The sequence below is a fragment of the Paenibacillus sp. TC-CSREp1 genome, assembly GCF_050171015.1.
In the GTDB taxonomy this organism is placed as follows: Bacteria; Bacillota; Bacilli; order Paenibacillales; family Paenibacillaceae; genus Paenibacillus; species Paenibacillus silvae.
In genome coordinates, this window is record NZ_JBNOKM010000011.1 from 1 (window position 1) to 115,343 (window position 115,343).

At 47.8% G+C, this 115,343-nt stretch carries 101 protein-coding genes (1 of these 101 running past the window's edge); 63 read left to right on the top strand and 38 right to left on the bottom strand.

Features of this window, described 5'->3' with window-relative positions:
- Positions 1-598 precede the first annotated feature (598 nt).
- Positions 599-2,935 carry a 5'-nucleotidase C-terminal domain-containing protein gene (locus tag ACQSGY_RS17620; RefSeq protein ID WP_427179482.1) on the bottom strand — a complete coding sequence of 779 codons (2,337 nt, stop codon included), beginning with the start codon at positions 2,933-2,935 and terminating at the stop codon, positions 599-601.
- Positions 2,936-3,376: 441 nt separating this feature from the next.
- On the opposite strand from ACQSGY_RS17620, the gene ACQSGY_RS17625 reads away from it, so the two are divergent.
- A complete protein-coding gene (locus ACQSGY_RS17625; RefSeq protein WP_427179484.1) occupies positions 3,377-4,339 on the top strand; it encodes an endo-1,4-beta-xylanase in 963 nt (320 codons plus the stop codon).
- A 311-nt stretch (positions 4,340-4,650) separates the two neighbouring features.
- On the opposite strand, the gene ACQSGY_RS17630 is transcribed toward ACQSGY_RS17625, so the two are convergent.
- Entirely contained in the window at positions 4,651-5,991 is a 1,341-nt protein-coding gene (locus ACQSGY_RS17630) for a glycoside hydrolase family 30 protein (RefSeq protein WP_427179486.1), read from the bottom strand.
- Between the two features lie 339 nt (positions 5,992-6,330).
- A complete protein-coding gene (locus ACQSGY_RS17635; RefSeq protein WP_427179487.1) occupies positions 6,331-7,860 on the bottom strand; it encodes a leucine-rich repeat domain-containing protein in 1,530 nt (509 codons plus the stop codon).
- Between the two features lie 769 nt (positions 7,861-8,629).
- On the opposite strand from ACQSGY_RS17635, the gene ACQSGY_RS17640 reads away from it, so the two are divergent.
- From ACQSGY_RS17640 to ACQSGY_RS17670, 7 genes are all read left to right on the top strand, one after another.
- The gene (locus ACQSGY_RS17640) at positions 8,630-9,520 is read left to right on the top strand and encodes a diacylglycerol/lipid kinase family protein (RefSeq protein ID WP_427179488.1); all 891 of its coding nucleotides are present in this window, start codon (positions 8,630-8,632) and stop codon (positions 9,518-9,520) included.
- A gap of 172 nt (positions 9,521-9,692) precedes the next feature.
- Positions 9,693-10,610: an aldo/keto reductase gene (locus ACQSGY_RS17645; protein ID WP_216515305.1), complete on the top strand. Its 918-nt coding sequence runs from the start codon at positions 9,693-9,695 to the stop codon at positions 10,608-10,610.
- 242 nt (positions 10,611-10,852) lie between these two features.
- Entirely contained in the window at positions 10,853-12,235 is a 1,383-nt protein-coding gene (locus ACQSGY_RS17650; protein WP_427179490.1) for a helix-turn-helix domain-containing protein, read from the top strand.
- 265 nt (positions 12,236-12,500) lie between these two features.
- Complete coding sequence (locus tag ACQSGY_RS17655; protein WP_111272079.1) at positions 12,501-12,671, top strand: aspartyl-phosphate phosphatase Spo0E family protein; 171 nt, start codon at positions 12,501-12,503, stop codon at positions 12,669-12,671.
- Between the two features lie 184 nt (positions 12,672-12,855).
- Complete coding sequence (locus tag ACQSGY_RS17660) at positions 12,856-13,236, top strand: GntR family transcriptional regulator (protein WP_427179492.1); 381 nt, start codon at positions 12,856-12,858, stop codon at positions 13,234-13,236.
- Positions 13,233-14,114 (top strand): ATP-binding cassette domain-containing protein, encoded by an 882-nt coding sequence (locus ACQSGY_RS17665; protein WP_427179494.1) that lies wholly within the window; start codon positions 13,233-13,235, stop codon positions 14,112-14,114. The genes ACQSGY_RS17660 and ACQSGY_RS17665 overlap by 4 nt, the downstream gene beginning before the upstream one ends.
- The gene (locus ACQSGY_RS17670) at positions 14,111-14,809 is read left to right on the top strand and encodes a hypothetical protein (RefSeq protein WP_427179495.1); all 699 of its coding nucleotides are present in this window, start codon (positions 14,111-14,113) and stop codon (positions 14,807-14,809) included. Before ACQSGY_RS17665 ends, ACQSGY_RS17670 begins: the two co-directional genes overlap by 4 nt.
- 176 nt (positions 14,810-14,985) lie before the next feature.
- Here ACQSGY_RS17670 and ACQSGY_RS17675 read toward each other — a convergent pair whose 3' ends face one another.
- From ACQSGY_RS17675 to ACQSGY_RS17685, 3 genes are all read right to left on the bottom strand, one after another.
- Positions 14,986-15,504: a hypothetical protein gene (locus tag ACQSGY_RS17675; RefSeq protein ID WP_427179496.1), complete on the bottom strand. Its 519-nt coding sequence runs from the start codon at positions 15,502-15,504 to the stop codon at positions 14,986-14,988.
- 108 nt (positions 15,505-15,612) lie between these two features.
- Positions 15,613-16,398, bottom strand: coding sequence for an isocitrate lyase/PEP mutase family protein (locus ACQSGY_RS17680; RefSeq protein ID WP_427179498.1), 786 nt, complete (start codon positions 16,396-16,398; stop codon positions 15,613-15,615).
- A 46-nt stretch (positions 16,399-16,444) separates the two neighbouring features.
- Positions 16,445-17,494 carry a bifunctional transcriptional activator/DNA repair enzyme AdaA gene (locus ACQSGY_RS17685; RefSeq protein ID WP_427179796.1) on the bottom strand — a complete coding sequence of 350 codons (1,050 nt, stop codon included), beginning with the start codon at positions 17,492-17,494 and terminating at the stop codon, positions 16,445-16,447.
- Positions 17,495-17,807: 313 nt separating this feature from the next.
- On the opposite strand from ACQSGY_RS17685, the gene ACQSGY_RS17690 reads away from it, so the two are divergent.
- Both ACQSGY_RS17690 and ACQSGY_RS17695 read left to right on the top strand, forming a co-directional pair.
- Positions 17,808-18,182: a LysM peptidoglycan-binding domain-containing protein gene (locus tag ACQSGY_RS17690; protein WP_216515299.1), complete on the top strand. Its 375-nt coding sequence runs from the start codon at positions 17,808-17,810 to the stop codon at positions 18,180-18,182.
- A 210-nt stretch (positions 18,183-18,392) separates the two neighbouring features.
- On the top strand, positions 18,393-18,968 hold the full coding sequence (locus ACQSGY_RS17695) for a hypothetical protein (protein ID WP_427179500.1): 576 nt from the start codon (positions 18,393-18,395) through the stop codon (positions 18,966-18,968).
- Positions 18,969-19,052: 84 nt separating this feature from the next.
- Here the strand turns inward: ACQSGY_RS17695 and ACQSGY_RS17700 are convergent, their stop codons facing one another.
- Positions 19,053-19,970: a phosphatidate cytidylyltransferase gene (locus ACQSGY_RS17700; protein ID WP_427179502.1), complete on the bottom strand. Its 918-nt coding sequence runs from the start codon at positions 19,968-19,970 to the stop codon at positions 19,053-19,055.
- 98 nt (positions 19,971-20,068) lie between these two features.
- Between ACQSGY_RS17700 and ACQSGY_RS17705 the strand changes: the two genes are divergently transcribed.
- Positions 20,069-20,617 carry a hypothetical protein gene (locus ACQSGY_RS17705; protein WP_427179504.1) on the top strand — a complete coding sequence of 183 codons (549 nt, stop codon included), beginning with the start codon at positions 20,069-20,071 and terminating at the stop codon, positions 20,615-20,617.
- Between the two features lie 202 nt (positions 20,618-20,819).
- Positions 20,820-24,875 carry an S-layer homology domain-containing protein gene (locus ACQSGY_RS17710; RefSeq protein WP_427179505.1) on the top strand — a complete coding sequence of 1,352 codons (4,056 nt, stop codon included), beginning with the start codon at positions 20,820-20,822 and terminating at the stop codon, positions 24,873-24,875.
- Positions 24,876-25,140: 265 nt separating this feature from the next.
- Here ACQSGY_RS17710 and ACQSGY_RS17715 read toward each other — a convergent pair whose 3' ends face one another.
- Entirely contained in the window at positions 25,141-25,482 is a 342-nt protein-coding gene (locus ACQSGY_RS17715) for a winged helix-turn-helix transcriptional regulator (RefSeq protein WP_427179507.1), read from the bottom strand.
- A gap of 207 nt (positions 25,483-25,689) precedes the next feature.
- Between ACQSGY_RS17715 and ACQSGY_RS17720 the strand changes: the two genes are divergently transcribed.
- The 3 genes from ACQSGY_RS17720 to ACQSGY_RS17730 all read left to right on the top strand — a co-directional run bounded on the left by ACQSGY_RS17720 (position 25,690) and on the right by ACQSGY_RS17730 (position 28,247).
- Entirely contained in the window at positions 25,690-26,430 is a 741-nt protein-coding gene (locus tag ACQSGY_RS17720; RefSeq protein ID WP_427179509.1) for an SDR family oxidoreductase, read from the top strand.
- A gap of 29 nt (positions 26,431-26,459) precedes the next feature.
- Entirely contained in the window at positions 26,460-26,636 is a 177-nt protein-coding gene (locus tag ACQSGY_RS17725) for a hypothetical protein (protein ID WP_427179511.1), read from the top strand.
- 153 nt (positions 26,637-26,789) lie between these two features.
- Entirely contained in the window at positions 26,790-28,247 is a 1,458-nt protein-coding gene (locus tag ACQSGY_RS17730; protein WP_427179513.1) for a carboxylesterase/lipase family protein, read from the top strand.
- Between the two features lie 717 nt (positions 28,248-28,964).
- Here the strand turns inward: ACQSGY_RS17730 and ACQSGY_RS17735 are convergent.
- Both ACQSGY_RS17735 and ACQSGY_RS17740 read right to left on the bottom strand, forming a co-directional pair.
- Complete coding sequence (locus ACQSGY_RS17735) at positions 28,965-29,144, bottom strand: hypothetical protein (protein ID WP_427179515.1); 180 nt, start codon at positions 29,142-29,144, stop codon at positions 28,965-28,967.
- Positions 29,145-29,333: 189 nt separating this feature from the next.
- Positions 29,334-30,485, bottom strand: coding sequence for a VanZ family protein (locus tag ACQSGY_RS17740; protein ID WP_427179516.1), 1,152 nt, complete (start codon positions 30,483-30,485; stop codon positions 29,334-29,336).
- 326 nt (positions 30,486-30,811) lie between these two features.
- On the opposite strand from ACQSGY_RS17740, the gene ACQSGY_RS17745 reads away from it, so the two are divergent.
- From ACQSGY_RS17745 to ACQSGY_RS17765, 5 genes are all read left to right on the top strand, one after another.
- Positions 30,812-31,150, top strand: a complete 339-nt coding sequence (locus tag ACQSGY_RS17745; RefSeq protein WP_145404927.1) for a zinc ribbon domain-containing protein YjdM — start codon at positions 30,812-30,814, stop codon at positions 31,148-31,150.
- A 188-nt stretch (positions 31,151-31,338) separates the two neighbouring features.
- Positions 31,339-31,896, top strand: a complete 558-nt coding sequence (locus ACQSGY_RS17750; RefSeq protein ID WP_427179517.1) for an RNA polymerase sigma factor — start codon at positions 31,339-31,341, stop codon at positions 31,894-31,896.
- Positions 31,853-33,511, top strand: a complete 1,659-nt coding sequence (locus ACQSGY_RS17755; RefSeq protein WP_427179519.1) for a DUF4179 domain-containing protein — start codon at positions 31,853-31,855, stop codon at positions 33,509-33,511. The genes ACQSGY_RS17750 and ACQSGY_RS17755 overlap by 44 nt, the downstream gene beginning before the upstream one ends.
- Positions 33,512-34,378: 867 nt before the next feature.
- Entirely contained in the window at positions 34,379-35,191 is an 813-nt protein-coding gene (locus ACQSGY_RS17760) for a class I SAM-dependent methyltransferase (protein WP_427179521.1), read from the top strand.
- A gap of 214 nt (positions 35,192-35,405) precedes the next feature.
- Positions 35,406-36,458, top strand: coding sequence for an LLM class flavin-dependent oxidoreductase (locus ACQSGY_RS17765; RefSeq protein ID WP_111271292.1), 1,053 nt, complete (start codon positions 35,406-35,408; stop codon positions 36,456-36,458).
- A gap of 156 nt (positions 36,459-36,614) precedes the next feature.
- Here the strand turns inward: ACQSGY_RS17765 and ACQSGY_RS17770 are convergent, their stop codons facing one another.
- Positions 36,615-37,274: a TetR/AcrR family transcriptional regulator gene (locus ACQSGY_RS17770; protein ID WP_427179523.1), complete on the bottom strand. Its 660-nt coding sequence runs from the start codon at positions 37,272-37,274 to the stop codon at positions 36,615-36,617.
- A 192-nt stretch (positions 37,275-37,466) separates the two neighbouring features.
- On the opposite strand from ACQSGY_RS17770, the gene ACQSGY_RS17775 reads away from it, so the two are divergent.
- Positions 37,467-38,282: an SDR family NAD(P)-dependent oxidoreductase gene (locus ACQSGY_RS17775; protein ID WP_426333750.1), complete on the top strand. Its 816-nt coding sequence runs from the start codon at positions 37,467-37,469 to the stop codon at positions 38,280-38,282.
- Positions 38,283-38,337: 55 nt separating this feature from the next.
- On the opposite strand, the gene ACQSGY_RS17780 is transcribed toward ACQSGY_RS17775, so the two are convergent.
- Positions 38,338-38,793, bottom strand: coding sequence for a hypothetical protein (locus ACQSGY_RS17780; RefSeq protein WP_427179524.1), 456 nt, complete (start codon positions 38,791-38,793; stop codon positions 38,338-38,340).
- Between the two features lie 97 nt (positions 38,794-38,890).
- Entirely contained in the window at positions 38,891-39,358 is a 468-nt protein-coding gene (locus tag ACQSGY_RS17785; protein WP_427179526.1) for a DUF4385 domain-containing protein, read from the bottom strand.
- A 162-nt stretch (positions 39,359-39,520) separates the two neighbouring features.
- On the opposite strand from ACQSGY_RS17785, the gene ACQSGY_RS17790 reads away from it, so the two are divergent.
- The 3 genes from ACQSGY_RS17790 to ACQSGY_RS17800 all read left to right on the top strand — a co-directional run bounded on the left by ACQSGY_RS17790 (position 39,521) and on the right by ACQSGY_RS17800 (position 41,933).
- A complete protein-coding gene (locus tag ACQSGY_RS17790; RefSeq protein ID WP_427179528.1) occupies positions 39,521-39,982 on the top strand; it encodes a DUF1877 family protein in 462 nt (153 codons plus the stop codon).
- 102 nt (positions 39,983-40,084) lie between these two features.
- On the top strand, positions 40,085-40,213 hold the full coding sequence (locus ACQSGY_RS17795; RefSeq protein ID WP_427179529.1) for a hypothetical protein: 129 nt from the start codon (positions 40,085-40,087) through the stop codon (positions 40,211-40,213).
- A gap of 235 nt (positions 40,214-40,448) precedes the next feature.
- Positions 40,449-41,933 carry a stalk domain-containing protein gene (locus ACQSGY_RS17800; protein WP_427179531.1) on the top strand — a complete coding sequence of 495 codons (1,485 nt, stop codon included), beginning with the start codon at positions 40,449-40,451 and terminating at the stop codon, positions 41,931-41,933.
- A gap of 105 nt (positions 41,934-42,038) precedes the next feature.
- On the opposite strand, the gene ACQSGY_RS17805 is transcribed toward ACQSGY_RS17800, so the two are convergent.
- The gene (locus ACQSGY_RS17805) at positions 42,039-42,164 is read right to left on the bottom strand and encodes a hypothetical protein (protein WP_427179533.1); all 126 of its coding nucleotides are present in this window, start codon (positions 42,162-42,164) and stop codon (positions 42,039-42,041) included.
- Between the two features lie 26 nt (positions 42,165-42,190).
- Between ACQSGY_RS17805 and ACQSGY_RS17810 the strand changes: the two genes are divergently transcribed.
- Entirely contained in the window at positions 42,191-43,756 is a 1,566-nt protein-coding gene (locus ACQSGY_RS17810) for a GNAT family N-acetyltransferase (RefSeq protein ID WP_427179534.1), read from the top strand.
- A gap of 257 nt (positions 43,757-44,013) precedes the next feature.
- On the opposite strand, the gene ACQSGY_RS17815 is transcribed toward ACQSGY_RS17810, so the two are convergent.
- From ACQSGY_RS17815 to ACQSGY_RS17825, 3 genes are all read right to left on the bottom strand, one after another.
- A complete protein-coding gene (locus ACQSGY_RS17815; protein ID WP_427179536.1) occupies positions 44,014-44,472 on the bottom strand; it encodes an N-acetyltransferase family protein in 459 nt (152 codons plus the stop codon).
- Positions 44,469-45,389 carry a D-alanine--D-alanine ligase gene (locus ACQSGY_RS17820; RefSeq protein ID WP_427179537.1) on the bottom strand — a complete coding sequence of 307 codons (921 nt, stop codon included), beginning with the start codon at positions 45,387-45,389 and terminating at the stop codon, positions 44,469-44,471. The genes ACQSGY_RS17815 and ACQSGY_RS17820 overlap by 4 nt, the downstream gene beginning before the upstream one ends.
- A 270-nt stretch (positions 45,390-45,659) precedes the next feature.
- Complete coding sequence (locus ACQSGY_RS17825; RefSeq protein ID WP_427179539.1) at positions 45,660-47,111, bottom strand: PLP-dependent aminotransferase family protein; 1,452 nt, start codon at positions 47,109-47,111, stop codon at positions 45,660-45,662.
- A gap of 1,373 nt (positions 47,112-48,484) precedes the next feature.
- Here ACQSGY_RS17825 and ACQSGY_RS17830 point away from each other — a divergent pair.
- The 3 genes from ACQSGY_RS17830 (at position 48,485) to ACQSGY_RS17840 (ending at position 51,147) form a co-directional block, all read left to right on the top strand.
- Positions 48,485-49,231, top strand: coding sequence for a Bax inhibitor-1/YccA family protein (locus ACQSGY_RS17830; RefSeq protein WP_427179798.1), 747 nt, complete (start codon positions 48,485-48,487; stop codon positions 49,229-49,231).
- Between the two features lie 523 nt (positions 49,232-49,754).
- Positions 49,755-50,492 (top strand): reverse transcriptase domain-containing protein, encoded by a 738-nt coding sequence (locus ACQSGY_RS17835; RefSeq protein WP_427179541.1) that lies wholly within the window; start codon positions 49,755-49,757, stop codon positions 50,490-50,492.
- A complete protein-coding gene (locus tag ACQSGY_RS17840; protein ID WP_427179543.1) occupies positions 50,464-51,147 on the top strand; it encodes a group II intron maturase-specific domain-containing protein in 684 nt (227 codons plus the stop codon). The genes ACQSGY_RS17835 and ACQSGY_RS17840 overlap by 29 nt, the downstream gene beginning before the upstream one ends.
- A 1,130-nt stretch (positions 51,148-52,277) precedes the next feature.
- Here the strand turns inward: ACQSGY_RS17840 and ACQSGY_RS17845 are convergent.
- On the bottom strand, positions 52,278-53,231 hold the full coding sequence (locus ACQSGY_RS17845; RefSeq protein ID WP_427179545.1) for a 4'-phosphopantetheinyl transferase family protein: 954 nt from the start codon (positions 53,229-53,231) through the stop codon (positions 52,278-52,280).
- 82 nt (positions 53,232-53,313) lie between these two features.
- Positions 53,314-54,186: an arylamine N-acetyltransferase family protein gene (locus ACQSGY_RS17850; RefSeq protein ID WP_427179547.1), complete on the bottom strand. Its 873-nt coding sequence runs from the start codon at positions 54,184-54,186 to the stop codon at positions 53,314-53,316.
- A 292-nt stretch (positions 54,187-54,478) separates the two neighbouring features.
- Here ACQSGY_RS17850 and greA point away from each other — a divergent pair, with 292 nt between their 5' ends.
- The 3 genes from greA to rlmN all read left to right on the top strand — a co-directional run bounded on the left by greA (position 54,479) and on the right by rlmN (position 57,880).
- A complete protein-coding gene (gene greA, locus ACQSGY_RS17855; RefSeq protein WP_188594716.1) occupies positions 54,479-54,955 on the top strand; it encodes a transcription elongation factor GreA in 477 nt (158 codons plus the stop codon).
- A gap of 274 nt (positions 54,956-55,229) precedes the next feature.
- Positions 55,230-56,585, top strand: a complete 1,356-nt coding sequence (locus tag ACQSGY_RS17860) for a sodium-dependent transporter (protein WP_427179548.1) — start codon at positions 55,230-55,232, stop codon at positions 56,583-56,585.
- Positions 56,586-56,758: 173 nt separating this feature from the next.
- The gene (gene rlmN, locus ACQSGY_RS17865; protein ID WP_427179550.1) at positions 56,759-57,880 is read left to right on the top strand and encodes a 23S rRNA (adenine(2503)-C(2))-methyltransferase RlmN; all 1,122 of its coding nucleotides are present in this window, start codon (positions 56,759-56,761) and stop codon (positions 57,878-57,880) included.
- Positions 57,881-57,995: 115 nt separating this feature from the next.
- On the opposite strand, the gene ACQSGY_RS17870 is transcribed toward rlmN, so the two are convergent.
- A complete protein-coding gene (locus tag ACQSGY_RS17870) occupies positions 57,996-58,436 on the bottom strand; it encodes a GNAT family N-acetyltransferase (protein WP_427179551.1) in 441 nt (146 codons plus the stop codon).
- Between the two features lie 182 nt (positions 58,437-58,618).
- Here ACQSGY_RS17870 and ACQSGY_RS17875 point away from each other — a divergent pair, with 182 nt between their 5' ends.
- The 6 genes from ACQSGY_RS17875 (at position 58,619) to ACQSGY_RS17900 (ending at position 63,569) form a co-directional block, all read left to right on the top strand.
- The gene (locus ACQSGY_RS17875; protein ID WP_145405212.1) at positions 58,619-59,059 is read left to right on the top strand and encodes a MarR family winged helix-turn-helix transcriptional regulator; all 441 of its coding nucleotides are present in this window, start codon (positions 58,619-58,621) and stop codon (positions 59,057-59,059) included.
- Between the two features lie 82 nt (positions 59,060-59,141).
- Positions 59,142-60,254: a glycosyl hydrolase gene (locus ACQSGY_RS17880; protein ID WP_427179553.1), complete on the top strand. Its 1,113-nt coding sequence runs from the start codon at positions 59,142-59,144 to the stop codon at positions 60,252-60,254.
- A 7-nt stretch (positions 60,255-60,261) separates the two neighbouring features.
- Positions 60,262-61,137 carry a diguanylate cyclase domain-containing protein gene (locus ACQSGY_RS17885; RefSeq protein ID WP_427179555.1) on the top strand — a complete coding sequence of 292 codons (876 nt, stop codon included), beginning with the start codon at positions 60,262-60,264 and terminating at the stop codon, positions 61,135-61,137.
- Positions 61,138-61,154: 17 nt separating this feature from the next.
- A complete protein-coding gene (locus ACQSGY_RS17890) occupies positions 61,155-61,298 on the top strand; it encodes a hypothetical protein (RefSeq protein WP_216515260.1) in 144 nt (47 codons plus the stop codon).
- Positions 61,291-62,586 carry a glycosyltransferase family 2 protein gene (locus ACQSGY_RS17895; RefSeq protein ID WP_427179557.1) on the top strand — a complete coding sequence of 432 codons (1,296 nt, stop codon included), beginning with the start codon at positions 61,291-61,293 and terminating at the stop codon, positions 62,584-62,586. Before ACQSGY_RS17890 ends, ACQSGY_RS17895 begins: the two co-directional genes overlap by 8 nt.
- 248 nt (positions 62,587-62,834) lie before the next feature.
- Positions 62,835-63,569, top strand: a complete 735-nt coding sequence (locus ACQSGY_RS17900) for a class I SAM-dependent DNA methyltransferase (protein ID WP_427179559.1) — start codon at positions 62,835-62,837, stop codon at positions 63,567-63,569.
- Between the two features lie 783 nt (positions 63,570-64,352).
- Here the strand turns inward: ACQSGY_RS17900 and ACQSGY_RS17905 are convergent.
- A complete protein-coding gene (locus tag ACQSGY_RS17905) occupies positions 64,353-65,144 on the bottom strand; it encodes an ABC transporter ATP-binding protein (RefSeq protein WP_427179561.1) in 792 nt (263 codons plus the stop codon).
- 87 nt (positions 65,145-65,231) lie between these two features.
- On the bottom strand, positions 65,232-66,461 hold the full coding sequence (locus ACQSGY_RS17910) for an MFS transporter (RefSeq protein WP_427179563.1): 1,230 nt from the start codon (positions 66,459-66,461) through the stop codon (positions 65,232-65,234).
- Between the two features lie 115 nt (positions 66,462-66,576).
- Between ACQSGY_RS17910 and ACQSGY_RS17915 the strand changes: the two genes are divergently transcribed.
- The 9 genes from ACQSGY_RS17915 to ACQSGY_RS17955 all read left to right on the top strand — a co-directional run bounded on the left by ACQSGY_RS17915 (position 66,577) and on the right by ACQSGY_RS17955 (position 77,574).
- Positions 66,577-67,461, top strand: a complete 885-nt coding sequence (locus ACQSGY_RS17915) for an AraC family transcriptional regulator (RefSeq protein ID WP_427179565.1) — start codon at positions 66,577-66,579, stop codon at positions 67,459-67,461.
- A 601-nt stretch (positions 67,462-68,062) separates the two neighbouring features.
- Positions 68,063-68,980: an ABC transporter permease gene (locus ACQSGY_RS17920; RefSeq protein ID WP_427179567.1), complete on the top strand. Its 918-nt coding sequence runs from the start codon at positions 68,063-68,065 to the stop codon at positions 68,978-68,980.
- Positions 68,981-69,008: 28 nt separating this feature from the next.
- On the top strand, positions 69,009-69,890 hold the full coding sequence (locus ACQSGY_RS17925; RefSeq protein ID WP_184180784.1) for a carbohydrate ABC transporter permease: 882 nt from the start codon (positions 69,009-69,011) through the stop codon (positions 69,888-69,890).
- A 131-nt stretch (positions 69,891-70,021) separates the two neighbouring features.
- Positions 70,022-71,617 carry an extracellular solute-binding protein gene (locus ACQSGY_RS17930; RefSeq protein ID WP_427179569.1) on the top strand — a complete coding sequence of 532 codons (1,596 nt, stop codon included), beginning with the start codon at positions 70,022-70,024 and terminating at the stop codon, positions 71,615-71,617.
- 38 nt (positions 71,618-71,655) lie between these two features.
- A complete protein-coding gene (locus ACQSGY_RS17935; protein WP_427179570.1) occupies positions 71,656-72,624 on the top strand; it encodes a LacI family DNA-binding transcriptional regulator in 969 nt (322 codons plus the stop codon).
- Positions 72,625-72,718: 94 nt separating this feature from the next.
- Complete coding sequence (locus tag ACQSGY_RS17940) at positions 72,719-73,831, top strand: glycoside hydrolase family 88/105 protein (RefSeq protein ID WP_427179572.1); 1,113 nt, start codon at positions 72,719-72,721, stop codon at positions 73,829-73,831.
- Entirely contained in the window at positions 73,828-74,913 is a 1,086-nt protein-coding gene (locus tag ACQSGY_RS17945) for a pectinesterase family protein (protein WP_427179574.1), read from the top strand. The genes ACQSGY_RS17940 and ACQSGY_RS17945 overlap by 4 nt, the downstream gene beginning before the upstream one ends.
- A 1,161-nt stretch (positions 74,914-76,074) precedes the next feature.
- The gene (locus ACQSGY_RS17950) at positions 76,075-77,259 is read left to right on the top strand and encodes a transcriptional regulator (RefSeq protein WP_427179576.1); all 1,185 of its coding nucleotides are present in this window, start codon (positions 76,075-76,077) and stop codon (positions 77,257-77,259) included.
- A gap of 138 nt (positions 77,260-77,397) precedes the next feature.
- On the top strand, positions 77,398-77,574 hold the full coding sequence (locus ACQSGY_RS17955) for an aspartyl-phosphate phosphatase Spo0E family protein (protein ID WP_427179578.1): 177 nt from the start codon (positions 77,398-77,400) through the stop codon (positions 77,572-77,574).
- A gap of 115 nt (positions 77,575-77,689) precedes the next feature.
- Here ACQSGY_RS17955 and ACQSGY_RS17960 read toward each other — a convergent pair whose 3' ends face one another.
- Both ACQSGY_RS17960 and ACQSGY_RS17965 read right to left on the bottom strand, forming a co-directional pair.
- Positions 77,690-78,538 (bottom strand): aldo/keto reductase, encoded by an 849-nt coding sequence (locus ACQSGY_RS17960; protein WP_427179580.1) that lies wholly within the window; start codon positions 78,536-78,538, stop codon positions 77,690-77,692.
- Positions 78,539-78,758: 220 nt separating this feature from the next.
- Entirely contained in the window at positions 78,759-79,964 is a 1,206-nt protein-coding gene (locus tag ACQSGY_RS17965; protein ID WP_427179582.1) for an MFS transporter, read from the bottom strand.
- Between the two features lie 169 nt (positions 79,965-80,133).
- On the opposite strand from ACQSGY_RS17965, the gene ACQSGY_RS17970 reads away from it, so the two are divergent.
- The 3 genes from ACQSGY_RS17970 (at position 80,134) to ACQSGY_RS17980 (ending at position 81,804) form a co-directional block, all read left to right on the top strand.
- Positions 80,134-80,532, top strand: a complete 399-nt coding sequence (locus ACQSGY_RS17970; protein WP_145404864.1) for a winged helix-turn-helix transcriptional regulator — start codon at positions 80,134-80,136, stop codon at positions 80,530-80,532.
- Positions 80,529-81,206, top strand: a complete 678-nt coding sequence (locus ACQSGY_RS17975) for a TIGR00266 family protein (RefSeq protein WP_216515246.1) — start codon at positions 80,529-80,531, stop codon at positions 81,204-81,206. Before ACQSGY_RS17970 ends, ACQSGY_RS17975 begins: the two co-directional genes overlap by 4 nt.
- A 136-nt stretch (positions 81,207-81,342) precedes the next feature.
- Entirely contained in the window at positions 81,343-81,804 is a 462-nt protein-coding gene (locus tag ACQSGY_RS17980; RefSeq protein WP_111271249.1) for a MarR family winged helix-turn-helix transcriptional regulator, read from the top strand.
- 164 nt (positions 81,805-81,968) lie between these two features.
- On the opposite strand, the gene ACQSGY_RS17985 is transcribed toward ACQSGY_RS17980, so the two are convergent.
- The gene (locus ACQSGY_RS17985) at positions 81,969-82,943 is read right to left on the bottom strand and encodes an aldo/keto reductase (protein ID WP_111271248.1); all 975 of its coding nucleotides are present in this window, start codon (positions 82,941-82,943) and stop codon (positions 81,969-81,971) included.
- Positions 82,944-83,056: 113 nt separating this feature from the next.
- Between ACQSGY_RS17985 and ACQSGY_RS17990 the strand changes: the two genes are divergently transcribed.
- A complete protein-coding gene (locus tag ACQSGY_RS17990) occupies positions 83,057-84,118 on the top strand; it encodes an LCP family protein (RefSeq protein ID WP_338067122.1) in 1,062 nt (353 codons plus the stop codon).
- Positions 84,119-84,307: 189 nt separating this feature from the next.
- Here ACQSGY_RS17990 and ACQSGY_RS17995 read toward each other — a convergent pair whose 3' ends face one another.
- A complete protein-coding gene (locus ACQSGY_RS17995) occupies positions 84,308-84,898 on the bottom strand; it encodes an AAA family ATPase (protein ID WP_427179585.1) in 591 nt (196 codons plus the stop codon).
- A gap of 292 nt (positions 84,899-85,190) precedes the next feature.
- On the opposite strand from ACQSGY_RS17995, the gene ACQSGY_RS18000 reads away from it, so the two are divergent.
- From ACQSGY_RS18000 to ACQSGY_RS18015, 4 genes are all read left to right on the top strand, one after another.
- Positions 85,191-85,988: an IclR family transcriptional regulator gene (locus ACQSGY_RS18000; RefSeq protein ID WP_251508171.1), complete on the top strand. Its 798-nt coding sequence runs from the start codon at positions 85,191-85,193 to the stop codon at positions 85,986-85,988.
- A gap of 57 nt (positions 85,989-86,045) precedes the next feature.
- Entirely contained in the window at positions 86,046-86,690 is a 645-nt protein-coding gene (locus tag ACQSGY_RS18005) for a bifunctional 2-keto-4-hydroxyglutarate aldolase/2-keto-3-deoxy-6-phosphogluconate aldolase (RefSeq protein WP_427179588.1), read from the top strand.
- 292 nt (positions 86,691-86,982) lie between these two features.
- Positions 86,983-88,299 (top strand): MFS transporter, encoded by a 1,317-nt coding sequence (locus tag ACQSGY_RS18010; protein ID WP_427179589.1) that lies wholly within the window; start codon positions 86,983-86,985, stop codon positions 88,297-88,299.
- Between the two features lie 282 nt (positions 88,300-88,581).
- Positions 88,582-91,281: a DUF2339 domain-containing protein gene (locus ACQSGY_RS18015; RefSeq protein ID WP_427179590.1), complete on the top strand. Its 2,700-nt coding sequence runs from the start codon at positions 88,582-88,584 to the stop codon at positions 91,279-91,281.
- Between the two features lie 161 nt (positions 91,282-91,442).
- Here ACQSGY_RS18015 and ACQSGY_RS18020 read toward each other — a convergent pair whose 3' ends face one another.
- Positions 91,443-91,871: a hypothetical protein gene (locus tag ACQSGY_RS18020; protein ID WP_427179592.1), complete on the bottom strand. Its 429-nt coding sequence runs from the start codon at positions 91,869-91,871 to the stop codon at positions 91,443-91,445.
- 113 nt (positions 91,872-91,984) lie between these two features.
- Positions 91,985-92,140, bottom strand: a complete 156-nt coding sequence (locus tag ACQSGY_RS18025) for a hypothetical protein (protein ID WP_167434045.1) — start codon at positions 92,138-92,140, stop codon at positions 91,985-91,987.
- A gap of 418 nt (positions 92,141-92,558) precedes the next feature.
- On the opposite strand from ACQSGY_RS18025, the gene ACQSGY_RS18030 reads away from it, so the two are divergent.
- Positions 92,559-93,239, top strand: coding sequence for an FHA domain-containing protein (locus tag ACQSGY_RS18030; RefSeq protein ID WP_427179594.1), 681 nt, complete (start codon positions 92,559-92,561; stop codon positions 93,237-93,239).
- 135 nt (positions 93,240-93,374) lie between these two features.
- Positions 93,375-93,977 (top strand): class I SAM-dependent methyltransferase, encoded by a 603-nt coding sequence (locus ACQSGY_RS18035; protein WP_427179596.1) that lies wholly within the window; start codon positions 93,375-93,377, stop codon positions 93,975-93,977.
- 810 nt (positions 93,978-94,787) lie between these two features.
- On the opposite strand, the gene ACQSGY_RS18040 is transcribed toward ACQSGY_RS18035, so the two are convergent.
- The 3 genes from ACQSGY_RS18040 to ACQSGY_RS18050 are packed head-to-tail and all read right to left on the bottom strand — an operon-like array spanning position 94,788 to position 98,790.
- Positions 94,788-97,235 (bottom strand): carbohydrate-binding domain-containing protein, encoded by a 2,448-nt coding sequence (locus tag ACQSGY_RS18040; protein ID WP_427179597.1) that lies wholly within the window; start codon positions 97,233-97,235, stop codon positions 94,788-94,790.
- Positions 97,236-97,283: 48 nt separating this feature from the next.
- Complete coding sequence (locus tag ACQSGY_RS18045; RefSeq protein WP_427179800.1) at positions 97,284-97,964, bottom strand: DUF4956 domain-containing protein; 681 nt, start codon at positions 97,962-97,964, stop codon at positions 97,284-97,286.
- The gene (locus tag ACQSGY_RS18050) at positions 97,957-98,790 is read right to left on the bottom strand and encodes a polyphosphate polymerase domain-containing protein (protein ID WP_216515234.1); all 834 of its coding nucleotides are present in this window, start codon (positions 98,788-98,790) and stop codon (positions 97,957-97,959) included. The genes ACQSGY_RS18045 and ACQSGY_RS18050 overlap by 8 nt, the downstream gene beginning before the upstream one ends.
- Positions 98,791-99,303: 513 nt before the next feature.
- On the opposite strand from ACQSGY_RS18050, the gene ACQSGY_RS18055 reads away from it, so the two are divergent.
- The 3 genes from ACQSGY_RS18055 (at position 99,304) to ACQSGY_RS18065 (ending at position 101,965) form a co-directional block, all read left to right on the top strand.
- On the top strand, positions 99,304-99,981 hold the full coding sequence (locus ACQSGY_RS18055) for a response regulator transcription factor (RefSeq protein ID WP_427179599.1): 678 nt from the start codon (positions 99,304-99,306) through the stop codon (positions 99,979-99,981).
- Positions 99,981-101,486, top strand: a complete 1,506-nt coding sequence (locus ACQSGY_RS18060; RefSeq protein ID WP_427179601.1) for a sensor histidine kinase — start codon at positions 99,981-99,983, stop codon at positions 101,484-101,486. Before ACQSGY_RS18055 ends, ACQSGY_RS18060 begins: the two co-directional genes overlap by 1 nt.
- A gap of 191 nt (positions 101,487-101,677) precedes the next feature.
- The gene (locus ACQSGY_RS18065; protein ID WP_427179603.1) at positions 101,678-101,965 is read left to right on the top strand and encodes a hypothetical protein; all 288 of its coding nucleotides are present in this window, start codon (positions 101,678-101,680) and stop codon (positions 101,963-101,965) included.
- 506 nt (positions 101,966-102,471) lie between these two features.
- Here ACQSGY_RS18065 and ACQSGY_RS18070 read toward each other — a convergent pair.
- Together ACQSGY_RS18070 and ACQSGY_RS18075 are read right to left on the bottom strand one after the other, a co-directional pair.
- Complete coding sequence (locus ACQSGY_RS18070) at positions 102,472-102,609, bottom strand: hypothetical protein (protein ID WP_427179604.1); 138 nt, start codon at positions 102,607-102,609, stop codon at positions 102,472-102,474.
- A gap of 123 nt (positions 102,610-102,732) precedes the next feature.
- Complete coding sequence (locus tag ACQSGY_RS18075; protein WP_111273663.1) at positions 102,733-103,500, bottom strand: SDR family NAD(P)-dependent oxidoreductase; 768 nt, start codon at positions 103,498-103,500, stop codon at positions 102,733-102,735.
- Positions 103,501-103,697: 197 nt separating this feature from the next.
- On the opposite strand from ACQSGY_RS18075, the gene ACQSGY_RS18080 reads away from it, so the two are divergent.
- Positions 103,698-104,336: a TetR/AcrR family transcriptional regulator gene (locus ACQSGY_RS18080; RefSeq protein ID WP_289376478.1), complete on the top strand. Its 639-nt coding sequence runs from the start codon at positions 103,698-103,700 to the stop codon at positions 104,334-104,336.
- Between the two features lie 86 nt (positions 104,337-104,422).
- On the opposite strand, the gene cobA is transcribed toward ACQSGY_RS18080, so the two are convergent.
- From cobA to nirB, 3 genes are all read right to left on the bottom strand, one after another.
- On the bottom strand, positions 104,423-105,193 hold the full coding sequence (cobA, locus tag ACQSGY_RS18085; protein WP_427179802.1) for a uroporphyrinogen-III C-methyltransferase: 771 nt from the start codon (positions 105,191-105,193) through the stop codon (positions 104,423-104,425).
- Positions 105,194-105,285: 92 nt separating this feature from the next.
- A complete protein-coding gene (gene nirD / locus ACQSGY_RS18090; protein WP_111273660.1) occupies positions 105,286-105,603 on the bottom strand; it encodes a nitrite reductase small subunit NirD in 318 nt (105 codons plus the stop codon).
- Between the two features lie 19 nt (positions 105,604-105,622).
- Entirely contained in the window at positions 105,623-108,064 is a 2,442-nt protein-coding gene (gene nirB, locus ACQSGY_RS18095) for a nitrite reductase large subunit NirB (RefSeq protein WP_427179607.1), read from the bottom strand.
- 604 nt (positions 108,065-108,668) lie between these two features.
- Between nirB and ACQSGY_RS18100 the strand changes: the two genes are divergently transcribed.
- Together ACQSGY_RS18100 and ACQSGY_RS18105 are read left to right on the top strand one after the other, a co-directional pair.
- Positions 108,669-109,262 carry an ANTAR domain-containing response regulator gene (locus ACQSGY_RS18100; RefSeq protein ID WP_427179609.1) on the top strand — a complete coding sequence of 198 codons (594 nt, stop codon included), beginning with the start codon at positions 108,669-108,671 and terminating at the stop codon, positions 109,260-109,262.
- Between the two features lie 19 nt (positions 109,263-109,281).
- The gene (locus ACQSGY_RS18105) at positions 109,282-110,358 is read left to right on the top strand and encodes an anthranilate phosphoribosyltransferase (protein WP_427179611.1); all 1,077 of its coding nucleotides are present in this window, start codon (positions 109,282-109,284) and stop codon (positions 110,356-110,358) included.
- Positions 110,359-110,385: 27 nt separating this feature from the next.
- Here the strand turns inward: ACQSGY_RS18105 and ACQSGY_RS18110 are convergent, their stop codons facing one another.
- Positions 110,386-110,898 carry an acyl-CoA thioesterase gene (locus ACQSGY_RS18110; RefSeq protein ID WP_110899134.1) on the bottom strand — a complete coding sequence of 171 codons (513 nt, stop codon included), beginning with the start codon at positions 110,896-110,898 and terminating at the stop codon, positions 110,386-110,388.
- A 249-nt stretch (positions 110,899-111,147) separates the two neighbouring features.
- The gene (locus ACQSGY_RS18115; RefSeq protein ID WP_111273656.1) at positions 111,148-111,771 is read right to left on the bottom strand and encodes an acetate uptake transporter; all 624 of its coding nucleotides are present in this window, start codon (positions 111,769-111,771) and stop codon (positions 111,148-111,150) included.
- Positions 111,772-112,263: 492 nt separating this feature from the next.
- Here ACQSGY_RS18115 and ACQSGY_RS18120 point away from each other — a divergent pair, with 492 nt between their 5' ends.
- Positions 112,264-115,343: the 5' portion of a fibronectin type III domain-containing protein gene (locus ACQSGY_RS18120; protein ID WP_427179612.1), read on the top strand. 2,119 nt of this gene lie beyond the right edge of the window; 3,080 of the gene's 5,199 nt are visible here — the first part of the coding sequence; it begins with the start codon at positions 112,264-112,266; its stop codon lies off the right edge, out of view.

A 115,343-nucleotide genomic window follows, 5' to 3' on the forward strand; every position in this document is an offset into this window, starting at 1 on the left:
ATTCTTCATTATACCGTTGCCGTTGTTCTCCCATGTGGACACACCTCCGTTCCTCTTATTATCCTTCCGTCCGTTAATGGGTGTCCACTTTTTATTCTAGCAACACCTGAATTCGTTAGAAAATAAAAACGTAAAATATAGCCCAAATAGCGTTTCCTGAGATCGTTAGAAGTTCCACTAGCAATCTGATTGCAATGCCGTTTGCAGCGTCCATTGTCTGATGCTTTTATCGGATACTTTGACTGCAGGAAAAGGGTATTCAAGTCAATCTGCTCTGGTCAGTTCAGTTGCAGCTACGAGGTTTCGGGCACCGTTTTCAACGTAAGTATTATAACGTAATCCATATGGACGATAGTCCAGGCGCGGGGAATTGAGGCCTTCCACGCAGCATTCTTTCAAACCAGGAGTCACCCAATAAGCATAAGTGCCGCTGAGTACCCTTGTGCAACGTTCCACGTGAAACGATTTGTAGCATTCAGGTATAAGGATTGATGCTTTGTAGCGGGGTGTGCTAGATGATAGTCCGTATCAAAAAGGGGCGATGCCGCCCCATAATGACATGGGATGCATCGCCCCGTATTTTAGTAGTGTAGTGATATTATTTTAGCATAGTTACATATTTGCCATATACATATGCTGTCCGTCCATCCACCTTCACTTTAACCCATCCGTAAGCGTGGTCTGTGCTGATGACTTCGAGCATCGTACCCTTCGGTACAGAAGTAATCACTTTGGCTTTGGAGGATGCGCCAGCACGTACGTTCAGATAAGCCGCTGTTACCCGTGCTGTTTTGCTTGAGACAGATGGAGCGGGCTTGCTGTTTCCGGTGGACGTTGATGGCTTGCCTGGTTGATTTCCATCCGGCTTCGATGTTCCCGGTGCTGGCGCTGGCTTCGCTGGAGTCACCGGTTTCTCCGGTGCAGGAGCTGCTGCTTCGTTTTTGCCGCCATCGCTGCCTTCACCGGGCTTGCCAGCTTCGGCCTTGCGAGCTTTGTTTAGCTGCTGATAGAATGCGCCCTTCGTTTTCACACCTTTGAACAGCGCTGCATCGACTCCGGCTTTGAAAGACAAGGCTTCAATCTCATCCGCAGTTACAGCGTCCAGAATATTAATGGAGGCAATGTTCGTATATTTGCCGTCTTCCGTTGTTGGCACGGACATCACACCATCGTTAATCAGCTCAACAACATCTGCACGTTCTGGTGCAGTCAGGTCTACGCCGGTGATTTTCCAATTGTGCTGAATCTTCGGCTCATAGACCCCTTTCATGACATCCTTCAGATAGGCAATCGACAGATTGCGAATGGTCCCTTGGATCTCACCGAACGCCGAAGCATCCTTGGAGGACCAGAGCTGTGTGAACTTACGCCCTTCGAGCGCCCCGCCTTTGGCAATTAACGCTTCCATCCGGTATGCATTCATACCGAGTTTGAGGTCGTCCGCTGCCTGAACGGCTTTACCATTGCTATATTTCAAGTTCGTAATCCGGCTGCCATACGGCTTGGTCAGATCAATCTCATAGGTTACACCGCCGAAGAAATCATCCGTACTGTACTTGGAAGCGCGGCGCTTCGGATCGAAACTGATCGTGACGTCTCCAGGGCGTGTAGAATTAAAGTATCCCGCAGACCATTCCATATAATCCTTCAGATCACGTCCAGTCACTTCATATACGGTCACTTCACCAAAAGTGTACTGGTAGTTGAACGCAATATCCTTTTTCTTGATCGGGCCTACATCGAGCTTGGCCTTGTCATTATCAATCTGATGTGCAACCACATCGGCGTTACTGTAATGCAGCATGACTTCGGTGAAAAAGTCAGAAAGGGGGGTCTCCTGAATCTGTACCGCTGGAATGCCCTTAATCTCATCTGCGGGAACCAGATTGGTTCCTTTCAGCTCAGCTACCTCAATGTTGGCATCCGCACGAGCGAACTCGTGAAATGGATGTAAGGTTTGTTCCAAGGCAGGATCGGATATTTCATACGTGCCATCTGCTTTTTTGACAGCGAGTGCCTTGGCTTCCTTGTTCTTGAGCACGACCTTGCCGTCCTCTTTGGCAAATTTCAGGTCGATGCGAGACAGATGTGTACCATATTTGTTCGGCTCGGAGATCAGCACCCCGTTTACCGTCTGTGATTCAATCAGTTGATGCATGTGTCCGGCAAAAATAGCAGCCAGCTCCGGGTTGGCCTTGGCGATATCTGTCACCCCGGTTCCCGGTTTGCCATTCTCGTTATCCAGCCCCATGTGCATGAGTCCAACCATCACGTCCACTTTGCCTTTCAGCTCGGCAATCGCTTTGCGAGTCTCCTCGACCGGGTCCTTGACGGTGACACCATCCAGATGATTGGTTCCTTTCTCAAACTCGGTAATCATCGGGGTGTTCATGCCAATGACACCTACTTTGATGCCATCCCGCTCAATAATCGTGTATGCAGGCATGTAACGGTCACCGTTTTCTTTGAAAATGTTACCGACAAGCGCCTGGCCCTTGAACTGGGAAGAAATCTTCTCCAGCACGTCCAGACCAAAGTTAAACTCATGGTTGCCCATAACCCAGGCATCATAATTCATTTCATTCATCGCAACCATCATAGGAGACTGCGGCTGATCGTTGAACAGCTCGGCAGAGTTATCCTGAATCATATCTCCGGCATCCAGCAGAATCGTGTTTGGATTTTCGGAGCGGACTTTTTTCACCATCGTGTAGAGCTGAGTCATGCTGCCGGACGGATTAGGCCCATCGAGTGCATAGTCCCATGGCATAAACCGACCGTGAATGTCAGAGGTACCCAGCAGAGTAATGGTGGTTTCCTGATCGGTCTCAGCCGCGTGAGCGCTTTCCGAGGCGAGCGGTGTGAGCAGCAGGGATGTGCCTAAGAGAACGGATAAAGACCAACTGGCGAAACGTTTCAAACCGTGTGTACGCATGTGTAATCTCCCTTGTGATGTACATAAGTTGAACCAAAGATATTTACCCATACACTTCGATGACAGAATAACCTTCCAATCGCTGTTATCCCCAGATTTTTTGGATTCCCTTTTTGCAAGGGGAAAATCTGGTGATAAAGGCGACCGCTTCGCTTCTTCAGGTTTTTTCTGTCCTCTCCGTTCCGGTGTAAATAAATAGCTCGACTTATGTAGTGTGTGTATTTTATATGTATCATTTCATACTAGAGAAACATCAGCGGAATGTAAACGCTCATGTAACGTTTATGTTCGAACTGGATGAATTGTGTGTAGTACCAAGAATGAAAAAAAAGTATACTTTTCAAAGAAAGTGGTATGATTTTTCTGTGTATAAAACCAAAATTATCCATTATGATGTCTTTGTAAGCGCTTTAAAAATAAACCAAGCCAAGGAGGAATATTATGTTGAAGTCCAAATGGTTCAAGACGGTAGGTACGCTTGCTCTGGCAGGTGTGCTGGCTACGTCAGTCGCGGTGGGCAGTGTCAGTGCCGGACTCGCTAAGGGCAGCAAGTTCCTGGGGAACATTATTGCTGGTCAGGTTCCATCCAATTTCAGTCCATACTGGAATCAGGTGACGCCAGAGAACTCCACCAAGTGGGGAGCTGTAGAAGGCACACGTAATGTGATGAACTGGGGCCAGGCGGATATGGCTTATAACTATGCCAAACAGAACGGTTTCCCTTTTAAATTCCATACGCTTGTGTGGGGTAGTCAGGCGCCTAACTGGATTAACAATCTTTCAGCGGCGGATCAGAGAGCAGAGGTGCTTCAATGGATCAGAGCGGCCGGGCAGCGCTATTCTCAAGCAGAGTTTGTTGATGTGGTCAATGAGCCATTGCATGCGAAGCCAGCCTTCCGCAATGCCATTGGTGGAGATGGGCAGACGGGCTGGGATTGGGTAATCTGGTCATTCGAGCAAGCAAGACAAGCCTTCCCGAACTCCAAATTGCTGCTCAACGAATATGGCATCATCGGTGACCCTCCGAAAGCAGATCAATATATCCAGATCATCAACCTGCTCAAAAACAGAGGCCTGATTGATGGCATCGGCATTCAAGCCCACTATTTCAATATGGACAACGTATCCGTGAGCACGATGAATACAGTACTGAACAAACTGGCTGCAACAGGTCTGCCAATCTATGTGTCCGAGCTGGACATTACTGGCGATGACAACACTCAACTGCAGCGTTATCAGCAGAAATTCCCTGTTCTGTGGAAGCACCCTTCGGTTAAAGGCATCACACTGTGGGGTTACAACCAGAACCAAACATGGGTTAGCGGTTCCCACCTGGTGAACAGCAATGGCACAGAGCGTCCTGCAATGCAGTGGCTGAAATCCTACATGGCAAACAATCCTTAAACCGACCGAGGCTTAACGCTGTCCATGACTTTAATGATATCAGCAAAAGTATCGATGCTTTCAACAGCATAACGCATCAACGGCTTTATGCAATTCAGCGGCTTCAACGATTTCAAGAAACTCTACCACTTGATCTCGACCTGAAGTCTTGAATCAATAGTCTTATCCCCAAAAGAAGCCTGTCCCATCGTCTTGTGGGACAGGCACTTTTATATTCGCATACATGTCATCATGAAGAAAATTACTCAGAGGTTCCCTCAGCAACACCCCCATAAATGCATACACTCACCACTTCATCTACACATGCCCGTTTAATTTGCTGTAATGACCATGCTGTTAAATGAATCGGCTTCCAGCTGCACATGAATGGTCTGTCCTTCGGTAAGGGTAAGGTGAAGATCACGTCGATCTGGGAACGGATTGTTAACGACGATAACGAGACTGTTGTCCGGGTTGCGGAAAGCAACCGCTTTGCCGCTCCAGGGTCCCGAAAGCCCTAGCCGACGGGCACCGTTGACGATATGATGAGCAAAATGTTTCATTACATAATACTCGGGATTTCGAATAACCTCCTTGCTCTCTGGATCAACCGTGATCATGGAATTTTGCTCCCAGCCCCATGTACTGCGGCCCCTTGGCTCCAGCACCATATTCCAGTAGATGTAGGCGTTGACACCGTTGCTGAAATAATGCTGGTACAGGTTATATACATGCTTGGCATAGTTCCAGGAGTTGTTGCCATCGCCGCATTCGTTCTCCGTCTGCATATAGCGCAGTTCGGGATAACTTGCCACCGTGCGCTGAATGGCATGTTTGCCCGCCCATTGATATCCGACTCCTTTAATGTAGGAGTATGCTTTCGGATCGCTGAGCACCAGTCCGGCATACTCGTCAAAGCCGGTTGTTTTCTTCTTCATCAGTTCTTCCCAAGGGTCAGGGGCGTTAATTGTTCCAAGCCAAATCTCCGTATCCAGACCATGTTTGTCAAAGGCAGGTCCCAGATAATCCGCGATGAATTCGCGCAGCTGCTCGCCTGTCCACATGCAGGAAGGGAACTTCTGATCTGCAATCACTTCATTCTGCACATGCACCTGATGAATGGTAATGCCAGCCTCGCGGTACGCCTCAACAAACTTTACAAAATAAAGGGCGTAAGCCTCCAGAATTTCCTTTTCCCAGCGCAGGGTGCCGTAGTTGTGGGCTTTCGGGAATTTCATCCAGGTTGGGGGGCTCCAGGGCGACGCGAAGAGCTGCAGGTCCGGGTTATAACGCAAAGCTTCCTTGATATAAGGGATCAGATATTTGAAATCTCGTTCGATGGAAAAATGGTCCATAGCCAAATCTCCGTCTACCTCGTTGTGGCTGTACCACTGCTCTGCATAATCACTCGCGCCAATAGGCAGGCGGCAGATTGTAAACCGATGCTCTCCTTCCGGGTGGAAAAGGGAATGAAATACCTCGTGACGCTGCTCATCACTCAAGTGAGCCAAGGCGAGATACCCCAGCTCGTTAAAACAGCCGCCAAACCCTTCCACCAGTTGATGCTGCTCTCCAGTTAACTTCAGGTTAGCGCTTTCATTTGTGGGTGCAGAAGATAACTCGTTCCATGGATTGTCAGGGGTCGTGGAATAACCTTTAAACCTATATGTCATATGATGCTCCTCCTAATCTGTTCCTCAGTAACCGTGTAATTACGTTCAGTATAACAACTTACGTTGCAAAAGCAGATATGCTAAACCGCGCAATATTTACCCAAATCCAAGGTCATATGGATGGAATGAAGGAGTGATATAACATGGGAAAATAACCCCCTACACACATCGAACCTGCTGATGCCAGTTCAAAAGAGCTTTGGAGGGCTTACAGCGTGACATGCCCTGTTCCTTACCAAAGCAAAACTCGAAAACCCCGCTGATGGTTCAGGCGGGGTTGTGAGATGGGCGGCAGTATCTAAATCTATAGCTGCTCTCTGCTGCTCTGCTATTGCTTTGCTACGGTGTCGTCTGAGGAATCATACCCTCAGGCTCCGGTTTATTTTCAAAGATCAGAATGGTTTTATTGCTGGCCATATATCCAACCGTGGTATGAAGCTGCTCTGAGATAAAACGGATCGGAACATAGGTAATGCCATCCTTCATCAACAGCGGGGCATCATTCATGACAATCTCATCTCCCACGGCAACCTGTTTACTGCCTACACTCCAGCGGATCATCTCATCGTCATGGGTGATTGTGGCTTCACTGGTGCTGCTGTCCCAATTCACACGAGCATTCAGATGCTCGGATACAAAGCGGAGAGGCACGTACGTCCGGCCTTCGCTAATAAAAGGAGCCGCATCTAGTGAATAGGCATTATCACCCACATATGCCGTGGTGGAGCCTTCGATCAGGCGCTGAAAACGCCCCTGCGGTGTCCGCTTCTGCTCCCGTACATTCATCTGGTTAAGCAGACTCATCGTATAGCTTCCGCTGCTCACATCCAGATAATTATGTTGAACGGTGAGTCCGGGGGACTCGGGCTCCGCCGCCGCTTGCCGCGTTCCTATGGACACTGAAGCGGAGGCAGAGATGCTGTCAATGCTCTGTGGTTCAGCACTCTCGAGCGTGAATGATAAGTCCGAGATCGGCGTCAAGTCCCATATCCGGTTGTTGGATAGCTTGAGCACACTCAGGCTGGTGAACGTGCGCAGAGGTTCCAGATCATAAATCTGATTGGATTCGGCATTCAGCTCCTTCAAGCCGTTCAATGCTGCAATATCGTTCAGATGCTGAATTTGATTGCCCGAAATATCCAGTGTGCGCAAATGTGTCATGTGGCTTAACGGTTTAAGATGGGATATGTGGTTGTTGGACACATTCAGCTCTCGCAACGAATCAGGCATATCTGTGAAAACATCAAGTGAAGAGATATGGTTGTTAGCTATATTTAACTGCTCCAGCTTGGTTTGAGTCGCTAGTGGTGTAAGGTCTGTAATGACATTGTTCGCAATCTCCAGCCATTGCAGCGAATGCAGTTCTGCTAAAGCATCGAGACTGGCAATCTTGTTGCCGCTGGCATGCAGTGTATGTAATCTTGGGAATGAACGCACAACGTCAATAGAGCTGATAGAGTTATTGCTGACATACAATCGCCCGAGCTGCTGCAGTGCGGCCAGCGGCTGGATCGATGTAATGTAATTGTTACGAACGTCGATCTCTCTTAGCTGGGTTAGATGCTCCAGCGGTGTAAGGTCCGAAATTTCATTACCGTAGAGGCGCAGATGGGTCAAATTCACGGCGTGTTCCAGCCCGGACAGACTCTGAATACCTGCGTTGCTCAGATCAACTACACGCAGTTGTTTCAGATCGGCAGAAGTCAGCGGCTCCCCTACAGGAATATTTAATATCAGCTTCAGTCCGTCCTCCAGTGCCGGGTCTTTGACGAGATGCTCCTCCGTATCAGAGACGTCATAGGCCAGCGCTTGTCCTGCGGAGCTGATGCTTAGAATACAGATGAGCAATAACAGAGTGAATCTTCTCATTACATGCCTTCCCTCCAAATCTTGTACATAGTAGTGGAGACCGTGCTTTTTCAAACGCAGCATTCGAACGATATCTAAAACTGCCTCAGCAGTTTCTTGAAGACTATAGTTTAATTCATCTGTATAAATTTGAACTAAAGAAACGACATTATGCCGCTTAACGATCCATGATCGTCAAAGATCGCTGTAATGGGGCAAGAATACCAGCCTTGGCAGGCTGTTTCAGTCGAAGAGAGAAGGCTAACGATCCCCATAGAGCTTATTTTCCCTGAATCAGGGACATTTGAAATCTAACGATCCTCAGAAAGCTTATTCCATTCGAAATCCTGAAAAATAAGCCTGATCAAGCTGATTTCAGCACAATAGCGTCTCTGGGGATCGTTAGAATTTTCCAATGCCCGAATATGCCGAAATAAGGCTTCTCCTGATCGTTAGCGCTCACAGTAGAGGGTGGCTGACTTGCACTTGCCATGAGCGATGCACGATATTGGACTAATGTGCCTGGATTGATGAGTATATTGGAGTGGATTGTGTAAAATCTTTAGTTCAACTCATCTAGTTATTAACCTATCTTGAGGAAAAAGGAACAATTCATTTATGAACAAGTACCTCTATATACTTTTATTCGATATGATCGGGCTTTAGCCCTGCACTTTTTCAACATAAATTTGCAGCCAATCCAACCTGTTATCTTCAGCCACCTATTCAACCTCCCGGGAAAGCGGGTATACATGTACAGATGCGATATGCAGAGGGGGAGAGGGAGCCTATGAAGAAAGCGATGATCATCAGCAATCCGTCGTCAGGTCAAGAAAAGGCGGAGCAATACGTGTCGCAGGTGCAGACCATTCTGGAATCCAGGGGCTACGCTGTATCGGTTAATGAAACGGCAGGGGAAGGGGATGCTACGAATTACGGAGCGGATGCCTGTAAGGGCGGCTGTGATCTGGTGATCTCCATCGGAGGAGATGGCACACTGCATGAAACGATTAACGGAATGATGGATCAGGAGCACCGTCCAACATTAGGGATCATTCCGCTAGGCACAGTCAATGATTTTGCACGAGCATTACATATATCACTTGACCCGGATGAAGCGATTGAACAGCTGCGCTCGGAACGGATTCGATCTGTAGACCTTGGCATGGTCAATGATCAGCTCTTTGCCAATGTGGTGGCTGCCGGTTCGCTGGCAGAAGCTTTGTTCTCTGTATCATCAGAAGAGAAGTCGAAGCTGGGCTCCTTTGCTTATGTGAAGGAAGGGCTGAAGGATCTGGTGAACACACCCGCAAGTGTGATGACTATCGAATATGACGGACAGCGATGGGAAGGAGAGGCCCCTCTTCTGGTAGCGGCACTAACGAACTCGGTCGGCGGGTTTGAGAAGATGTCACCCGATGCGGAGGTGGATGACGGGCTGATTCACTGCTTTGTGATTCGCAACATCGGCATGCTGAACAGCGTGACCTTAGGTACGTCATTGATCTTTGGCAATCTGAAGCATCATAAGGACGTGCATTATTTTACGGCAAAAGACGTGCGTGTACACTCAGGAGACATGATTCGTACCAATGTAGACGGGGAAGAAGGGCCTGCCTTGCCGATTCATCTTCGGGTGCTGCCGCAATATATTCAGGTCATTGTGCCTGAAGAAACGTAGAGCGAACGCATTACAGAGCATTTCTCCATATAATTATGGGGAAAATCTATTGAAACCGATTGCATATATGTGTCACAATCATAGACGGAAGACGGGTATGGACATATGGACATGCATATATGTATCTGTCTCACATGCATTAAACTATTTTTGAATCTGGAGGGGAAACATCTTGAGAACCATGAAGCTGGGCAGCAGCACACTCGATGTGCCTGTAGTTGCTGTAGGTTGTATGCGAATCAATTCATTGGATAGTAAGGACGCGGAGCATTTCGTACGTTCTGCGATGGAAGCAGGTGCAAATTTCTTTGATCACGCCGATATTTATGGCACAGGAACATGTGAGGAGATTTTTGCCGATGCTGTGCAGATGAATCCCCAAGTTCGTGAAAATCTGATTCTTCAATCCAAATGTGGTATTCGCAAAGGTATGTTTGATTTCTCCAAAGAACATATCCTGAATTCCGTTGATGGTATATTGCAGCGTCTGAGAACGGAATATTTGGACGTGTTGTTGCTGCACCGCCCGGATGCGCTCGTTGAGCCAGAGGAGGTAGCCGAAGCTTTCGACCAGCTGGAGCGTGAGGGGAAGGTACGTCACTTTGGTGTATCCAACCAGAACCCGAACCAAATAGCACTGCTGAAAAAATATGTGAAACAGCCGCTGGTAGCCAACCAGCTGCAGATGAGCATTACCAATACAACGATGATCGACAGCGGCATCAACGTGAATATGGAGAATGATGCTGCGGTGAATCGCGATGGCAGCATTCTCGACTACTGCCGTCTGCACGACATTACGATTCAGCCGTGGTCGCCATTCCAGTATGGATTCTTTGAGGGTGTTTTCCTGGGCAATGAGAAGTTCCCGGAACTGAATGCCAAAATTGATGAAATTGCCGCAAAGTATGATGTCAGCAACACAACGATTGCGATTGCCTGGCTGCTTCGTCATCCGGCACATATGCAGCCGGTGACAGGCACAATGAACATTGGACGTCTGCTGGATTGTGTGAAAGCGAGTGAAATTCATCTCACTCGTCCAGAGTGGTATGAAATCTACCGTGCGGCAGGTAATGTGCTGCCTTAAACTGCAATCAACACGAGCCCTGGCGGCTCGTGTTTTTTCGTGCGTACTTTAGGGCTTTGAAGAGGAGCCCTTTATGATATAAAATATGGGTACGTACTTTTATGAGGTTAAAGGATTAAATTGTAATTAATACAAATTAGTTGAAATTATTTTGTTGAAAAGCACACACAAATTACATATAATTACTTTTGCATACCGACAATCTCGTTTTTGGTGTTTTTATTTTGGAGGGTGGTGTTCCATTGGAGCCGACAACCACGATACGCGATCATTTAGAACGTTATCTGAAGCGTGAACAGATGTCGATCAGTCTTTTTTCAGAGCTGTCTGGTATTAATTCAGGCACACTCAGCAACATTTTGAATAAAAACCGACCGATCTCCATGCAGCAGCTGGATCGTATTACGATGGCTATGAAGCTTGAAGCAGGTCATTTCTATGAGCTGTATATTGATGAGTGCTTTGTGCATGCAACACCGGATTGGCGCAGACTTGGGCCTTTCCTGCATCGCTGTGCCGAGCTGGATAAGCTGGACTGTATCGAAGAGGTTGTTCGTCTGATGATGGATAATTTATCATATATCCCGTTGTTATTTGAATTGGCAGAGGAATTCTATCATGATGGCAAAAGGAAACCCGCAGCTCTTTTATATGAAACGATCGCCGAAAGTGAGAAGATGCAGCATTCCGAGCGGCTTGCGCTTTGTCAGTACCGCCTTTTCAAGCTGGGGCTGACCAATGACCAGCAGCGGAATGTCATTATTGCCGCCCAGTTTGAATATTACGTGGATCGGCTGGATGAACGCTATCAGTTGGATGCATTGAATGAATTAATTAATGCTTTTGCCTCTCTTCACAGATGGAGTAAAGTGCTGGAGTTATCCGAGAAGTTACGAGTAAAGGCCACGATTCACTATGAATTGAATGGAAGAAGAAAAGCGGAAGAAACAAAGCGACCTGTTATTTTTTATGTTATGTATGCCTACTTGGCTTCAGGCAGTGCTTATTTTCATTTAGATAACTATGAGATGGCCTTGAAATATGTGGAGTTATACTCCGATTCCAGCTGGGTGAAGGACTCTGATCAAGAAGAATTGGTTGTAATTCAGCAATTTCAGGAATGGGCAGAGGGGAATCGTTATATATATCAATTAATGGCTGGTCAATTTGAGATATTGCCCCATTATCTGGCCTACATCTCAACGAAAGAGAATGAGATATTTCCTGCATTATGTGATATTGTCACGGCAGCCAATCGCTACGATATGGATATTGATGAGGTGTTAGAGCAGTACGCCCCACATTTCACTTATCAGGAGCAAAGCAACCGGATTGGGAAGGTTAGCAAGCAGGTAACGGACGATCGTTATGTCCGTCTTTTGGCTGGGTTAGGCAGGTACTATCTTAAGAAAGACCGCTATGCGGAGGGTTTGAATTTTGTTCTGGATAGCTTGAAGTTCTCTATTGAAATTAGTGATGGACGAGGTATGCTTAGAAGTATCGGACTTTTTGAGCAATACAGGGATTATGCGTCCGATACAGCTATACAGCAATACAAAATCTTGATTGGTGAGGTGCAGAAAATCAATGAAGAAAAAGCTGGCTTTGCTGATAGTTACTTGTAGTATACTGGTGAGCGTTTTGCCACCCCTCATGGGAGCATCCCCGATTCAGGGGAACCCGAACCCTCCAATTAACCGAACATTCGATCACGGTTTAGGGACATAAGCCTGAGCCGCCAGAGCGTATCTGACATCGTTCAGATGCGTTCTTTTTGTGTGCAATGAACCATTCAAGGTGTAATAACAACCAATAAAAAACATCTGTCATACCCCCATCAATCTATTGATTGGCATAATAATCTAAAATATGACAAAAGGAGGGGGGACTATGGATCGTATGGAATTAAAATCACAGATTGAAGAAGCGAGACAACAACTGCATCAGGTGCATTTGCAATACGGGAGCTTGCTTCATCCTGAAGTGATCAGACAGTCCGTAGTACTCGATGCCCTGCTGAATCAATACAATCGAATGTGTGTGGAGAAATGGATGAATTAAGTATGGCCTATTTACAATATGGTTTTTGTATACTATAGTTAGTTACATGAGTAACTAACCAACTAACTAACTAGATGATCATACGGAATGAAGAAGTAAAACAGGTGATGCAGTTTTTGATTACAGATGACAGATCCAGATTGAAGGCTCGCCAATTATTAATTCGAATGAAAGTTGGAAACAGATGAAATCGACTTTGGATGAATCCCAGCCTATTTTTCATCAGATCGCCATGATGATCATGGATGATATTGTGGAAGGCAGATTGAAGGTGGAAGAGCAGGTACCCTCGACGAATGAGCTGTCCCGTTTTTACAATATTAATCCGGCCACAGCACGAAAGGGACTGCAGGAGTTGGTAGACAAAGGCATCATATATAAACAGCGAGGTGTAGGCATGTTTGTTACCAAGGGAGCGAGAGAAGCGCTGCTCGTTGAGCGGAAACAGCATTTTTACGAAGAATACATCAAACCTTTACTTGAGGAAGCAAGACGCATACGAATGGATGAGGACATGATCATTGATCTGATTCGTGGCAAAAAGGATAAGGAGCGTGAATTATGATTCATATGGAGCAGGTATGTTACAGCTATCAAAAGAATAAACCCCCTATTCTGAACAACGTCACTCTGCATGAGCATGAACCCGTGATCGGGGCGATCTGGGGAAGAAACGGGGCTGGCAAAACAACGCTGATGAGCCTGCTCGCCGGGCACAACCGCCCTGACCGTGGAACGATTCAGGTGATGGGTCAGGATCCATACAATAATCTGTCTGCACAAGGGCATCTCTGTTATATTCAGGAGAATCATCCGCTCGGGAAAAACTGGACAATACATGATCTGCTTACCATCGGCTCACATTTTCATGCACAGTGGGATCAGCAGCTGGCCCAGCGGCTAATTGAGGCATTCGAGCTGCCTTCCAAACAGAAGATCAGCAAATTTTCGAAGGGCATGAAGACTGCGGCACAGATTATACTCGGACTGTGCAGTCATGCGAGTGTGACAATTATGGATGAGCCGACCAATGGGCTCGATGCCGAGAAACGGAAGCTGTTCTATGAAGTATTACTGGAAACCTATGAAGAAAATCCAAGGCTCATTCTGATATCGACACATCACATCGAAGAGGTACAGCCATTATGTGAGAGTCTTATCGTGGTACATCAAGGGAATATATTCATTCATCAGCCTATGGAGCAGATGCGCGAGCGTGGAGTTCTTCTAACAGGGTTATTTCAAGATGTTGAAGAGGCGGCTCAAGGTGCTGCAGTTATTGAATCCGCCCGATTAGGTACGAACAGCAAAGTGATGATTGATGACGTGTATTCGAAGGATTGGAAGGCGAAGGCTCAGCAGTACGGACTTTCGATTGAAAAAGCATCGCTACAGGAATACCTGGTCCATGTGACCCGGCAGCAGGAGGGGATGAAGGTATGAATGCGATCAAAGGAACCAACCGAATGATCTGGGATGATATGCGTTTGTATCTGACCATCTTTACCTCGATTGCACTTGGACTGACAGCCATCTATGTGGCTATTGGTTTTCTGTTTCATGTCAGCTATACCTCGCAATTATTCGGGCCGATGTACGGAGGAATCTGTACCTTCGCGATAGCAGGTCTGATCACACTCTATCCGGTAGCCATTGGTATGGGCAGTACACGGATTCAATTTATGAAATCCTTTTATATCATGGGAGCCGGGATGGTCGCGGGTACAATGGTCATTCTGCATGTAATCTACTTGATCGTTCATCTGCTGAATACCGCAGGATGGCTGGAGGTTACATTGTTTCAACCGGGGATGCTCTATTCTTCCGATTACCTTGTGCTTCCGTATCTCTGGATGGACTTGATGCTTGGTTTTCTGGTACTTGGCTTGACTGTTTTCCTGACGGTGTGCTGGATGAGGCTGGGAATGCGTAATTTTCTGTTTCTGTTGTTTGGCTTCGGCCTGGTAATGTCGCTGGTGGTTGCATTTGGAGATATGAGACAATTCACGCTCTGGATTGCCTATCAAAATCGAATGCTCGTATTTACGGTGCTGGGTGTAATCGGCGGCGCGCTGCTTCTGTCCACCTATCCCATGATGAAGCATGCTCCGTTGGTACGCAAAAGCAGCAAGGATTGAACAAGCAGGAGCATAGACGCTTAGGGTGCAACTGCAAAATTTTGTGATAAGCAGCATTCATCTGATGTATGTAAAAAGACAAAAAATGAACACACGTCATCAGTACGCCCATAACTGAATGCATATAAGAAAAACACGAGGGAGCCTCTGCTCACCTCGTGTTTGCTTTATTTTCGTTAAGCCTGCGCCTGTGGTTTGAAGCCTTCCTCCTGAAGATATTCGCCAGCTTCGCTGCGGGACTCGAAGGCCATCTCCAGATCGTGGCCGGCGTACACACACCACATGTCATTATCGTATTTCAGCGTAAGGGTGTTCCCGTGCTCATCGATCCAGATTCCGCCGCCAGTCGAGAGTTTGGGTGCTGCTGATCCCTGCATGTCAGTTTTTTCTTTTGGTGATTCTGCTGGTGCGTCCGGGTTGTAGGACATCGCCTTGAGAGTTGCATCCAGCAACGAACGCAGTTCCGCTTCGGAGTAATCACGAATATTAACGAAGCCCTTGGCATCGGTCTCGTATTCCGGCAGCAGCCCTGCATAGATATAACCGTTACCGTTGGGGTGAATATGGAGTGCTACAATCTTTTTCTCATATGCGCTGTCTTCGTAGTGGAAGTTCACACGTCCCAGGGAAACCTCTTTGCGATGCAGCTGGGGATACGACTCCAGAATTTCGAGCTTTTGTTCAACGTTAAGCATAGTTGCCTCCTGTTAATGTTAGGTAGTGGGATTATACCACAGGTGGAGGCGGGAAACATCTTCTGCTCATGGGCGGTGTGGGAGGTGAGGCTTTATGAGCATATCCTGCTATAGAGCTGTTAAAATGCTGCGTCCAAGCACTCTCAAATGCTCCATCACTTGCAGATAAGGATAGGGTCCATAGCTTATTCGTGCTACGCCCAGTGCGGCGAGCTGCCCGGGAGAAGGCTCCTGGGCGGTTACCATCACGTTGACAGGAAGCGGCGAATGCTCGCACAGCTCTTGAATCAGACGTTGATCCTGGAGTCCTGGAACGAAGAGACCACTTGCGCCAGCTTCTGCATAAGCTTTGCATCTTGTGAGTGCTTCGTGAACCAACGCATCATTATGCTGTTCGGCAGCATGCTGTAGAAATAAATCGGTTCGCGCATTGATAAAAAGCGGAATGCCTGTCTGTTCTGCCGCTTCCCGGGCGGCCCCTAGTCTCAGAATTTGCTCTTCTACACTGTACATCCCTTCACCAGCAGGCAGCTGATCTTCAATATTGATGCCAACCGCTCCATGTTCGATAACGAGTATCACATTTTGCTTCACTTCTGACACAGACCTGCCATACCCTCCCTCTATATCGATCGTTACAGGCAGATCAACACTGCTTGTGATACGTGCCAGGTTAGCCAGCACCAAAGGGAAAGGCAAAGCTTCTCCATCCTGCTCCCCGTGTGCAGCAGCAACGGACCAGCTGCCCGTAGCAATAGCCGCGGCCCCGGCAGATTGAATGGTCTGTGCACTTCCTGCATCCCATACATTAACCAGGATGAGAGGATTTCCTTTTACATGATATTGATGAAATTGTTCTGCCTCCTCTCGTAACGTGTTCTTTATAACGCTCATCTGTATTCACTCCCTTATCATTTTCAACGTTTAATGTTGCTATGGACTATTCTTTGTTTTGTTTCTCGTGCTTGAGCAGCCAGTCTTTGCGTGTCAGTCCTCCACCGTATCCGCCCAGTTCTCCGCTTGAATTAATGACACGATGGCACGGAATAACAATGGCCAGCTGATTGGCTCCATTCGCCTGTGCTACCGCCCGGTATGCCCCCGGCTTCCCGACGGCATTAGCAATCTCTTGGTACGACCTTGTTTCCCCGGCTGGAATCGCCAGTAACGCATCCCATACCTGCTTCTGAAATGGTGTTCCTAAACAGAACAACGCTGTGTCGAACGTTGTCCTTTGGCCGTCGAAATACTCCGTTAATTCCCGTTCAATGGATTGAATGGGCGCTGTTGTGCCAGGCACGATGGCAGAGCGGGTCCGTTTGCGCAGACGTTCCACCTCACGTTCCAGTCCTCTGCGGTCAACGAATTCAAGCAGATACAGTGCTTGTTCGTCAGCGACAGCCATCATCGGACCAAGTCTTGTATCGATCCAGGCCGCCTTCAGCACCCGCTCTTCATCGACCTGTGTCGGGGCAGCGCCCATGATTCGTGAGAAGGCATCTCTAAATCCGCTGCTGGATTCATATCCGGTGGAGAGCTGACTATCAATGACTGTGCGCCCCGAGCGAATATGCTTGAGAGCTAGTCCCATTCGCCGGGCACGTGCATATGCAACAAAGGTCATGCCGAATCTTTTTTTGAACTGTCGACGGGCTGTTGATTCATCAATAGACAATGCCCTGAAATCTTGTGCCTTCCAACGCTTCTCAGGCTCCTTCTCTACAGCCTCCACCAGCATGCGTACTACATCAGACACGTGGTTGGGATGAGACAAGGGGCGGCAGCGTTGGCATGGACGGAAGGATGCAAGCAGGGCCTGCTCCGCAGTTTCGTAAAATTCACAGTTCTCAAACTTCGGTTTCCGGGCTGGACAGGTAGGACGACAGAATACCCCTGTTGTTTTGACTCCGACATAAAACAAACCTTCATATTCTGAATCTTTGGCCACCAGCGCCGTATAGTATTGTTTCTTCAGCTCCGCAGAGATCATCAACTGCACGTCCTTACTTCATTAGAATCACAATCTTTCCCTTATTATAGGTCAGGTTAACCGATGCCATCGCCGAAAATCAGGCATTTATTCTGCTGTACACTGCGGTTTATTTCAAAATAAAGAGATTGTTCAGAATTTGTTTAGAATCAAGTGATAGTATAGACCTATATAACAGATTAAAAGGTAGTATTAATTGCCTAATTCATGTAGAAAAAGAGAGAAAATTCGCGTTGTTAGACGAAATGGATATAGGTAATCAAGCTTAGGATTAGCGAATAAAGGAAGATGAAGCTCGGGGGTTGATGAAAAGATGAGATATTCCACGTACAAAAGTATTCATGAGCACGGGCAGGCCTTGCCTGCAAAATCAAGTATTTCTTATGTGAAGTCCCATTCTTTGCACCAGATGACGCATGGAGCCTTAATCAAGATGCTGATTACCATTAGTGTGTTTATTGCGGGCTGCAGTGTGGTGTTTACTGCTTCAGCGGGGGACGAGCCAGTTGTGTTGAATCAGCAAGTTGTTGTCACATCAGGAGATACGTTATGGAGCATTGCGCTTGAATACAAACCGGAACAGATGGATACGCGGATATATGTCGAAGCGCTCAAAGATGCCAATCGACTGCAGCATGGTACCATTCAAAGCGGACAAGTGCTGAGCTTGCCACAATTTCAACGGTAACTACAGGCAGTTGACTTATTGTGTCTTTTCTCTTTGTTACGCATACGTATTTATACATGATCTTCGAATAGACCGTATCATCTGAATTTTAATCTCATTTACATAATATGGAGCTTCATGAGGAACGATATGGTGTAGTGATGAATAGGGTTCATATTCGAAGTCATGTATGTTCAGGCATGCGTAGGAACGAAGGGAGAAGAGTGGAGTATGAATCAAATGCTTAACAGAATGGTGTTATACACAGCCGTATTGTGTGTAGTCCTTGTCGTTATTGCATGTGGTGCTAAAAATAATAAGGAGTCTGTTCAGGAGCATGCCTACCCGCAGTCCAAACAACCGATAGAGGAAGCGGGACAGACGGCTGTACCGAATGCAGAGGCCAAGAACAAAGCCAACGGGGACAGTGCTGAAGGTCAAGAGAGCAAAATCAGGACACAGTCTGAAGCCGAGGCATCCTCGGATGAAATCCGGATTGTCATTGACCAGTCTAATAAGCCGATGAAGGGTAACAGCTTTGATTTTGCGATCAAGCAGGTACCGAAGGGTTACTCCTTAACGGAGATGCGCTGGACATCCAACACGGTCACGATTGTAAACTCTCTGGAGGAAGCCATTGAGCATGGCAAGAACGGGGAAGACGGTTTTTATTTAAGTGGTAACGGGCAGTATTCCGGTTTTATCTATTCAGACGAGATGAAGGGTGAACGTGGGAAGGCGATATTTGTATTTAACAATGAAAAGGGCAATGTGCTGATGTCCGAGAAGGAGATTCGTCTGAAGTAGTTAGAAAGCCCATTACATGAACTGAATATAGCAAAGGCCAGGAATAAGCTTCCTGGCCTTTTAGCTGTCTTGTAACGCAGGTTTCTACATAAAATCAAAGAAATATCGAACAACGTGGAACATCACCGGGGAGGTATAGGTGAGACTATCCACCCGGCTGAGATAGCTTTTTTTGAGTGCATCGAACTTGGTGTCGTCTCCGATCAGCAGATCACGCTTGAGTACCGATACCGTCAGACTGCCGAAGAAGCCTGCGAGGCTGATTAATGCCGCAATGAACAGGGAGAATTCCCAATTAAACGGCGTCAGGTACGGATGAATGAAATAGGAAGTAACTGTTGTCACTACAAGGGCACACACGAACCCTTCCCAAGTAATAAATGGATTGGCGGTGGGCACTACTTTTCGTTTGCCCAGATACAGAGATACCAGATAATGCACCACATCATTCAGCTGTGTTAACACAACGAGGAAAAGCACAAGCTTCGATCCATATTCCGGTGTAGCAAACGGAAAATAAGCCAGATGGCTTAATCCGAATACCATCAGCATCAGTCCCCACTGCGTGGAGCTGACACTGCGAAGGAAGCCGACAGTGCCTTTGTTAATCAAACGCGGCAGCGGCAGAACCAGAAACACATAGAGTGGAATGAAGATGATAAACATGCCATACCAACCTATGTAAATCCAGTAAAACTGAACCGGAATCGCAAGATATGCCCACAGAAACAGGCGGCGGTCCGCTTTGCGTGTGTTGCGAATCATGGAGAAATATTCTTTAAGGGAGAAGAACGTGAGCACCATAAGGGAGATCAGGGAAACAATCGGGTTAAATAAAGTGGCCAGGCAGAAAATAACGAGCATGCCCCACCAGGTTTTGATTTTGTAGCCAATGCCCGAATAATCCTTGTCCGGCTGAAGCCTGGCAATGATTTTGTATACGATATGAATAACAAGTAAGGCTGCAAAGATCAGGGTTAGTGTAAATAGCGAACTGTTCATGTCGAAGGATCACCTGCTTGGTTGAAGTAAGATTCCATTATAGGGTACCTATGTTATTATGAAGGAACAGTGCCAAAATGATAAGGGGAAATATGGGAATGACGGATGAACGTTCAATATATATTTTGCTGACTAACACGGGGACGTTGTTTACAAGAGTAATTCAGAGCTATACCCGAGCGCCGTATAATCATGCATCAATCTCATTCGACCGGGAATTAACGGAGCTGTACAGCTTTGGCCGCAAGCATCCGAGCAATCCGCTGAACGGCGGGTTTGTGAAGGAGGATATCCAGACAGGTACATATAGCAAATATCCGAACACGACATGTGTGATATATGAGCTTCAGGTATCAGAGCGTGAAGTGGAAAAAATGAAGCGTGTGCTGCACATTTTCATTCGCAGCCGTCAGAAATATATGTACAATCTGCTAGGTGTCATTGGCATCACTCTCAAGGAACCGGTGGAATTCAGCAACTCTTATTTTTGTTCCCAGTTTGTCGCCGAAATTTTGCAGCGCTCCGGCATCAAGCTGTGGAACAAGCTGCCTGCGCTTGTGACCCCGGATGATTTTCGCCAATGCGAGCAGCTGAAGCTGGTGTATGAGGGGAGATTAAGGGAGTATCAGGCAAAGACGGACCATTAACAAGGAATTCACTTGAAAATTTTTTTGAAATGATGAATTTTGACGAAAAATATGAAGAAATCCACTCTATTTTTAACTAAAGAGTGGATTTTTTTCCTTTTATTATCATTTCCTGTTTAGATTCTGTTTATTGTTGTGTTCTAAACTAGGTCCAAAGATATAGGCACAAGAATCAAACATGAAATGAGAGGAGAGCGAAGCCTTGTTCAGAAAGATAGTAAGTTTTTTGTTGGTGGCGGTGATGTTGCTTCAGATTGTAAGCCCTGGAGGTGTGGTGAGCGCCAAATCTTACCCATTCGAACTTATAAACATGGAGAGACAAGGATATGATGATTCCAACCCGGGCGAAAAAATAGCTAATGTTCGTAATGTGCTCGAAGAAGGAGAACTGTTAGAACTGCCTGAAGGTTACTCAGCATTAAGCGAAGATCAAAAGAATGAGATTGCCAGAGGTATGATCATGCTGATTCCATCAGATGTGCAATATGAGAGTGATAATCACGCTGTATATGCATTTAAACTGATTTATAACGTCAGTGTAATACCCGGACAGTTTGAGATTGATGCATTAGGCGAGAAAATGGATCAGGTATACAGTTCGCTAGGGAAGTGGAATTCCTACTTCTCGGGTGTCGACAAATCGGAGTGGACACAATCTGCATCTCGTTATATGCAGCTGACAGGTGCGGATCGGACAATGTTTCTTGATAATATACTGTTCCACAATCTAGTTTTCAAGAATAGTGCTACGATCTACCATAATAGTCAGCTCGCAATGATGAATTACAAACTCGATGAGTATATAGAGATAAATAAAGCAACTGATATCAACAGTATGAATGGGGCGATCGACTCGCTTTTTGGAATATATATGATGTTCCTTCCACAAGTGGGGCAGACCGAAGGCGTTCGACCATTTGTGTTTAATATGGACAAGATGAATACGATTCAAAATGAAGAAACTAAAAATGCACTTGCTCAATGGATGCTTGATCATAAGGATGATGGTTATGAAACGGTATCCGACGTTCAAAAAGCATTTGATGCATTCTTTGAACCAGGGCTCACCAAGTATAACCAATTGAAGAAGGCAGCGGATCAAGGCAACGCGGAAGACTTCATCGAGGAAGCAATCGAATTGCTGAGCGATAAAAATTTCATAACTACACCTGATTTTGAACAGCTTTCAACAGAGGATCAGAAGGCAATCGTCATATATATGCTTAATTTAGATCCGCCGACGAGCGATGGATATGCAAATAAGGGACAAGTTCAGTTTTTAGTTCAGTCAGCACAAAAAGCATTGGAGTTTATTCGTGCATACGGTGGGCAAAATGCTATATCCTCATTGGATGCGCTGTATTTGAATCAGTTTGACCGTAAGCTTTATTTTGATTACCCTGCTGCTGAAAGCATGTTTTATAAAAATATTGAGACATACCTTCAATTTTCAAACATTGAAAAAGAAATGACAGCAGATATCTTGGGCCTGAGATCAAAAAGAAATAATGCTGTGAAGGGAGTACTGTCTTATATCGATAGCGCGGTACAGGATACTCCTTCAATTAACAGTACAGGACAGTCGACCGATGAAATGATGTTCGTGCTAGAAAAGCTGCAGGACCTTCAGGAGAAGGTAGAAGAACATAATGCAAATTCATCACAAGAATCAATTAACAACTTTCCTCTTGATGTGAGTAAAATAAACGAATTAGAGACAAATGAAGATTGGCAGAAACTTGCCAATCATATGATAGCGGAACGTCCATCTGGAGGATACGCAACATTTGTTCAAATCCAGGCTGCTTTTGACAAATTCTTCACAGATGATAACGGTACAGATGCTTTGTCTGTCTTGAATGCTGCGAAGAAAAGTGGAAGTACAGAAGCTATGCGTATAGCAATGGAAAATCCTGATCTGGGCATTGCTTTCCCTGAAGGGTATGGTGCGGTATCCATGCAGGTTAGAAAATTCATTGCAGACTTCCTGATCAAGAACGTAAAGAACGATTTTGATAACAAAGGTCAGGTTCAATATATGATTGAACTCGGTTACCTGGCCCAGTCCGTATGGGAGCAAAAACAATTAAGTACGCTGAAAGCCAAGCTTGATCTTCTGGCTCAGAAGTTGGTAGATGGTACTCATCATTTTAATGATCAACAGACATACGGACTCCGCAGCATTGGTGAAAAGTATCTGGAGCGCAGTAAAGTAGATAAAGGTGTGTTTGCTTACAACTATCTGCATGCAATTGCCTTTGAAGGACTGGAAGGGGAGTTTGCAGGAGATATTGTAAATCCGGATATTGTGCTTGGCCTTTTCTCGATGCCTTATACTTCCTTCGGAGAGTCTAACTCTACGCCTCTAATGAATCAATGGCTGGATAAAGCGATGAATGATCAGCTTGAGGGTGAAGTTTTCTTTAACAAATATAAATTTGATCGTACAGGTGCCCTCGATCTATCCAAAAGAGTAGAGCTCAACCCTGAAGTACGGATGGAGTTAGCTGAGTGGGTGCTTAACGAACAAGACAGCTATGAGGATATTGGAAATCTGCAGTATGTAATCAATCGATTCTTTACCGCTCCCAAGATTCAAGGGGATGACATTAACAACAAAATTACTGGTTTGGATGACACGATGGAAATTTCCTTCGATGGAAAATTAAGCTGGATTGATCTTGCGTCCATTCAGAAACTGGATTTGAGTGGAGATAAGACAGTATGGGTCCGATATAAAGCGATCAGTGACCAGTTGCCAGGGCGTGCTGTGAAAATTGTCTTTACAGCTAATGGTGACAGCAGCAATGGTAATGGCTCCACACCTAACCCGGGCAACAACACTGGAGGTGGATCATCCACTTCTACACCAGTAACGTCAGCCCCTGCACCAACGACCAAGCAAGAGCAACTCGTGGTAGATGTGAATGGAGTTAACGGCACGAATCTGACCAAAACACCGATCACACGTACAACCGAAACCAACGGAACCGTTAAAGATCTGGTGAAAATGACAGATTCGATTGCCAAGCAATCGGTTGAAAAAGCGAAACAGCTGGGTACCGATACCGCACGTATCGTCATTCCAGATACGAAGGATGCCGTGTCGGAGACACGGGTTGAAATTCCTAAAACCGCTGTTAAAGAGCTGAGTGACGGCTCGCTCAAGCTGGAAATTTCAACACAAAATGTAGCCATTTCGATTCCGACCAAATCTATTGCCGGGTTCGATCAAGACTTGTATTTCCGCATCGTTCCGCTGAAAAAGGAATCCGAGCGCAAAGAAGTAGAGGATCGTGCGAAGAAAGAGCAAGTGATTCAGCAAGCAGCTCCAAACGCAAACGTACGGGTACTGGCTCGTCCAGTAGAGATTGAAACAAATATGCAGAGCCGTGAAGTGACACTGACTCTGCCGCTGGGGAACAGCCTGCCAACGGATGCAGCTGCACGTCAGCAAGCGTTGAATAACCTGGCTGTGTATATTGAACACAGCGACGGTACGAAAGAACTGGTACGAGGAAAACTGGTGAAGCTGGAAGATAGCAGTGAAGGGATTGAGTTCACTGTAACGAAGTTCAGTACATTTACACTAGTTTCTGTAGACGGACTAAATGCTGCTCAACCAGCAAACCATCCGTACATCCAAGGTTTCGGTGCAGACTTCCGTCCCGATGCGTTCGTGACACGTGCACAAATGGCGGCGATGCTCGCCCGCAATCTGTCGGTTGAAGCAGCAACAGCACCTGCAACAGCGGCAAGCTTTGAAGATGTGGTCGCAACACACTGGGCCGCGAACGAGATTGAGCAAGCGCAGGCTGCAGGTATTATGAATGGCCTGAGCAGCTCCGTGTTTGCACCGGAAGGTTCGATTACACGTGCACAGATGGCGACGATTGCGTACCGCTGGTTGCAGAAGCAAGAAGTTGATGCAGCGGCGACAACGGGAACGACCTCGGCAGCAACTCCAACTAGCACAAGCACTACTGCAAAAACGGCAAATGCAGCTTCCTTTACCGACGTACCTACTGATCTGTGGGCAGCAGAAGCGATTGCATACGTGCAATCTGCGGGGCTGATGACAGGCTACCAGGATGGCTCGTTCAAACCAGAAGGCAAGCTGACTCGTGCGGAAGCGGTTAAAGTGCTGAACGTATTGTTCAAGCGTTCACCGCTGACAGGAGCAGCAACACCATCCTTTAGCGATGTGCCTACCACACACTGGGCATATGCCGATATTGAAGCGGCGGCGCAGAAGTAAGAATGAACAGTAGCAAAGAACAAACAACCATTTCTGAATGAACAAAAGATCCAAGCACAAAAAGGCCGGGAATATGATCCCCGGCCTTTTTGGCTGTCCTGTACCGCATAGGGGTTCTACATAAAATCAAAGAAATATCGGAGGAAAAACAATGCCTGCGGCCATGGATGATGTAGCAACAGGCTATTTGGCGTACAATATGCGCAAGCGTTGCACATAACGTTGAAATTCCGTGATTTATATATGTGCAACAAGCGGGCAGTTTCTATGGCTTGTGGGTGCTGTTCAGATAGTCCAGATGTGCTTTACCCCAGCCGCATATGCTGTCCAATAATGTGCCGATGGTCTCACCATGTTCAGACAGGCAGTACTCCACTTTGGGTGGAACATCCCCGTAGAGTGTGCGTACGATGATCAGATCCTGCTCCAGTTCACGCAATTGCTTCGTTAACGTGCCTTGAGATACATCAGGAATCATGCGCCGTAGTTCACCAAATCGTTTGGTACCTTCTTTCAATAAAATAAATAATATGAGGGGTTTCCATTTCCCATTAATGGTCTCTAGTGTCGTTATGACACCTTCTAACCGTGGCTCTTGTAAATCCATAGTAATCACCTCGGTTTATCTGGTTATATTGTTCTATTTATTGTAACGGATTTTCTTCATTTCTGCTGAGTTCTCTACCCCAATAGTATGCAATTTCGTACTAGGTACGATGTAAGTGCGTACTGTTCAGCGCTTTTTATGTGTTCAATAATGAACAGTACGTGAACTCACTCGCGTATATAACCGAAGACAAGGGGAAGATAATAGATGAATCGCTATACACTGGAGAATAAACGGGTTGTTATCATTGGTGGAAGCTCAGGCATCGGACTGGCTACCGCAATCCAGGCAGCCGAGGCAGGCGCGTCAATCGTCATTGCAGGTAGATCGTCATCCAGGCTGGAGGCGGCACGAAACCAGATTGAGATGGTAAGAGGGGATAGAGACCGACGTGCAGTTGTCGAAACTTATGTGCTGGACAATCAGGATGAACAGCTGATCGAAACATTTTTTGCTCAAGTTGGTGCATTCGATCATCTGTTCACCCCGGGAGCGGCCTATACCCGAGGCCCGCTAACTTCGGATCGGGTGATAGCAGAAAGTTGCTTCAAGGGTAAATTTTGGCCTCAGTATTTTGCTGCAAAGTACGCTGTACCCTATCTCGCTTCCTCAGGTTCAATCACACTGATGTCTGGCGGGTTTAGCCAGCGTCCACTGGATGGAGGAGCTTCATATGCTGCTTGTAACGGAGCCATTGAGAGCTTGGGAAAAGCACTTGCCGTCGAGCTGGCTCCTGTCCGTGTTAACGTAGTCTCCCCAGGAACCATCTGGCGGGAAGGGCAGGAAGGAACACCGCGAGGCGATCATTTCAAAGATTATGAGAACATGTCCGTGCTCAAACGTGTGGGCTCCAATGAAGAAATTGCACATACCGTCACATATCTGATGACAAATACGTTCACGACCGGAAGTACGTTGTATGTAGACGGAGGGTATACTTTAATTTGATAGCGGTTATGTAAGTCTCGTGAGAGACCATGTTTAATGCCTTCTCCACTGCTTGTCTCTGGACCGATTCAGATGAGCATCCGGAGGGCTGCGAAGGGCTGCATGTGGAGATTTGTACGGATCAGTTGGTCGTGAAGGGCCGGGACCTTGCTGCCGGAGAATGGATCGAGGGTGCTGAGTATACGGTGCTCTATTCACAAATTTAAATATCGTTCCACGTGAAACGTCACGCAAATACGTCATGTCGCACAAAATTTGTAAATGGGTGTAGCTACGATTTATACTCAAATAGATACACATGTTTATTCCAAACGTTGGAAAAAACCATTTACTTATTACGGAGAGGATGTAGAAGACGCATGCGAGAACTTCAGGTTCAAACGAAATATGGTAAGGTTCAAGGCGAGCTTTTACAAGGTGCAAGTGTGTGGAAAGGCATTCCGTATGCCAAGCCGCCAGTAGGCGAGCTGCGTTTCCGGGCTCCGGTACAACCTGAGTCATGGGATGGAATTAAACAGGCGACCGAATTTGGTCCTGAGAACATACAGCCGCGTCACAATTCAGAGGGGATGTCTGAGCAGAAGCCGCCAGAGTCAGAGGATAGTCTGTATCTGAACATCTGGGCCCCTGAAAAAGAAAGCAGTCACCCCCTTCCCGTCATGGTCTGGATTCACGGAGGTTCATTTGTAACCGGCTCAGGCAGTCTGCCTGTATATGATGGCACCCAGCTGGCTGTTCGTGGCGATGTTATTGTGGTGACCATCAATTATCGTCTTGGACCACTCGGGTTCCTCCACATGGCTCCGCTGGGCGAGGGTTTTGTATCCAATGCAGGTCTGCTGGATCAGGTGGCAGCACTGCAGTGGGTGAAGGAGAACATCACTGCCTTCGGTGGTGACCCGAATCAGGTTACTGTGTTTGGCGAATCGGCAGGAAGTATGAGCATTGCTGCATTGATGGCGATGCCATCTGCCAAAGGGCTGTTCCAACGTGCGATTATGGAGAGTGGTGCATCGCAGTTCATGCCGGAAGAACAGGCGGTTGCCCTGCGAGAGGGCATGCTGAAGGTGCTGGGTGTAGACCGCAACAACCTGCAGAAGCTGAACAGTATACCGGTGGAGCAGATTATGGCGGCGGCAGAAACGGTAAAGCAGCAGAGCGGAGCAGGTATGGCCTTGTTATTCCAGCCTGTGCTGGATGGCGAGACACTGCCGCAAATCCCGCTTCAGGCTGTGAGCGAGGGCTCGGCTAAGGATATACCGATACTCATCGGAACAACACTGCATGAGGGATCGCTGTTTATTCAGCCGCATGTACCATACTCGAAGGAGATTGATATGGTGCAGGGGGTTGATTTCATGACACCTGATCTGGAGAATCGGGCTGCAATTGCGGACAGCTATCCGAAAACTGCGGATGGACAGGCTCAGGCTATGACCGATATGTTCTTCTGGCGCTCCGCGCTGCAGTATGCAGCTGCACAGCAGCAGCATGCGCCGGTGTGGATGTACCGCTTTGACTGGGTGATGCCGGAGCATCCGTTGTTACAGAGAGCTATTCACAGCATCGAGATCTTCTTTGTGTTTAACACGCTGGATGCCTTGAAATTCATGAAAGCCGAGCCGGATGAAGCTGCAAAGGCTCTTGCACTGAAGGTGCAGGACGCCTGGATTGCTTTTGCCAAGGCTGGCAAGCCTGTGGTTGCCGGAATTGAATGGCCTGAATATCGTCAAAATCGGGCCACACTTATCTTCAACCATGAGATTGAGGTCGTGCATGATCCTGAATCATCCAAGCGCGAACTGTTGGGTGTATAGATAAGTCATCTCTGATATATAATCAAAGATCCCTGGAATCTTTGTATGCAAAAATGACAGAATCACCTGGAGACTATCTGTTATGCCCGGATTTAGGAAAATCCTTTTTGCTAAGGGGAAAATCCGGGCATGAAGGCGAAGCTTATGCTTCCGTTGCCGCTTTCTTTCAGAAAGCTTTTAGCTCCGCCTATCCAGGTTTTTTCTGTTCTCTTCGTTATAGTGTAAAATGAATCGTTCAACTTAAATATCATCCCAAAATATAACACTTTACAATGCTAACGATTCCTACAAACCTTATTGGCCCTCAATTCAGGTTGTGCGAATTCTAACGATTCACAGGAAGCTTATTACAGCAAAAAGTTGGAAAAACAACCTCAAATAGCGCAAAATCAGCGATATAACGTCTCTGTGATTCGTTAGAATTATAATGCGCTCAAAAACACCTGATAAGCTCTCTACGATTCGTTAGAGATGAACTACATATCTATATATCTATATATCAAAGTCCGCAAACCGATCGACCTTCCCCCTACACATCACAGACCACGTACTCCGAACCACAGACCGCAGACCACACATCGCAGACCACGTACCCCGAACCACAGACCGCAGACCACGCACCACAGACCCAGTCCACACATCGCAGAACGCAGACCACGAACCACGTAACACAGTTCGCAGACCAAAAAGCCTTTGCAAGATGTTAAACGTCGGGCTTTACGGAGGTAAAAAGGTGATTTCTACCTGTTCCTTCTGTTCTTCCAGAAGGGGTTGAGGTAGTCGCATGATAATACGGGCATTATCCAGCACCATAACAATCTTTCCGGATCGTAAACTCTCAACTTCAGGCAATTTGGCTATACCCGCGATCGCGTAGCGTCCGTCACTCAAACTCATGTTTCATATATAAGCGACACCCCATATTCCATGCTTTCAAGAAATTGAAATCTTGGGATACAGCATCTCCAAACATCAAAGGCAGCCTCATGGATGATCCATGAAAGGCCGCCTTTTGGGGTCTGTGTGATGTCGTGTGGTATTGCATTCGTTCGATTGACCGCAGTGGAAGCAAGAGACATACTCTTGTTATTTCCGCGAGGCCCGGATACGAGAAACCTCATCGAAGTAGAAGGAACGTTTGCCGCCAGAGAACAACACCACGATCGCATGAATAAATAGCGTGAGGTATACGATCAGGTACAGGGCGCCGATGGCCAGAGAAATCCAGATGAGATAAGGCTGCAGCATATCCTCCCGATAGTTAGGGTAGGCATACTTGCTAACCAGTTGAATGATAGTTAACAGCAGCCACGGGGCATATATGGCAATAAATCGTTTCAACAGCGCAGGAAGTGTCGGTGTACCGCTCTGACGATCCACATAACGGAAGCGCAGAATAGCAGATCCCGGTGTATATCCGTTGCGAACCCAAGGGATGAAGAACAGAACAATAACCATTGCCGTTGACGTGTCTAATACCGTTTGAATGTCATTGGTTAATGTGAAAATGGACAAAAAATTGGTGATGACAACCACGACAATACCGTCGATCAGAAGCGCAAGCAACTGAGGAACAGGATATACACGATCTTGCTCAACAATCTGTTCACTTTTGGCCTGGATACTCGCTCTGGACGGAAACAGTGCCAGCAGCAGCGGAGCTGCAAAGAATCCGATCACTGCACCGGAGGTGTTCATCATCAGGTCATCCACATCGAACAGCCGGTAAGGACAGCTGTAGAATCCGTACAACCCGGTCAGTTGAGTTACCTCAAAAAATAAGGAAAGCCCGAACCCGGCTACCAGGGCGTGTTTCCAGAACGCTCTCTTTTGCCAGAAATACCGGATGTATACCCCCAGCGGCATGACAAGCAGGATGTTAAACATCACTTGCAGGAAGGCTCGGCCCCTGATCATGTTGATCCAGGTTGACGGCTGGGACCAGACAATGGGTGTTTCCCGCATAATGTCTTTGACGAACATAAATGGTGTCAGATTGTAATAGACCGTATCTGCGGCCTGCTGAGCACAGGTGTTTCGAGTCGTAGGAAGCGGCAGAATGACCAGACAGTAGGCAGCGAGCAGGTAGAAAACAAATGAAAAGCTAATGGCAAACCGTGACCAACTGAAGAAGCCGTCTTTGCGATAACCATAGATTAACCAAGGCACCAGCAGGAACATGGATGCAATGACAAAGATAATAAACGCAGTCTGAATGGGGAACACATAAGATGACATAAGCGGAAGCTCCTTTTGAGATAAGAGTAACGGTCAGGTGATACTATCATTTATATTTTAGCAGGATGACAGGCCAGCAAGAGATGCCGTACAAGGTGCGGTAGCAGCCTGTTATCATATGATTAAGGTGATAGTTTATTTATTAATCATAAGCGGGTTACCTTAAAGTGAAGGTTGATTTCTTTTAAATCTGGTTTAAATATGTACCTGAATATATCCTTCAATCCATACCTGACAGGGATGCAGTGATCCATGGTATGGAACATATCGTCGAAATTCTGTATACTTGCGAGATAGCTAAAATCAGAATGGAGAGTTTAATACATATGTCTAACTTGCCTAATTGTCCGAAATGTAATTCAGAGTACACGTATGAGGATGGCCTGCTGCTGATCTGCCCGGAATGCGCGCATGAGTGGTCACTGGAAGCTGAGGAGCAGGAGGAGAATGCCAAAGTGGTGCGCGATGCTAACGGAAATGTACTGAATGATGGTGACACGGTTACAGTCATTAAAGACCTTAAGGTCAAAGGCAGCTCGCTCGTCGTGAAACAAGGCACCAAGGTGAAAAATATTCGCCTGATTGACGGGGATCATGACATTGATTGCAAGATTGACAGTCTGGGTGCGATGAAGCTGAAGTCCGAATTTGTGAAAAAAATCTAAATGCCCATCTAAGCGTGATGCTTGTGATCGGCTGTATGCATCTTCATCCAGAAAGAGCGTTCTTCTCTACAGCATTGTAGAAATGAACGTTCTTTTTTTTTGGTAGGGAGACAGCAGGAATGAACCTTTGAAGCATCGGCTTTGTCTATAGATTTGAAAAGGCTGATGCAGAGAAAGGAGGGGATGGTATGAACGAAAAGGAACTGTTCGAGCTGTACAGCAGGGACGTGTACCGAACTTGTTATTACATGCTCCATCACGCTCAGGATGCAGAGGATGTCTGCCATGATGTGTTTATTACCGTGTTCCGTCAGGATTGGCGGAAGGTGGAGTATATGAAGACATGGTTGATGAAAATTACAGTGAATCACTGTCTTAATTTTCTGAAAAGAGAACGGACAACTAAGCAGCGGGAGAAAAAGCAATTTATGCTTACACCGCAGCGGACAGCTGAGCCGGTAGATACCATTGTTGAGCATGTAGAGGAAATGGAGCGCTGGCAGCAGTGGGTTCAGGAGCTGCCTGAGAAGATTCGCGCAGCCATGCTGCTGCGTTATATGAATGAATTAAGCCTGGCGGAGATTGCAGAGATTCTGGACATTCCGGTGGGTACAGTGAAATCAAGAATCTATAAGGGCCTTCGTTTGCTGAGAAAAAGATGGGAGAAGACCGGTAAGCATCATCAGAAAGGGGAGATGTACAATGAAGCATACGGAAAGTCAGTTATCTCATCATCTGAAAAATGATGCGGATATTCGCTATCCCGATTTTGATGCTATGTGGGAACAGATCCAGCGGGATCAGGAGAGATGTCCTGAACTTCACCTTTTGACAGGGCAAGGGAAGGGTTATAGGCATTTAAGATGGAAAAAGACGGTACTGATCGGAACAGCCGCGGTGGTTCTTATGGCAACGCCCGTATATGCAGCAGTTCATTATAACTGGTTTGACCTTATGGATCACCGGAGCGGCATTCAGTCTGCAATGCAGAACGGACTTGGGCAGAAGCTGAATCAGTCCGTGACAGTAAAAGGAGTAACCTTAACGCTGGATACAGCCTTTTCCGATGATAATCGTACGGTTATTCTGTATACCTTGAACCCTGGCTCGTACAAAGGGGATGACGTCAGATTTTCTTCGATCGGGCTGCGTGATGAGAGCGGCAAGGTGATTGAAGGCAGTTACTATCATGTTCTCGACCAGACGGATGGAGAATATAAAGGTTATTTTGAGACCGACTGGACACCTTCAGGAAACGAAGCGAATGTTGAATTTACAGTAGGCGGGATTCAGGTGTTAGCCCCTGCAGAGGAAAAAATCAGGCTGGATCTGTCTCAACAGCAGTCCCAGTTGTTTGATATCAACAAGGATGGCTTGGATAAACTCGCAGTAAATGTGTTCCATGAACAGGATCATAAAGTGATGCTATCCACCGCACTGACCTTTAGTCAGCCCGAGGTTCAAGAGTACGCTTATCCTTCTCTAAAGATTTACGATCAAAAAGGCCAGGTACTGGAAGAGGTTGCACCGAGTATCAGTGGTAAGCCTGGAGCACACGGTGAATATATATCAGAGCAGTTCTATAATCTGGAAAAGCTGAAGCAGCAAGCATCCTCGTATGTACTCGCTTATAGTAAAGAAGAAGGCAGCATGAACCAGCCACTGGATATCAGTATACGTCTGGATAAAACAGAGATGCTCAGCGGCACGAGTAAAAGAGTGCTTAACATCCCGCTGGACCCGCAATCGGATAGCGTCATGGTCAAGGAAGCCATCATCACACCTACACAAATCAGGGTCATTCTTGCGGATCAACAACCGTACAGGGAGCTCCCCTATTTGAAATACACACTGGATGTGAAGGGGACTCAGCTAGAGGGAGGAATCTGGCCTTCAGAGAATGACAAAGGTGAGACGGAGCTTCGGTTTGAAGTCAGTCCGGGGCTGAATATCCCTCCTGACACACCGATAACTCTTCGAGCCCACCATAAAGTGAATAAATTTGAGGGTGAATCGGAGCCGATTACGTTATCCGCCATTAGTGACAAACCACAGGTTTTGGATTCCAAGCTGGGCGGTTTCATCATCCACTGGACATATTATCGCAAGGACGGTGATTTGTATGTGGAGAGATATAGCGATGATGCTCGTTTTGGGGGAATAAATCAGACGTTTATGCTTGAGAAAGGTGAACGGAGTTACGGTATGTCAGCCAAGACACAGTTTGCCGGAGACGGGAACAATCAGGGCATTGACCGATATGAGAAGTACACTGCAGACACGGCAGTTGTATATCCTTATATGTACAGTATAGAAGAACCGGAACGTGAAGTGACTGTACCGCTGCTGGAAGAGAAGTGAAAATACGAGTCAGGATCAGGCTATCCGAAGAACAGTGATGTTGAGTCAATCCGAACCCATCAACCTTACTTTCAATGGCCTATAAGATCAATAAATGAGTAGCAATACAATGAGGAGTATGGGACCGGAAAGTGTCATTACTATAGAGGATGTCCTGTTTTGTACCCGTTGGACTAAATAAAACACCAGAGAAGCTGCCATGAAAATAAAAAACAGCGGCCAGTATCCCACGGATGCTGCACCTCCTAAAAGTACAAATAGTAAGGAACAGAAATTATAGTTTGATTCTTTCCTATATTTAACGAGAAGCGCATATAAGGTGATTCCCAATATACAGCTAACATAGACGTAGGATGTGATCATTCCCAGCTGAAATTGGATGTATTCGCTATGGATAGGGACTGTAAGGAAGTACATTTCACTTCCCGCGGAGTTGACAGGAATAATTAGGAATAATATACTAGTTAAAATTTAACAGTTAAATGCAATGATCAGGAGTAGTAAGGTATAATGGCATTGGTGCAGAGAGCTGTCAATCAGGGTGCAAGACAGTCCAGCCTGACCCCAACTCACTTGTGAGCAGCAGGGTTGAAAAGCGGTTATGAGTATGTCTCCATTGATTCAGCTAATGGGTAGCTGAGTGGATTCATGGATATACAGAACTGAATTCATGTAGACCCTGACGGGTAACCTCCGTCATCAGGTTCTGAGATGTTATGGCAGGATAGGTTTGGATATATTTATCCTGTTCATAATTCAACAAGAGTGGTACCGCGAAGGTCAGACCTGTCGCCTCTTAGCTGAGGCGTCAGGTTTTTTTGTTTTATATAACAGGCCTTAATGTTAAGAAAAGGCAGGTGCAGCAGGATGGAAAGATCACGTGTGGTGGACTATTATTCTCGATTTGACGAGTGGGGAAGGCTGGATCGGGAACCGCTTGAATTCATGATTAACATGCATTATATAAGAGAGTCACTTCCCGCCACAGGACTTGTACTGGACAACGGGGCCGGGCCGGGTAAGTATGCGATGGAGCTTGCCCGATCAGGATACCGTGTTACACTCTCAGACCTGACCTCTGCCTCTGTGGATATAGCCAGACAGAAGGCTCAGGAAATGAAGCTGAGTCAACAGTTTGAAGGGTTTTATGTGCTGGATGCGACCCATCTGAACGGGATTGCTGATGAGACCTATGATGCGGTGCTTATGCTGGGGCCGCTGTATCATCTGCAGCTGGAGCAGGAGCGACAGGCCGCTGTGCAGGAACTACATCGTGTAACTAAGCCCGGAGGTATTGTATTTGTGGCATTCCAGAGCCGGATGCGGATGAGCATCAATTCACTGCAATCTCCGCAGCATTGGAAGCCCAACGACAGTATGGATGCAATCCGCTCTTTTATGCAAAAGGGAACGTTCGACCATCAGGATCAAGGCCGCTTCACGGGAGCATACTACTTTCATGTGCAGGACGTTGTGCCATTTATGGAGCAGCATGGTTTCGAGACCGTACATCTGATTGGCTCCTCCAGCCTGAAAGCGATGCTTACGGACGAACAGGAGCTGTATTGGAAGGAGCGCGGAGAGGAGCGGGAGCTGTTTCACTACCTGATTGAAGCGGCCAAGGACCCTTCCATATTGGGGATTTCATCTCATCTGCTGTATATCGGGAGGAAGCTGTAAGCAATAAGAGCGGTCGCCTAAAAGCCTTCTGCAAGAAAGCTACATCGTGAGCATGCGCTTATTACCGGATTGAATGAAAATTGCCCTCTGGAAACAGAGGGTACTTGTATTTTTCCTCAAAATAGTTCAATATGAAGATAAATAACAAAAGGTGATCTACTTACAATAGGTTAGATGAACGGCGGATCGCTTCATTAACAGGGAGGAACATACAATGGAAATCGGAATCAGTACATTTGTGGAAACAAACCCGGATGTAAATACAGGAGAACTAATCAGTCACGCACAGCGTATTCGCGATGTCGTGGAGGAGATTGTTTTGGCAGATCAGGTAGGGCTGGATGTATACGGCGTGGGGGAGCATCATCGTGCTGATTATGCCGCTTCATCCCCGGCTGTGATTCTGGCAGCAGCAGCATCCCAGACCAAAAATATTCGTCTGACAAGTGCCGTAACGGTGTTGTCCTCGGATGATCCCGTACGTGTATTTCAGGATTTTGCCACGCTGGACGGCATCTCTAACGGACGTGCAGAGATTATGGCAGGACGTGGATCATTTATTGAATCCTTCCCGCTGTTTGGCTATGAGCTGAGCGACTATGACGAATTGTTCGATGAAAAGCTGGATCTGCTCTTGAAGCTGACAGAATCCGAAAAGGTAACCTGGTCGGGTAAACACCGCCCTTCCTTCAACAACCTGGGCATCTATCCCCGTCCGGTGCAGGAGAAGCTTCCGGTCTGGATCGGCAGCGGCGGTAATCAGGAATCGGTTGTGCGCGCAGGTTTGCTCGGATTGCCGCTTGTGCTTGCAATTATCGGTGGTCGCCCGAAACAATTCGCACCTCTGGTGGAACTGTACAAAAAAGCAGCCGCACATGCCGGACACGACGCATCCAAATTGACGGTTGCTTCCCACTCTCACGGCTTTGTTGCCGATACAACCGATGAAGCCGTTGAGAAGTTTTTCCGTCCTGCACAAGCGGTGATGAACCAGCTCGGACGTGAACGTGGTTGGGGACATTACGGGCGTGAAACATTTGATGCAGCACGCAGCCTGGAAGGTGCGCTGTATGTAGGCGATGTGCAGACTGTCGCTGAGAAAATCATCTATCTTCGCAAAGAAGTCGGCATCACACGCTTCATGCTGCATACGCCACTCGGAACGCAGCCGCATGATGAGGTTATGCATGCCATTGAACTGCTGGGCAAGGAAGTTGCACCGATCGTACGCAAGGAGATTGCCCGCTGGGAAGCGGAGAATGCCTGAGCCGATCTGAGCAGTCTGTAGTCAATCATCTTCGATATGTGAAAATAAAGCTCTAGCAGTGTCATATCATGGACTTGCTCAACGAGTTAACAGGAGCAGGAGTTCAGCCCGTATAAATGGGCTGAACTCCTGCTCTTTTTTGTGTCTCAGCTGTTTCTACTCCTTCGAGTCAGAAGTAAACAGAGCGTGAACGATCATAGACAAGGTGTGCTCATACAGGGTTCGGGCTGCGATTTGACTCTCTAGATGTCCCCCCAAATAGAGATGAATCACACCATGCAATGGCGCCCAGATCATCTGTACGGCAACTATCGTATCCATCTCCCGAATGTATTGCTGCGCCTGAGCCTCTTCCACAAGTTGCGTGAGTTGTTTCATTGCTGTTGCCGTTCCCTCTAGACTATCTGCATCCGGTTTAAACTCGGCAAATGAACCACCGAACATGACTTGATAGAAGCTGGACTGTGTAATGGCAAAGTCCCAGTAGGCATGAGCGAGGGCACGAAGCTGCTGCTGAAGTGAAGGCTGCTCCGTCACTGCTTCGAAGGAGCGGGATAGAATCATGCAGCCTTCAAGATATAAACACTTAGCGAGTCCCTCTTTTTTGCCAAAAAGGTTATAAATGATTTTGGTAGAGCACTCCATTCGCTCGGCCACTCGCCGAACAGTAACCGCTTCGGGACCGTGCTCCTGAAGCAGGGCTGCTGCGGCGTGTACAATATTTTGACGCAGATTCTCCGAATGCTGCATTCTTGTCTCTTGAAAGGTCGTCACCGGACGTAGCGACTCCGTCTGTGTAGTCGTTGATTTTTTCATCGATGTTCATCCTTAATCGTCATTTTCGTTTTCTTTTGGAAACATCGTTTCCTGGTACCTATTCTACTGTTTAGAATCAGAGATCGTCAATTTGGGAAATGAGGATTGACATCATTCACGAATGAGGATACTATGTTTTCATTAGGAAACAGTGTTTCCGATAAAAAACGAAGGTGAAAAGGTGGTTTTGACATGAAAAAGAAGCAACATCAATGGGTATTAATTACAGGAGCATCGTCAGGAATCGGGGAAGCATTTGCGCTTGAGATGGCATCACAGGGGTACCATGTTGTATTGGTGGCAAGGTCGGAAGCGAAGCTGATTCAGCTGGCACAGCGCATTGAGCGTATCTATTCAGTTAAAGCAGAGGTCATTGCAGCTGATCTGTCCGAGATACTGGGGCCCCAATATATCTATGATGAATGCCAGAAACGCGGCATTCGGGTAAATACGCTGATTAATAATGCGGGTTTTGCCACACATGGATGGTTTGAGCAAGTTGATGGATTGCGACAGCAGGAGGAGATCATGCTCAATGTGGTTGCGGTGACGAATATGACTCACCTGTTCCTGCCAGGCATGTTAGAGGCTCGAACTGGAGCGGTGATCAACGTTTCTTCTACAGCAGCCTTCCAGCCTGACCCTTACATGGCTGTGTATGGAGCTACAAAATCGTATGTACTTTCTTTTACAGAAGCACTGTATGAGGAGAACCGAGGGCGTGGTATCCAGTTTCTGGCGATCTGTCCGGGTGCTACAGAGACGTCTTTCTTCGATGTGGTTAATGCGGAAGAGGCTTCTGTAGGCAAGCGGGATACACCTGAGCATGTGGTCGAAGTTGCGATGAAGGCTCTGCAATCCGGCAAGAGTTATGCAGTACCCGGAGCTTCCAACTACTGGACTGCTCAATTGGCGAGGCTTCTGCCGCGCAGGCTTATTCTTCGTGTGGTTGGAGGGATGCTGCGGCCGCGTCAGCAGAGCAGCAAAGTGCAAGCCAGAACGCAATAATCCGGGCTAAACGTGCCGATGACAAGCTGCTTGCCGCCGGCACGTTTCACATATGTCATATGCTGAGTACGCCATACAGAATACATAATCCTGCCGAGATGAGTGCTGATAATTCTATTTTTCGCCCGAGTCTGCCGAAACCCAATACTTTGGGGAGAAGCCAGTACAGGCAGAGCATGGTCCAGATCGCCTGAAGCATTCCGGCAGTCAGCAACTGTGCTCCGGAATGTTCAATGATGGGCGCTCCAAGCAAGCCAGGAAAGACTTCATTGCCTATCATCGTTGTACTTCGGGATACGAGAAGGAAATAGATGAGTGCGGAGGTCATCGTGCCGATGATCATTAGGTTGTCCTTGCTGACGATCATGCCCCTAAGAGAAGGTGTTCGCTTGCGGGTATCCCCAAGGTTTATGAGGAAAAACAGAAATCCAATGACCAAGCCTGCACCGGAGCCCACCGTGCACAGCATATTACATACCAATCCGGTTGTTCCAATTAACTTCGCTACCAATCAACTTCACCCACGTTCATTAACGTCTATCTGTTGAATGGAGTCCTGTTAGGCCAGTCTCCACTTTCATTGATTGTAATTGTACAGTGTGTTCGGATCAATCCGGCGTCCCGGACTCATATTTCTCACGGTGCTGCTTCTTCATCTGGATGTAATGCTCATCCTGCTTGGCAATTTCCCATTGAGCTTTGAAAATAGCAGCAGACTCGGCCTTTACGGGATCATTCTGATAAGGCAGGACAGAGCCATCCTGCTTCGAATATTTGCGCCCGCCCTTATGATTCGTGTAACGTCTCGCCCGGGTGTAACCCATCTGCAAAAACTTGCGGGCCATATCCATGCCAACGAAGTCGTTGTTCTTTTTGTACGTTAGAAAAAGCTCATAGATTTTCTTTGAAGATTCCTTTGCAATCTCGGGAGTTTTGAACCGCCAGTACGGCAGAATCTCGCTTTTATACGGCTCCACCATCAGCACCCCCTGCTCACCTCGGCCCACCGTATATAATTCGGGGTGCTTGCGCAAATCCAGCTCTTCGTAATTGAGATTATAATCAAATTTTTTCATCCGTGTTCCTCCTTGCCAAAGAATTGTTCTTTTCACATGAAAAAGAATGCTGCTATGTCGTTAGTGCTCTTTTTCCTTTTTACCCCGATTCTGATGTAACATGCATGGTTAATGGGGAACAATAGAAGAAATGAGTGCAGAAGGGATGATGACGCTATGGGGATGTCGGGCAGATATGTTGTAGTCACCGATGAATTGGTGCAATCCATCCAATCGGGTGAGGTTAGTGTGCATGATTGTCAGGTTGATCTCGATATTGATAAAACATGGCAGATGCTGCAGTTCACGTTAAACGGGAACCTGCTGGACGGAGAGCCGCCGCTGGGTTATGTCGTACCGCTCGCCAGTGAGCATTATCTGGGACGATATGATGATATGGATCTGTTTCTGCTGAAGCACAAGCAGGTGCTTGAGGCATATATGGCTCTGGAGCAGTTGACTCCTGATGATGTACGGGAACGGTACAGCCTTAAAAACATGCTTGAAGAAGGCGTCTATCCTGTCATGGAGGGCTGGGATGAAGAAGAAATTTTTCAAGAGCTGATACAGGCGATTGATCAGATTCAAGCTTTGTTTCAGGTGACCGTTGAGAACGAGAACGGGATTCTGTTTTATGTTTTCTAAAAAGGTGGAATAGCGCTCACGATGTTTGATGCATTCGCCATCGGGTTATAGATACACACAGGGCAGTGCCCTGATGAAATTGTGCCGAGGAGAGGAATAACGATGACACAGAACCAGAATGAAGAGAACAAAGCCGTTCAGGACGATGAGCCGGATCAATTCGAGACACCTGTGACGAAGGCCGATGATGTGAAGAATGAAAAGGAAGCAGAAGAGCAGGAGCAGGAATAGTCTGAAGAAGTTACATGAAACAGCATGTTTCCGCATGCATGTTATGACATAAGAAGGATAGAAGAACCATGAGGCCGGACGAGTTCCGGCCTATTTGGCCTATTTTTTTGCGTATCCGTTTACAACGTTTATATATGCCCTCATAATATGAGTTGAACCATATTTTGCTAAGGGGGAGATCCCGATCAAGAGACCAAAATTATACCAATGGATAGCGGTGCCGCTTGTCCTGTTAATGGTTGTTCTGACAGGATGTCAGGCTGTAGGCGGAGTCGATATTGACAAAGCCATGGCGAACAGCATCAGCGTTAAATCCGGTGAATCCAAACAATCCATGCATATTAACATAGAGCCGGATACACAACTTGCATCAGATGAAGATCTGGCCATGATCAAGTTGATCAACTCGATTTCACTGAACATTGATCATGCCAGAATGAAGGATACCAAGACGGCTTCCATCAAAGGCTCGCTCAGTCTGGAAGGGACGAAGCTGCCATTCCACCTGTCCATGGACAAATCGGGTATGATCATTAATGTAGATGGAGCTCAGAAACCGGTATACATATCTCTGGATGAACTTGGCGGAGCCTCTGCACTTCTCCCGATCAATACGGAGCAAATGGAGCAGCAGCTTCAGGAGCTGTCTCCGAAGGTATTGTCTTTTGCCATGAAACATCTGTCCAATCCGAAAAACATATCGGTTACTCCTGTGCAGGAAGCTGTTAACGGTGAAACACTTTCCCTCAACAAGCTGCACATGGAGATCAGCGGTGAAGAGCTGTTAGCTATGGTCAAGCCGTTCCTGACAAGCATCTCCAAGGATGAGCAAGGCCTCAAGCAGCTGATTGGTGATCTGTATGATGTGCTGTATCCTGTATATGAAACGATTAGCGGGATGGAAGGCATGGAAGACGATGCACTGATCGATGCAGTACCTGCCACGAAGGAAGAGGCAGTGATGGAAATGTACAGTGCGATCAAAGAAGGATTGGACAGTATTCTGGTGGACTATGATCAGGAACTGAACAACCTGCTGAAGGATGTCCCTGAGCTCAAGACCGTATTTGGTCCGGAAACCAAATTAAACTTGGACTTCTTTCTTGATAACAAGCTGGATATCCGCAAACAAAATATGTCGTTGAAAGTGGCTGTGCCAGCTTCGGAAGAGCTGCCAGTACGCGCAGTAACGCTCAGCTCAGATAGTGAGCTGTGGAATGTCGGTGGAGCAGTTACAGTCGATGCGGTGGATGCACCACAAGGCGTGCTGGAACTGGTGGAAGGGCAGACTACCCCTGGTCAGGTGCTTCGCAACTTTGACTCCAACTCTGTAGTGTATCAATTGCTGAAGAATCAAATGAAAATTACAACCAAAAGTGTGTTCCTCTACCCTGATGATGAAACATACGGTGCAATTACGGTTAAAAATACTACGTTTGTGCCACTTCGTTACCTGTCCGAGCAATTGGATGCAGAAGTGAAATGGACTAAGGGCTCCAACCAGATCGTTGTGATCGACGACATTACTGGAGACAAGATTGTACTGACGGTAGGCTCTCCAAAGGCAACGGTTGCGGGGCAAGAAGTCACGATGGTGGAGTCGGCCTTTGTTGGAAAGAACGGAAAAACCTATGTGCCGCTGCGCTTCATGGCGGAATCGCTTGGTGCTACAGTGGAGAAAGAGCCGGATACAGGCTGGATTTTCATTGATCGTCCGTAATATATTGTGAAATAGCATGAAGATGATCGTTTACATGAAAGGGGATTTCAGAGCATGCCAGATTTCTCGTAATGATGTAGAAAAGAACAAGGCGTAAAAATTCCGTTAGACCAACACGGGATACGTCTGTCCTTTTTGAACCGTTACGAGGAGCTTCGGCGTTGCATCTGAACGGATGAAACGATACGGGAGTGCCTCGATTGGAGGTGCTCCTTTTTGTCGTGTCATCACCAAATAAATCCCCAGAGGTGTTATATATGAATAATGGCTTCACAATTAATGCGGGTACAGTGACACTACGTCCCTTTACCCTGGAAGACAAGCCGGCACTAGCTGCCTTGACCCGTCAGCCTGAGATTACGGACCTGTTACCGGATTGGAAGATGACGGAGCAGCAATTAAGCGAGTTTTTACAGTTCGTTGTAGGCAGTTATGAGCGGTTTGACCCACAGGATGTACGAATCATGCTGGCGGTCGTTCACCAGGAGAGTCAGCAGCTGGTTGGCTGGTGTGGTGTGTTTCCAAACGATATGCTTGACTCGTCAGACCGCGAGGTGGCGTATGCCATCTCACGGGATTACCGCAATAGAGGATATATCACAGCAGCGGTGGGGGCGCTGACAACGTATTTGTTCAAGCACACATCGTTGACCCGGATTGCAGGTATTGTAAAAACATATAATCCTGCCTCCCGCATAGTGCTGGAGCATAACGGTTTCCGATACGTGAATCGCAGACAGCTCTCAGACGGAGAGGATTATGATTATTTTGAATGCATTCACAGCGCTTCTGGCGCAATGCTTTCCGATTTCGCTGAACCTAACGAACTCATTGATCCCGCCAAACCGACCAAATCCAATGAAGTCATTCAACCATTGATACGCTTGCGCCGGGCCAAACACGAAGATGCAGCTTTGCTTACCGACATATGTACACGCGCTTTTGATCAGGCCATCCGTGTCTGGGGGAACGGGGAGAAGGACATGGACAGCAATCTCTGCCCTCCGGGTTACAGTTTGCTTCGTCTGCATGAATATGTGATTCGCGAGTGGGACTACTATGTGGTGGAGGCAGATGGTTGTGCAGTTGGTGGTGTAAGTGTGAATGTGCTTGGTCATGACAGTGCAAGGGTGGATAAAATCTTTATTGACCCCGTCTGCCAGGGAAGCGGGATTGGCTCACAAGTCATCAGACAGATTGAGGCTGAATATCCCCATATTCGCCAGTGGAGACTGGAGACGTCTGGTCGACAGCAGGATAATCATCATTTTTATGAGAAGTTGGGTTATGTTTGCATCTATGCCTCTAAGTCCGAGTATGTTTATGAGAAAATTATAGGAACTGGAGCTGCTGAAGGTAAGGGTGATAGGTTGGAGAACGTAACCTTACAGCGTAGCGAAGATGGAAAGCACCTTATGAATTCACACAAGGAATTTATTCAGGCGAGTTTGGATTCGACGTGGTACAGCTCCAGTTCTATGGTGAACAGCCGAATTACCGATTGCAATCTGAGCGGAAGCAAATTAACAAACCTCAATATGACGGAAATGCTGCTGGCAGATCTACGTTTGACGGACACCAAGTTTGAGTTCTGCGCTTTGGATGGTGTTCAGTTCCAAGATATACATCTTGGCTCAGAGCGTGTACCTATGCATTGGAAGCATTCTGATCTGGGAGGGAGTCGTTTTGTTGATTGTGACTTATCGGGTGTCGAGTTGGAACGGTGTCAGGTAGCGGGAATGAGTATTAACGGGGTTCCTGTTGAGCAGTTATTCGAGGCTTATGAGATGCTCAAGAAACCGGGAGCACGAGCTGATGATTGATTAAATTGTGGGATGCAGCCATTGAATATGCCCCACACGGCATCAGCATCAGTGCGGAGCCCCGGGGGCTATTCTCGCGTATAGAGTGGTTGGTTCCTTCAGGCAGATCACCACACGAACGATAACACAAATATGCCCTTCCATGCTGTAGCTGTATGGGGCATATTTATGCTGTTTATTTTTATAAGGAAAGGATGCTGAATTGAATTCGTTGTGCTGCTGTAATGCGTATGCTCTTATACATATTTTCACATCACTCAGATGTGCTGCAGCTGCTGCGACCGCTTGCTGAAACCAGTGCTGCCCGCAGTATAACCCATCTCTTTATAAAATGCATGCGCAGCTTCGCGTTCAGCGCTATTGCTGCTATTTAATGATATGGAATCTACCTGATGCTCAGCTGCCCACTGTTCAGCGGCCTGAAGAAGCTGACGACCGATGCCGCGGCCGCGATAATGCTCATGAATTACCAGAACCATAATTCGGCAGTGTCTACCGTTCTTCTCATAGAGATAAGACGTTTGCATGCCAATGAGCCCGACTACACGCCCGCGCATTTCGGCTACAAGTGTTGCATAGTTGGCATCAGCTTCAATGTGCTTATACCGTTCCTGCATCTCCGCATAGGTTGTGGGATATCCAAGCTGATCCATCAGAATGACCATATCCTGCAAATCCTGTTTCGTGCTGTGCCGAATACGTATATCTAGACTCATACCCGGGACACCTCCACAGACCGTTCCTTCAGGGACAGATCAATAATGGTATCTAACAATTCGGCAAAAGAAATACCTGCGGCGGCTGCACTTTTGGGCAGCAGGCTGTTCCGGGTAAGGCCCGGTAAGGTGTTCACCTCAAGCACATAAGGGACACCATCCCGAATGAGCATATCCACTCTGGCGTAGACGCTGCATTTGAGCACCTTGTAACAGGTCAATGCTGCAGCTTCTACACGCTGATGCAGATCGGGAGGCAGCTGAATCACCTGCTCATCCGCACCGTTATCATCGTATTTGGCGGCGTAGTCGAAAAAGGCTGCATTTGCACGGATGGAGATGACAGGCAGCATTTTGCCATCAACAATAGCGCAGGTAATCTCGTCACCTTCGATGTATTGCTCGATCATCACGCTGTCATCCCACGCCAGAGCAGCTCCTACCGCCGCGGACAGTGCAGATGGTTCATGTACAATCTGTGTTCCGATGCTGGAGCCCCCTGAATTGGGTTTGACCACGACAGGATACGTCAATTGCTGGACGGCGGCTGAGGACAAATCCTGCATCTGCTTGACTTGCAGCCAATCCCCTGTGAGCACTCCCGCCTGTCGCATAAGCTGCTTGGACATGTCTTTATCCATACATACGCTGCTGGCAAGCACGCCGCATCCAGTATAGGGGATACCAAGGGATTCCAGGGTGCCCTGTACCGTACCGTCTTCCCCGTATTTGCCGTGCAGAGCAAGTAAAGCAACATCAATTCCGGCGGATTTGTCAATCAAATCCCGTTTGGACTTCAGTTCAATGGGCATGACCTCATATTTGCTTCGGTCCAGATTCGCCAACATCTCCTGTCCGGTGAGCAGGGAGATATCCCGCTCAGAAGATGTACCGCCCATAATAACGCCGACTTTCATGTGAAAATCCTCCCCTTTTCTATATAAGTTGAACCAAAGGTTTTACACAATCCACTCCGACGACAGAATAACCTTCCAATCGCTGTTATCCCCAGATTTTTTTGGTTCCCCTTTCCAAAGGGGAAAATCTGGTGATAAGCGTATGCTTCCGATGTAGCTTTCTTGCAGAAAGCTTTCAGGCAACCGCTTCGCTTTTTCAGTTTTTTTCTGTCCTCTCCGTTAATGTGTAAAAGAGCAGTTCATCTTATATCGTACTTTTATTAAATTACCTTACATCATGCTCGCAGCTGTCTCTCCAATCGTACGGATGCCTTTACGTATATTTTCGTCGCTAACTCTGGAGAAGCCAAGCCGCATCGTGTGGAGTCCTTGACCAGGTTCCAGGTAGAACGTGTCTCCAGGTGTGAAGGTTACGCCCTTCGCCTTGCAGGCGACGAGCAGTTCTCTGGTTTGAATCTCTGGAGGGAACTGCACAAACAGGTGCAGGCCGCCCGCCCCGGAAATCTGGCACATGGGCAAAAACTGTTTCAAGCAATGCACCACTAGCTCATATTTCCGTTTGTATTCCATGCGAGCCCGCTTCAGGTACTTCTCGAAATTACCGTTGCTCAGGTATTGATAGAGCAGCGATTGATCCAAGGTGGACGTATGGATACTGCGAGCCCGCTTCATGCTCTCCAGATAATCGATTAACGCTGCATCGGCAATAATCCAGCCAACACGAAGTCCGGGGAAGAGAACTTTGGAGAAGCTGCCCAGATACACCAGACTATTGCCGCTGCCCATGCTGGCAATCAGGGGAGAGACATGAGAGCCGGAATAGCGAAGCTCTTCATTGAATCCATCCTCGATAATCGGGACCTGATATTCATTCATTAAACGTATAATTTCAGTCCGTTTGGCAGGTGAAGTCACGATTCCGGTCGGATTGTGGTAGGAGGGCACAAGATATGCCAGATCATACGCACTGCCAGCCAGCTCTTGCTCCAGCTGCTTCAGGTCGAGGCCATCCGGCTCCATGTTGATGCCCGTTAGCTGAAACTGATGCAGTCTGAGGTTTTTGATCGCTGTGTGGTGTGTCGGATTCTCACAGAGCGCTTTACCGCTTTTTTTGCGCAATGCCCCAAGCACCAGGTCGAAGCCCTCCGTGAATCCGTTCGTGATCAGGATATCCTTGCCGGTAAGGTCTACGCCTTTATTCTCCATATAATGCAGCAGATACTTCATGAGCGGCCTGTAACCTTGCGCGTAGCCGTAATTGAGCAGGACCTCGCCTTCAAGAGACATCCGGTCCAGAAACGCCCGCTTCACATTATGAAGATCAAACAGCTTCTCATCCGGTGCAATGCTGGTAAACGAAATGTCCCCGCGTTCGGCTCCCGATCCATGCTTCATCAGATCATATTGCTCGGCCCGAATGGCATATTCACTCACCTCGGCGTTCCAGTCCAGCTCCCAGTGTGCTTCGGCCTTCGGCGTTTCCAAGAGTGTGCTGACGTAATTGCCTTTGCCTTTTAAAGCATAGATCAGCCCCTCATCCTCAAGCTCCGCGTAGGCGAGTAGAATCGTACTGCGGCTAACCTTCATGAGTGTACTCAGCTCACGGGTGGAAGGCAGTTTTTGATTGGGCTGCAGGCCGCCTTTTAACATCAATCGCTTCAAATAATCTTTGACTTGTATATATACAGGGCGGTCCTCCGTCAACTGCAGATCGGAATACATCCCATCACTCCCTCTTCTGGTATCTTCCCATATTATAAACCTGGCTGAAAGAACCACGATACCTCTGTTTCACAGCTCAGGTGGCCTGAGTCACATACGCAAACGGGAAAAAGCCCTGGCTCAAATGCCGGGCTGGAGGTAGAACTTGTTCAATTCTAAGGTTGTAATACTATGCTTGCCTACCTGCTACAGTTTCATGTTCTGACTAGTCTCTGAGGAAATAACTGTTTATCTATATGGTGTCTCTAATTGCTATGGTAAGGCTACAATGAAAATATTATTGCTTTGATTTCTGAATGATCAACGGAATGCAGTGGTCAAAAGAAATCTTGTTAGCTGCTGGTTATCCAGCACTACTTACTCTAATTAGGGTCGTATAGATGGTGAATCCACTTTCTATTCAAGCTACTTTCTTAAAGCTACTGTTCTTTCTTCTTTCTAACTGTACTCTTCTCGTGTGCGCGTCACCGAATTCAGTAGAGAAAGACTATAAATCCTGAGCATATCCAACAAACATGGATATAAAGACATGTGTCTTAGTGCCCAAATTCTTCCTCTACCCATATAGTACCACTTTGAATCAGGGAAGTTAAGTTTTTTTTTGAAATATTTGTCGCAATAGCGAAAATTCCGTGAATTGTGCTTCATATAGAGCAAAATGGTGTCGAATGATAATCCGAAAAAGGGGATTCTACTAACCGTATATAGAACGTATAAAATAAGGGATTAGTTTGTTTTTTTGCCGAAAATCTCCTGTTCCAAACTGCTGCGGGTGAGGTGTTATTTGTCTGGAAAGCGCGAAAAAGCATGTGTCATGATTGTTACCGGGTGGAAGCAGGGAAGAAAATAAAAGTACCAAACATATATTATCAATTTAATATAAGTGAAGTATAATGTGCATAAGGTGCTTTACGAGTAAGCAAGCAAATGAATGAATAAGCCAGGCTTTATTGAGCATGGAAGGTAATGCATTGCGCAATTACGTAATTATTTATGTGAAGATGGGCGAAATTAAGTGAGAATTGCAGAAATAAATATGTTATTGCGTAAATACGTAATATGATGCGTAAATAAGTGCATTTGCAAGTGGAATGATAAAGCCATTATGTGAATCAGCAAGTTAGCAGGTAAGTAAGCGGATGTGTCAGTGAGTTAATAAGCAAGCTGATGAGCAAGTTAGTGAGTTGGTTAGTAAGCTAGTACGTGAGTAACGAAGTAAGCGTGTGTAAAGTGTAAATAAGTGATTAACTGGTCCTGGAGCAGGGCAGAGGCATGCAGCAGGAAGAGACATTCTGTTAACCGTCAAGCACAACGCAGCAGCACCTACAATGGGTTTTATAGATTTGCCAAATACATAGGAAGAGGTGATTGTGTTGATCGGTCGTAGCGGTAACCCTACACTTAAAGACAGCACATTTGAGAACAGAGGGTATGGGGAGGATCGGTATCAGGAGTACATGACGATTAACGGCACGGTGAACAAAGCGTTCATTACGCTGGTCATTCTGCTGGGCAGTGCATTTGCAACGTGGATGATGTTTTTTAACGGACAAGAAGTGATGCCGCTTGCGTACGGCGGCTTGATTGTTGGTTTTATTCTCGCGCTGGTGATCTCATTCAAACCGGTGGTTGCTCCTTATCTTGTACCCGTCTACGCTGTAGCAGAGGGAATGTTCCTTGGAGCGCTCTCGGCAACGTATGAGTCTCTGTACAATGGCATTACACTACAGGCGGCACTGTTAACGATTGCGGTTTTTATCGCACTCCTGACAGCGTACAAAACAAGATTGATCAAAGCGACAGAAAACTTTAAACTGGGTGTTGTTGCTGCAACCGGCGGTATTATGATTATGTATCTGCTCAGCTTTGTGCTCAGTTTCTTTGGCATTACGATTCCGTATTTGCATGAGAATAGTCTGATCGGTATCGGAATTTCTGTAGTCATCGTCATAATTGCTGCTCTTAATCTGGTACTGGATTTTGACTTTATTGAAGGTGGTGCCGAGCAAGGTGCGCCCAAGTATATGGAGTGGTACGGTGCGTTCGGGCTGATGGTAACTCTGGTATGGTTGTACATTGAGATTATTCGTCTGCTCAGCAAACTGCGGAGCAGGGACTAGCACTGCGCAGCAGTGAGCCTAACGATATGGTTGTATCTTGATTGATTGTTTGACGTAAGCAAAGCCAATGCGCATAACCAGCGTGTTGGCTTTTTGTAGTGCGCCCGGCACGGGCGATAACTTGGCGGTGAAAGTCCGCTACAGGCTTGGCAGTAGGAACTGTTAGCCAAGGGCAAGGGTGTCCGTCGCGAGGCGGAATCTGAAGGAAGCCGGAGGCAAACCCTCGGTCTGACGAACAGAAATCACATACAAGGCATGCTGGAACGGACGAGCTTGCTATACAAAGCGAAGTCCAATACTGCCCGAATTCCAGGATGTAAATGTGGCAGATGGATGAGGGGAAGGTTATCGTTCTTACCCGGGGAGGTCTCACTGACGTGAAGTAGGAAAAAAAAAAAATCCGAAAGACGGAGTAAAGCTTGTGGTGAGAAGTCAGCAGAGGTCATAGTACCGGAAGTTTTTTTTTCGGGAAGGACTGAACAATCGTAAGTCTTGAGTACAGACTGAAAGGAGAGTCGATGCGATGAAAGCAGAATACCGAAAGGGCTGCCGGCAAAGAGATGGCGTGGAACGCGAAAGGTATGTCGGAGCGCGGAGTATCGAAACTCGGGAAAGTAGAGAAAGAGACGGTGCAAAAGACCTGATGGAACGCATCCTGAACAGAGACAATCTGAATCGGGCGTATAAACAGGTCAAACGCAACCAAGGAGCGCCGGGAATCGACGGAATGACCGTGGAGGCAGCGTTGCCGTGGTTGCGTGAAAACAGAGAAGAGTTGCTGTACAGCATTCTGGAAGGCAACTACAAGCCAAGCCCGGTACGGCGCAAGGAAATCCCCAAACCAGATGGAAGTGGCGTGCGAAAGCTGGGCATCCCGACCGTGATCGATCGGGTGATTCAACAAGCGATCGCGCAGCAGTTGCAACCGTTGTTCGAACCGATGTTCTCGGACGGAAGCTACGGCTACCGTCCGGGACGAAGTGCGCAGCAAGCCATTCGAAAAGTCAAAGCCTATGCGGAGCAAGGCTACGGACATGCAGTCGAAATCGACCTGGCGAAATACTTCGACACGCTCAACCATGAGCTTCTTTTGAACGTACTGCGAAAGCGAATACGAGACAAACGTGTCATCGATCTGATTAAGAAGTACTTGAAAAGCGGCGTTATGGAGAATGGCGTCCGCCGGAGGAGCAAAAAAAGGATCGCCCCAAGGAGGGCCGCTGTCGCCGCTCTTGGCGAACATTTATCTGAACGAATATGACCAAGAGATGGAAAAACGGGGTGTGACGGTGATCCGCTATGCGGATGACATCGTTGTTCTCGCGAAAAGCAGAAGAGCAGCCCTGCGATTGCTGGTATCCAGCCGAGCGTATCTGGAGCAAAAGCTCAAGCTGCAAATGAATACGCAGAAAAGCAAGGTGGTCAGCGTGGTGTCGCAGAAGCATTTCAAATTCCTTGGATTCGCGCTCGGCAAGAACGGGAAGGGGGTGTACATCCGTGCACACCGTGAATCCCTGGCCAAGGCCAAGCGGAAGCTAAAGGAGCTAACGAGTCGAAGTCAAGGCAAGAAGGCGCGGCAGGTGATGGAGAAGGTGAAAGTCTATATCCGTGGCTGGATCGGCTATTTCTACGTAGCGGACATGAAGCGAATCCTGCAAAATTGGAATGAATGGTTACGAAGACGAATGCGGATGTACATCTGGAAGCAATGGAAGAAGTCACGAACGAAGGTACAGAACCTGCAAAAGCTGGGCGTACCGGAGTGGCAAGCGTACCAATGGGGGAACACGCGGCAAGGTTACTGGCGAATAGCCGGAAGCGCAGTGCTGAATCGCTCTGTAACCAACGAAAGGCTCGCACAGGCAGGGTATTATGACTTCCCTGCCCAATACGAGCGCTTACGTCAAAGCACTTAAACGATTGAACCGCCGTATACCGAACGGTACGTACGGTGGTGTGAGAGGTCGGCTACTCAACTAATGCGTAGCCTCCTACTCGATTTATCAGGCTTTATCTAGGTTAGCCCGTAATTACTGGTTGGGCTTTCTGTGATTGGAGTGAATCGCAGCGAGAGAGGTGTGATGGAAGGAGGGGGAGACATCAAGGCTTGGAGATAGGAATAAGCAGTAGGGCAGAGTAGAGCAGCGGAACAGAGAAGAGCAGTAGAGCAGAGAAGAGCATTAGAACAGAGTAGAGGAGTAGGGCGGTGGGGCAGAGAAGAGCAGTACGGCAGTACGACAATAGAAGTTAGGGGAAGGAACCATGAAGCGGCTGCAGGTTGCGGGAGAAAGGATGGACGGCAGATGGAGTAGTGATTGACCCTGTAATATAAGTGGAGGGAAGCGAGTCGAAATGAAATGGATTAGAGTGGGTCGAATTATAGGAATGAAGTGCATGGAATAGCGTAAGTGAAATGGAGCAGGCTAGTAAGTAAGTAATCAGGTCATGGGAGAGAAAGAGGAGAAGGGGGCAAGCAGGCAGGCAGGCGTAAAACTTTGGTAAGAGGGGGGCGATTAACAGAAGAAGGTCGATAGCTATCGCAAGAGTCATTAGGGAAATTAGCGGATTAGTGTTGTTGGAGTGGTAGGGGAGTGTTGGGCATGCGTGTGAGAGTAATGTGGAGGAAGATAAAATTCTAACGTTTCCCAGGAGCCTTATTTGCCTCACATCGGACCGTTTTCAAAGCTAACGATTCCTGGAGACCTTATTCTCCCAAGTTGGGGTGGTTTTGGACTAAAAACAACCGTTTATACGAAAATAGCGTTTGTACGGATCGTTAGAATTCAGAATGTACGAAAATACGCTAAATAAGGCTTCTACGAATCGTTAGAATTTTGCCGATGCATATGAGCAACCTCCAGCCCCACCAGACAAGAGCTCCGGCTCCGGCTCTTTTCCTTAACCATGCACGGGTGTTCCCCAACCCAACCCAACAACAACCGAACCACCAAACTTACATATGATCCCCTACCGAGCCCATACCCAGCCAACTTTAGTTTCACTCAATTAATCTAAAAAAATACGTCATAACTCAGCATGAGCGGCATTACATTAGCTTGGTGTATATCTGATCTAGTGTCACGATCTCAGGTTTCTTTGGCAACTCACCTTTGGCAGCACAGGCCGCCAGCATATGTTGCGCATCCAGAGGCTGGCTGTAAAAACGATGATGCATGACACGCGTGTTCTGCCTACTCGCAGTTCTCCATTGAGTCAGCTCACGCGTATCACCTGCACCAATCACATTGCCTGCATCAAGCATACCACCTGCATCACTCGCAACTTGCAAGGCATTCCTATGAGCCGCATCTATATTCCCCGCGTCCGCCCCATCATAGCGATCTGTCAGCCTGAACACATCGCCGCTATCTAGCGAAGTTTCTCCTTGCTCCAGCTGCCCTGTTAATTCTGTATGCCCAGTCTGCGTGCAACGCCACTGGAGATCATCGCCAACCTTGTTCCCTTCTGAACCTTCGCTTGGGAGAATAGCAAAAGAATCCAGCGGTAGCGACAGACCTGTGCCTATAGCTTTAATATAGCTCTCCTTTAGCGTCCATAGGCGATAAAAGGTAGTTACCTGTTGTTCGGCAGGCTGTGCTGCCAGATACGCATTCTCCTGTGTTGAGAAGAAGCGCTCTGCAATCTGCAGGTCAATCGGGGCTATTTTTTCCACATCCACACCTAATTCAGCTGTCCCGCCAGAGATTAAAGCAATCCAATCCCCGGAATGGGAGACGTTGAATGCTATCTTGGGATTTGGAACAAGGCAGGGCTTGCCGTAAGCATTACGTGAAAAAGAAAGCTCCGCCCTTGGCAATCCAGTTAATTCACTTAACGTCACCCGGGTCAATACCTCACCCAGCACAGAGCGATACGCATCGGCTTGATGTATAAAGCGTGCAGCCTGTACCCGCCGCTCTTCAGAGACGGATGACAGAAATAGATCCCAGTATGCTTCAGGTACAACAGAGGGTAATTGCAGTACTTGTATAGTTATCATCATTTATCACCTGACGTTGTATTCGGCATGGAGGACAGGCTTTCCTCTATATTTATCCTTTTCTGGCGTTTTCCTCAGTATTTCAGGCTAGTTGTGTTCTTTTCCATTCTTCATGCGCAACTTGTATCCGATCCCACATTTCTCGGCGTTCCTGCTCTGTATAATTCACCAGCGGTTCATAGAAAAGCTTGGCTAGTACGTTTTTCCATTCATCGTAGGTTTGAATTTCCGTTTTGCTTATGCCTTCGATGCCATGCGTGCGCAGCATACATCCCCTGAGCTCATAGCTGTGGTCTGTATCTCTCTGACGGAGCAAAAATGCATTATGCCAAGGCGAATCAACAGATTGGCTGTAGAATTCATGTTTTGGAATAAACTCTTCCAGATTGGTAAGCTCTTCGGGATCATAGTCCACTCCCTTACTTGGTCCATTAGGCTCATATTCAAGTCTCCATCCACCGGAAACAACGGAAGAAGACATTAATGTATAAGTAAACGGCGCGGGGCCATAAATTCCGTAACGAAGAGGAAGCGGTTCAAAAGGCATGCCGCCCAGCCCGACATCCACAATCCAACGTTCCACATTCGGGTCCGCATCCGGCAAAGAGACGGACAGACCGAGATGGAACGAGTTCACACGTGGTTGTTCTCCATGCGGCTGAACGCCGGCACGGTGCCAATGCACTGTATATCCCAGAGACTGAAGCAACACACTGAATGCGCCATTTAGATGGAAACAGTAACCGCTGCGTCCTTGCAGGATAAGCTGCACGGATTCTCTCAGATCGATGCCTGCGGGCCTGCCTGCAAAAATATCGACCGTTTGCCAAGATAGATGGTGGACATGTGTCTGCTGCAATTCGGCAAGGAATTCAAGAGTAGGTTTCTTGATTGTATTAATGCCTATCCGTTTCAGATAAGCGTGTATTTCAGATGGAGTCAATGTAACATTCATCCCGATCACCTCTCAGTTATATCATGGGCTGCAAGTGAAATGTTGTGAAAGCTGCGGCCCTGAATTCATTGTATAAGTGAACGTCTGAAATGCACACATGTGTTTCCCTTAATTGTACCGGTACAATTTAGAGGATAGTAAAATGTAGAGGTTATAGTGTACGCATATCATATTTCGGGTGTGGACTCATTTCGATCAATAGGAGTTTAATTTCTTTTTCGGGGTATGTTAACCGTTTGGAGTGGATATAGGTTAGAATAGAGATAGATAGCAGGATTAGGAGATGGAAAACATGGCTAATGATGAAGTAATTTTGACACAGGAAGGCTTGGAAAAGCTGGAGGAAGAACTGAAGGAACTGAAAACAGTGAAGCGCAAGGAGCTTGCAGAACGTCTGAAGCTTGCGATCAGTTACGGGGACCTGAAGGAGAACAGTGAGTATCATTCAGCCAAAGATGATCAGGCATTTATGGAGACCCGCATTCTGATTCTGGAGAAAATGTTGACCAAGGCAAGAGTGATCAGCTCGGACAATATGGACTCCACCAAAGTTGGCATCGGTTCAACCGTGCTGCTGAACGATCTGGAGTTTGCCGAGAAGATTGAATATCAACTGGTTGGACCTGCCGAAGCAGATGTATCCAACAATAAAATTTCGTATGAGAGCCCACTTGGTAAAGAATTAATGGGCAAAGAGGTCGGCAGTGTGATCCATGTCAATGCACCGATGGGTGTAATCAAATACGAACTGCTGGAGATCAAGATATAAACTGCGCAGCACAGCTGTATTTTGAATACAATGTACTTTATAAAAAGTCGAGATGTTTCAGCGCCATTCCTTATAAACGGCGGTCTGAAGCATCTCTTTTTTGTATGCGTTATTGTGTTTCCCCTGTGAGGTTCATGGTTAAGCTATAACTAATTGTTGCATAATGAAATGAAGCCCATATGGTAAATTTTCGACAAATTGTGATTTATGCATGACCTGACACACGGAGTAGTATATAATTACGGGAAAACTTTAAAGTGATGGAGTAGATACAATGAATTTGAGTAAGTCGAACCTGGACCCGAACCAAGCTGGCAAAGGAGAGCGTTTCTCACGTGCCGGTTTCATTCTGGCGGCCATTGGCAGCTCGGTGGGCCTCGGCAACATGTGGAAATTCCCATATATTACAGGTGAGAACGGAGGAGCGGCGTTTTTCCTGCTCTTTATCGTCTGTCTGCTGCTGATCGGGCTGCCTGTCCTGCTTGCGGAGCTTGCTATTGGACGCAGTGGTCGTGGCAGTGCAGCTACCGCTTTTATCAAAGCGGGCGGACATAAAGGCTGGCTCGCAGCAGGGCTGCTGCAAGTATTAACACCTTTTATCATTCTGTCCTTCTATGTCATTATTGCAGGCTGGACGCTGCATTATGCTGTAACTTCGTTTAGCGGCACATTGTTTAACAATCCGGACTATGCCGGACAGTTCAGTTCGTTTGTAGGCGGGTATATGCCGATTGTCTGGCAATTCGTTTCCGTGCTGATTACAGCGTGGATCGTTGCCAAAGGTGTATCTAACGGTATCGAGAAGTTTAACAAAATTCTGATTCCGTCCATGCTGGTCCTGCTGATTATTCTAATGATTCGTGCCATTACATTGCCCGGCTCAGGGGCAGGGGTTTCCTTTTTCCTGAACCCGGACTTCTCGCAGCTTACTACGGAGTCGGCACTTGTCGCGCTTGGACATGCCTTCTTCTCGTTATCGCTCGGGATGGGTATTCTTGTGACGTACGGCTCGTATGTGGATAAAAATCAATCTCTTGGCGCCGCAACGGTTGCTGTCGGTGCAGGTGACCTGCTGTACGCCTTTATCGCAGGGCTGATTATCTTCCCAACGACGTTCTCGTTTGGCATTGCGCCTGACCAAGGGCCTTCCCTGATCTTCATCGCACTGCCCGCAGCATTCTCGGCGATGCCGGTTGGCTTCCTGTTTGCTGGCTTGTTCTTCATTTTGCTGGCGATTGCGGCGTTAACATCTGCGGTTTCCCTGCTTGAGGTTCCCGTGAAATATTTCATGGAGCGGTTCGCATGGAGCCGTAATCGTGCGGTGTGGAGCATTTCACTAGCGGTGTTCATCGTAGGTCTGCCTTCGGTATTGTCGCTTGGACTGTTCCCGGAGTGGAAGATCGGATCGAAAAATGTGTTCGACTGGCTGGACTTTGTAGCGTCCAACATTATGCTGCCTGTAGGCGGACTGCTGGTTACGATCTTTGCAGGTTACTTCTGGAAAACAGCGGCCGAGGCATCCGGTCTAAGCTCTCGCTGGTTCCGCATCTGGCTGTTTATGCTGCGTTATGTCGCGCCAATTCTCGTTCTGCTGGTGCTGTTGCACACGTCTGGTATCATTCGTTTCTAAAGTGTGTGAGAGCTGTTCAGGCTGTTACGCAGATTTACCATGCATAAAACCTCTTGGAAGAAATGCAAAAGCCCTTGTGTTCCCCTGTTAATTTTGGGACAATACAGAGTAGAGGTTTTTTGGGTAAGACGACCGATGAGCCATATGCTTTTTTGCGAAAAGAGGTTTATACCATGATTAAATCATCCATATATGGATTAACATTAGAGCAATTACGTGACTGGCTGCCCGAGCATGGGCAGAAGAAATCCCGCGCTTCCCGTATCTGGGAGTGGCTGTACCAGGAGCGGGTGCATGATTTTGCAGGCATGTCCGATGTGCGTCAAGAATGTCTGGATGTACTTGCGGAGCATTTTACAATGAACTCACTCCAGGAGCATGTGAAGCAGGAGTCTTCGGACGGTACGGTGAAATTCCTGCTCCGTCTGCAAGACGGCAACCTGATTGAAACCGTGCTGATGCGGCAAAAATATGGCTTGACCGTCTGCGTAACAACGCAGGTCGGCTGCAACATCGGCTGCAGCTTCTGCGCGAGCGGGCTGATTAAGAAAAGCCGTGATCTCTCCGCTGGCGAGATTGTGGAGCAGATCATGCATGTACAGCGGCATCTGGATGCTGCTGGGCAAGGTGAGCGCGTCACAAACGTCGTGGTAATGGGCATTGGCGAACCGTTTGATAACTTCGAGCATATGAGCAACTTTATCGAAGTGATCAAGGATCGCAAGGGGCTGGCGCTGGCTGCGAAACGGATCACGGTCTCCACAAGCGGTCTGCCGGATAAAATCAAGGAGTTTGCAGACAGCAGTCTGCAAGTCAACCTGGCAATATCCCTGCATGCGCCGAATAATGAGTTGCGCACACAGATCATGAAGATCAACCGGGCCTTCCCGATTGAACAATTGATGGGTGCTGTCGATTATTATCTGGAGAAAACAAACAAACGCATTATGTTTGAATACATTTTGCTTCGGGATGTGAACGATCAGCGGGAGCATGCGGCCGAGCTGGCTGAACTGCTGTCCAGCCGCAAGAGCATGGTCAGCGTGAATCTGATTCCGTACAATCCGGTGGATGAGCACAGCCAGTATCAGCGGAGCACCGAGGAATCCATTCTGGGCTTCTACGATACGTTGAAGAAGAACAACATTAATTCAACGGTGCGTATGGAGCATGGTACAGACATTGATGCCGCCTGCGGACAACTGCGCAGCAAACAGATGAAGAACAATGCGGAAGCCGAAGCAAAGGGCAAATCTGATGTAAAAACAGATGCAAGTCGTCTGGCTATGGGTTAAGCTTTTCAATTAGCACAGCAATACCGCAACACCACATAATCAATATGAATAGTCAAACGCCTCTATCCGTTACCACTGAATGAAGTGGAGGGTAGAGGCGTTTTTTGGTTACGCGTTATTTCAGCTGTTTGGTCATCAACAGATGGGGAATGCCATCCTCCATAAACACCTCGGAAGCGGGAGCGTAGCCCAGACGTTCATAGAAGCCGGAAGCCTGTACTTGTGCGTGCAGCTTGGCCTTTTTCAGTCCATCGGTGAGTGCCATTTCTTCCAGCTTGTTGATCAACACACGGCCCAGACCATGCTTGCGGTAATCCAGCATGACACAGATGCGCTCCAGCTTTGCGACGTGCTCGACGATGCGCAGTCTGGAGGAGGCAGCAGGCACTCCGTCCACATAAAGCAGGATATGGCGTGCTTCCGTGCCTAATGCATCATATTCATCAAATTCCTCCGCCGCAGACACACCCTGTTCTTCTACAAAGATCGCAGTCCGAATGGCAAAACAAGCATCAAGCAGGGCTTGGCTGTCTGCATCGACAATTGTTATATTCATTAATCTATTCTCCTTCGCAAGATCATAATATCGCAATGAATGCGAACGTGATAAACTAGTGTAGTTATACCATCAATTATGTTGCGAATGCAACAATTTTATATAGGAGTGTGAGCGCTGTGAATGAACCTAATGAATCACTTGCACTTGATGAGCCCAGAGAGGTGCTGCGTGAGATTGGCATGATTGCCCGCTGCCTGGACTCCATCAGCAACGTTGAATTCCAGCATCTGAATCTGTCCCGGGGGCAATATTTGTATTTGTACCGCATCTGCGAGAATCCGGGCATTATTCCGAACCAGCTGGCTGAACTGATCAAAGTGGATCGAACAACTGCAGCCCGGGCCATCAGCAAGCTCGAATCGGATGGTTTCATAGTCAAACAGCCTGCATTGGGTAATAAGAAGAATAAGGTGCTGTATCCAACAGCGGCAGGGCTGGAAGCATGGGAGTTTATTCGCAGAGAAGGCGTCCACTCGGACCAGGTGACACTGAATGGATTGACAGAGGAAGAGATTCAGACAGCGATACAGCTTTTGCGCAGAATGAGGCATAACATCGAGGTCGACTGGAAATTTGTTAAAAAGGGCGGCCGCCGCTCATACATGGATCACCATGAATAAGCGCACACTTTGGATAAGACCTGCTTCTCTTGTCAGAAGAGGTTCTGCTGCTCTGTCTTATATCCCTGTCAGGAGGAATGGTGTGAAATTTATTTTTCGCAATAAACGCTCATGGTACATACTGCTGCTTGTCGCCTTGTCTGTGGCGATTTTACTGCTTTGGAGGGAGCGGTTTGTGATGGAAAAGGTTTCGCCTACAGCTGTCTTTATTGAAGAGCATATGACAAATCCCAATGGTACACTGGCAACCTATCTGAAGGATGCGGTGTCTGAGAGAGCGGATATCGTAGCCGGGAGAGAGGCATTGTCAGAATCGCTGGGGTTGTGGATGCAGTATGCTTTGGCAATGAATGATGAACCTATGTTCCAGAAGGCTTATTCACAGCTACAGACGTATTATGTGATCCGCCCTGATCTCTATATCGCCTGGAAGCTGGATACGCAGGGCAAGGCTCATGTAGCGACCAATGCACTGGGTGATGATCTGCGAATTATGGGAGCGCTGCTGCAAGCGGCTGACCGCTGGGAGCAAGGCAGAGCAGAAAAGCTGGCCACGGCATCGGCTCTGGCAAGAACCTTGACGCAGCGAACCGAGCAGCGGGGTTACATGGTTGATTTTTATGATTTTGAAGGCAGACATTCCACCAATACGTTAAGTCTTGTCTATATCGATTTGCTCGCACTGAAAGCGATGAGAGATCATCAGATGCTTGAACCGAATGCTTATGAGCGCTACGTCAGTGTACTGCATAAAATGCCTGATGATGGCCTATTCTATCCGAAGAGCTTTGATGTTATAAACGAGATGTATACCTACGATACCAAGGTGAATCTGATTGATCAGCTCATCGTGGCGAATCATGTGATGGAGTCAGGAAGCAGACCTGACAAGCTTATTGTTTTTCTGAAAAAAGAGTTCGAGACTCGGGGCAAGCTTCCCGGCCAGTATGAACGCACAACTCGCACACCGGCTGTGAATTACGAATCAGCTTCGGTGTACGGCCTCACGATGCTGCTTGCTGTTCGTTCAGGTGATGAAGCCTGGGCCAAGCAGCTGTACAAGCATATGATCACCTTGCGGGGTCAGGATTCCCGTTATCCGGGTGGTTATGTGTTTGACGGAAACACACATCTGTTCGATAATCTGTTTCCGCTTCTCGGGGAAACGGCTTTGTATAATTTGCTGAAAAAGTAGGAGACCTATGAAAAATAACGCGATTACCCATCGTCTTGCCTGGGGATATGCCATTTTAATCGGCCTTGCCATCTTGCAGCAGCTTCTGGTGTATCTGCAACTGTACATGAATCAGAGCTATACCCTGCTTCATATCGTTTTAAGCACCGCATCACTTGCGGCGCTCGCTTTAGGACTTTTACTACCTGTTGGCGTATCGGTTGTCCTTGGTTTTGTATATCTGGTCATTTATTTTGTGTGGTTGGTGACATTTGCAGATTCCAATATACTGGTGTTTTCGTGGTGGCTGCTTATCCCGGCGAACTTGGCGATCTCGGCGGTTATCAAGAGAAGGCTGGTGCGGAGCGCACGCATTATTGAACGTCTGGAGCAGATGAAGGACCACAATCCCGAGATTGATCTGGACACGACACTAGGCAACAAGCAGGCGCTGGGAGATACATTAATCAAGCAGAGCAACCTTGCCCGCCGTTATTCAGATTGTTATGGATTCTGTATTGCCATGTTCAAGATTGAATTTCTGCCGCTTGTAATGGAGTCGCTTGGTTCCGTGCGATATGCGCAGTTCTTGCTAGAGATTTCTCAGACGATCCAGAAGCAGATTCGCTATGAGGATTACAAATTTTTTGTAGACCGCGGCCGGTTTGTCATCCTGTGTCCGATGGTGAATACAGATTATTTACCGATGCTGACACGCCGGATCAAAAAAAATGTGATGGATCTGGAGGTGCTCGACAAGCGTGGAAACGAACTGCAGACGGTAATTAAATCCGGTGCACTCGTGTTCCAGAAGGAGCAGTTCAGCAAGTATGACAATATCGACACTGTGCTTGCTGCACTGGAACGAAATACGGAGACGGATCTGATTGGAGAATACATCTAACGGGAAGGGGCGGGCGAATGGATTATATGACGTGGTTTATCCCGATCTGCATTGCTGTCAGCTGTATCTTTACGGTATTTACGATCCTGTTAACCATCGCGACGCTTCGTTTTCGCTCCAGGGTGATCCGCAGGTATGATCGGAGGAAAACGGGTGGCTGATATCATTCTGATCTTGTCGATATTCAGTATCTGGATTGCCGTATTTGAATCGATTGTTATTATGGCAGGTGCAATTCGTTTTATTCACAAGCAGGAGAAGAGAGGTATTCAGATTCCGGAAAATATGGATCATTATCCGACTGTCACGGTGATGGTACCCGCTCATAACGAAGGGCTCGTCATTGTGGCAACCGTGGAGCACATTTTGCGTCTGAATTATCCTGAAGACAAAATACAGCTCATCGTCATTGCGGATAATTGCACGGATGATACGGCAGAGCGGCTGCACAGCTTTCTGAGTCAAACGAGTTATGTGCATCGCAATGTTACCGTTCTCGAGCGTAAAGGTACCGGGGGCAAGTCCGGCGCGCTGAACGACGGGCTGGGGCTGGCGACGGGAGAATGGATCTGCATATTTGATGCAGACGCCGCACCCGAGCGTAATTCACTGATGTTTCTGGCGCAAAAATCACTGGAAGATCCTGAACGCTATGGTGTCGTATTTGGCCGGAACAAGGCACGCAACCGGGGGCAAAATTTCCTCTCCAACTGTATCAATCTGGAGATTATAACTTCCCAGCGTGTGTACCACACAGGACTGTGGGAGCTGTTCGAACTTGGAACCATTCCGGGTACGAATTACATTATCAAAAGCAAGCTCATCCGCGAAATCGGCGGCTGGGATGTGACCGCCATTACCGAGGATACGGCTCTGTCGTTCGAGATTATGAACCGCGGCCAGCTGGTCGCGCTTGCACCGCAAGCGGAGGCGTATCAGCAGGAGCCGGAGCAGCTGCGTGTATACATGAAGCAGCGTGAGCGCTGGGCGAAGGGCAACTATCAGGTTGTACTGGATAACATTCATAACCTGTTTAATCGTTCAAGCTGGCGCAACAAATTGCTGGTGCTGTACTATGCGGTCAGTTATTTCTGGTTTATGCTGGCGATTATCGTGTCGGACATCATCTTTGTGGTGAACCTCGTGTACCAGGTCATTGCCATCTTCAAACCGGAGGTTCGTTCGCCATTCCAGTTTGCCGGCGATGCCTATGTGTATCTGGTTATTGGCTGGGCCTTGATGTACTTTATCTATGTGCTGCAAATCAATCTGGCACTGGCAGCGGATATCGGGCAGAGCAACACCCGCAATTTTATCTATGCGTGTGTATCGTATTTTACCTATGCGCAGCTGTTCATTCTGATCTCGATTCGCGCATTCTACAATTTGCTGCTGGACAAAATACGCAAACGCGAGAGCAAATGGTACAAAACGGAACGTTTTGGATAGACAGTGATAAAGGCGAGGCCTGCTTCCGATGCAGCTTTCTTGTAGAAAACTTTCAGGCAAACGCTTCGCTTTTTCAGTTTTTTTCTGTCCTCTTCAGTGTTAAGGCTGTTTACGGATAATTAATCCGTAAGCGGTCTTTTTGTCATGGCGGGAGCTTGTTATATTTGGTATACTTTTACAGATAATAGGTTGCAAAAGAATGTGTTAATGAGCGTCACATGAATGAACGGAATGGAGGTTAGTAAAGGATGAGTGAAAAGGGCTCGGATTTTTATGATAATGATGCTGTATTTCAGACGTATATGGAACACCGCCAAGGACGGGACAATGCCAATGATACACTGGAGAAGCCGGTTATGCTGGAGCTGATCGGGGATGCCTCAGGCAAGAACATTCTGGATCTCGGCTGCGGGGATGCGAGATTTGCCGCAGAGCTGCTGGGAGAAAGGCACAAGGGCTCGGCCTATACAGGCGTTGAGGGCTCAATCAATATGGTCACAGCAGCCCGCGACTCGGTTAAGGGGTTAAATGCCCGAATCGAGCACTCTTATCTGGAGGAATGGACGTATCCAGCCGATACATATGACCTTGCGATATCAAGATTGGCTATTCACTATATTGAGGATGTGAACAGCCTGTTCCGGAGAGTATATGCTACGCTGCGTAAGCAGGGGCTGTTTGTCTTCTCGGTGGAGCATCCAGTCATTACTTCAACGCTTCAGCCTTCAGGCATGCGTACGAACTGGGTTGTGGATCAATATTTCGTTGAGGGATATCGGGAGCAGCAGTGGCTCGGGGGTTCTGTGAAGAAAATGCACCGTTCTGTAGAATCCTATTATACTGCGCTGCAGCAGGCCGGATTCCGTGTGGAGCAGCTGCGTGAATCTGCACCGCAGCGTGCCTACTTCACGGATGAAGAGACCTACGAGCGAAGAAAACGCATCCCGCTATTCCTGTTCCTGGCAGCCCGTAAACCGGATTGAACTACAACCAGAAGCCGGGAAGGCTGGATGCGTGGATCGCAAAAGTTAAGTTATACTCAGTTAAGCCAAAGTTCTGCACAGAAAACCGTGGATAACACAACATATAGGAGTGAAAAGCCCAAAAACTATCCACATGTGGATAAGATTTTGGGCTTTGTTTATTTTTTTATCCCCATAGTCCGCTTTTCAGGTTTTTTTATGTCCTCATCTATCCAGACGCATTGGCAAAATTTCGCTTATCCCCGATGGCAAGTCTGCCACTACGAGCGCTAACGATCAGGAGAAGCCTTATTTCGGCCTATTTGGCTTTTGGAAATTCTAACGATTCACAGAGACGCTATTCAGCTGAGATCAACCTGATTATGGGCATTATTCGGTATTCCGAATGAAATAAGCTTCCTGGAGATCGTTAGAATTCTGATGTCCCCGATTCAGGGCAAATAAGCTTTCTGGAGATCGTTAGGAATCCAGCTCCTAGGGCGTGTCTTGAAACCTGCTGAAAGTGCATCTTTCACCCTTTTTCCGCCCCCTGCTACGTCACTTCCCCTTGACGTGCCCCGGCACGCCTGCGGAAAACTTCCTTGCTTGGAACGAAAATTCGGCAAAATTGGCTTTCTTCAGAGTTTTCAGACACGCCCTGATTGAGCAGCCTGCTATGCTGGTATTCTTGCCCCATTACAGCCCTTTTTGACAATCATGGACCAGCTTTGTGTCAGGTTCTAAAGCCATCGATTCTTTAATTCAATTTGCTTAGCTAAAATTTGTATAGCTATATATAGCTTGCTATTTCTGGTCTTGGGACGCGGCCGCCCGGACATAGACCCGCTCACCATGCCGATCCACCTCTACCGGTGCTTCGAAGAAATCACTTAACACATTCTGAGTCATCAGCTCCTCCGTGAGCCCGTTCCCGAAGACCTCTCCCCGCCGGAGCAGAAGACTATGTCTGAAAACAGGCAGTATCTCCTCCGTATGGTGCGTTACATAGATCAGCGAAGGAGTATCCGGGCGTTCAGTCAACTCCTGGATGCTGTGCAGCAGATGCTCACGGGAGAATAGATCGAGTCCATTGCAGGGCTCGTCCAGAATAAGCAGCTGCGGGTTCGCCATCAGAGCGCGGGCAATAAGCAGCTTCTGCTTCTCCCCTTGAGAGCAGGTACGGTATTCGCGGTCCCACAGATGCTCACAGCCGAGTGTCTGCATCCAGTGCCTGGCCTGTTCCAGATCCTCGTCTTCGAGCTTGTCATACAGACCAATTGTGGCGTGTTTGCCGCTGATGACCACATATTGTGTGCGGTCCGTCGCATACAGCTTCTCTTGCAGGGAAGAGCTGACCCAGCCGATGGACTTCCGCAATTCTCTCAGGTCCACACTGCCATATTCATGGCCGAGCACCGAAATGCTGCCTTCCGTGGGCCACAGGTAGCCGGTGATCATGTTGAGAAGCGTTGTTTTGCCAGAGCCGTTCAGGCCAAGCAGCGCCCAGTGTTCGCCCTTGTTTACACGCCAGCTGACATCGTGCAACAGCGTGAGCGGCCCTCTTTTCCAAGTGACATGCTGTACATCAATCATCATTTGACTATTCCTTCTCTCTGTTAAATATCGCTCGTCCTGATCCTCATCTTATTGTATTGAACCTGCTGTTGAAGTTTCAATAGCTTGTTAGACTTTAGCGGGTTGATCACGACGCAAGAATACAGCACATACGCCAATCAGGGGCAAAAAGGAACACAGTCGGATGACGAATGAAAGGCTGGTCATATCGATCAGAGAACCGATGACCACCGAGCCAAGCCCAGCCATGCCAAATGACAGGCCGAAGAACAAACCCGATACTGTACCAATGTGACGCGGCAGTAATTCCTGAGCGTAGACAATAATAACACTGAAGCCGGACATCAGGATTAATCCGATGATGCCACACAGCACCATTGACAAGACGGGGCCTGCATAAGGGAGCAGTAGCGAGAACGGAGCAGTACCCGCAATGGAGAACCAGATCATCGGTTTACGCCCGAAACGGTCTGCGAGTGGTCCGCCGAGCAGTGTTCCGAGCATGCCTGCGAATTGAAGGATAAACAAGCAGAGCTGTGCCTTCGAGAGTGGAAGATGATGCACATCCGTATAATAAAAGGCGTAGTATCCTGTCATAGCCGCAATATAAACAAACTTGGAGAATAACAGCAGGATGAGAACGCTCATGGATATCACGATTCGTCTTCGACTCACGGGCTGAAGCGGTGCTTCAGATTCATGCGGCGCATGCTGTACGGACTGTGCCCGATGGATGCGTTCGGCGTTCAGCTTGTTCTTGTACCAACGACTGACCGAGGCTTGGATAACAATACCGATAAGCGCAAAGACCATCAGCCACAGAAATTGCAACTGACCATGCGGAAGCAGTACAAACGCTACCAGCAGGGGAGCAAGAGCCTGCCCGGTATTCCCGCCAACCTGAAAGATGGACTGTGCCATGCCGCGACCTCGTCCAGCCGCCAGATGAGCAACACGCGAGGATTCAGGGTGGAGAATGGATGAGCCGATACCAATCAGTGATGCGGATACGAGCAGCATCCATAACGATGAAGAGAAGGCAAATCCGAGAATGCCGAATAAGGAAAATAACATGCCGCCTGGCAGCAGAAAAGGCATCGGTTTGCGATCAGAAATATAACCGACCAGCGGCTGCAGCACCGAAGCGGTAATATTTAACGCGAAAGCGATCCAGCCCATCTGCGCAAAACTGAGCTGCATGGCCTGCTGAAACAACGGAAAGGCAGATGTAACAACCGTTTGCATGGCATCGTTCAGCAGATGGGCGAAGCTAACTCCTGCGAGCGCCCAGTTCGCTGAGTGGTTAAGTTGAATTTTGTTTAAGGCAGCTTGTGCCATCTTAGATCACCTCGGATATTTTTATCCATAATAAAAGATAGCGGCAGACCTTGTCTTTGTGAAAAGTGCTTGGAAAATAAGCACGATTTGCTATAATGTCAGCAGGTGAGAAACGATGGAATTAAACATGACCTTAAATGGTTTGGAGTTATGGAAAGCTTCTGGCGGGTTCGCGAATGAACCCCATGTACATGATGACTGGTATCAGATAACCCTGCCGATTAAAGGTCAATGCTTGCTGGTGCAGGAACAGCAGACCTATTCATTACAGGCTGGAGTCGGCGTCGTTGCGCAGCCCCGAACGGAGCACTTTTTCGAGATCGGTTCAGATGCAGCCGTCATTGTCATCAAGTTTCGTAATCTGCCGGGAGGGTTGGCGGACCGCAGTTCAACAGCAGCTCCTTCAGAATTAGAGATTACCCAGGCTTTTGATCCCGCAGAGATCAGCAGGCTGTTCCGGGGATGGCATGTGACCGGGCTGGAGGATGAACCGGACCCGCTGCTTATTCAGGAAACCGAGCTGGCTGTAGAGCAGTATCTTGAACGCATATTGTCTGTACCCGAGCATTCGCTCGGATCGGTAAGAGAAGATGGTTCCACACTGGCAAAGAACACCAAGGGCCTGTTGCTATCAAGCCATAATCGTCCTTATTTACTTGGCATTACCGGAAGTACTGCAGGAATAGATCCTCATATGCAGCGTGTATTGGAGTACATTCACAGTGACTTCACCAACGCGATGGACATTGACTCTATGGCAGCGGTAGCGCACCAGAGCAGGTATCATTTTATGCGCTCGTTCAAAATACTGACAGGCTCAACGCCATACCAGTATCTACTGAATTTACGTGTGGAGGAAGCCGCCCGTCGTCTGCGTTATACAACCGAATCGGTGACGGCAATTAGCTTTGCATTGGGATTCTCACATGTCAGTCAGTTCTACAGGGCATTCCAGCGACTCAAAGGTGTTACGCCAATGCAGTTTCGCAATCAGTTGTAATATATATGACAATGCTGATGTGAGGCCGCGGTAATATATGATAAATCATAATGCAGAGGCAGAATAGCTATCCTATTCTTGCCTTTTTTTATGGCGTCTGCCAGTGTACGAATTTTGCGATCAAGGGTTGACCAGAGTCTAAGCAATCCAAAAAAGTATGCCATCACTAGGGCGTGTCTTGAAACCTACTGAAGTGCATCTTTTACCGCCTTTTCGCCCCCTACTGCGTCACTTTTCCTTGACGTGCCCCGGCACGCCTGCGGAAAACTTCCTGGTTTGGAACGAAAATTCAGCAAAATCTGCTTCCTTCAGAGTTTTCAGACACGCCCTAATTTTGTTGTTGCTAAACGATGAGGACTCTGCTAAGATGGGGGAAAGTTTATGTAAGCGTATACATTTAGAGTTAAATTACAACGTTGTAATTTTAATTGAAACGTCGATTCTTTAAATTGAACTGCATATTATATGCTTGTTTATCAAAGTAATTACTTGATTTTTAGTTCTATCTCAGATGTGAGTGTACGTTGAGAAAAGAGATAGGATTTTATTTTTATACCAAAATTCAAACGTTGTAATTATGAGATGAAGGGGAGTGTTTACGTTGAAAAAACGCATTTCCACGCTGTTCAGCCTGATTCGGCGGGATAAGTATTTGCTGCTGATGTTTTCACCCATTTTTCTGTATTACGTCATTTTTATGTATCTGCCGATGCCTGGTGTGCTGTTGGCATTTCGTAATTTTATGCCCGGGCAGGGCATGTTTAGCGGAGAGTGGGTGGGCCTGCGCTGGTTCGAGCAGTTTGTGAACTCGATTTACTTCTGGCGGCTGCTTCGCAACACCTTTTTGCTGGCTTTTCTGCCGCTGCTGTTCGGTTTCTCCATCCCCATTCTATTTGCAGTCTGCATCGTAGAAATTAAGAACCGCACCTTTAAACGCTTCGCGCAAACCGTAACCTATCTTCCTCACTTTATCTCCACCGTCGTGGTGGCCGGTATGATTATCAACTTTTTGTCACCTACAGACGGTATTGTGAACACCCTCATCGCAAGTCTCGGCATAGAAAAAATAAATTTCATGATGGACGCCGGCTGGTTCCGCACCATCTTCACCAGTTCCGACATCTGGCAGAGCTTTGGCTTCAGCTCCATTATCTACATCGCAGCCATCATGGGCATTGATCCGGAAATGTACGACTCCGGCAAAATTGACGGCGTGAACAAATTTCAAGAGCTGTGGCATCTGACACTTCCTAGTATTAAACCAACGATTGTCATTCTGCTGCTTCTGTCGCTCGGCGGCATTATGAGTGTAGGCTTCGAGAAAGTCTATCTGCTCTATAACGGGGCCACGTATGAAACGGCGGACGTGCTGTCCACCTACGTATACCGGATGGGGATCGAGGGCCAGAACTATGGCTTCGCAACAGCGGTCGGCCTGTTCAATTCCATCATCACGTTTGTGCTTGTTTTTGCAGCCAATGCCATGACTCGCCGCTTGACCAAAATGTCACTCTGGTAAAACCACACTGAATTAAAGGAGAGCCTGTATGCAAAAATCGAGAAGTGACCGATTGTTCTATGTCTTTGTCTACCTGCTGACCATCCTGGCCGTTGTTGTCACCCTGTATCCGTTCCTGTATGTGGTCAGCATTTCCTTCAGCTCAGTGGACGCTATCGACAAGCAAAAAGTGGTGCTCTGGCCTGTCGGTTTCACACTTTCAGGCTACCAGATGGTGCTGCAATACAAGGAGCTCTGGGTATCGTTTTACAACACTGTCTGGTATACCGTTGTAGGCACGCTGCTGAATATTGTGGCAACCTGCCTGGCAGCATTTCCATTGTCGAGGCAGCAGTTTTTCCTGCGGCGCAAGCTGAACTTTTTCATCGCCTTTACGATGTATTTCTCCGGCGGACTTATCCCGGTCTATATGATGATTACGTCACTCGGACTATACAATACCCGCTGGGTAATGGTGCTACCAGTGCTGGTGATTACATTTAACGTCATGATCTGCCGCTCTGCCTTTGAAGGCATTCCGAATGAGATATTTGAAAGCGCCAGCATTGACGGTGCGAATGAGTTAACGATGCTGTATCGTCTCGCTGTTCCGATCATCAAACCTACGCTGGCTGTACTGACGCTGTATTATGCAGTATTCCACTGGAACAACTTTTTCTCGGCCCTGCTGTATCTGGGCAAACAGGATATGCAGCCCCTCCAGATGTTCCTGCGAAGGGTGCTGATTATGGCTTCGCCAGAGGTTATGCAGAAGATGGGCGGTACGATGACATCCGGTGCACTGGCGGTTTCAACGCTGCAAGTTCGTTATGTATCCATCGTGGTCAGCATTCTGCCGATCGTGATGATCTACCCGTTTATCCAACGGTACTTCGTTAAGGGCATCACCCTCGGAGCCGTGAAAGGATAGATTTTATTACCGGAGCAGCATAGTCAGAAAGAAAGGGAGTACGTTTTTTTTCAGGGAGTTCGAGGTTGATGCAGAGGATTCAAGGGTTTCGAGGGAGTTCAAAATGGTTCCATACCAAGGAGGAATGATGGATGAAAGTCAAAGGGGCAGGAAGAAAAAGTGTAATTGCAGCAATACTCGCGATCAGTTTGGCGGGTTGCAGCGGGGGGACAGGCGCAGGAACGGATGCGGGGAATACACCTGCCAGCTCGGAGCCAGCGTTCAATTATACAGGTGCAGGACCTGTAACAGATCAACCGGATGCGAAGCTGTCCATCTTGGCAACCAATGCATGGACAACCAATGTGGATTTGTCCACCGCAGCCATCGTTAAGAAAATCGAGAGCAATGCGGGTGTGAAAGTGGATTGGGATCTGATCCCTCCTCAAAATTATGCGGATGCGGTGAATCCAAGACTGGCTGCGGGTACAGGACTCCCGGATATCGTGTACCTGCCGGATCAGGATCAATTGATGAAGTACATTAACAGCGGTCTGTTTATTCCAATTAATGATCTGGTGGAAAAGTACGGCGTCAATCTCAAAAAAATATATGAAAAGTCGCCATCGGTTAAAGCCAGTTTAACAACGCCAGATGGTAAAATGTATTATGTTCCACAGCAGACGCTGACGCGTAACTACATGCCTGTGTTCATGGTCAATGAGCGCTGGTTGAAAAAGCTGGGCTTGAATGAGCCGACTACACTCGACGAATTTACAGCGATGCTGCGCAAATTTAAAACGGAAGACCCGAACGGCAACGGCAAAGCGGATGAAATTCCACTGTCCATGGAATCGAAGTTTGTGCCAATGGCCTTCGGTCCGGCCTTTGGGCTTGATCTATCGAACAATTTCTATGCAGATGATCAAGGCAAAGTACATTTCAGCTATTATGAGCCAGCCTACAAGGAATACCTGACGTATTTGAACGGTCTGTATAAAGAAGGTTTGCTTGGGGTTGACTATGCGAGCACCACAAGCGACCAGGTTACTTCACGGATCTCGCAGGATGTAACCGGGGCAACGTTTAATTTTAGCTGGTATATGTCGATGGTTTACAGCCCGCTCTTCAAGGATTACAAGCCGGAAGAGCCAATTATCAAAGGCATTCTGCCATTAAAAGGGCCGCACGGAGACCAGTTCTACATCGGGCGTACGCCAGTCAGCGGCATCTTCGGAATTAGTAAGGATAGCAAAAATCCGGAGCTGGCATTCCGCTTCCTGGATTATGCGGTCAGTGAAGAAGCACAGACCTATTACACTTGGGGCATCAAGGAAGACACCTATACAGAAGAGAATGGCGTGAAGAAGTTTACGGATAAAGGTAAAGACAATGAATATATCCAGAAGCTCGGGATCGGTCCGGTCAATCTGCCAAACATTCAATCCACCGATTCTGCGGATTCCATCGTAGCTCCTTGGCATGCGAAGCTGGATAAAGAATTAGAGAAATATGTTCGTGAGCCGTTCCCGTTTGTGTATGCTCTGCCGGATGAGGCAAGCGTAGAGAGCATGTCGATGCCTGACATCACCACGTATGTAGAAGAGATGAACTTCAAATTTATTAGCGGTGACGCAAGCCTGGATCAGTTTGACAGTTATATCGAAACACTGAAAAGTATGAATGTTGAACAGGTGATCGCAGGTAGACAGGCACAATATGATCGCTATAAAGCTGCACAGAAATAGGATACAGGTTTCAGGCATATGAGAGGTGATGATTCAATTTGATTACCATTAAAGATATAGCCAAACTGGCAGGAGTGAGCTATAGCACGGTATCGAAGGCACTGAATGATGATCCCCGGATCAAACCGGCGACCAAGCAGAAGGTGCTTGCGGTAGCGGAGAAACATCAATACCGGAAAAACATGCTGGCCCGGCAGCTCTCCACCGGCAGAAGCAACATCATCGGGTTTGTGCTCGATGAGCTCAGCAATCCGCTCTTCTCCAACATATCGGGCAGTCTGCATACCGAGCTGAAGAAGCGGGGGTATCAGATGATTCTGGTTGTGGCTGATGACGGGGTGGATGTATTCAGCCAGCTGCGTGTGGATGGTTGTATTCTGTGGGATTATGCGCTTGACAATCGGGACGTATTTTGGAAAAAGTTTGCGACCCTGAACATGCCCTGTTTTGTCCTTGGTACAGATGAAGCACCGAACTCTCCTTACATCAAGATCGATCGTAAGGAGGGACTCTTCAAAGCGGTGGAGCATCTGATATCCCTCGGGCACAGCCGGATTGGATTCATCGGCAACTCGCAGCATGTGAAGCTGGAAGGATACAGGGAAGCCTTGCAGCGCACAGGTCTTGCTTTTAACGAGAGTCATGTGCTGCCAGCGCATTCCTCCTGGGAGGATGGATATTTTGCCATCCGAAATTATACATTTGGCCCGGATTCTCCTACCGCGTTTATTGGCCTGAACAATCTTGTGACGCGAGGGGCGCTCCGGGCATTGCTTGAGGCAGGCTATAGTGTGCCGCGAGATATATCCATTATCGGTTACGACGATCTGCCCGATATGCAATATGCAGAGGTTGCTCTGACCACGATCGGTCCGCCGCTGGATGAACTGGCTGTTCAGGCCGCAGAGCTGATCGTATCTCTGATCCGTGACGAGCAGGTTGAGGTTCCGGTTGTCATTCAACCGAGGCTTAACCTGCGCAATTCAACGGCAGTGTGCCGGCCGTAGTGCCGGCTTTCATAGAAAGCTTGTTATAGAATGATGGTCAGAAAGATAGTTCAGGAAGCATTCGAACCAATACAAACTACTAGGAGGTACCACAATGCAGGTACAGACGCAGTTATCCTGGTCAGAGCGAATTGCAGCTACGATCATGCAGCAGTGTAACGATGAAGGCTTCCATGCGTTCCCTTCGGGACGGTGGGCGTATGTGGAAGGCATGACGTTGATGGCGATAGCGCGCACGGGAGAATTATATAACAAGCCCGAGTATATTGATTTTATGAAAAGACATATGGACTTGTACGTGCAGCCGGACGGTTCCGTTGGTACGTACTCTCTAGAAGAATATAATCTGGATCAGATTAATCAGGGCAAGAACCTGTTTGCGTTACTGGACGGTGCAGTGGATGATCGTTATGCCGAAGCAGCACATCTGCTTGCCGCGCAGCTCGCAGGTCAGCCTCGAACGTCAGAAGGTGGATTCTGGCATAAAAAAATCTATCCGTTTCAGATGTGGCTGGATGGACTATACATGTCTTCTCCTTTTCTCTCCCAATATGCAAAGACATTCCAGCGTCCAGAGTTATGGGATGAGGTAGCGCATCAAATATTGCTGATTGAACAAAAGACACGTGATCCGCGTACCGGGCTGCTGTATCATGGCTGGGATGAATCGAAGGAGCAGGTCTGGGCCGATTCGGTGACCGGCTGTTCGCCGCACTTCTGGAGCAGGGCGATGGGCTGGTATGCCATGGCTATTGTGGACAGTGTGGAGCATTTCCCTCTGAACCATCCGAAGCGGGGCACAATCATTGGCATCTTCGAGCGCATGTGTAATGCGTTGGTTCGGGTGCAGGAGCCGGACAGCGGATTATGGTTCCAGGTGCTGGATCAGGGCTTCCGCAAAGGGAACTATCTCGAAGCTTCGGGTTCAAGCATGTTTGTATATGCGCTTGCCAAAGGTGTACGTCTTCGTTATCTGGAGCCCCATTTCAGGGCAGCAGCCGAGAAAGGCTGGCAGGGTCTTACTTCCAGATTGGTGGAGGAAACGGCTGATGGTGTACGGTTAAATGGCATATGCCATGGGGCAGGGCTGAGCCTGGACCGGGATGGCTCCTATAGCTACTATGTGAGCGAGGCAGTTGTAAGCGATTCCTTTATGGGTGTGGCTCCGCTGCTGCTGGCTGCCATCGAGATGGAGCGGTTGCCATGACGGATCAGCGCTTGGCAGAAGAAGGTGCGGCGGCGGGGGCATTGGGATCATCGGGCTCCGGTTCTTGCCTCACCGTTGCTTCTGATGGAACGGGGGATTATTCGAGCATTCAGGCTGCGATTGATGCGCTGCCGGACAACAGCGCTAATGGCAGTGATGGCAGCGGCAGCCGTCTACTGATTCGAGTGAAGGCAGGCGTTTATTATGAGAAGCTGCATGTGGAGAAACCGGGTATTCATCTTATCGGTGAGGGAGCGGAGCATACCATCATCACATATGATGATCATGCGCTCAAGCGATTCCCGGACGGCTCCCAGTATCATACATTTCATTCCTATACAGCGTTTATCGGTGCGGATGATTTTACGGCAGAGGGCTTGTCATTTGTAAACTCGGCTGGTCCGGGCAAAGATGTCGGTCAGGCACTCGCAGTGTACGTGGACGGAGATCGTGCAGTGTTTCGCCGCTGCCATTTTATCGGCCATCAGGATACAATCTTCACCGGGCCGCTGCCGGAGCAGCCCTTGGACCGCAGTTATTTCGGCGGGCCGCGTGACGGTGCGGAGCGGCGCAAATTAAGACAGTACTTCGAGAATTGTTATATCGAAGGGGATATCGATTTTATTTTTGGCTCGGCGACGGTGGTGTTCAAGGGCTGCGAGATTTTTACGAAGAGCCGCCTGACTGAAGCGGAGGTTGCTGAAGGACAGGTGAACGGCTGGATTACAGCAGCATCCACACCAGCGGATGTAAGTTACGGATATGTGTTCGTGGACTGTGATCTGACCAGCAATGCTCCTCCGCAATCGGTGTATCTGGGCAGGCCGTGGCGGAATGATGCGAAAGTCTGTTTCCTGAACTGCTGGATGGGCGCACATGTGAAGCAGGAGGGCTGGCATAACTGGAATAAAGCAGATGCTGAAGCTACGGTTCAGTATGCAGAATACAAAAGTGCTGGTCCTGGCGCTGGACGTGCAGATCAGCGTGCTCCATGGTCAAAGATACTGACGGATGAAGAAGCTGCGGAGTATGCGCTATCACTTGTTCTATCCGGGGCGGATGGCTGGATGCCCTTTGAGTAAGCTGGCACCGGAACTTGAACTAGGTAGCGGAGCAGACATAAAAGGTACAGAGTAGGAGTAGGAGCCGGGGAGAATAGCTACAGTCGAATCTGGAGCTAGAGCTGGAGGTGGAATGGCAAACGGAGCAGGCAATGGAACTCGATTCAAAATAAGAAGCTACAAATGAGACTTGAGACAAATTTGAAGCTGGAATTGGGATTTCAGCTGTAGCTGTAACTGGAGTTGGAGTTGGTGCAGGACAATCTATATAAGTTGATCTATTCATTTACACGTGAACGGAGAGGACAGAAAAAATCTGGGGATAACAGTGATTGGAAGGTTGTTTGGTCATCGGAGTGGGATTGTGTAAAATCTTTAGTTCAACTTATATAGCTTCCCTCGTCGGCTGAAGTAATGATCTGTTACGTTGGGTGCTGTTTGAAAAGGAAACAGAGGCTGTGCCTAAATTCTGATTCGGATTTAGACACAGTCTTTTGGTGCTTGCTGTCGAAGCTTTTGAGTCATTCTTTTCTCCAATGCTCTATCCTCCTGATGCGGTCAAAACTCTAACGATCTCCAGAAACGCTATTTAGTCGATATCACACGTTTTTATTTTCTAACGATCCCAGGAAACCTTATTTGAAGAAATTGATGTGAAAAACAGTGTTTATGTGGTGTTTTCAGATAAATAAGGTCTCTGGGGATCGTTAGAATTCTAGACAGCCTAATATGCCCCAAATAAGCTCATCTGGAATCGTTAGAGTTAGAAGGGGAATCTCAAACCCATCCAACAAGCGTACCTCACACCAAACCTGCTCAAAGACATTAGGTAATGATGCGTTAAGTAGAGAATGAGCAAGCTGGGGGCGAATGTTAAGAGATTGATTGAATGAGGCCAGTTGAGGCCAGATCGTTTCCAACCTCTCTTTTTAAATACCGCGTGTTAGAGGATACTTGCTGTTGACCATAAATTGATTCTTAACTAGTATCGTTATATATAGGTTTTCATCCTATTATTTGTATATTTGTGGGGTGAGCATGATGGATTGGACAAACTCAATTCGAGAGAAATTGATAAAACATATACAGGACAATCAGATTAAACATTCTCACTTCGCTATGGCGTCAGGCATAAACTCGGGAACGCTCAGCCGAATATTACAAGGGAATAGGCCAATATCTATGAATCAACTCGCAGCGATTACCTCTGGAATGGGGCTACCCGAAGATTACTTTTATAATGATTACGTTGAGGAATGTTTTTCATTTTCAATTTCCATCAGACGTATACGACCGTTTATATTTCGCTGTGCTGATCTTGATCGCATAGATTGTATCCAGCAAGTTACGATCCGTATATTAGAAGATCTTTCTTATGTCCCAGTATTATTTGATATCGCTGAAGAATTGTTTGAAAATAACAAGCACTTGGCAGCGGCTATTCTATATAGAGGTGTATGTGAAGCAGAGAAGTATCAACATTCTGAACGACTTGCGATATGTCAGTATCGTTTGTTTGTCATTGATCTGGGAGAAGATATAGAAGAAAACGTGCGTGCGGCAACTCAGTTTGAAACCTACGTTAATCGACTTGATGAAACTTATCAGCTTGAAGCGTTGAAGTTGCTCATGAATGTTTTTGGAACGGCCCATAAGTGGGAGAAAGTGAATTCATTAGCCGTAGAAATGCAACGAATTGCAACGATACAATATGAATGGTGCAACCGTTCTGTTCGTCCGGCAGAAGTCGAAAAGGGGAAAGAAAGACCACTTTATTACTATATTTTATACGCCTGTCTGGCTCAAGCTACAGCAAGTGAAAAGTGTGGTGATTACAAAAGAGCACTTGAACTTGTGAGTTTGTACGATGGCGGGGAAAGCTGGATTCGAGAGAAAGATGAGCAAGCTCAACAGATTATAAGGCAATTCTCGGAGTGGGCTGTTGCAAACACGTATCTGTATCGGCTGATGTCAGGAGAAGTGCATATTATCCATGAATATGCTAATTATATAGCAACCCGCGAAGCTGAGATATTCACTGCTTTGTGGCATATGATCCAAGCCGCAAATCTATATCATTTCAATATTGATGCGATCTTGGAACGTTTTGCGGAGTATGTACCTTATCAATCGGAGAAAGCTGAGTTTGGTGAGTATAAACCGGCGATAATAAAAGAGAGATATGTTCAATTTCTAGGAGATCTGGCGGTGTATCGCTTCAACGAGAGTAAGGATATCCATTCTGCAACAGAACTTATGCTAGAAGGCTTAAATCAATCGATAGCTATGGGGAGCAGCAAAATTATGACCTCCTGTCTGGCTATGTTTGAAAAAATCAGAGATCATATAGAGCTGTTGAAAAAGTAAATTGGTCGTGTTATATGGTTCTGTTCTTCATAGGACTGCTTTTTTGTATTTCTAGCACCGAATTTATTTTTGTGCCTTTAAAAGAGTATTCTATATTCTGACATCAAATTTTAAAATGTTACAGAGGGGCTGAATTTGATGAAAAGAAGCACGCTTATACAGTTGGAAATTGAACAAGCCAGGAGCCGCCTGCATGAAATTGCGAACCAATATAACGGATTATTGCATCCTGAATTAATCAAACAGTCAGTGATTTTGGACAAACTCATTAACCAGTTTAATGACAAGAATGGAACAAAAAACAAAGCCGATTGAAGAACAATCGACTTTGCGTGACAGTTTAGCCATGACTGTATCATTGTATGAATGTATCATTATATGGGTGTAACAGCATATTCCTATATAGATTGAACCTTGTATACATTACAATTTAAAAATCAAAGTTATCCGGGTCCGGACCTACACGTACATTATCGTTCAGGGAGCTGATGCGCTGCATCTCTTCCGTGGATAGCTCAAAGTCGAAGATGTCGGCATTCTCGATAATCCGATGCGCTTTGGTTGACTTTGGAATGGTCACTACGCCATTCTGCAGATCCCAGCGCAGAATAATCTGGGCAACCGATTTGCCTTTGGATGAAGCGATCTCTGTCAGTACCGGGTTGTCCAGCAATTCCCCCTGCATTAATGGTGACCAGGCTTCAAGCTGGATGCCATGCTGCTCACAGAACGCTTTTAACTCTTCCTGCGTTAGACGCGGGTGATACTCGACCTGGTTTACCATCGGTTTAACCTGTGCATCCTGCATCAAATCCTGCAGGTGGTGAATCTGGAAGTTGCTCACGCCAATGGCCCGGATTCGGCCGGCAGCGTACAGCTCCTCCATCGCTTTCCAAGCCCCTTTGTACTTGCCGGCTTTGGGCCAATGAATCAGATACAGATCCAGCACTTCCAGTCCGAGTTTGTTCATCGTTGTATCAAACGCAGCAAGGGTTTCTTCATATCCAAGATCTGCATTCCATACCTTGGAGGTGAGGAACAGGTCTTCGCGTTTCAGTCCATTCTCCTGAAGTGCTTCGGCAATAGCCTGTCCTACACCGGCTTCGTTCCCGTATATGGCGGCAGTATCGATGCTGCGGTACCCGTGCTTAATGGCTTGTTTTACCGCATCGATCAGTTCTTGTCCCTCTTCGACCTTGAAGACACCCAGACCAAACCAAGGCATATGAATCCCGTTATGCAATGTCGTTGTAGATTGTAGATGTTGTGCTGTGTTCATGATATATCCTCCTTGTATTGTGTGAATGCTCCCATTTAAAGTGAATTTGCCAAAATTTCATGATACAAAATCAAACTATAGTAGATCAAATAGCATTCAACGTATATAGTAACGTATATAGTCGAAATTAACATATGAAACCGGTTCCTGTTATGAAGGTAATCTCGACAACCACGAGATAGGTGCTTTTGCAGAATCTGAGACCTTGATGCGTTTGAACTCAGCCGGTCTGCAGCGAATTCGTTGTTGTGACTTTTCCTTCGAGAAATCTGGCCCATAGGGTCAGGATTGCCGCAACGAGCACCATTAATGCACCCACCCAGGTGGTGTGGATCAAACCAATAGAGTCATTCACCACACCGCCAAGATAGGCGCCGATGGCGATACCTGCATTAAATGCGGCAATATTAAAAGCAGAGGCGATATCCTTGGCCTGTGGTGCATAACGTTCTGCGAGTGTGACTACAACCATTTGCAGACCTGGCACATTCATAAAGGCAAGCAGCCCCATGCCGAAAATGGTCAGTAATGCCGCAGATTTAATGGGTGCGGTGAAGTATAACACGCCCAGTATGACGGTCTGTACAATGAACATGTACAGAAGTGACCTTAATGGATGGCGGTTGGCAGCCTTGCCGCCAATGATGTTGCCGATGGCAATAGCAATGCCGTACAGCAGCAGAATGAAAGCTACTGTCTGGTCTGAATAACCGCTGATATCATGCAATAGCGGAGACAGATACGTGAACACCACAAAGGTGCCTCCGTAGCCTACAGCAGTAATGATAAAGGCAAGCACCAGCTGTCCGCTCGTCACCAGCTTCACCTGATCGCGAAGGGCTGTACGGGTCCCGCGCTTTAAGGTAGAGGGTACAAGCAGCAGATTGGCTGCAAGTGCAAGAATACCGACAACTGCAATCAGAATGAAGGCAGTACGCCAACCAAAGTGTTGTCCTATAAATGTACCCAAAGGTACGCCGGTTACCGTCGCAATGGTCAGTCCCGAGAACATGATCGCAATAGCACTGGCTCTGCGGTCAGCAGGGACCAGGTCTGCTGCTATGGTGGAACCAATGGACATGAACACGCCATGAGCCAGAGCGGATACGACCCGTGCGATGAGCAGCATCGTAATCCCGGTCGATAGTGAAGCGATCGTGTTACCTGCGATAAAGACCAGCATAATGATCATTAGCAACGATTTTCGGGATATGGCAGATGTCAGTGACGTTAGTACCGGAGCCCCGAACATAACACCTAGAGCGTATATGGTCACGGTCAGACCCGCTGAAGTTACGGTAATGTGAAGATCGTCTGCAATTAGCGGCAGCAGTCCCACACTGATGAACTCGGTTGTACCAATGGCGAAAGCACTGATCGCCAGAGCCAGCAGCGCCCATGTGCTTCGTTTTGTTTCATGATGCATGTCTTGCTCAACTCCTTGCATGTAGATTTGCTTATCGGCAAATGCTATTATGAATTATTCGGTGCGGAAAGAATAGTACGTACTTTTTAGTACCCTACGTACTTTTTAGTGCCTGTACACTAGCCGGATTAAACGCCGATAGAGGTATCGAACAAGGAGGAAGACGCTGATGGAGCGTAAAAAATATAATATTTCGGTAGAAGCAACGCTGGAGGTGATTGGCGGCAAATGGAAGTGTGTTATTCTCTGTCACCTGACACATGGAAAAAAACGTACCAGCGATCTGAAGCGAATTATGCCTGCAATTACCCAGAAGATGCTGACACAGCAGCTTAGAGAGCTGGAGGATGATGGCATTGTCAACCGAATTGTATACAATCAGGTACCGCCCAAAGTAGAGTATGAGCTGAGTGAATACGGATGGAGTCTGGAGCCAATTCTGAACGCTCTTTGTAATTGGGGGGATCAGCACATCATCAAGGAGTATGGCGATAAATCAGCAGTTCTGGAGGATAACGGGCTCAATGATTTTAATACTGACAACGACAAGGAGCTGGTCAAACCATGAGGTATGAAATTTTATATGATGGCGCATTTGCTATGCTCAAGGTGGAGTTGCAGCGCGGGGAACGTTTCAAGGCTGAGAGCGGAGCTATGGTGTCCATGACACCGACGGTTGATCTGAAGGGCTCCGCCGAAGGCGGCATGTTTGCCGGATTCGGGCGGATGCTGAGCGGGGAGAAGTTTTTCTTTCAGGAGCTAACAGCAGCGGGAGGCTCTGCGGAGATATTGCTTTCCCCTTCTGCCATGGGCGATGTGCAGGCTATCGAACTGGATGGTTCCTATTCTCTTTATGTACAGAAGGATGGATTTCTGGCAGGAACCGAAGGGATACAGGTGAACACCAAAATGCAAAATCTGAAGAAAGGTCTTTTTTCCGGAGAAGGCTTCTTTATCGTTGAAATCAGTGGACGAGGCACGGTCTTCCTGTCCTCTTACGGTGCGATCCATCCTATGCATCTGGCCGCTGGCGAAGAGGTTATTGTGGACAATGCACATCTGGTGGCCTGGCCTCAATACATGGATTATCGCATTGAAAAAGCATCCCAGGGCTGGTTGTCCAGCGTGACCAGCGGGGAAGGCTTGGTTTGCCGCTTCCGCGGAGAGGGCACGGTTCTCATCCAGAGTCGAAATCCACAAGGATTTGGTCAATGGGTGAAACAGTTTATTCCTACACGATAAATAAGGTTATTATTTCAAAATATAACATGGTAAAGATGCAACGGATGTATGTTCCGAAGCGTTATTACTAACAGACTTGTTATACGATGGAGACACATCTCAGCTTCACAAGATCGTACATCACGGAGGTATAAGAATGAAAAGCTCACGATACACCAATCCGCAAGATAGTCCAGGATACCTGTTATGGCAGGTGACTACGATGTGGCAAAAGGAAGTGCGGCGGGTGCTGGAGCCGCTTGAGCTGACACAGCCGCAATTTATTTTACTGCATTCCTGTTTATGGCTTAATGAGCGTGACTTTGAAGGCAAGGGAGTTACCCAGGTTCAGATTGCTCAGTTCGCCAATGTGGATGTTAACGTGACTTCCCAGGTTCTTCGCACCCTTGAAAAGCGGGGATATATTAAACGTGCTCGTCATCAGACGGATACACGGGCAAATATTATTACAACCACCCCTGAAGGCACAAGACTAGCCATCGAAGGCATGAATCTTGTTGAAGAATCAGACAAAAATTTCTTTGAGCTTCTGGCTGAGCGCAAGGATGGCTACATGGAAATTATGCAGGAATTTATTCGACACAAAACGGATCAATAATACTTATCTTTAGATAGTCACTAAGCTGCAATTGAATGAAAGTAACAGCGTGTTCTCATGCATTAAATTTTTTTTTATAGCTTTGGCGAAAAATGACGAAAAAAAGAATAAACCTTCCTGTTTACGGAATCCGTAAGGCAGGAAGGTTTATTTGGTATGACCATCTATTCCAGCCGATAAGCTGCAAACGGCTCGCCGTGGCGGAAGTCCTCACTAAGCTGGTCCAGTTCGGATAGCAGCTCATGCGGCAGCTTTAATTCCAGGCTGGCCAGATTGTGCTCAAGCTGCTTGGTCTGTGTCGCACCAACAATAACCGTGGATACTGCGGGGCGTGTCAGCAACCAGGCCAGAGACAGCACACTTGGAGAGCAGCCGTATGCTTCTGCTCTGGCACTCACCTGTTCACTAAGCTTGATGTTGTGCTCTAACAGGAAACGGTTAAAGGACGGATCGGTCTCTGCCCTGGAGCCAGCCGGCACGCTGGCTTGTCCATTATATTTGCCCGTGAGAATACCTCCAGCCAGCGGGAAATACGGGATAATGCCTACTCCCTGATCCAGACACATGGGAACGAGTTCATTCTCGGGTGTGCGATCGGCAAGGGAGTAGCTGGTCTGTGTGGAGATATAGCGTGCATAACCGCGCATGTCACTGATGCCGAGCGCTTTCATCAGCTCCCAGGCGGCATAGTTGGAGGCGCCGATATAGCGCACTTTGCCGGACGTGATCATGTCGTCCAGTGTGCGCAGGGTTTCATCCAGCGGGGTATGCGGGTCAAAGGTATGGATCTGGTACAGATCAACATAATCCGTTTGCAGACGCCGCAGGCTATGTTCCAGCTCTTGCTGGAGATGGTAGCGCGAGGAGCCGCGACCATGAGGACCATCATGCCGGGGCAAGCCGGCTTTGGTTGCAAGCACCGCGTTTTCACGACGACCGGCAAGGGCCTCTCCGATAATTCGTTCTGATTCTGTGCCAGCATAGATGTTGGCGGTGTCGATAAAGTTGATGCCTTGATCCATCGCTGCATGAATAATGCGGGTGGAGGTGGCCTGATCGGCCCTTTTGCCAAATGCATTCGTGCCCAGTCCCAGTGCCGAGACCCGCAGACCGCTGTTGCCTAAACGTCGATACTCCATCGTTCATCGCTCCTTCTATGTCTGATATTGTATAGCCGATTATAACGTAATCTATTGAAAAGGTGTTATTAATATAGTTAAATGAATGAAGAAACCGCTATTATAAAGGAGATATGATGGAGAACAGTGTTGCACATTTAACTCGCCGGAAGCCAAAGAAACCGAAGAAGAAATGGAAGAAACCTCTGATCATAACTTTCAGCATACTGATTGTGCTGGGGGGACTTGGGTTTATCTATCAAAAGGAACTTGTCAGGCTGGGTTTTAATATGTTCGCCGCAGGTACGGTAAAGGAAGCGCTGGACAAATCCTATAAAGGCGTTGGTGATCGAGAGGCTCCTGTTGTACAGCATACCGAACCTTTTTCACTACTGCTGCTAGGTATAGATCAACGAGATAACGAGCCAAGCCGTTCGGATACAATCATCTATTCGGTCGTGCGTCCAGAGGATAATAAAGTGCTGCTGCTGTCCATTCCGCGTGACTCCTACACCGAAATCGTGGGTCGTGATGTGAAGTCCAAGATCAATTCGGCTTATGCTCATGGCGAAGCGAAGATGGCGATGGATACGGTAGAGAAGCTGCTGGAGAACAAGGTAGACTTCTATGCGGCCATTAACTTTCACGGCTTGAAGGATATCGTCGATGCGGTCGGGGGCGTTGAGCTGCCGATCAAGAAAAACATCGAGAACAAAAATAAAGCACATGAGAAGCTGTTCGTTGAAGCCAACAAACCGATCTATAACGGCGAAGAGGCGCTGGGGTATGTACGCTATCGGGAGGATTCCGATTTCAACCGGACAATGCGTCACCGAATATTTCTGAGTGCATTCATGAATCGTGCGCTGGAGGTCAAAAATCTGACCAAAATTCCAGACGTCATCCAGATTGCCGGATCGAATTTCACAACCAATATGACATCGGATTTTATTGTCAATTTTGCCGAGTCTCTATATATGAAGGATAGTGCACCAACCATCAGTAATTACATGCTGAAAGGCGACGGGAAGATGCGCAGCGGTACGTGGTACTACGATCTGTCTGAAGACGATCTGAAATATGTACGCGGTATGATTGCCAGCTGGCTGGACCCGAATACAACACAGCTCATCGAGCCTGAATCAACAGATGAAAGCGGCAAAGCAGATACAAGTGATACAGCAGATAAAAGCTAGATTCACAGCAATGATGAACAGTGAGGCTTTGCAGTCTTGCTGAATATAAGATTATAGAACACCAAAGTACACAGCAGGGCAGTTGCTCTCTGTGTACTTTTTTTGGTGTCGTATAGGTAAGATAGAGGTATGGATATAGGTATTCATACCGGTGTCAGATCCATATATTTTATCGTCTAGGTTATGATCCTAAGAACCAAGGGATGTTACAGCTAAGGGCAGCTTAGAAGTCAGCTGTTCCAGATCCAGCTCCTCTGAACTGTTATCTACAGAGATCAGCTGTATATTTTCCCACGTACAGACGTTGGTTTTCAATCCTTGCACAAAAGCATCCCAGTGCTCCAGCTTCCATCTGTCCCTCTCCAACCCTCGATCTCGCAAGCGCCGTTCAAGCACGTCCATATTTACATCGACCCGGAGCACAACAGGAGTGACCTGTTCCCACCCGTATTTAGACACCAACCCGTCAATGTAATCGCTTTTATGAAAATAACCAACAAAAGGCGCGTCCAGAATAACCGATCTGCCCAGTTGCAGATTGTCATTGGCCACGTTTAGTAACGTTTCGTACTCCAGATCCATCACGATATCGCGGTAATAGGTGTTGCCGTCACGGTCATGAGGGGAATACCCTTGCGTTTCCAGCAGTTTGGCCGTAAACGTGTTACACAAAACATCTTTATCCAAGTAACAAAAGTGATGCTCGGTAGCCAGCTTCTTGCCAATGGTTGATTTACCCGAGCCAGCGGAGCCAATGAGAAAAATCAGTACAGGTTTCATGCGCAATTCCCCCTACAGAATTTCAGGATCATATCGATCAAGAATGAATTTTACTTTCCAATTCATTAGTTCGCATATACGAACTCGATTCGCGTTGGTGAACATTTGCTTTTAGACTATACTGTTTCTCTCGGAAAAACAATCCCTTTTGGGGAAAAAGAATTCAGAAAAAAATTTTGAGAAAGCGGTTGATATTTTCGGAATAGCTGATCTATAATGAGGGCATCGTTCGGTGATGTGAAATAAGTTCACATATGCGAACTTCGACGTCGAAGAATTTGAAGGAGATAACATGGACAATATTCGCATGAATAAATCTGCGGAGCGTGTAGCAGATTTACTCGTTTTATTTGCCAAGAGTGGTGCTCCGTTAACACTGAATGAAATATGCAAACAGATGAACATGCCCAAGAGCAGCGGGTTTGAACTCGTGCAGACCTTGCTGCACAAAGGGTTTATTGAAATGGACGATGCACGTCTCAAGACATATCGCCTGGGTATTGCGGTGTTTGAGACAGGTATGGCTTATTTGTCCAATATGGGCGTTCCCCATATGGCCCGGCCTTTGCTTCAGGAATTGAATCGTCAGACAGGCAGCACGGCCTTTCTTGGCATTGAGGACAAGGGACGGATTGTATATCTGGACAAAGCGGAGAGTTATTCGGTGATGCGTCCAACAGCCAAGCTGGGCTCCCGCCGTTATATGCATACTACCGGGCTGGGTAAGGCGTTGCTTGCAGCTCTTCCGACCAGCAAGGTGCTGGAGATTTTGGGAGACGGCGAGATTCCTTCGCGCACATCCTACTCCAAAGTGACGGTTCCCGATATTTTGCAGGACATGCAGGAGATTCGCGAGCGCGGTTACTCTATTGATGACCGTGAGGATCATCTGGAGATGTACTGTATCGGGTCTGCTGTCTATGATCAGTGGGACGAGCCTGTGGCTGCAATCAGTGTGGCTAGCATGTATTCCGGCATGACCCCGGAACGTGAGGCCAGCATTGTAAAGCTGGTTAAAGAAGCCGCATGGAAGCTCTCAGGTCAGCTGGGCTACAGCGGTGATCGCTTGTATCCGCAAAGACAAGAGTAGGCTTATGGAAGTGCAGATTAATAGAAACAAGACATATGAGTTAAGGGGGATACAGATATGTGGCGTAAGCTGGAGAACATGAACACCATTGCCGAAACCGGCATTGTACTGATTATTCGATCAGAAAGTGAAGAAGAGGCACTATCCGTTGCAGAAGCAGCAATTGCAGGAGGAATCCGGGCACTTGAAATTACGATGAGTGTACCGGGAGCACTGGATGTTATCAAGGTTTTATCACGTAAATATGCTTCCCAAGGTATTCTGATCGGTGCAGGTACAATTCTCGATGGGGAAACGGCGCGAGCGGCCATACTGGCTGGAGCAGAGATGCTGGTGAGTCCTCAACTCAACCCTGATATGATCAAGGTGGCCAACCGTTACCAGGCAGTTACAGTCAGTGGGGCATTCACTGCCAAGGAGATCGTTGAGACGCTTGAAGCTGGAGCAGATATCGTGAAGCTGTTCCCGGCGGAAGCTGTAGGGCCGCAGTATGTAAAAGCGATGTCTGCGCCTCTGCCTCAAGCTGCAATCGCGCCTACGGGTGGAGTTACGCCGCAAAATGTGCATGAGTGGCTTGCTGCTGGCTGTGTTGGCGTTGGTGTCGGCAGTTATATCACCAAAGCTGCCAAGGATTCCGGTGATTACGGACGAGTAACGAAGGCTGCTGAAGAGTTTTTGCAGGCTGTAGCTGCTGCGCGCTAATTGGCTCAAGCAAGTCAGATGACCCGTGCACGTGTAAACGAAGTTCACAGCGATCAGGGTGCTGCACTAAGCTGATCGTTGTGAGCAAGCAGGGGGACGAAAGTCTGGAGTTTGTTGGGACAGCTGTAGAAAAATAAAGCGATTTTACCCAGTTATGAAAACGTATACTTCAGTAAAACCTTCCCCTTACTGGGGAGCAGAAGGGCTTATTCAAACCTATAACTTCCATATTTATTCATTATATATAATTTGAGTAATTTAATATTTATATATGTTGAGGAGAGTGACTTCCATGGCAACGTTAAAACCATCGCCATCCCCTGCTTCGGTACCTCAAGCACCAAAAGTAGGTTTGAGATGGGGCATCATTTTATTATTGCTCCTGGGTGCCGTTGTAAACTATTTGGACAGATCCAATCTAAGCATTGCAAATACAACGATAGCAGCAGAATTCGGGCTGTCTTCCACGCAAATGGGTTTGCTGTTATCCGCCTTTTTATGGCCTTATGCGTTGGCTAATCTGCCAGCAGGCTGGCTCGTGGACAAGTTTGGACCTAAAAAGATGTTTGCCTGGGCGTCTGGACTGTGGTCTGCGGCTACCATATTGAGTGCATTTACCAATACGTACTCTCTGTTATACGCGATGCGTATGCTGCTGGGTGTATCCGAATCTCCTTTCTTTACCTCCGGTCTGAAGGTAACCGAGCGCTGGTTTGCCAAGAGTGAGCGGGGCCTGCCAACCTCGATTATTAACACGGGTTCACAGATTGCGAATGCGATCGCACCGCCGCTTTTGACGGTTCTAATGTTGACGATGACGTGGAGAGGTATGTTTATTTTTGTCGGTGTCATTGGTCTGATTATTATGCTGATCTGGCTCAAGGTGTATCGTGATCCGACATTTGCCGAAAAGCAGCTGATCAAAGGGCCGGAGGCGGTAGCTGAACAGAGCACAGGTACGGAAAAAGCAAAAACTGCTGATGCTCCCAAAGCAAACTGGGGTTCTTTGTTCAAATACAAAAGCACCTGGTTTATGATCATCGGAAATTTCGGCATTATGTTTACGATCTGGGTATACCTGACATGGCTGCCAAGCTATTTGGAGAAGGAGCAGGGCTTTACGCTGAAGGAAACGGGCTGGATTGCATCGATTCCGTTCGTAGCCGGAATTATCGGTGTGCTGTTGGGCGGTTTAATCTCGGACTTTTTCATTCGAAAAGGGGTAAATGTAGTAACCTCACGTAAGGTTCCTATCGTTGGAGGAGCTATTCTGGCCGCAGCGTCGGTAGCACCTATCCCGTTCATCGACAGTACGGTCGTAAGCATCGTTTTATTGTCTGTAGGTTACTTTGCTTCGCAGCTGCCATCAGGTGTCATATGGACACTGGCTGCAGATATTGCTCCGGGTGAACAAGTAGCCTCCTTGGGTGCAATACAGAACTTTGGCGGATTCCTGGGCGCTGCGCTTGCTCCCGTTGTAACCGGATACATCCTGGACACGACAGGCAGTTTTAATAATGTATTTTTACTTGGCGCAGGGCTGCTGCTTCTGGGTGCTCTGTCCTATGGTGTATTTTTGAAAAAACCAATCCCTAAAACGACTCACTAAGACGGCTAAAAGGAAAATTACTTTCTACTACCTTAGTAGAGAAAGGTTGTTCAGTCATCGGAGTGGGTTGTGTAAAATCATTAGCCCAACTTATACAGCTTCAATAAACAAGCATCAGCATCTTCCGGCATCTGTGATATCACAGACCTGAAGTGCTGGTGTTTTTTTATGCAACGGGCTCAGAAGTGGATCGGATGGAAAGTTATCATGAAAACCTCAATTTTTGACATAAGTATAGTAAAATATAGGAAAACATCTTATGACAACCAATGGAGGAAGTCCATGAAGGAATTTAAGGATCGGCTTGAGCAGGTTCAGGCGCAGCAGAAACAGCTGGCGAAGGAATATCAGGCGCTGCTGCAAGAATACCAGTCGGATGATCTCATTGTGCGTAATGAACAGCTGCTGGAACAGACTGAAGCCCAGAAGCTCAAGCTGCAGCAGCTTGAACTGCGTGCACGCAAGATGGAAGAGGAGAATGCGCGTCTTCGCATGGCGTTGTCCGAGCAGATGCTGGATGAGAAGCTGAATCTGATCCGGGTATCCCGGGAGAAGATGGAGACGTATTTTCAAGGGAAAACAGCAGTACATAACGACCAAATCAGCTACTTGGAGCATCGCACCAAGTCCAATCTGAATGCTCTCTTCAATCAGGCTGCCCAGCATTTGCAGGAGGATGCAGCGGAGATAAAGGAGCGGATTGCCTATCTGGCAACCGAGGTGAATGCACGTATCGAATCGCACAAGCAGGCGGTATGGGAGAGAGCCGAGGCTGTGCGCGGCCAGATGCAGCATGCTTATGAGCAGATGACGGAAGAAGAACTGAGTGAAGAGACGATCCAGCGCCGGATCAAGCAGAACCGGATGGAGATGCGGATCGGGCTGAGCTGGATTAACAAGGTGGCGATACTGCTCCTGATTCTGGGGGTTGGCGCAGCCTTCCGATACTCGTATTCGACGTGGTTTAGCGATGAGATGAAGGGCGCAGGCTTTTTTCTGCTCGGCATATTGATGCTTGTGGGCGGTGAGCTGCTGTTCCGGCGGAAACAGAAAACATTTGCAATGGGACTACTCGGCGGAGGCATATCTGTGCTGTTTGGTTCGATTTTCTACAGTTATTTCCTGCTGCATATTATCGGGCTGTATACAGGTCTGGGTTTATCTGTGCTGGTGTCGGCGGTGTCCGTCCTGCTGTCCTTGCGGTATCAGTCGAAGACGATCTGTTCTTTGGGTCTAGTAGGCGGGTATCTGCCCTTCTTCTCTTACCTGTTTACGTTTGGACTGGAAGGCACAGCGGTCTATACCGCGATGATCTATCTGTTATTACTGAACGGCATTATTGTCTTTATTTCATTCGGGCAGAGATGGCCGGTGGTGCACTATATCAGCTTTCTGTTCCACGCGCCATCCATGCTGATTCTGCTGTGGCTGTCGCCGAGTGAACAGGTGGGTATGCTGTATTCTGTGGTGACTTTTGCTCTTTATTTGGGTATTACGCTGGCGTATCCGTTTAAACATCGGGTGAAGCTGACCTGGTGGGATTTTGCTTTGTTAGCGATGAATACGAGCTTGAGTTGTCTTGTTCTATATGTATTGCTTGATGCGGCGGGCTGGAATGATGCACAGGGCTTGCTTGCTGTTATTTTTGCACTTGTCTATCTTGGACTTGCGAGGTTTGTTCAGCGACATATGGCGCAGGAGAAGCAGACAATTCTACTTTTCTATCTTACGTCGCTCACCTTTACAATTCTGTTTGTTCCGTTCCAGTTTGGTTCAAAATGGCTGTCGATGGGCTGGCTGATTGAAGGTGTGCTGCTTGTTACGTTTGGACATTTCAGAAAATTCAAGGCAGTTGAGCGCGCAGGCTGGGGCATCGTGCTGCTGTGTATTGTAATCTTTGTTCAATATGACCTGCTGTCTTTATTCTTTGTAGGGGAACAGTCTTACTTCATGTTGAAATACTCCAGCCTTACGCTTGGCACATTGCTGATCACGCTCTATTATGCTTGGGCACTGCGCGGCAGCTCCTCTACGGGAAATGGGCAAAGGATCAATTATGCCCCATGGGAGCGCGGTTTCCTGGAAGGCTTCAGGGTTGCGACCCTGGTGAACGTATGGTTATACGTACTCTACGAGTCGAATGAATTGTATGTAAGAGCTGTGGATGAGAGCTTCCTGTTATACATGTTCTACAAGCTGCTTATGTTTGCGGCACTGACGATTGCACTGGCGTATGGGCTGGGTAAAGTGAGGCTGCTTCGTGACGCATTCCTGCGGGGGTACACCCTTTTCCTGCACGCAGTCGGATGCTGTATTGCACTGGCTGTTACCTTGACGATGCCGGCATTGCAGCCGGGGGTTGAGCAGCATACGGCCGCCGAGATTGTCGGGCTCATCGTGCTGATTATTTTCAACGTAGGTGTATTCTTCGCCGGGCGTGACCTGCTCATTGCAGGCATTCGTGGTCAGTTCAAAAGTGTGGAGTGGTATCCTGTTATTGCGGGGATATACCTGCTGGGTGTTATTACGGTGTTCCTGACCATTCAGTTCCAGTGGGGCGATATCGGGCTGATGTTCAGCCTGATCTATCTGGTGCTGGCGATTCTCTATATTGCGTACGGATTCCGTCGAAAATACGTCATGATCCGGCGTCTCGGTCTGGGTCTGACGCTGTTCGCCACAGGCAAGATGGTGTTCTACGATGTCAGTCTGTTGACGGCAGGCAGCAAAATCATTGCGTATTTCAGCTTTGGCCTGCTGTTGCTGGGTATATCGTATCTGTATCAGAAGGTGTCTAGCCGGATGGAGGAGATTCAGGCGAGAGAGAACGGCGCGAAGGGTGAAGACGGTGGAGCAGATGCGGGTGCGTCAAATACACAAGACGGATCAGATATACCAAATGCATCTGAGACAAGTGCATCAGATTCATCTAATGCGTCCAGCACACACACATCGGTCAAACCGGATGAGGAAGAGGACTGAGGCTCTACAGGATCATCTTTTCATAAGTATAGTTTGAAAAACGCTGCGCTTGGGACGCTGTAACTTCGTTCGACGTTGTGAGAGGACTCTGGAATGGTAATGATTATGATTTCAGAGTCCTTTATTATTTTAATCTCTGTTGGTGTGCTTCACCATCAGTGCTAGGGAATGGCTTGATACAGCTCGGTCATCAGGTCTGCCAGTTCACCCTGCGGCACAATCCGCCGATGATTGATGTCGGTGGGTGTCATATAGAAAACAACCTTCCCCTGCTCTAACATCGTTACATGGAAGAGAACTCCAGTTGTATCTTCCTGTTCTGGATCAGGAGTGATGTTCAAGTGCCGTATTTTTTCGATCCAGTCCTGAATCAGTCTTGGATCTGTAGTTTTTTTGGTAAAGCCATCACTGCCGCTCATGATTTCAATCGAATCGATCTTCGTGATGTCGCCCGGATAGAACGTTTCCAGTGCTTTTGGTGTGTTATTCGCCTCGGTTTGTTTGGGCAGATCAGAGCGCTGACAGCTGCTAAGGATTAATGCAACCAAAAGAGCACATGTGATGGCATGAATTGTATTCTTGTTCAACATGATCCCTCCCGTTATTCAGTAAATGGAGTATGGATTGGAAATGTTCCGTAGAGATGACATTCGTGAAACGTTTTGTACCCAAGTCGCGTTTATAATAGAGTGGCTTCCGCATTTTAAGGCTGACTGTTCATGCGAAGCCATGAGATTTCGGAAGCTGAAGTTCCTTTTGGTGATACACCGCTATCGTCACTAACGCGAGACAGCACAGTTAAGGTGATGGATAAAGCAAAGGCAAGCAGCACATAGATCAGAATGTTTCTTTTCTTCATGGGAATTACCTCTCTTGTTGTATAAGCTAAGCATCACTCCGGCCATTATGAGAAAAAAAGCACAACGTCTGGTATAGTAATAGAGAACCGATGTTTGTCCAGGCTATGGTGGTCCTGTATATCACTATATGGAATGGCAGGCATGCAAACAATGGAACAAATCTGATGAATTTATCAGACTATATAAGTTGAATGATTCAGTTACACTTAGACGAAGAGGACAGAAAAAACCTGAAAAAGCGGAGCGGTCGCCTTTATCACGGGATTTTACCTTTGAATATAGAAATAAAAAAATCTGGGGATAACAGCGATTGGAAGGTTGTTCTGTCATCGGAGTGTCCTGTGTAAACATTTTTAATTCAACTTGTACTTGAATGAAAAGATAGAGATCGAGTGATCGTTGAAGGTGGGGAATAACATGCGGGAGACGGCCAAAATCGTCATTCGTACGCCAGGACAGGAGAGCGACGGTTCATTCGCTTATGTTAGCCAGGGCCGCTCGATTACCGTGGGGCGTTACACAGGTGTGAGTGAACTGGACTTGTCCATTTATAATCAGATGATATCGAAGCGGCACTGCCGCATCCATTATGACACGAAGGAACAGCTCTGGGTGGAGGATCTGGATAGCAAAAATGGAACTGAACTCAATGGACAGCGCCTTGTCCCTTATGAGAAATATCCGTTTGATGAAGGGGACAGCCTGACACTCGTCAACGGTCTGATCCAGCTTCGGGTGGAGGGTGATCTCGGAGAGACGAGAGAGTATCGGATATCCGACCTGCTGGGTGAGGGTGTGCGCTTGCAGGATCATCTGCAGACAGTGCAGGTGAACGAGGATGAAATTCCGCTGTCCAAGAAGGAGTATCAGCTGTTCAAGCTGCTTTACAGCGAGCTGGATCACTTTGTCACGAGGGAGCAGATTATCGCTCAGGTGTGGCCGGAACGGAGTATGCTGGAGAGTGATCCGGTGGGCATCGACGAGATTAACTCGCTGATCTACCGCACGAATCGCAAGCTGGGCATTCATTTTACAATTAAATCCGTCTACAAAAAAGGGGTCTACATGAAATCTCATGTCGGTGAGACGAACGAATAGACGCATCGCAGCCTCTAAACAGTATTGCTAAGGAATTGAGCAAGTAATAATGATCAGTCTTGAAAAAAATACGGACAAAGGGAAGCTTCTGCGCGATCATAGACCGCCGGAGCTTCCCTTTGTTATGATGAGGACATGATGATTATTCAATATATTCCATGGCTCATTGCCGTGTTGACTCTAATCGCAGTGATATGCATTGTCATTGTAAGCTGGAAAAACGGAATCTCGCCCATGCCTGCATCTCGCCCGGTCAGGCAGGTGGTAATCCAGGAGGTCAATCGTATACCGGGTTATGCAGATATTATGGAGGCCGGTTCGGGATGGGGAACCCTTGGTATGGATGTCGTAAAGCATTGTCCAGGCAAAAGACTGACGGGCATCGAAAACTCATTCATTCCACTGTGGGCTTCGCAATGGATGACATGGCTTAGTACAGGGCTGCACCGTGCTGGAGCTGTGATCGGAACCGGGAGAGGGAAGCAGCGGCATTCGTTCAAGGGACGTCTTCGTTTTATTCGCGGTAACATATACACCTGTTCTTATGCTCATGCCGATGGTGTGATCTGTTACTTGTTCCCGGGGGCCATGACCCGACTTGCGGACAAGTTCAAGCGTGAGCTGCCGCCAGGCGCGCGAGTAATCAGCGTCTGTTTTGCATTGCCGGGCAAAGAGCCGCTGCGCACCATCACCTGCCGCGATGCACTGCGAACCAAGGTGTATGTGTATGCTTTTTGAGATGCAGCTTCCACGTCAGAACAAGCATAGATAATAAGACTTGATGAAATCAACCTTGTTTTGACGTGGTTATAGAAAAAGAAGCTAACCCTTGTGCTGATAATCCGTTTGCGATCCAGTTTGCACAACGCTCCAAGGTATACAGAACACCAGAGAAGATTACAAATACGATTCCGATAATTTCATAGAACCTTTCTTTCATCTAATCACTCCTTATGCTTGTTCTTCTAAACTTGATGCCAAGCCACTATAGTTCTCATTTTAAATAACCCTCAGATGCAGGGATTGGTTATATAACTTCAAAGCGACCAGTGGGCTTGTATAAAAAAAGTCCTTCTCAGAGATCGATCGGCTTGGATAAGCATGATGATGATCATGCCAAATCCCCCGAAACATAGCAGGTTCGAGTGATTTATTTCTAACGATTCCCAGAGACGCTATTGGCATCAATTTAAGCACTATGAAAATCTAACGATTCCTGGTGATGCTATTTCGTGAGAAATACCGCATTTTGCACGTTTTTCGTTGTTTTTTCCTGAAATAAGATCACTGGGAATCGTTAAGATCTAAAAGGGGTATTTTTCAGCTATATAAGGCTTGTGGGATTCGTTAGAATCTGGAGATAGGTTGAGAAGAGCGGTCTACTAGATTAAGCGCCGCCGGGAAGTAGTATGTTCCTTGAGTGTTTAATCTGTAAAATAAAACTAGACCCGGAGCTCACACGTACTGTGTGATTTCCAGGTCCAGTTTTTTTAGTTGAGCATTACAACGTAACTGTGTGCTCTGTCATGCTCAGCTCTTTATCATCCGTTATTTTGCCGAATCTGTAGTACCCGATGTACTTGTAGTTCCCGTTGTTTCGGTTGTACCTGTGGATGTACCGGTTTGTGAACGATTCCGTCCACCGCCGAATCCGCCTTGCCCACCGCCTCCGAAGCCGCCCATGCCGGAGCGGGCTGTTGTTACGCCTGATTCGTTCACCCAGGTTACATTACTTGTAGACTGGAAGGCAACGAACTGAGTACCGCCGCTATACGTACCGCCAGTGTATAGTCCATCTGTTGCCGTACCTGTTGATGTTCCGCCAGTATAGATAACGTAAGATCCATCTGCTTTCAGGTCTGGCGAGCTAATCACTACGCTTTGATAATCTTTGGCTGGTGCAAACGTCAGAATGTTATTTCCGTTGCTGTCCTGAACATGAACCAGCGTTCCTGCTTTTTGTGTTTCAGGGAAGGTCATGACAAGGGTATTTTGCGTTGAAGCATCCGAAGTGCCTTGTGCCATACCCGAGCTTCCTGCTGCCACCAGAACTCCGCCACTGATCACAAATGTTCCATCATAATCCAGTGGACCGTTGCCGTTATTCGTTGGGCCATTCACTATAACCGTTCCGCCTGTCATCGTAATGGAACCATTCGCATCCAGACCGTCACCGCCAGCATTCACGGTGAGGGAGCCGCCGTTGATGTGAAGCTCGTTATTGCCAGATGATTCACCAGGCATTCCCCCTGGACCGCGGCTTTGCTGATTAGCATCCGTAGCTTGGGCAGTCGTGCTGGTTGTCGAAGTGGCCGCTGTTGCTCCCGTGGTTGCTTTGTTTGTACCTGCAGCAGAAGTGCTGTCACTTGCGGCTTTATCCGTTGTGCTAGCTGCTTGGTCACTCGTTGTTGTCATGTCGCCAGCGGCATTTACACCGTCATCTGAAGCCGTTACATCAACATCTCCGTCGTTCAAAGTGATGATAGAACCTTCAAGTCCTTCATAACTTTTGGTGATTTTGATCGTTCCACCGTTAATCGTCAGTGCCTGATCGGCATGCATGCCGTCATCTCCGGATTGAATGGTGAAGGTTCCGTCATTCACAGTAACATTGCTGTTGCTGTGCAGGGAATCATCCATGGAATCAATCGTGTATGTTCCACCATTCACGGTGAGGTCTGTGCCTGCTTTAAGTGCCTTAGCACTTGAGGATTCTTCCTCTGTTGTGGTCGTAGCGTTGTCTGTATCAGCATTGGAATCCGACTCTGCTGAAGCGCTGGAGGAAGTGGATGCAGCCGACTTGGTTGAAGTGGCTGATGTCCCGCTGCTGGTGTTGGCTGCAGCTTTGGTTCCAGCATTCGTTGTTGTGTTTGTGCCAGTCTGTGTACCTGTGTTCGAACTGCTGCCATTAGGCATCGCTGGCATATCGGCAGGTGGTTCGCCATCCGGTGGTGTGCCCATATCAGTTGGAGGTGTACCGCCATTCATCGGACCACCACCGCCAAAGCCGCCACCAAACCCGCCGCCGGGGCCTTCTTCGACCTTAGCTGGTGCATTCGCGCTGCCGCCAGCCGTCATGATATTATACGTACCGCCGTCCGTAACAAGTAAAGTTTCCGCTTGAATGCCGTCGCTTCCGCTCTCAATGTTGAAGGTTCCGTCTGCAATGGCGACAAACCCTTTGGTTGTATCCGTATCATTGGTCGATTTAATGCCGTCACCTTCAGCTTTGATCGTAATCGTGCCAGCCTGAATCGCAACCATGTCTTTTCCTTTAATACCATCGTCAGCTGCTTTGACGTCGATTGAACCGCTGATGATTTTGAGATCATCCTTGCTTGTGATGCCTTCATTATAGTTGCCTGTGACGGTCAACTGACCGGCACCATTAAATGTAAGGTCAGCTTTGCTGAAGATGGCCGCATCCGGCTCATCGGTGCTGCTATCTGCGTATACGTAGGTTTTGCCATCGGAAACTGCGTTTTTGGTTCCTTTTTCAAGCGTGATTACTGCTTTGCCAGCCTTTTGAATGTAGATGCCTGCACTGTCATTATCGTGGATTGTTGCTCCGTTTAACACGAGATGAACTATGCCTTTATCTGCGACATTAACTACGATCTGACCATCAGTCAGCTCACCGCTGAGCACATATGTCCCTGCTTCCGAGATGGTAACGGAGCCATTAGCAGCCTTCGCACCGGAACCTGTTACGGTTGCTGTAGTTCCATTCAGTTTGATCATGGTGGAATCTGCTTCAGTCCAGCTTACATTGGTGTCATCCGCATCCAGAGAGACCAGGTCGGCATATTTCACGGATGTTGATTCGCTAACCGATACCGTTTTGGTTGTGCCTGTTGTAGAGACGGCTGCATTGGCTGTACTGCTTGTCGTTGCCGGAGCACTGCATGCTGCGAGCAGACTGGTAATCATGGCAATGGACCAAAGTTTGCTGCCTGTCATTATACTTTTACTCTTCTGAGAATTTTTCTTCATCATATAAATCGTTCCTCTCTTAAATCATAATGGGTACAATTGAACAAAAGCTTAATATTCTGTCGTTGGGCTCATTGTTAACGAGATATCCAGGTTGCCATTCCGTGTACGGATGGCGTCAAGAAATTGCTTCTGATTCACGCTCTCGTGAATGGTGACACTATATACGAGTTCGTACAGACTGCCGAGCTCGGTGGTTCTGATTTTTTTCAGATCAAACGGGATGTTGAACTTATGGAATACTTCGTTCAGAGCTTCTTCGTAGCTCAGATTTTCAGGAATCGTCACTTTCAATGTCTTCTGCAGACTCTTCTTGCCGCCAAAGTTAAACCGGCTTAATACAAACATCAGTACACACAGGATGACGGTAAACAGAACAGCGTAACCAAAGGCGCCTACACCGCAGGCCAGACCGGATGCCATGGTGAACAGAACGTAAGCAATATCTTTCGGATCACCAGGTGCACTGCGGAAACGGATAATGGAGAAGGCTCCCGCCAAGCTGAACGCCCGGGCGATATTGCTGCCGATAAGCAGAATGATGATGGCAACAATGACGGGTAACACAACCATCGTTAAGGTGAAGCTTTGCGAATAGGTGGCTTGATTGGTTTTCATATAGGTTAGACTGATGATAAGTCCAAGGATAATAGCAAGTCCGATCGTAATTACAGCACTGCCAAAACTTAATGTTGTGTCGTCCAGGGCGGAGCTAAATAATGAATCAAGCATATAGGACACGCTCTCTTTCTCTAATTGATTTTTCTTGTGATGCAGCCGCAGCAGGATCAGCAGGGTTGAAGTCTGTTCCTGGCACCAGTGGCCGTTCGGTCTGATAGTTCAAGTTGGTCGTTCTGACCAGATGTCTGAACTCGTTGCCGTATTTGGAGAAGCCTGTGCGGTACAGCCCATGTTTACAGAGCAGCTGTGATAACCAAAACGGGACCGTTTTCTCCGCTTTAACTTCCATAAGCCAGCGACCATCCTTCACTAACGGCTCGCCGTAATCTCCTTGTTCCAGCTTCAGATCGTATCTGCGGCTGCGGATGTTGGTATCAAAGGTAATGCGGAGATCCCGGCTGTTCTTGTCGAACAACGCTTTGCGTTCATAGGCCAGATACACCTTGGGTTCCAGATCATACAGACGAAGGAAGTATGTAATCTCTTCAACGACCTGTTTATTCATGTAATCCGCAAGGTCCGGTGCCTGTCCTGAACGAACAAATTCATAGGCTTCGTCCAGCTTCAACGCTGTTCTGCGTTTATTAACGAGACCAAATACTTTCTTTTTAATCTCCAGATATACTTTGGCATTTTGCTCAGGTACGCCGTAGGCCCGTAATCTTAGCTTCTCTTTGTATTTCGGTTTGGAGAGGCTGGCCCGAATCAGTGAATCCTGCGGTGTGTCGAAGTACAGGTTGCTGATGGAGTAGTACTCATGCTTTTTGTTGTACGCATCCAGTTCCATATATTCGAGCAGGTCATTATAGAAGTAAGCGTATTGCTCATCCGTCAGCAGGTACTTGCTCTCATACCGGTTGAATACTTCAATCGCCATAATGGTTCATTCCTTTCGGGTTTGAATTTGTATGTTTTGGTTCATCGTGTAGTGCTTTCATGTCTGTATCTTAGCGAAGCAACCTTGAATGAATCTTAAATAATTTTACATTCCGTTAACATTTCTTTTCCTTCATCTATGTAAGTTGAATTAAAGATTTTACACAGTCCACTCCGATGACAGAATAACCTGGAGAGTAGCGGTTATCCCCAGATTTTTTGGATTCCCTTCTCCAAAGGGAAAAATCCGGTGATAAAGGCGAACGCTTCGCTTTTTCAGGTTTTTTCTGCCCTCTCCGTTCACGTGTAAAAGAATAATTCAACTTATCTAATAGCTGCACACGATAAATATATTAAGGTTGATTCAAGGTTTACTTGGTAGAATAAGAACATACAAACTGAATGTAACAAAGCACCGGAGCATCCCTGATGTGCAGGGTATTCGTGAAAGGTGTAGCCACGGAAGTTTCAGCAGAACAATAAATAATAACTCAAGCAGAGGAATGAATAGATCATGAGAATTTTAATTGCAGAAGATGAGGTTCATTTGGCAGAGGCGGTCTCACAGATTTTGAAAAAAAACAACTATTCCGTGGACATGGTCCACGACGGCAGATCCGGGCTGGATTATGCGCAAAGCGGCATCTATGACCTGTTGCTGCTGGACATCATGATGCCGGAGATGGATGGCATTAGCGTGCTGAAAACGCTGCGTAGTGAAGGAAACCATACGCCAGTTATTTTGCTTACAGCCAAGGGAGAGCTGTCGGACAAGGTATCTGGTCTCGATTACGGCGCTGATGATTATATTGCAAAGCCATTTGCCACAGAAGAATTGCTCGCCCGTATTCGGGCGGCCTTGAGACGTAAGGGGGAGGTAGTCCCTGAGGATGGATTGAGATTTGGCGATATAGAGCTGAACACAACTCAGCTGAAGCTAAGTGTACAGGACAAAGAAATCAAGCTGAATCTGAAGGAAAATGAGCTGCTGGAGCTGCTGATTACCCGTAAACAGGCGATTACCTCCAAAGAGCAGATCATTGAGAAGCTGTGGGGATTTGACTCCGATGTGGAGTATAACAACGTGGAGGTCTATATCTCCTTTTTGCGCAAAAAACTAACCTTCCTGAATTCAGCTGTTCGCATTAATACGATTCGGGGTGTGGGGTACGTACTTGAGGTGACGAGCTGATGTTTAAGAAACTCCGCAACCGGTTCCTGATTGTTAATCTGGTTTCGATCTCAATCATGATGCTGGTCGCTTTTATTACGATCTACACCATCACGTACCAGAATGTGCAGCGTGAAACGAATATGGAGCTTTATAAGGTGTCCGATTTCTATCATAGTCCTTATAGTCCGATGGGTTCCCAGATCCCGCGGGGAGATGGGCATGGCGGCGGATCAGGCTCGGGAGCAAGTTCGGCTGCAGGTTCTAATGCGGACACGAGCGCAGAGAGAGGCACAAGTACAGGAACAGGCACTGGCGCTTCGGGATCAACATCAGGCTCAGTTGAAAGCTCCGGTCCCGGTACTGGTTCAGGAACGGATTCCCCATCGGGCGCTATGCCATCTTCTGCAGGTAGAGGTGGAAACGGGGGCAAGGCCGGCGGCGAATTCGGCGGCAATCCAGGGCCGGGTGGAGATCTGAACGCACCTCCGGCCCGGTCGGTTTCTTTTATGATTCAAACCGATGATCAGTGGAATATTACAGGCACTCACTCGCGGTTTGATATGGAAGATAGCTTTTATAAGGAAGCGTTACAGAAGGTCGATCGAAGCCTCGTCACCGAAGGGGAGCGGAAAACCGATCAGTTTGCCTTGGATGGCACGGATTGGGCCTATGTCGTTGATCCAAGCGGTGAGGGGTATATGATTGTGTTTATGGATGTGACAGCACAGCAGGGGATTCTGACCAATTTGATCTATACCTTTGCAGTGGTTGGGCTGGCTATGCTAATTGTGATTTATTTCCTTAGCCGTTATTTTGCGAACCGTTCAATTGCACCTGTGCGTGAAGCGTTTGAGAAACAGAAACAATTCATCGCTGATGCATCACATGAGTTGAAGACACCGCTGGCGATCATTAATACGAATACGGATGTATTGCTGGCGAATCAGGAGGAGACGATTGAAAGTCAGGCGAAATGGCTGCATTATATCAAATCGGAAACCGAGCGTATGTCTGGATTAACGAATGATCTGCTGTATCTGACTCAGATGGATGATTCGCGTTCCAACCTGATTCACACCACGTTTAATATGAGCGATGCGGTCGAAAGTATTATTTTGCCGATGGAGGCTGTTATTTTCGAAAAAAACATTTCTCTCGATTATAATATTGAGCCCGATCTGAACGTTCATGGTAACCGGGAGCAGATTAAACAGGTTATTCTGATTCTGCTCGATAATGCTGTGAAATATTCCGGCCCCAAAGGATCTGTGAATGTGACACTTCAGAAGCTGAATCATGACGTTATGCTGACCGTCTTCAATACGGGGGAGGGCATTGCACCGGAGCATCTGGACCGTATCTTTGACCGATTCTATCGCACGGATTCCTCCAGAGCACGCAAACATGGCGGGCACGGTCTGGGGCTGGCGATTGCCCGTTCAATCGTTGAGCAGCATAAGGGAGAGATTTACGCCAAAAGTGTGGTAGGCGAAGGCGCTTCGTTTTATGTGCGATTATCCTAGACAGTGATCCTGCTGATTACGTTGAAAAATGATGTCTCTAATGTTCCAATGTTCTAAAAAGCTGAGGTACTGGCTGAATGAGCAGACTGTAATACAGGGTTGCTGCAAAAGGCCGGGCATAACTTCTGCCCGTAATGGGATAACCTATGCTACAATGACAGCAAGAAGGATAACCAAGGAGATGAGCATACGTGGCAGACACCAACGCAATTAATGAGCAGGAAATGCTGCAATATATCGCGGACAAAACAAAGGCGAGCAAGGCTAACATTGAGCTTGTCCTGAAGCATGAGCAAGCTTACATTAACAAGGCGCATGAGAATACAAAAGGCAAAGATGTCGATATTGACGGCGACGATCTGGCGGATTACATTTTGAGCCGCAAAGATGTGAAGCTTGACGAGCTGACCGTTGAGAGTATTTTGGATGCAGAGATGGACTATCTGATGGAGAAGGGCCACGCAGGATACGTGGACTAGGCTGAGGGAAAGTAAGGTGATGTTACGGAGTAGCATTCGAGAGTGACATCATTAGAGAGTAACAGGAAGCAGTAACGTAAGCAGTAACGTAAGCAGTAACGTTTAGAGTAACAGGAGGCAAGAGAACTCAAGTTATTGGTTACTTCAGTTTTGCGTTTTCGGTGCCGTCCTGAATTCTAACGATCTTGAGCGACGTTATTTGGGTGATTTACGAGCATTCCAAAATGTAACGATCTGGAGAAACGTTATTTTGGAGTTTGAGGGTGTTTTTCGGGTGAAAAGCAGCCTTTTAGACGAAATAGCGCTTCTGGGAATCGTTAGAATTAGAAATGTGCTCAAATGGAGCAAATAAGGTTTCTGGGAATCGTTAGCGACATGCGGGGTGTCCAGCTAACCCATTCAATCGAGCGATTGCAAGATAACAAGACAACAAATGGGCACATACATGAAAAGACCTCAACTCCACACAAGGGGAGCTTTCCCTTGATCGTGATTGATGAGGTCTTTTAGTATAAGGTGCGCATGCCCGCAGGTTTTTGTTGCGAATTTGTCCCGTGCCTGTATACTTTTGCACGCACACGCACACGCACACGCACACGCACACGCACACGCACACGCACACGCACACGCACACGCACACGCACACGTAAGGATGTGATACTGCGACTACAATCGGGCTACTATAACCAAATGCATAGTTTCCATGTCCAGCCCACCTGCACTGCGCCCACATCCGTGTCCATTACGCTGTTACTTAAGCTAACCCATTATTGACCCATCATACCGCCATCAACAGTGTAGAGAGATGCGGTAACATATGATGCGTCCTCGGACAGCAGGAAGTTCATCACAGCGGCCACTTCCTCCGGTTCGCCGTAACGGCCCATCGGGATGGCAGCTACCGTAGCCGATTGGTAATCTTCCACGTTGCCGGAGTTGGCTTCGATCTGGCGCATCATACGAGTATTGATAGTGCCTGGCAGTACCGCGTTCACGCGAATATTGAAAGGCGCCAGCTCATTGGCTGCCGTACGAGTGAGACCAACAACGGCATGTTTGGACATAATATATGGAGATACAGCCGGAGCACCCATCAAACCTGCCAGGGAAGAGGTATTCAGAATCGCACCGGATTTTTGTTTTTTCATCACAGGAATAACGTTCTGCAGACCGAGGAATACCCCGCGAATGTTTACATTGTATACGGTGTCGAGTGCTTCAACGCTCAGGTCTTCAATCAGGCCGGTTGGTCCTTCAATGCCAGCATTGTTGGCAAAATAATCAATGCGGCCAAAGGCATCCAGTGCTTTTTGCACATAATTTTTGACGTCTGCTTCGTCGGACACATTAGCTTTCACTGCAATGACATGCTCTTTATCGAGATTCAGCTCCGCGATGGTTTTCTCGATGGCTTCTTCGTTCAAGTCCACCAGCACCAGATTGATTTTGCGTTCAGCCAGGCGGCGTGCCAGCTCTTTACCGATACCTCCGGCAGCTCCTGTAATCACAGCGGTTTGTGTATAGGATGTACTCATGATTGAATCGTCTCCTTATAATATATAGTGGGCAGGTAATCTCCATAAGAAGAAAACCTGTCGTTGTTAGTTCCTGTCTTAATGTTAAGATATACATAAACATGTGACAATAATCATTGACAGCGTAAATGTCAGCTATTGAACATAGATGTAAGCGTTGTTCATTTAGGATACAATAATAGACAAAGGGGGCGAAAATGTTGATTATTGAACATCCTCAGGATCGTAGAGCACGAAGAACACAGGATGCGATTATCGCTGCGGCAGTTTCATTAATATTGGAAAAGGGAGCCGACGCCCTGACGATCCGGGATATCACGGAACGGGCGGATTATAATCGGGGTACCTTTTATTTGCATTTTCCCGGCAAGCCCGAACTGCTGCAATTCCTGCTGGATGATTTCCTGCAAGGGTTGGGACAAGCGTATGCGGAACCCTACTCCAATCTCACCGAGGTAGACATGACCGGGGTACTTCCTTCAACGATGCCGGTATTTGAATATATTGAAGCACATCAGGATCAATTCCGGGCTTTGATGACGATGCATGGAGATATGGCGCTCAGGATCAACAATGTGTTCCGAAGTTACCTGACCCAACAATTCATCCTGGTAACTGAAGATAGTGAGCAAGTGATCAATTACGACATTATGTTAAGTTATCTGGTTTCGGCAACGGTGGGAGTTATTATGCACTGGGCGGAAGTCGGATTTAAATATTCTGCACATTATATGGGGGAACAGCTGACTGCTCTAATCAACATCAAACCGACCCGTCTGCTGATCGAGCCAGGGCAGAAGGGCCGGACAGTTCACGAGCGTATGCTGTCGGATTAATTCCTGTTCAGGGAACAGGCAGGTAGAAGCGGAGAAATCTAATGTAGAAGAAGATGTATGTGGAATGTCCTCGAACATCCCGTCGATCAACCCGTCATTGAAGCGTTCGCCGTCAGTTGCATCTGAAGCAGCTGTTCGCGGACGAGTACGCACTCGCTAATCATAATCAGTGCCGGGTTTGTGATGTGGTGCGTAACGGCGAGAGTGTGCAGTTCTGCCAAAGTTCCGGTGACAATTCGTTCCTCGGCTGTGGTTCCACGCTCAATAAGTGCTGCGGGGGTATGCCCCGATTTACCGTGCAGGAGCAGCTCGCGCTGAATCTGCGGCACCTGGCTGATCCCCATATAGATCACCAGCGTATCTACGCTATGGGCAAGCAGGTCCCAGCGGACAGAGGACACACATCCATCACGGCCAGTGCCTGTTACACAAGCGAAGGAAGATGCTGCTCCGCGATGTGTCAACGGAATCAGTGAGGAGGCGGAGGCCCCCACTGCCGAGGTGATGCCCGGGATGATTTCGTATGGGATACCGGAGGAAGCCAAGACGAGCGCTTCTTCTCCGCCGCGGCCAAAAATGAATGGATCACCGCCTTTGAGACGGACTACTTGTTTTCCTTCAGCAGCATGGGAGGCAAGCATACGTCCGATCATCTCCTGACTCATGGAATGAAGACCCGGAGCTTTGCCGCAGTAGATGCAAAGGGCATTCTCCCTAGCTTCAGCAAGCAGGGCATCACTGACAAGCCGATCATATAATATGACATCGGCTGCCTGAATGCGTTTCAGTGCTTTTACCGTAATCAGTTCGGGATCTCCAGGTCCAGCGCCAATAATACTGACCCTACCCCGGTTCATCACCTTGCTTTCACCTGCAGCGGGCCTCATAGCGCACACCCTCTTTCTTCTCTTGTCGTAAGTAAACCTATCTCAGACCTTTACCCAGTTCGTTATCCAGCGATCAATACGTAGATGTCACCGCTGTTTCCATCCACTTCAGTCGGATACGTATTCAGACATCCATCATCCGGTTCATGTACTTTGCCGCTGCGAAGATCGATTTTCCAGTCATGTAGCGGGCAGTGAACCGCCGTGCCGCATACCATGCCTTCCGACAGCTTGCCGCCCTTGTGAGGGCAGCGATTCTCGACAGCGTGCAGGCTGCCATCACTCAGTTTGAAAACCGCAATTTCCGTATCCTGTACGAGGAAGGTTCTTGCTCCCTTTTCATCAATATCGGCCAGATGTCCAATTCGGAATTTCTTCATCGCTGTTCCTCCTCCTCTTCTAGTGGGCCACCGGTTCTGCGCCGGACAGCGGAGTGAAGTTTTTGCGCAGCTTCTCGTCTTCAATAATTTCCTTCCAAGGATCGACCGTGTGACCCAGTGTCACTTCCAGCCGTTCCACGAGGGCAAGACGTACCTCCCGGTCAGCGAGTGCCTGCTTCACATGATCCAATCCTACCCGTTCAATCCAGGCCGCCGTTCTCTCATTCCATCTTGCATTCTCTCTATAATATTGCAGGTATGCATAGGTCCACTCTTCCACCTCGGCATCCGTTTTCACCGTACACAGCAGCTCGGCTGCGCGAACCTTCACACCGCCGTTGCCCCCGACGTGAAGCTCCCATGCTCCGTCAATGGCGACAACACCCAGATCCTTGATTGTTGCCTCGGCACAGTTCCGCGGGCATCCAGAGACAGCCAGTTTTACTTTGGCCGGAGCAACCATTTTATCGAGTTTTTTCTCCAGACGTATGCCCATTTCGATGGAATCCTGTGTACCGAAGCGGCAGAACGTATTCCCTACACAGGTCTTGACGGTTCGCAGCGCCTTGCCATATCCGAACCCGGACGGCATATCAAGCTCTTCCCATATCTTCGGCAGATTCTCCTTCTGTACGCCAAGCAGATCGAGTCGCTGTCCGCCTGTGAATTTAACCATCGGCACGTCATACTTCTCTGCGACGGTTGCGATCTTGATGAGTTCTGCCGGAGAAGTTACACCGCCATAAATGCGCGGAATGACGGAATATGTGCCATCCTTCTGAATGTTGGCGTGATAACGCTCATTGGTGAATTTGGATGCACGTTCATCCTCGTATTCGGTCGGCCAGATCATACCGAGGTAGTAGTTGAGGGAAGGGCGGCATTTGGAGCAGCCTTCAGGCTCCTCCCAGCCAAGCACATTCATCACTTCCTTGACGGTCTTCAATCCCATCTCCTTGATCTGTGCGACAATCTCATCCCGGTCGTACGAGGTGCAGCCACAGATCCCTTCTTTGGTCTGTTCCCCGACATTATCGCCTGCATAGTAGGTCAGCAGCGATTCGACAATTGGTTTGCAGCCTCCGCAGGAGGCCGACGCCTTGGTGCAGGATTTGATGGCTCCAACCGTATTGCAGCCCTTATTCAGCACGGCATCACCGATCGCCGCCTTGGTCACACCGTTACAGCCGCAGATGATTTCGTCATCCGGCATGGCCGCCGTACGTTCTGCTGCAGACGGACCAGCACCTGAGCCGCTTGAAGGCATACCGAGCAGAATTTCTTTCTCTCGTCCGCTAATATTCTCGCCGCTTTTGATGAGAGAGAACAGGGAGGCTCCATCGGTTGTATCCCCAAACAATACGGCACCAATTAATTGGCCGTCCTTCATCACCAACTTTTTGTATACTCCATCTACATCATCCTGAATGCGGATGCTGCGTGTATCGGGAGAATCCTTGAATTGTCCTGCGGAGAATACATCGACCCCCGATACCTTCAGCTTGGTCGAGGTAACAGAGCCCTCGTATCCTTCTGTTGGCGCACCCGCGAGACGTTTGGCGAGCACCATACCTTGTTCATACAGCGGAGCTACAAGTCCATATGCAATTCCGCGATGCTCTGCACACTCGCCGACAGCCGAAATGCCTGGTGCACTGGTCCGCATGTAATCATCTACAATGACACCGCGGTTCACCTCAAGACCGCTGTTCCGAGCCAGCTCAATCTGAGGACGGATACCAACAGCCATAACAACCAGATCAGCTTCGAGCACCGTTTGATCTGTGAAACGAAGGGCTTTGACCCGGCCTTTGCCCGTGATCTCTTCCGTATGTTTATTCAAAAGAAACTTCATACCCTGCGCTTCAAGCTCTCGCTGGAGCATCAAGCCTGCCGGCAGATCGAGATTGCGGTCCATCAGATGTCCGTTGATATGAATGACGGTAACGTCCATACCCAAGTTCAGCAGTCCGCGAGCGGCCTCAAGGCCGAGCAGACCCCCACCAATGACAGCAGCCTTGCGATATTTCTGTGATGCAGTCATCATCGTTTCACAGTCCTGAATATCACGGAAACCGATCACGCCTTCTTTCTGGGCACCGGGGAGCGGTAGAATGAATGCCTGTGAACCTGTCGCCAGAATTAACTCATCATAGGTTGCGCGCACGCCATTCCGGGATACAACCTCTTTGCGCTCCGAATCAATCTGCACCACCGGGTCCCCTGGATAGACCTGAATGCCGTTATCTGCATACCAGCTCCAATCGTTGATGACAATATCTTCAATGGACGTTCCGCCAGCCAGCACGGAGGACAGCATGATCCGATTGTAGTTCGGATGCGGCTCTGCACCAAACACAGTAATCTCATACGCATGTGGAGCAAGCTTCAGAATATGCTCAATGGTACGGATTCCCGCCATGCCATTGCCGACCAGCACCAGTTTTTTCATTGTACTCATTGTGATTAACCCCCTTGGTTCCATTTCTACATACTGCATGTTTACCTGCCCGAACACGTTCTTGAAAAATCGAAAAAGCCTGTCATGCCCCGGAGGACTGCGTATAAACATACGCATCCCTATTATCCGAGATTGCAAAACAGGCTTCATTGCCGTTTCCACCAGCTACGCCATTGTAACTGTGATCGAAATTTATGGAGTTGTTATGGGTTAACTATAAAATACGGCTTAATACATGTCAATATAGTTAACATAAAAAAGTATTTGAAATTTGAAGTTAATTATGTTTACATGAGTTTATTGGAAGTCCGAATCGGAATATCGGGTCCGCTGTCTCAATCATAAACGGCTGTGTGCACAGCAATCATTCGCTTTTCACCACACTCTCTAACTGTAATGATGAACGACGAACTATAAAAAAAGCAGAGCCGAAATGGTATGTATATTCCATAGCATGATTAGAGAGTGGACCAGAGAAACTTATATATTTTTGTTAGGTAACATAACATAACTGTGGTCTCATTTAGCAAATTACTTTTCCGTGTTAATGTGTTAAATAGAAATGTACTGACGGTGGATAAATATAGGGAGGGATTGATCTATCATGCGATCCATATTGGTCATCCGTGTACAACCCATTGCAGCTGATTCGCCGGGTGAGATCCCATTGACACCAGAGAGGGTGCTGGGAGCGAATGGTTATCATGTACAGGTCACAGATCGTGAACAAGAGGTGGCAAAGCTGGCCCGTGAAGCGGAAGCCTCGATACTGCATCTGTCTCTTGCAGATGTGACCTACTGGGTGAACTGCCTGGGAAAGGGGAAATCAGATGCTCCGCTGCTCTGGTGGTGCGCTCCCGATACGGCCTCTTCTTCGCTAGAGGTTTGTGAAGTGGAGACCTCGTTTGACGGGATACTTACACCATCCATGACTGGACCGGAGATACATTGGACACTGCATTTTGCGGCGAGGCGTTACATGGAGCGCAAGCAGTGGGAGCAGGAGCGAAAGCAGCTGCAGTCCCGGCTTGAGGATCGGAAGTGGATCGATATGGCGAAGGCGATTTTGTGTGATCTGAAGCAAATATCCGAGTCGGAAGCCTACGATCTGCTGCGGAAAAAGGCGATGGATGAGCGCAAACGGATGGTTGATGTAGCCACTGCCATTGTAAAGGCTCATCAACTGCTCCAGTCTTAATCAGAGAGGGGAATGCTCTATGGATATGCCTCATATCCTTCGAGAGGTTGGGCGCGGCAAGCGCGGCTCGCGTGATCTGAATTATGCAGAAGCGCTGGCTGTAGCCGAGAAAATTTTGAATCAGGAAGTCTCTCCTGCCCAGACGGCGGCTTTTCTGATGGCTGAGCGGATGAAGATGGAGAATGTTGAAGAGCTGGAAGCCTTTGTGCATGCTTGTCGTAATAGCGCCGATCGAATGCCTGTATTTCAGGATGGTCTGGACTGCGCAGGGCCATATGACGGGCGTACCAAGTCATTTATGGCGACGTATCCCGCAGCCTTTGTGCTGGCGGCGGCCGGACTGCCGGTTACGCTGCATGGCAGTGAACCTTTACCGCCCAAGTGGGGCGTTACGCTGCCTGTATTATTAAGAGAAGCAGGAATGGACATACGCGGAATGAACCGGGAAGATGCCCGGAGCGCCGCCCTTCGTACAGGGGTAATGTATGTTTCGTCGGAGGACTGGTGTGAGCCGCTGGGCAGGCTTCGTCCTTTAAGAGAGGAGCTTGGTTTCCGAACGGTGCTGAATACAGCCGAGAAATTGATTGATTACAATAAGTCATCTTACCTCGTATTTGGTGTATTTCATAATACGTTTCTTGACCGAATCGCCAAGCTGCTCACACGCTTTGAGTATAAACGTGCTTACGTGGTTCAAGGCATGGAAGGGTCGGAGGATCTGTATATTGATCGGCCAACACGTGTATATGCCGTGGAGGACGGAGAAATGAAGCTGGAACTGATAGACCCTTCTGCCTACGAACTGGATATGCCCGTACCGGAGATGGACTGGACCGCGGCAAAGCAGGTTCAGATGGCAGAGCAGGTGCTGCGCGGCGATGGGCATCTTACGTTTGTCAATCAGGTGCTGCTTAATGCCGGGTTCCGTTTATACGCTGCGGGGCGAGTGCCTTCCATTGAGCAGGGGATTTACGCTTCGAAGGAGCTTCTGGACAACGGGGCTGCATATCGTCTTTATCAACAGTGGTGTGTATCTATGGGTGGAGTGCTGCCGGACAGCAGAGCGGTCTCGAGCTATCCGGCATCATCCAGATGAGGGTACGGTCCAGTTCAAGTGTGCGGTTTATTCCCACGGATAGGAGACGGTCAGGAAGTCAGCAAATTTTTTGCTCTCTTCCCGCCGTTTTTTCCGCATGGCCGCCCGATCCGGAGCAGTCTCGTACAATTTTCTTTCTTCCTCGGTCTCCGGGATAATCCGGGGCACGATCAATTTGCGGTTATTTTCATCCAGGGCCACAAAGGTCAGAAAAGCCGTTGCCGCAATCTTTTTCTCTCCCGTCATCAGATCCTCGCGAATCACCTTCACAAAAATCTCCATGGAGCTGCGTCCCGTCCATGTTGCGAATGACTCCAATGTTACCGAATCGGTTGGATTAATCGGGTACAGAAAATCGACAGAGTCGGTTGAAGCCGTAACCGTATTGACCCGGCACAGCTTGGATGCGGCAATCGAAGCGATATCATCAATATAGGACATCAGCTTGCCGCCGAACAAGGTGTTATGGTTATTGACATCTGTCGGGAATACCCGGGCGGTTTTGAAGCAGCGTGTTTCACGTACATACTTTCTCTCCACTTGATCCATCTCCGTAGGTTTCGGTATCTCTCTCATTGTTCTTCCTCCTTGCAGTATGGTCGCTGCTGCTGTGCTGCCTAACATGAAGCCTTTTTGCTTGCTGCGGGAACGGCCAGATTGAAAAGCAACTCTCCCTAAGTATAGGTTTCGGTCAGATGTATATTCAAATGAAGTGTTTCAGGGCTCCGTTACAAGAAAAAACCGCCAGGCGCGGACCGGCGCGCAGGCGGTTATTGCTGAATCTGTATATTAAGCCTTAGGTCTGAAGATGCCGGACGGTTTGCCAATCGGCAGGAATGTGTAACCAAAGTGAGCATTCAGCACGGAGGCACCTGTACCGTACAGGGACACAATGCCAATCGCCATCTCGGCGTATGCTGCAATGGTGTGGAAGATGTGCGGTGCTACGCCGAAAGCGTCAAAGGTCAGACCCAGGAACAGGAAGTCGATCAGAATGAAAATAATGAGCAGGACTTTGTTCGCTTCAACAGCGCCGATCGTCATGAACAGGGTGAAGATCAGATATCCGGCAAAAGCAAATCCAAGCTGCTTGCCATCGGTCTGCTCAGCCAGTGTAGAGCCAAACACACCCATTTTGATCATCCAGTTAGCACCCATGGCGAACCAGAAGAAAGCATACGCGCCAAAAGCGGTGGTACCGAATGTGTTGTTGCGTTTGGAATCCTGAATACATGCGAATAATTGAGCAAATGCGCCCAGGAAAATAGCCCATGGGATTGCGTAGCTCAGCCCTTCGGTAAGGCCTAGCTTTTGGGACGAAGCGACCAGGGTTACAATGGCCAGCCCAAATAATCCCATCGCGCTGGGATCGGCGTTTATGATTTTGACTTTAGTCTGTGACTCGGTTTGCATGGTGTTGATTAGCCTCCAATAATATCAAATCTGCAGGATAGACCTGCATAGGTTATCCTCGAACTGCATGTTGGCATCCGCCGGACCCGGACACACATATCGCCCTATTGTACCCGAATGCCCCGGTTATGGAAAGGGATTTTATTACCTGAAACTCGCGAAAACGGTTACTTCTATTACAGTCAGTTGAACGGTGATGCAAGATATCGGGTTTGTGGTGAAAAAAGACGGAAAATTACATGTTATTCCCAGAGGATAAAGGTTAGTATCGAGTGGAAATCACATCCACTATCCGGGTGCTGATGATCTGACGAACCGCAGTGTGAATTGCGGTAGAAGGGAGTGAGCGGAAAACAGGGAGAAGGTTACTTGCCGGAGTAACTATACTAGAGATATCAAGTTCCAGATTATTTTGCAAGCGCTTACTTTGAGAGGGTGTCTCAGGAAAGTCAATTTGTATTCCATGATGAAGAAGCGAAGGGATGGGTGTTGATGATCGTCAAACAGATGCGTCAGCTCGGCTTGATATTGCTTATATTCGTGTTTACCTTGTCTAGTATGGGGTGGGGTTCTGTGTTCGGTGTGACCGAGGCGCGCGCGGCGGAGCTGGATTCATCTGCTACAGAGGATGCCGTATATCGCTATGATTTTGGATCAGGCCCGGTGGCGGACGGTTATACGGGTGTAGATGCAGATACAGCGTATACCTCAGAACGAGGATATGGCTTCGCAGATGTCTCCAAAGTGACTGTGCAGGATCGTGGAATCAGTGATCCGATCAAGTCTGATTTTGCAACGTTTGCTGCGGGTGGGCAATTCAACGTGGATCTGCCCAATGGAGATTACACGGTTTCGCTGATTGCAGGAGATGCTGCCGGAGCTACAGAGATTGCCATTGATGTGGAGAGCATGAATAAGGTACAGCTGAACAGCAAGGCTGCAGGTGAGTATCTGGAGATGAGCTTCGATCTTGCTCTTGTAGACGGGCAGATGAATCTCGTGTTCTCAGGTGCGGCAGCGAATCTGAATGCATTGGTGATTACGAAGCAGACGGAACGTGAAGCTGGAAGCAAGCCTACCCTGTATCTGGCGGGTGATTCCACGATGCAGACCTACAACCCTTACTGGGAGCCGCAAGCGGGCTGGGGCCAGATGTTTCCTTCCTTTTTTGATAAAAGTGTAGAAATCAAAAATCATTCCATTGGCGGGCGCAGCTCCAAATCGTTTATTTTCCAAGGGCGCCTGGATGAGATTTTGAGAATGATTCGTCCGGGAGACTACCTGTTCGTGCAATTCGGGCATAATGATGCCACGATCAGTGTGCCGGAACGTTACGCTTCGCCAGCCGATTACAAAATATATCTGAAAACCTACATCGACGGTGTGCGGCAGCGGGGGGCGACGCCGATTCTGGTGACGCCGATGGGGCGCAGGGATTTTAATGCAAGTACGGGCAAATTCAACGTTTCCTTCCCTGAATATGTGCAGGCCGCGAAGGAAGTAGCCAGTGAAAATAACGTGCTTCTGATTGATCTGAGCAGGCTCAGCATTGAATATTATGATTCGATCGGACCAGAGGCTACATTATCCGTATTCCTGCATGTGGCACCAGGCATATATCAGGCTTTCCCTAATGGCGCGACAGACAATACGCATTTTCAGGAGTATGGTGCCATCCAGATCGCCAGACTGGTCGCAGGTGCGGTGCGTGAGCTGGATATTCCTCTGGCAGACGCGGTGAAGGATGCAGACGTGCCGGCTGAGGTCCCGGCGAAGCCTAGTGGTCTGAAGGCGGGCAGTATCAGCAATGCGGGTGCTGTGTTGAAGTGGACGGCAGATAATGCGGCGGATATCTACAAAATCTATCGTAAGTTATCCACCGAGCCGGAATCTGCGTATAAGCTTGCCGGAACGGCAACCGTGCCAACGATGACCTTATCCGGTCTTGCGGAAGGGGAGACCTATACGGTACGTGTAACAGCAGTGAATGGTCGCGGCGAATCCGAGCCGTCGGATGAAGTGAGCTTCACCACGAAGTCGGCTGCGTACCGTTATGACTTTGGCCCGGTAGGTTCCCCTGTTGCAGAGGGGTACAGCGAAGTGAATCGGAACACGTTATACACGTCAGAGCGTGGATACGGCTTGACCTCTTCGGCGAACATGGCAGATCGGGACCGGGGTAATGCCACGGATGAGCTTCGCCGTGATTTTGTTATTTATTTTGGAGGTAGTTATGAGTTCAAGGTGGATCTGCCCAACGGGAGTTATTCGGTCAAAGCTTATATTGGGGACTGGATTGGCTCGGCTCGAACCAACATCAATATCGAGGGGAAGGATTACGGGACCGTATCCTCAAGTGCCCAAAATATAGCTGAAAAAGTCATCAATCAGGTTGAGGTACAGGATGGTCAGATGAATCTGGTGTTTAGCGGTCAAACGGCACATCTCAACGGCTTGGAGATTACACCAACGTTTATGGCACCTTCGCAGCTTAAACTGGATGACCTTGATCTGGATAGCGACCCAATTCGTGCGGTGTTATCCTGGGATGTAGCTGCAGGAGACGTACAGTATAAGGTCTATCGTCAATCTGCGGGAGCTGCCAAGCCGGAATTACTGGCTACCGTGGACACACCGACGTATACAGATCAACAGGTTGAACTGGGCATGGACTATGTCTACACGGTGACGGCTGTGGATCAGACAGGTACAGAATCACTGGCGTCCAATGCGCTGAGTGTATCTACCGTTGATCCAAGCGTCATGAAGGCGGAAGTGCCTTCCGGCCTGAGCATGCAGGAAATAAACAAAAATGATGTGACCTTCACATGGAGTGAAGCTGCAGGAGCACGTTTTTACCAGATTTACCGTGCCAAAAAGCTGGATGGACCTTACGAGATGATCGGTCGTACCAAGGAAACGTTGTATAAGGACTCTTCCATTCTTAGTACGATTCCTTATTACTATAAAGTTGCCTCAGTGAACGCGGGCGGTGTGTCCGAGTTGTCCAGTGCGCTTGAAACTCCGGCGGCAACAACGCTGAACCGGGCGATGGAGTATTTGGATCGGGCCCCGGTTGCGGTGCAAACGGAACAGGGCAATTACATTGGCTGGCGCATGCTTGGCCTGGATACAGACTCGATTGCATTTAATCTGTATCGTGACGGGGTGAAGCTCAACACAGAACCGTTAACGGGCAGCACCAATTATACAGATGCGGAGGGTACAGAAACCTCTAAATACCGTGTAATGACGGTGGAAAATGGGCTGGAGAAGCCAGGAACGAAGGAGTTCGGAGTATGGCAGGAGCAGTACCTTTCCGTTCCACTGCAGAAACCTGCTGATGCCTATACCAAAGACGGGCAGCCCTATTCCTATTATGCCGGGGATGCCAGTGTAGGTGATGTGGACGGAGACGGTGAGTACGAAATTGTATTAGTGTGGTCGCCTAATAACGGCAAGGATAACTCTCAGGCTGGCATTACGGGCATTGTGTATATGGATGCCTACAAGCTGGATGGAACCCGGCTCTGGCGTATTAACATGGGCCCTAACATCCGCGCCGGAGCACA

Bases quoted from the DNA above. Each gene is read 5' to 3' on its own strand.
- cobA (WP_427179802.1), bottom strand. From the start codon at position 105,193: ATGAACCGGGGTAGGGTCAGTATTATTGGCGCTGGACCTGGAGATCCC.
- nirD (WP_111273660.1), bottom strand. From the start codon at position 105,603: ATGAAGAAATTCCGAATTGGACATCTGGCCGATATTGATGAAAAGGGA.
- ACQSGY_RS17700 (WP_427179502.1), bottom strand. From the start codon at position 19,970: ATGAACAGTTCGCTATTTACACTAACCCTGATCTTTGCAGCCTTACTT.
- ACQSGY_RS17870 (WP_427179551.1), bottom strand. From the start codon at position 58,436: ATGAATATAACAATTGTCGATGCAGACAGCCAAGCCCTGCTTGATGCT.
- ACQSGY_RS18055 (WP_427179599.1), top strand. From the start codon at position 99,304: ATGAGAATTTTAATTGCAGAAGATGAGGTTCATTTGGCAGAGGCGGTC.
- ACQSGY_RS17760 (WP_427179521.1), top strand. From the start codon at position 34,379: ATGGAAAGATCACGTGTGGTGGACTATTATTCTCGATTTGACGAGTGG.
- ACQSGY_RS18035 (WP_427179596.1), top strand. From the start codon at position 93,375: ATGATGATTATTCAATATATTCCATGGCTCATTGCCGTGTTGACTCTA.
- ACQSGY_RS17740 (WP_427179516.1), bottom strand. From the start codon at position 30,485: ATGTCATCTTATGTGTTCCCCATTCAGACTGCGTTTATTATCTTTGTC.
- ACQSGY_RS18080 (WP_289376478.1), top strand. From the start codon at position 103,698: ATGTTGATTATTGAACATCCTCAGGATCGTAGAGCACGAAGAACACAG.
- ACQSGY_RS17635 (WP_427179487.1), bottom strand. From the start codon at position 7,860: ATGAGAAGATTCACTCTGTTATTGCTCATCTGTATTCTAAGCATCAGC.
- ACQSGY_RS17755 (WP_427179519.1), top strand. From the start codon at position 31,853: ATGAAGCATACGGAAAGTCAGTTATCTCATCATCTGAAAAATGATGCG.
- ACQSGY_RS18075 (WP_111273663.1), bottom strand. From the start codon at position 103,500: ATGAGTACATCCTATACACAAACCGCTGTGATTACAGGAGCTGCCGGA.
- ACQSGY_RS17850 (WP_427179547.1), bottom strand. From the start codon at position 54,186: ATGAATGTTACATTGACTCCATCTGAAATACACGCTTATCTGAAACGG.
- ACQSGY_RS18040 (WP_427179597.1), bottom strand. From the start codon at position 97,235: ATGATGAAGAAAAATTCTCAGAAGAGTAAAAGTATAATGACAGGCAGC.
- ACQSGY_RS17905 (WP_427179561.1), bottom strand. From the start codon at position 65,144: ATGATGATTGATGTACAGCATGTCACTTGGAAAAGAGGGCCGCTCACG.
- ACQSGY_RS17680 (WP_427179498.1), bottom strand. From the start codon at position 16,398: ATGAGCGTTATAAAGAACACGTTACGAGAGGAGGCAGAACAATTTCAT.
- ACQSGY_RS17940 (WP_427179572.1), top strand. From the start codon at position 72,719: ATGCAGGTACAGACGCAGTTATCCTGGTCAGAGCGAATTGCAGCTACG.
- ACQSGY_RS17995 (WP_427179585.1), bottom strand. From the start codon at position 84,898: ATGAAACCTGTACTGATTTTTCTCATTGGCTCCGCTGGCTCGGGTAAA.
- ACQSGY_RS17745 (WP_145404927.1), top strand. From the start codon at position 30,812: ATGTCTAACTTGCCTAATTGTCCGAAATGTAATTCAGAGTACACGTAT.
- ACQSGY_RS17910 (WP_427179563.1), bottom strand. From the start codon at position 66,461: ATGGCACAAGCTGCCTTAAACAAAATTCAACTTAACCACTCAGCGAAC.
- ACQSGY_RS17725 (WP_427179511.1), top strand. From the start codon at position 26,460: ATGTTTAATGCCTTCTCCACTGCTTGTCTCTGGACCGATTCAGATGAG.
- ACQSGY_RS18025 (WP_167434045.1), bottom strand. From the start codon at position 92,140: ATGAAGAAAAGAAACATTCTGATCTATGTGCTGCTTGCCTTTGCTTTA.
- rlmN (WP_427179550.1), top strand. From the start codon at position 56,759: ATGATTAAATCATCCATATATGGATTAACATTAGAGCAATTACGTGAC.
- ACQSGY_RS17625 (WP_427179484.1), top strand. From the start codon at position 3,377: ATGTTGAAGTCCAAATGGTTCAAGACGGTAGGTACGCTTGCTCTGGCA.
- ACQSGY_RS18010 (WP_427179589.1), top strand. From the start codon at position 86,983: ATGGCAACGTTAAAACCATCGCCATCCCCTGCTTCGGTACCTCAAGCA.
- ACQSGY_RS17860 (WP_427179548.1), top strand. From the start codon at position 55,230: ATGAATTTGAGTAAGTCGAACCTGGACCCGAACCAAGCTGGCAAAGGA.
- ACQSGY_RS17970 (WP_145404864.1), top strand. From the start codon at position 80,134: ATGGAGCGTAAAAAATATAATATTTCGGTAGAAGCAACGCTGGAGGTG.
- ACQSGY_RS18115 (WP_111273656.1), bottom strand. From the start codon at position 111,771: ATGCAAACCGAGTCACAGACTAAAGTCAAAATCATAAACGCCGATCCC.
- ACQSGY_RS17675 (WP_427179496.1), bottom strand. From the start codon at position 15,504: ATGCTTAACGTTGAACAAAAGCTCGAAATTCTGGAGTCGTATCCCCAG.
- ACQSGY_RS17765 (WP_111271292.1), top strand. From the start codon at position 35,406: ATGGAAATCGGAATCAGTACATTTGTGGAAACAAACCCGGATGTAAAT.
- ACQSGY_RS17715 (WP_427179507.1), bottom strand. From the start codon at position 25,482: ATGGATTTACAAGAGCCACGGTTAGAAGGTGTCATAACGACACTAGAG.
- ACQSGY_RS18060 (WP_427179601.1), top strand. From the start codon at position 99,981: ATGTTTAAGAAACTCCGCAACCGGTTCCTGATTGTTAATCTGGTTTCG.
- ACQSGY_RS18100 (WP_427179609.1), top strand. From the start codon at position 108,669: ATGCGATCCATATTGGTCATCCGTGTACAACCCATTGCAGCTGATTCG.
- ACQSGY_RS17730 (WP_427179513.1), top strand. From the start codon at position 26,790: ATGCGAGAACTTCAGGTTCAAACGAAATATGGTAAGGTTCAAGGCGAG.
- ACQSGY_RS18005 (WP_427179588.1), top strand. From the start codon at position 86,046: ATGTGGCGTAAGCTGGAGAACATGAACACCATTGCCGAAACCGGCATT.
- ACQSGY_RS17810 (WP_427179534.1), top strand. From the start codon at position 42,191: ATGAATAATGGCTTCACAATTAATGCGGGTACAGTGACACTACGTCCC.
- ACQSGY_RS18105 (WP_427179611.1), top strand. From the start codon at position 109,282: ATGGATATGCCTCATATCCTTCGAGAGGTTGGGCGCGGCAAGCGCGGC.
- ACQSGY_RS17930 (WP_427179569.1), top strand. From the start codon at position 70,022: ATGAAAGTCAAAGGGGCAGGAAGAAAAAGTGTAATTGCAGCAATACTC.
- ACQSGY_RS17965 (WP_427179582.1), bottom strand. From the start codon at position 79,964: ATGCATCATGAAACAAAACGAAGCACATGGGCGCTGCTGGCTCTGGCG.
- ACQSGY_RS17885 (WP_427179555.1), top strand. From the start codon at position 60,262: ATGAAAAATAACGCGATTACCCATCGTCTTGCCTGGGGATATGCCATT.
- greA (WP_188594716.1), top strand. From the start codon at position 54,479: ATGGCTAATGATGAAGTAATTTTGACACAGGAAGGCTTGGAAAAGCTG.
- ACQSGY_RS17665 (WP_427179494.1), top strand. From the start codon at position 13,233: ATGATTCATATGGAGCAGGTATGTTACAGCTATCAAAAGAATAAACCC.
- ACQSGY_RS17980 (WP_111271249.1), top strand. From the start codon at position 81,343: ATGAAAAGCTCACGATACACCAATCCGCAAGATAGTCCAGGATACCTG.
- ACQSGY_RS17990 (WP_338067122.1), top strand. From the start codon at position 83,057: ATGATGGAGAACAGTGTTGCACATTTAACTCGCCGGAAGCCAAAGAAA.
- ACQSGY_RS17960 (WP_427179580.1), bottom strand. From the start codon at position 78,538: ATGAACACAGCACAACATCTACAATCTACAACGACATTGCATAACGGG.
- ACQSGY_RS17925 (WP_184180784.1), top strand. From the start codon at position 69,009: ATGCAAAAATCGAGAAGTGACCGATTGTTCTATGTCTTTGTCTACCTG.
- ACQSGY_RS17945 (WP_427179574.1), top strand. From the start codon at position 73,828: ATGACGGATCAGCGCTTGGCAGAAGAAGGTGCGGCGGCGGGGGCATTG.
- ACQSGY_RS17890 (WP_216515260.1), top strand. From the start codon at position 61,155: ATGGATTATATGACGTGGTTTATCCCGATCTGCATTGCTGTCAGCTGT.
- ACQSGY_RS17950 (WP_427179576.1), top strand. From the start codon at position 76,075: ATGAATCAACTCGCAGCGATTACCTCTGGAATGGGGCTACCCGAAGAT.
- ACQSGY_RS17875 (WP_145405212.1), top strand. From the start codon at position 58,619: ATGATTGCCCGCTGCCTGGACTCCATCAGCAACGTTGAATTCCAGCAT.
- ACQSGY_RS17750 (WP_427179517.1), top strand. From the start codon at position 31,339: ATGAACGAAAAGGAACTGTTCGAGCTGTACAGCAGGGACGTGTACCGA.
- ACQSGY_RS17795 (WP_427179529.1), top strand. From the start codon at position 40,085: ATGACACAGAACCAGAATGAAGAGAACAAAGCCGTTCAGGACGATGAG.
- ACQSGY_RS17770 (WP_427179523.1), bottom strand. From the start codon at position 37,274: ATGAAAAAATCAACGACTACACAGACGGAGTCGCTACGTCCGGTGACG.
- ACQSGY_RS17955 (WP_427179578.1), top strand. From the start codon at position 77,398: ATGAAAAGAAGCACGCTTATACAGTTGGAAATTGAACAAGCCAGGAGC.
- ACQSGY_RS17915 (WP_427179565.1), top strand. From the start codon at position 66,577: ATGGAATTAAACATGACCTTAAATGGTTTGGAGTTATGGAAAGCTTCT.
- ACQSGY_RS18015 (WP_427179590.1), top strand. From the start codon at position 88,582: ATGAAGGAATTTAAGGATCGGCTTGAGCAGGTTCAGGCGCAGCAGAAA.
- ACQSGY_RS17705 (WP_427179504.1), top strand. From the start codon at position 20,069: ATGACGGATGAACGTTCAATATATATTTTGCTGACTAACACGGGGACG.
- ACQSGY_RS17720 (WP_427179509.1), top strand. From the start codon at position 25,690: ATGAATCGCTATACACTGGAGAATAAACGGGTTGTTATCATTGGTGGA.
- ACQSGY_RS18020 (WP_427179592.1), bottom strand. From the start codon at position 91,871: ATGTTGAACAAGAATACAATTCATGCCATCACATGTGCTCTTTTGGTT.
- ACQSGY_RS17785 (WP_427179526.1), bottom strand. From the start codon at position 39,358: ATGAAAAAATTTGATTATAATCTCAATTACGAAGAGCTGGATTTGCGC.
- ACQSGY_RS17985 (WP_111271248.1), bottom strand. From the start codon at position 82,943: ATGGAGTATCGACGTTTAGGCAACAGCGGTCTGCGGGTCTCGGCACTG.
- ACQSGY_RS17975 (WP_216515246.1), top strand. From the start codon at position 80,529: ATGAGGTATGAAATTTTATATGATGGCGCATTTGCTATGCTCAAGGTG.
- ACQSGY_RS17900 (WP_427179559.1), top strand. From the start codon at position 62,835: ATGAGTGAAAAGGGCTCGGATTTTTATGATAATGATGCTGTATTTCAG.
- ACQSGY_RS18000 (WP_251508171.1), top strand. From the start codon at position 85,191: ATGGACAATATTCGCATGAATAAATCTGCGGAGCGTGTAGCAGATTTA.
- ACQSGY_RS17820 (WP_427179537.1), bottom strand. From the start codon at position 45,389: ATGAAAGTCGGCGTTATTATGGGCGGTACATCTTCTGAGCGGGATATC.
- ACQSGY_RS17775 (WP_426333750.1), top strand. From the start codon at position 37,467: ATGAAAAAGAAGCAACATCAATGGGTATTAATTACAGGAGCATCGTCA.
- ACQSGY_RS18045 (WP_427179800.1), bottom strand. From the start codon at position 97,964: ATGCTTGATTCATTATTTAGCTCCGCCCTGGACGACACAACATTAAGT.
- ACQSGY_RS17620 (WP_427179482.1), bottom strand. From the start codon at position 2,935: ATGCGTACACACGGTTTGAAACGTTTCGCCAGTTGGTCTTTATCCGTT.
- ACQSGY_RS17790 (WP_427179528.1), top strand. From the start codon at position 39,521: ATGTCGGGCAGATATGTTGTAGTCACCGATGAATTGGTGCAATCCATC.
- ACQSGY_RS17835 (WP_427179541.1), top strand. From the start codon at position 49,755: ATGAAAGCAGAATACCGAAAGGGCTGCCGGCAAAGAGATGGCGTGGAA.
- ACQSGY_RS17825 (WP_427179539.1), bottom strand. From the start codon at position 47,111: ATGTATTCCGATCTGCAGTTGACGGAGGACCGCCCTGTATATATACAA.
- ACQSGY_RS17685 (WP_427179796.1), bottom strand. From the start codon at position 17,494: ATGATCTCTGCGGAGCTGAAGAAACAATACTATACGGCGCTGGTGGCC.
- ACQSGY_RS18050 (WP_216515234.1), bottom strand. From the start codon at position 98,790: ATGGCGATTGAAGTATTCAACCGGTATGAGAGCAAGTACCTGCTGACG.
- ACQSGY_RS17655 (WP_111272079.1), top strand. From the start codon at position 12,501: ATGGATCGTATGGAATTAAAATCACAGATTGAAGAAGCGAGACAACAA.
- ACQSGY_RS17670 (WP_427179495.1), top strand. From the start codon at position 14,111: ATGAATGCGATCAAAGGAACCAACCGAATGATCTGGGATGATATGCGT.
- ACQSGY_RS17695 (WP_427179500.1), top strand. From the start codon at position 18,393: ATGAATCAAATGCTTAACAGAATGGTGTTATACACAGCCGTATTGTGT.
- ACQSGY_RS17735 (WP_427179515.1), bottom strand. From the start codon at position 29,144: ATGAGTTTGAGTGACGGACGCTACGCGATCGCGGGTATAGCCAAATTG.
- ACQSGY_RS17660 (WP_427179492.1), top strand. From the start codon at position 12,856: ATGAAATCGACTTTGGATGAATCCCAGCCTATTTTTCATCAGATCGCC.
- ACQSGY_RS17690 (WP_216515299.1), top strand. From the start codon at position 17,808: ATGAGATATTCCACGTACAAAAGTATTCATGAGCACGGGCAGGCCTTG.
- nirB (WP_427179607.1), bottom strand. From the start codon at position 108,064: ATGAGTACAATGAAAAAACTGGTGCTGGTCGGCAATGGCATGGCGGGA.
- ACQSGY_RS17815 (WP_427179536.1), bottom strand. From the start codon at position 44,472: ATGAGTCTAGATATACGTATTCGGCACAGCACGAAACAGGATTTGCAG.
- ACQSGY_RS17845 (WP_427179545.1), bottom strand. From the start codon at position 53,231: ATGATAACTATACAAGTACTGCAATTACCCTCTGTTGTACCTGAAGCA.
- ACQSGY_RS18030 (WP_427179594.1), top strand. From the start codon at position 92,559: ATGCGGGAGACGGCCAAAATCGTCATTCGTACGCCAGGACAGGAGAGC.
- ACQSGY_RS17630 (WP_427179486.1), bottom strand. From the start codon at position 5,991: ATGACATATAGGTTTAAAGGTTATTCCACGACCCCTGACAATCCATGG.
- ACQSGY_RS17800 (WP_427179531.1), top strand. From the start codon at position 40,449: ATGGTTGTTCTGACAGGATGTCAGGCTGTAGGCGGAGTCGATATTGAC.
- ACQSGY_RS17640 (WP_427179488.1), top strand. From the start codon at position 8,630: ATGAAGAAAGCGATGATCATCAGCAATCCGTCGTCAGGTCAAGAAAAG.